Source organism: Actinoplanes sp. NPDC051346 (assembly GCF_040682215.1).
Taxonomy (GTDB): Bacteria; Actinomycetota; Actinomycetes; order Mycobacteriales; family Micromonosporaceae; genus Actinoplanes.
On the sequence record NZ_JBFBAJ010000008.1, the window covers coordinates 132526 to 245547 of the forward strand.

114 protein-coding genes (1 of these 114 only partly in view) are annotated in these 113022 nt (G+C 71.6%); 58 read left to right on the top strand and 56 right to left on the bottom strand.

Going from position 1 to position 113022, the window contains the following annotated elements:
- Positions 1 to 356 precede the first annotated feature (356 nt).
- From AB0M36_RS21040 to lpdA, 6 genes are all read right to left on the bottom strand, one after another.
- On the bottom strand, positions 357 to 521 hold the full coding sequence (locus AB0M36_RS21040; protein WP_364159928.1) for a peptide ABC transporter substrate-binding protein: 165 nt from the start codon (positions 519 to 521) through the stop codon (positions 357 to 359).
- Complete coding sequence (lipB, locus tag AB0M36_RS21045) at positions 518 to 1147, bottom strand: lipoyl(octanoyl) transferase LipB (RefSeq protein ID WP_364159930.1); 630 nt, start codon at positions 1145 to 1147, stop codon at positions 518 to 520. The genes AB0M36_RS21040 and lipB overlap by 4 nt, the downstream gene beginning before the upstream one ends.
- A 263-nt stretch (positions 1148 to 1410) precedes the next feature.
- Positions 1411 to 3276, bottom strand: a complete 1866-nt coding sequence (locus AB0M36_RS21050; RefSeq protein WP_364159932.1) for a DUF2079 domain-containing protein — start codon at positions 3274 to 3276, stop codon at positions 1411 to 1413.
- A gap of 641 nt (positions 3277 to 3917) precedes the next feature.
- The gene (locus tag AB0M36_RS21055) at positions 3918 to 4832 is read right to left on the bottom strand and encodes a TIGR01777 family oxidoreductase (RefSeq protein ID WP_364159934.1); all 915 of its coding nucleotides are present in this window, start codon (positions 4830 to 4832) and stop codon (positions 3918 to 3920) included.
- Between the two features lie 104 nt (positions 4833 to 4936).
- The gene (gene sucB / locus AB0M36_RS21060; protein ID WP_364159936.1) at positions 4937 to 6847 is read right to left on the bottom strand and encodes a 2-oxoglutarate dehydrogenase, E2 component, dihydrolipoamide succinyltransferase; all 1911 of its coding nucleotides are present in this window, start codon (positions 6845 to 6847) and stop codon (positions 4937 to 4939) included.
- Between the two features lie 74 nt (positions 6848 to 6921).
- Positions 6922 to 8337 (bottom strand): dihydrolipoyl dehydrogenase, encoded by a 1416-nt coding sequence (lpdA, locus tag AB0M36_RS21065; protein ID WP_364159938.1) that lies wholly within the window; start codon positions 8335 to 8337, stop codon positions 6922 to 6924.
- Positions 8338 to 8469: 132 nt separating this feature from the next.
- On the opposite strand from lpdA, the gene AB0M36_RS21070 reads away from it, so the two are divergent.
- A complete protein-coding gene (locus tag AB0M36_RS21070; RefSeq protein ID WP_364159940.1) occupies positions 8470 to 8790 on the top strand; it encodes a hypothetical protein in 321 nt (106 codons plus the stop codon).
- 157 nt (positions 8791 to 8947) lie between these two features.
- Here AB0M36_RS21070 and AB0M36_RS21075 read toward each other — a convergent pair whose 3' ends face one another.
- Positions 8948 to 10498 (bottom strand): leucyl aminopeptidase, encoded by a 1551-nt coding sequence (locus tag AB0M36_RS21075; RefSeq protein WP_364159942.1) that lies wholly within the window; start codon positions 10496 to 10498, stop codon positions 8948 to 8950.
- A 144-nt stretch (positions 10499 to 10642) separates the two neighbouring features.
- Between AB0M36_RS21075 and gcvT the strand changes: the two genes are divergently transcribed.
- Positions 10643 to 11746, top strand: coding sequence for a glycine cleavage system aminomethyltransferase GcvT (gcvT, locus tag AB0M36_RS21080; RefSeq protein WP_364159944.1), 1104 nt, complete (start codon positions 10643 to 10645; stop codon positions 11744 to 11746).
- A 78-nt stretch (positions 11747 to 11824) separates the two neighbouring features.
- Here gcvT and cobS read toward each other — a convergent pair whose 3' ends face one another.
- Positions 11825 to 12547 carry an adenosylcobinamide-GDP ribazoletransferase gene (gene cobS, locus AB0M36_RS21085; RefSeq protein ID WP_364159946.1) on the bottom strand — a complete coding sequence of 241 codons (723 nt, stop codon included), beginning with the start codon at positions 12545 to 12547 and terminating at the stop codon, positions 11825 to 11827.
- A 32-nt stretch (positions 12548 to 12579) separates the two neighbouring features.
- Positions 12580 to 14379 carry a bifunctional adenosylcobinamide kinase/adenosylcobinamide-phosphate guanylyltransferase gene (locus AB0M36_RS21090; protein ID WP_364159948.1) on the bottom strand — a complete coding sequence of 600 codons (1800 nt, stop codon included), beginning with the start codon at positions 14377 to 14379 and terminating at the stop codon, positions 12580 to 12582.
- Between the two features lie 141 nt (positions 14380 to 14520).
- Between AB0M36_RS21090 and AB0M36_RS21095 the strand changes: the two genes are divergently transcribed.
- Together AB0M36_RS21095 and AB0M36_RS21100 are read left to right on the top strand one after the other, a co-directional pair.
- Positions 14521 to 14718: a hypothetical protein gene (locus AB0M36_RS21095; protein ID WP_364159950.1), complete on the top strand. Its 198-nt coding sequence runs from the start codon at positions 14521 to 14523 to the stop codon at positions 14716 to 14718.
- Complete coding sequence (locus AB0M36_RS21100) at positions 14715 to 15542, top strand: site-2 protease family protein (RefSeq protein ID WP_364159952.1); 828 nt, start codon at positions 14715 to 14717, stop codon at positions 15540 to 15542. Before AB0M36_RS21095 ends, AB0M36_RS21100 begins: the two co-directional genes overlap by 4 nt.
- 132 nt (positions 15543 to 15674) lie before the next feature.
- Here the strand turns inward: AB0M36_RS21100 and AB0M36_RS21105 are convergent, their stop codons facing one another.
- Positions 15675 to 16673 carry an aldo/keto reductase family protein gene (locus AB0M36_RS21105; protein WP_364159954.1) on the bottom strand — a complete coding sequence of 333 codons (999 nt, stop codon included), beginning with the start codon at positions 16671 to 16673 and terminating at the stop codon, positions 15675 to 15677.
- A 22-nt stretch (positions 16674 to 16695) separates the two neighbouring features.
- Positions 16696 to 19323 (bottom strand): WG repeat-containing protein, encoded by a 2628-nt coding sequence (locus AB0M36_RS21110; protein WP_364159956.1) that lies wholly within the window; start codon positions 19321 to 19323, stop codon positions 16696 to 16698.
- Between the two features lie 2625 nt (positions 19324 to 21948).
- On the opposite strand from AB0M36_RS21110, the gene AB0M36_RS21115 reads away from it, so the two are divergent.
- From AB0M36_RS21115 to AB0M36_RS21130, 4 genes are all read left to right on the top strand, one after another.
- Positions 21949 to 22809 (top strand): ABC-2 family transporter protein, encoded by an 861-nt coding sequence (locus tag AB0M36_RS21115; RefSeq protein ID WP_364159958.1) that lies wholly within the window; start codon positions 21949 to 21951, stop codon positions 22807 to 22809.
- Entirely contained in the window at positions 22802 to 23602 is an 801-nt protein-coding gene (locus AB0M36_RS21120; RefSeq protein WP_364159960.1) for an ABC-2 family transporter protein, read from the top strand. The genes AB0M36_RS21115 and AB0M36_RS21120 overlap by 8 nt, the downstream gene beginning before the upstream one ends.
- Complete coding sequence (locus AB0M36_RS21125) at positions 23599 to 24552, top strand: ATP-binding cassette domain-containing protein (RefSeq protein ID WP_364159962.1); 954 nt, start codon at positions 23599 to 23601, stop codon at positions 24550 to 24552. Before AB0M36_RS21120 ends, AB0M36_RS21125 begins: the two co-directional genes overlap by 4 nt.
- Before the next feature lie 93 nt (positions 24553 to 24645).
- Positions 24646 to 25113: a hypothetical protein gene (locus AB0M36_RS21130; RefSeq protein ID WP_364159964.1), complete on the top strand. Its 468-nt coding sequence runs from the start codon at positions 24646 to 24648 to the stop codon at positions 25111 to 25113.
- Between the two features lie 12 nt (positions 25114 to 25125).
- Here AB0M36_RS21130 and AB0M36_RS21135 read toward each other — a convergent pair whose 3' ends face one another.
- Complete coding sequence (locus AB0M36_RS21135; protein ID WP_364159966.1) at positions 25126 to 25683, bottom strand: XRE family transcriptional regulator; 558 nt, start codon at positions 25681 to 25683, stop codon at positions 25126 to 25128.
- A 67-nt stretch (positions 25684 to 25750) separates the two neighbouring features.
- On the opposite strand from AB0M36_RS21135, the gene AB0M36_RS21140 reads away from it, so the two are divergent.
- Positions 25751 to 26644, top strand: a complete 894-nt coding sequence (locus AB0M36_RS21140; RefSeq protein WP_364159968.1) for an AzlC family ABC transporter permease — start codon at positions 25751 to 25753, stop codon at positions 26642 to 26644.
- Entirely contained in the window at positions 26638 to 26946 is a 309-nt protein-coding gene (locus tag AB0M36_RS21145; protein ID WP_364159970.1) for an AzlD domain-containing protein, read from the top strand. The genes AB0M36_RS21140 and AB0M36_RS21145 overlap by 7 nt, the downstream gene beginning before the upstream one ends.
- 98 nt (positions 26947 to 27044) lie before the next feature.
- On the opposite strand, the gene AB0M36_RS21150 is transcribed toward AB0M36_RS21145, so the two are convergent.
- The 4 genes from AB0M36_RS21150 to AB0M36_RS21165 form a co-directional block, all read right to left on the bottom strand.
- Positions 27045 to 27674, bottom strand: coding sequence for a DUF3043 domain-containing protein (locus tag AB0M36_RS21150; RefSeq protein ID WP_364159972.1), 630 nt, complete (start codon positions 27672 to 27674; stop codon positions 27045 to 27047).
- A 168-nt stretch (positions 27675 to 27842) separates the two neighbouring features.
- The gene (murA, locus tag AB0M36_RS21155) at positions 27843 to 29198 is read right to left on the bottom strand and encodes a UDP-N-acetylglucosamine 1-carboxyvinyltransferase (protein WP_364159974.1); all 1356 of its coding nucleotides are present in this window, start codon (positions 29196 to 29198) and stop codon (positions 27843 to 27845) included.
- A gap of 213 nt (positions 29199 to 29411) precedes the next feature.
- Positions 29412 to 30581: a quinolinate synthase NadA gene (gene nadA / locus AB0M36_RS21160; protein ID WP_364159976.1), complete on the bottom strand. Its 1170-nt coding sequence runs from the start codon at positions 30579 to 30581 to the stop codon at positions 29412 to 29414.
- Between the two features lie 60 nt (positions 30582 to 30641).
- Positions 30642 to 30791 carry a hypothetical protein gene (locus AB0M36_RS21165; protein ID WP_364159978.1) on the bottom strand — a complete coding sequence of 50 codons (150 nt, stop codon included), beginning with the start codon at positions 30789 to 30791 and terminating at the stop codon, positions 30642 to 30644.
- Positions 30792 to 30841: 50 nt separating this feature from the next.
- Here AB0M36_RS21165 and AB0M36_RS21170 point away from each other — a divergent pair, with 50 nt between their 5' ends.
- The 4 genes from AB0M36_RS21170 (at position 30842) to AB0M36_RS21185 (ending at position 34050) form a co-directional block, all read left to right on the top strand.
- Positions 30842 to 31954, top strand: a complete 1113-nt coding sequence (locus AB0M36_RS21170; protein WP_364159980.1) for a glycerate kinase — start codon at positions 30842 to 30844, stop codon at positions 31952 to 31954.
- Positions 31955 to 32057: 103 nt separating this feature from the next.
- A complete protein-coding gene (gene erpA / locus AB0M36_RS21175; protein WP_364159982.1) occupies positions 32058 to 32432 on the top strand; it encodes an iron-sulfur cluster insertion protein ErpA in 375 nt (124 codons plus the stop codon).
- Between the two features lie 135 nt (positions 32433 to 32567).
- A complete protein-coding gene (locus AB0M36_RS21180; protein WP_364159984.1) occupies positions 32568 to 33545 on the top strand; it encodes a carbohydrate kinase family protein in 978 nt (325 codons plus the stop codon).
- 4 nt (positions 33546 to 33549) lie between these two features.
- The gene (locus AB0M36_RS21185) at positions 33550 to 34050 is read left to right on the top strand and encodes an ATP-binding protein (RefSeq protein WP_364159986.1); all 501 of its coding nucleotides are present in this window, start codon (positions 33550 to 33552) and stop codon (positions 34048 to 34050) included.
- On the opposite strand, the gene AB0M36_RS21190 is transcribed toward AB0M36_RS21185, so the two are convergent.
- Positions 34043 to 34255, bottom strand: a complete 213-nt coding sequence (locus AB0M36_RS21190) for a sulfurtransferase TusA family protein (protein ID WP_364159988.1) — start codon at positions 34253 to 34255, stop codon at positions 34043 to 34045. The genes AB0M36_RS21185 and AB0M36_RS21190 overlap by 8 nt on opposite strands.
- Entirely contained in the window at positions 34252 to 35400 is a 1149-nt protein-coding gene (locus AB0M36_RS21195) for an aminotransferase class V-fold PLP-dependent enzyme (RefSeq protein WP_364159990.1), read from the bottom strand. The genes AB0M36_RS21190 and AB0M36_RS21195 overlap by 4 nt, the downstream gene beginning before the upstream one ends.
- A 173-nt stretch (positions 35401 to 35573) precedes the next feature.
- On the opposite strand from AB0M36_RS21195, the gene coxB reads away from it, so the two are divergent.
- Both coxB and AB0M36_RS21205 read left to right on the top strand, forming a co-directional pair.
- Positions 35574 to 36500, top strand: coding sequence for a cytochrome c oxidase subunit II (gene coxB, locus AB0M36_RS21200; protein WP_364159992.1), 927 nt, complete (start codon positions 35574 to 35576; stop codon positions 36498 to 36500).
- Positions 36501 to 36509: 9 nt separating this feature from the next.
- A complete protein-coding gene (locus AB0M36_RS21205; protein ID WP_364159994.1) occupies positions 36510 to 36935 on the top strand; it encodes a cytochrome c oxidase subunit 4 in 426 nt (141 codons plus the stop codon).
- A 53-nt stretch (positions 36936 to 36988) separates the two neighbouring features.
- Here AB0M36_RS21205 and AB0M36_RS21210 read toward each other — a convergent pair whose 3' ends face one another.
- On the bottom strand, positions 36989 to 37210 hold the full coding sequence (locus tag AB0M36_RS21210) for a hypothetical protein (protein ID WP_364159996.1): 222 nt from the start codon (positions 37208 to 37210) through the stop codon (positions 36989 to 36991).
- Positions 37207 to 37497 (bottom strand): hypothetical protein, encoded by a 291-nt coding sequence (locus AB0M36_RS21215; RefSeq protein WP_364159998.1) that lies wholly within the window; start codon positions 37495 to 37497, stop codon positions 37207 to 37209. Before AB0M36_RS21215 ends, AB0M36_RS21210 begins: the two co-directional genes overlap by 4 nt.
- Before the next feature lie 156 nt (positions 37498 to 37653).
- Between AB0M36_RS21215 and AB0M36_RS21220 the strand changes: the two genes are divergently transcribed.
- Positions 37654 to 38496, top strand: a complete 843-nt coding sequence (locus tag AB0M36_RS21220; RefSeq protein WP_364160000.1) for a helix-turn-helix transcriptional regulator — start codon at positions 37654 to 37656, stop codon at positions 38494 to 38496.
- An 8-nt stretch (positions 38497 to 38504) separates the two neighbouring features.
- Positions 38505 to 38693 (top strand): DUF397 domain-containing protein, encoded by a 189-nt coding sequence (locus AB0M36_RS21225; RefSeq protein WP_364160002.1) that lies wholly within the window; start codon positions 38505 to 38507, stop codon positions 38691 to 38693.
- A gap of 70 nt (positions 38694 to 38763) precedes the next feature.
- Here AB0M36_RS21225 and AB0M36_RS21230 read toward each other — a convergent pair whose 3' ends face one another.
- The 4 genes from AB0M36_RS21230 to AB0M36_RS21245 form a co-directional block, all read right to left on the bottom strand.
- Positions 38764 to 38970 (bottom strand): hypothetical protein, encoded by a 207-nt coding sequence (locus AB0M36_RS21230; RefSeq protein WP_364160004.1) that lies wholly within the window; start codon positions 38968 to 38970, stop codon positions 38764 to 38766.
- A gap of 156 nt (positions 38971 to 39126) precedes the next feature.
- On the bottom strand, positions 39127 to 40191 hold the full coding sequence (trpD, locus tag AB0M36_RS21235; RefSeq protein WP_364160006.1) for an anthranilate phosphoribosyltransferase: 1065 nt from the start codon (positions 40189 to 40191) through the stop codon (positions 39127 to 39129).
- Positions 40192 to 40234: 43 nt separating this feature from the next.
- The gene (locus AB0M36_RS21240) at positions 40235 to 40681 is read right to left on the bottom strand and encodes a hypothetical protein (RefSeq protein ID WP_364160008.1); all 447 of its coding nucleotides are present in this window, start codon (positions 40679 to 40681) and stop codon (positions 40235 to 40237) included.
- Positions 40682 to 40733: 52 nt separating this feature from the next.
- A complete protein-coding gene (locus AB0M36_RS21245) occupies positions 40734 to 41705 on the bottom strand; it encodes a cytochrome c oxidase assembly protein (RefSeq protein WP_364160010.1) in 972 nt (323 codons plus the stop codon).
- A gap of 109 nt (positions 41706 to 41814) precedes the next feature.
- Between AB0M36_RS21245 and AB0M36_RS21250 the strand changes: the two genes are divergently transcribed.
- The 4 genes from AB0M36_RS21250 to AB0M36_RS21265 are packed head-to-tail and all read left to right on the top strand — an operon-like array spanning position 41815 to position 46026.
- Positions 41815 to 42411 carry a heme-copper oxidase subunit III gene (locus tag AB0M36_RS21250; protein ID WP_364160012.1) on the top strand — a complete coding sequence of 199 codons (597 nt, stop codon included), beginning with the start codon at positions 41815 to 41817 and terminating at the stop codon, positions 42409 to 42411.
- Between the two features lie 50 nt (positions 42412 to 42461).
- The gene (locus tag AB0M36_RS21255) at positions 42462 to 43310 is read left to right on the top strand and encodes a cytochrome c (RefSeq protein WP_364160013.1); all 849 of its coding nucleotides are present in this window, start codon (positions 42462 to 42464) and stop codon (positions 43308 to 43310) included.
- The gene (locus AB0M36_RS21260; protein ID WP_364160014.1) at positions 43307 to 44410 is read left to right on the top strand and encodes a Rieske 2Fe-2S domain-containing protein; all 1104 of its coding nucleotides are present in this window, start codon (positions 43307 to 43309) and stop codon (positions 44408 to 44410) included. Before AB0M36_RS21255 ends, AB0M36_RS21260 begins: the two co-directional genes overlap by 4 nt.
- Positions 44407 to 46026, top strand: coding sequence for a ubiquinol-cytochrome c reductase cytochrome b subunit (locus AB0M36_RS21265; protein WP_364160015.1), 1620 nt, complete (start codon positions 44407 to 44409; stop codon positions 46024 to 46026). Before AB0M36_RS21260 ends, AB0M36_RS21265 begins: the two co-directional genes overlap by 4 nt.
- Before the next feature lie 62 nt (positions 46027 to 46088).
- Here the strand turns inward: AB0M36_RS21265 and AB0M36_RS21270 are convergent, their stop codons facing one another.
- The 7 genes from AB0M36_RS21270 to AB0M36_RS21300 form a co-directional block, all read right to left on the bottom strand.
- Entirely contained in the window at positions 46089 to 46376 is a 288-nt protein-coding gene (locus AB0M36_RS21270) for an Lrp/AsnC ligand binding domain-containing protein (RefSeq protein ID WP_364160017.1), read from the bottom strand.
- Between the two features lie 120 nt (positions 46377 to 46496).
- The gene (locus AB0M36_RS21275) at positions 46497 to 46829 is read right to left on the bottom strand and encodes a TfoX/Sxy family protein (RefSeq protein WP_364160019.1); all 333 of its coding nucleotides are present in this window, start codon (positions 46827 to 46829) and stop codon (positions 46497 to 46499) included.
- 4 nt (positions 46830 to 46833) lie between these two features.
- Positions 46834 to 47724 (bottom strand): sugar phosphate nucleotidyltransferase, encoded by an 891-nt coding sequence (locus tag AB0M36_RS21280; protein WP_364160021.1) that lies wholly within the window; start codon positions 47722 to 47724, stop codon positions 46834 to 46836.
- Positions 47721 to 48230: an NUDIX domain-containing protein gene (locus AB0M36_RS21285; RefSeq protein WP_364160401.1), complete on the bottom strand. Its 510-nt coding sequence runs from the start codon at positions 48228 to 48230 to the stop codon at positions 47721 to 47723. The genes AB0M36_RS21280 and AB0M36_RS21285 overlap by 4 nt, the downstream gene beginning before the upstream one ends.
- A gap of 85 nt (positions 48231 to 48315) precedes the next feature.
- Positions 48316 to 49755 carry a Fic family protein gene (locus AB0M36_RS21290; protein WP_364160023.1) on the bottom strand — a complete coding sequence of 480 codons (1440 nt, stop codon included), beginning with the start codon at positions 49753 to 49755 and terminating at the stop codon, positions 48316 to 48318.
- A 46-nt stretch (positions 49756 to 49801) separates the two neighbouring features.
- Positions 49802 to 51580 (bottom strand): HD domain-containing protein, encoded by a 1779-nt coding sequence (locus AB0M36_RS21295; protein ID WP_364160025.1) that lies wholly within the window; start codon positions 51578 to 51580, stop codon positions 49802 to 49804.
- Positions 51581 to 51655: 75 nt separating this feature from the next.
- Positions 51656 to 53455, bottom strand: a complete 1800-nt coding sequence (locus AB0M36_RS21300) for a DEDD exonuclease domain-containing protein (protein ID WP_364160027.1) — start codon at positions 53453 to 53455, stop codon at positions 51656 to 51658.
- Positions 53456 to 53559: 104 nt separating this feature from the next.
- Here AB0M36_RS21300 and AB0M36_RS21305 point away from each other — a divergent pair, with 104 nt between their 5' ends.
- From AB0M36_RS21305 to AB0M36_RS21320, 4 genes are all read left to right on the top strand, one after another.
- Positions 53560 to 55023 (top strand): NYN domain-containing protein, encoded by a 1464-nt coding sequence (locus AB0M36_RS21305; protein ID WP_364160029.1) that lies wholly within the window; start codon positions 53560 to 53562, stop codon positions 55021 to 55023.
- Between the two features lie 110 nt (positions 55024 to 55133).
- Positions 55134 to 55355, top strand: coding sequence for a hypothetical protein (locus AB0M36_RS21310; RefSeq protein ID WP_071809340.1), 222 nt, complete (start codon positions 55134 to 55136; stop codon positions 55353 to 55355).
- 73 nt (positions 55356 to 55428) lie between these two features.
- Positions 55429 to 56685 carry a M48 family metallopeptidase gene (locus AB0M36_RS21315; protein ID WP_364160031.1) on the top strand — a complete coding sequence of 419 codons (1257 nt, stop codon included), beginning with the start codon at positions 55429 to 55431 and terminating at the stop codon, positions 56683 to 56685.
- On the top strand, positions 56685 to 57821 hold the full coding sequence (locus tag AB0M36_RS21320; protein ID WP_364160033.1) for a glycosyltransferase family 4 protein: 1137 nt from the start codon (positions 56685 to 56687) through the stop codon (positions 57819 to 57821). Before AB0M36_RS21315 ends, AB0M36_RS21320 begins: the two co-directional genes overlap by 1 nt.
- A gap of 23 nt (positions 57822 to 57844) precedes the next feature.
- Here the strand turns inward: AB0M36_RS21320 and AB0M36_RS21325 are convergent, their stop codons facing one another.
- The gene (locus AB0M36_RS21325) at positions 57845 to 58507 is read right to left on the bottom strand and encodes a hypothetical protein (RefSeq protein ID WP_364160035.1); all 663 of its coding nucleotides are present in this window, start codon (positions 58505 to 58507) and stop codon (positions 57845 to 57847) included.
- A 69-nt stretch (positions 58508 to 58576) separates the two neighbouring features.
- Between AB0M36_RS21325 and AB0M36_RS21330 the strand changes: the two genes are divergently transcribed.
- On the top strand, positions 58577 to 59509 hold the full coding sequence (locus AB0M36_RS21330; RefSeq protein WP_364160037.1) for a GNAT family N-acetyltransferase: 933 nt from the start codon (positions 58577 to 58579) through the stop codon (positions 59507 to 59509).
- A gap of 13 nt (positions 59510 to 59522) precedes the next feature.
- On the opposite strand, the gene AB0M36_RS21335 is transcribed toward AB0M36_RS21330, so the two are convergent.
- From AB0M36_RS21335 to AB0M36_RS21350, 4 genes are all read right to left on the bottom strand, one after another.
- Positions 59523 to 60119: a pyridoxamine 5'-phosphate oxidase family protein gene (locus tag AB0M36_RS21335; protein WP_364160039.1), complete on the bottom strand. Its 597-nt coding sequence runs from the start codon at positions 60117 to 60119 to the stop codon at positions 59523 to 59525.
- A gap of 13 nt (positions 60120 to 60132) precedes the next feature.
- Positions 60133 to 61683, bottom strand: coding sequence for a carboxylesterase family protein (locus tag AB0M36_RS21340; RefSeq protein ID WP_364160041.1), 1551 nt, complete (start codon positions 61681 to 61683; stop codon positions 60133 to 60135).
- Between the two features lie 142 nt (positions 61684 to 61825).
- Positions 61826 to 62494, bottom strand: a complete 669-nt coding sequence (locus AB0M36_RS21345; RefSeq protein WP_023359837.1) for a response regulator transcription factor — start codon at positions 62492 to 62494, stop codon at positions 61826 to 61828.
- Between the two features lie 7 nt (positions 62495 to 62501).
- A complete protein-coding gene (locus AB0M36_RS21350; RefSeq protein ID WP_364160043.1) occupies positions 62502 to 64193 on the bottom strand; it encodes a sensor histidine kinase in 1692 nt (563 codons plus the stop codon).
- 911 nt (positions 64194 to 65104) lie between these two features.
- Between AB0M36_RS21350 and AB0M36_RS21355 the strand changes: the two genes are divergently transcribed.
- From AB0M36_RS21355 to AB0M36_RS21385, 7 genes are all read left to right on the top strand, one after another.
- Positions 65105 to 65557 carry an SRPBCC family protein gene (locus tag AB0M36_RS21355; protein ID WP_364160045.1) on the top strand — a complete coding sequence of 151 codons (453 nt, stop codon included), beginning with the start codon at positions 65105 to 65107 and terminating at the stop codon, positions 65555 to 65557.
- A gap of 1491 nt (positions 65558 to 67048) precedes the next feature.
- Positions 67049 to 67273: a hypothetical protein gene (locus AB0M36_RS21360; RefSeq protein WP_364160047.1), complete on the top strand. Its 225-nt coding sequence runs from the start codon at positions 67049 to 67051 to the stop codon at positions 67271 to 67273.
- A 212-nt stretch (positions 67274 to 67485) separates the two neighbouring features.
- On the top strand, positions 67486 to 68436 hold the full coding sequence (locus AB0M36_RS21365; protein ID WP_364160049.1) for an ROK family glucokinase: 951 nt from the start codon (positions 67486 to 67488) through the stop codon (positions 68434 to 68436).
- Positions 68437 to 68446: 10 nt separating this feature from the next.
- Complete coding sequence (locus AB0M36_RS21370) at positions 68447 to 69133, top strand: endonuclease/exonuclease/phosphatase family protein (RefSeq protein WP_364160051.1); 687 nt, start codon at positions 68447 to 68449, stop codon at positions 69131 to 69133.
- Positions 69134 to 69172: 39 nt separating this feature from the next.
- Positions 69173 to 70516, top strand: a complete 1344-nt coding sequence (locus AB0M36_RS21375; protein WP_364160053.1) for an NAD(P)-binding domain-containing protein — start codon at positions 69173 to 69175, stop codon at positions 70514 to 70516.
- The gene (locus AB0M36_RS21380) at positions 70513 to 71283 is read left to right on the top strand and encodes an alpha/beta fold hydrolase (protein WP_364160055.1); all 771 of its coding nucleotides are present in this window, start codon (positions 70513 to 70515) and stop codon (positions 71281 to 71283) included. Before AB0M36_RS21375 ends, AB0M36_RS21380 begins: the two co-directional genes overlap by 4 nt.
- A 47-nt stretch (positions 71284 to 71330) precedes the next feature.
- Positions 71331 to 73088: a hypothetical protein gene (locus AB0M36_RS21385; protein ID WP_364160057.1), complete on the top strand. Its 1758-nt coding sequence runs from the start codon at positions 71331 to 71333 to the stop codon at positions 73086 to 73088.
- Here the strand turns inward: AB0M36_RS21385 and AB0M36_RS21390 are convergent.
- Positions 73055 to 74512: a trehalose-6-phosphate synthase gene (locus AB0M36_RS21390; protein WP_364160059.1), complete on the bottom strand. Its 1458-nt coding sequence runs from the start codon at positions 74510 to 74512 to the stop codon at positions 73055 to 73057. The genes AB0M36_RS21385 and AB0M36_RS21390 overlap by 34 nt on opposite strands.
- Before the next feature lie 70 nt (positions 74513 to 74582).
- On the bottom strand, positions 74583 to 75401 hold the full coding sequence (locus tag AB0M36_RS21395) for a DUF308 domain-containing protein (RefSeq protein WP_364160061.1): 819 nt from the start codon (positions 75399 to 75401) through the stop codon (positions 74583 to 74585).
- A gap of 148 nt (positions 75402 to 75549) precedes the next feature.
- On the opposite strand from AB0M36_RS21395, the gene AB0M36_RS21400 reads away from it, so the two are divergent.
- Positions 75550 to 76278, top strand: coding sequence for a lysophospholipid acyltransferase family protein (locus AB0M36_RS21400; protein WP_364160403.1), 729 nt, complete (start codon positions 75550 to 75552; stop codon positions 76276 to 76278).
- Between the two features lie 26 nt (positions 76279 to 76304).
- Positions 76305 to 76703, top strand: coding sequence for a ChaB family protein (locus AB0M36_RS21405; RefSeq protein ID WP_364160063.1), 399 nt, complete (start codon positions 76305 to 76307; stop codon positions 76701 to 76703).
- A 57-nt stretch (positions 76704 to 76760) separates the two neighbouring features.
- Here AB0M36_RS21405 and AB0M36_RS21410 read toward each other — a convergent pair whose 3' ends face one another.
- Both AB0M36_RS21410 and AB0M36_RS21415 read right to left on the bottom strand, forming a co-directional pair.
- Complete coding sequence (locus AB0M36_RS21410; protein ID WP_364160065.1) at positions 76761 to 77267, bottom strand: polyadenylate-specific 3'-exoribonuclease AS; 507 nt, start codon at positions 77265 to 77267, stop codon at positions 76761 to 76763.
- Positions 77268 to 77283: 16 nt separating this feature from the next.
- Positions 77284 to 78165, bottom strand: coding sequence for a phosphotransferase (locus AB0M36_RS21415; protein WP_364160067.1), 882 nt, complete (start codon positions 78163 to 78165; stop codon positions 77284 to 77286).
- A 276-nt stretch (positions 78166 to 78441) separates the two neighbouring features.
- Between AB0M36_RS21415 and AB0M36_RS21420 the strand changes: the two genes are divergently transcribed.
- The 4 genes from AB0M36_RS21420 to AB0M36_RS21435 all read left to right on the top strand — a co-directional run bounded on the left by AB0M36_RS21420 (position 78442) and on the right by AB0M36_RS21435 (position 83902).
- Entirely contained in the window at positions 78442 to 79134 is a 693-nt protein-coding gene (locus AB0M36_RS21420; RefSeq protein WP_071806683.1) for a Crp/Fnr family transcriptional regulator, read from the top strand.
- A gap of 169 nt (positions 79135 to 79303) precedes the next feature.
- The gene (locus tag AB0M36_RS21425) at positions 79304 to 80332 is read left to right on the top strand and encodes a 6-phosphofructokinase (protein ID WP_364160069.1); all 1029 of its coding nucleotides are present in this window, start codon (positions 79304 to 79306) and stop codon (positions 80330 to 80332) included.
- Positions 80333 to 80395: 63 nt separating this feature from the next.
- A complete protein-coding gene (gene proC, locus AB0M36_RS21430) occupies positions 80396 to 81202 on the top strand; it encodes a pyrroline-5-carboxylate reductase (RefSeq protein WP_364160071.1) in 807 nt (268 codons plus the stop codon).
- Positions 81203 to 81292: 90 nt separating this feature from the next.
- Positions 81293 to 83902, top strand: a complete 2610-nt coding sequence (locus tag AB0M36_RS21435; protein WP_364160073.1) for a glycosyl hydrolase — start codon at positions 81293 to 81295, stop codon at positions 83900 to 83902.
- A gap of 2 nt (positions 83903 to 83904) precedes the next feature.
- On the opposite strand, the gene AB0M36_RS21440 is transcribed toward AB0M36_RS21435, so the two are convergent.
- Positions 83905 to 84582 (bottom strand): DUF429 domain-containing protein, encoded by a 678-nt coding sequence (locus AB0M36_RS21440; RefSeq protein ID WP_364160075.1) that lies wholly within the window; start codon positions 84580 to 84582, stop codon positions 83905 to 83907.
- A gap of 7 nt (positions 84583 to 84589) precedes the next feature.
- Positions 84590 to 85060, bottom strand: coding sequence for a glutathione peroxidase (locus AB0M36_RS21445; RefSeq protein WP_364160077.1), 471 nt, complete (start codon positions 85058 to 85060; stop codon positions 84590 to 84592).
- 170 nt (positions 85061 to 85230) lie between these two features.
- Here AB0M36_RS21445 and AB0M36_RS21450 point away from each other — a divergent pair, with 170 nt between their 5' ends.
- From AB0M36_RS21450 to AB0M36_RS21475, 6 genes are all read left to right on the top strand, one after another.
- Complete coding sequence (locus AB0M36_RS21450; RefSeq protein WP_364160079.1) at positions 85231 to 86709, top strand: glycosyl hydrolase family 18 protein; 1479 nt, start codon at positions 85231 to 85233, stop codon at positions 86707 to 86709.
- Positions 86710 to 86785: 76 nt separating this feature from the next.
- The gene (locus AB0M36_RS21455; protein ID WP_364160081.1) at positions 86786 to 88192 is read left to right on the top strand and encodes a class II 3-deoxy-7-phosphoheptulonate synthase; all 1407 of its coding nucleotides are present in this window, start codon (positions 86786 to 86788) and stop codon (positions 88190 to 88192) included.
- Positions 88185 to 89210, top strand: coding sequence for a GntG family PLP-dependent aldolase (locus AB0M36_RS21460; RefSeq protein WP_364160083.1), 1026 nt, complete (start codon positions 88185 to 88187; stop codon positions 89208 to 89210). The genes AB0M36_RS21455 and AB0M36_RS21460 overlap by 8 nt, the downstream gene beginning before the upstream one ends.
- A 65-nt stretch (positions 89211 to 89275) precedes the next feature.
- Complete coding sequence (locus AB0M36_RS21465) at positions 89276 to 89665, top strand: DUF3224 domain-containing protein (RefSeq protein WP_364160085.1); 390 nt, start codon at positions 89276 to 89278, stop codon at positions 89663 to 89665.
- 67 nt (positions 89666 to 89732) lie between these two features.
- Positions 89733 to 91748, top strand: coding sequence for a LamG-like jellyroll fold domain-containing protein (locus AB0M36_RS21470; RefSeq protein ID WP_364160087.1), 2016 nt, complete (start codon positions 89733 to 89735; stop codon positions 91746 to 91748).
- A 48-nt stretch (positions 91749 to 91796) separates the two neighbouring features.
- Positions 91797 to 92486, top strand: coding sequence for a hypothetical protein (locus tag AB0M36_RS21475; protein WP_364160089.1), 690 nt, complete (start codon positions 91797 to 91799; stop codon positions 92484 to 92486).
- A 10-nt stretch (positions 92487 to 92496) separates the two neighbouring features.
- Here the strand turns inward: AB0M36_RS21475 and AB0M36_RS21480 are convergent, their stop codons facing one another.
- From AB0M36_RS21480 to AB0M36_RS21490, 3 genes are all read right to left on the bottom strand, one after another.
- Positions 92497 to 93363 (bottom strand): deoxyribonuclease IV, encoded by an 867-nt coding sequence (locus tag AB0M36_RS21480; protein ID WP_364160091.1) that lies wholly within the window; start codon positions 93361 to 93363, stop codon positions 92497 to 92499.
- Entirely contained in the window at positions 93354 to 95306 is a 1953-nt protein-coding gene (gene pknB / locus AB0M36_RS21485; RefSeq protein ID WP_364160093.1) for a Stk1 family PASTA domain-containing Ser/Thr kinase, read from the bottom strand. Before pknB ends, AB0M36_RS21480 begins: the two co-directional genes overlap by 10 nt.
- Positions 95307 to 95459: 153 nt before the next feature.
- Complete coding sequence (locus AB0M36_RS21490; protein ID WP_364160095.1) at positions 95460 to 96245, bottom strand: hypothetical protein; 786 nt, start codon at positions 96243 to 96245, stop codon at positions 95460 to 95462.
- Between the two features lie 111 nt (positions 96246 to 96356).
- On the opposite strand from AB0M36_RS21490, the gene AB0M36_RS21495 reads away from it, so the two are divergent.
- Genes AB0M36_RS21495 through AB0M36_RS21505 form a run of 3 tightly spaced genes read left to right on the top strand, consistent with a single transcriptional unit; the run spans position 96357 to position 97394 of the window.
- Positions 96357 to 96701: an Rv2175c family DNA-binding protein gene (locus AB0M36_RS21495; protein WP_364160097.1), complete on the top strand. Its 345-nt coding sequence runs from the start codon at positions 96357 to 96359 to the stop codon at positions 96699 to 96701.
- A 7-nt stretch (positions 96702 to 96708) separates the two neighbouring features.
- Positions 96709 to 97041 (top strand): lycopene cyclase domain-containing protein, encoded by a 333-nt coding sequence (locus tag AB0M36_RS21500; RefSeq protein ID WP_364160099.1) that lies wholly within the window; start codon positions 96709 to 96711, stop codon positions 97039 to 97041.
- Positions 97038 to 97394, top strand: a complete 357-nt coding sequence (locus AB0M36_RS21505; protein WP_364160101.1) for a lycopene cyclase domain-containing protein — start codon at positions 97038 to 97040, stop codon at positions 97392 to 97394. Before AB0M36_RS21500 ends, AB0M36_RS21505 begins: the two co-directional genes overlap by 4 nt.
- Before the next feature lie 3 nt (positions 97395 to 97397).
- On the opposite strand, the gene AB0M36_RS21510 is transcribed toward AB0M36_RS21505, so the two are convergent.
- The gene (locus tag AB0M36_RS21510; protein WP_364160405.1) at positions 97398 to 98453 is read right to left on the bottom strand and encodes a polyprenyl synthetase family protein; all 1056 of its coding nucleotides are present in this window, start codon (positions 98451 to 98453) and stop codon (positions 97398 to 97400) included.
- Positions 98454 to 98533: 80 nt separating this feature from the next.
- On the opposite strand from AB0M36_RS21510, the gene metF reads away from it, so the two are divergent.
- The 3 genes from metF to AB0M36_RS21525 all read left to right on the top strand — a co-directional run bounded on the left by metF (position 98534) and on the right by AB0M36_RS21525 (position 100772).
- Positions 98534 to 99460: a methylenetetrahydrofolate reductase [NAD(P)H] gene (gene metF, locus AB0M36_RS21515; RefSeq protein ID WP_364160103.1), complete on the top strand. Its 927-nt coding sequence runs from the start codon at positions 98534 to 98536 to the stop codon at positions 99458 to 99460.
- 3 nt (positions 99461 to 99463) lie between these two features.
- Positions 99464 to 100114 carry a CDP-alcohol phosphatidyltransferase family protein gene (locus AB0M36_RS21520; protein WP_364160105.1) on the top strand — a complete coding sequence of 217 codons (651 nt, stop codon included), beginning with the start codon at positions 99464 to 99466 and terminating at the stop codon, positions 100112 to 100114.
- A 214-nt stretch (positions 100115 to 100328) separates the two neighbouring features.
- The gene (locus AB0M36_RS21525) at positions 100329 to 100772 is read left to right on the top strand and encodes an HNH endonuclease (RefSeq protein ID WP_364160107.1); all 444 of its coding nucleotides are present in this window, start codon (positions 100329 to 100331) and stop codon (positions 100770 to 100772) included.
- Positions 100773 to 100817: 45 nt separating this feature from the next.
- Here AB0M36_RS21525 and AB0M36_RS21530 read toward each other — a convergent pair whose 3' ends face one another.
- Positions 100818 to 101984 (bottom strand): FAD-dependent monooxygenase, encoded by a 1167-nt coding sequence (locus AB0M36_RS21530; protein ID WP_364160109.1) that lies wholly within the window; start codon positions 101982 to 101984, stop codon positions 100818 to 100820.
- Here AB0M36_RS21530 and AB0M36_RS21535 point away from each other — a divergent pair.
- A complete protein-coding gene (locus AB0M36_RS21535) occupies positions 101970 to 102296 on the top strand; it encodes a hypothetical protein (RefSeq protein WP_364160111.1) in 327 nt (108 codons plus the stop codon). The two genes, AB0M36_RS21530 and AB0M36_RS21535, sit on opposite strands and share 15 nt — an antisense overlap.
- A gap of 48 nt (positions 102297 to 102344) precedes the next feature.
- Here the strand turns inward: AB0M36_RS21535 and AB0M36_RS21540 are convergent, their stop codons facing one another.
- From AB0M36_RS21540 to AB0M36_RS21565, 6 genes are all read right to left on the bottom strand, one after another.
- On the bottom strand, positions 102345 to 103043 hold the full coding sequence (locus AB0M36_RS21540; RefSeq protein WP_364160113.1) for a uridine kinase: 699 nt from the start codon (positions 103041 to 103043) through the stop codon (positions 102345 to 102347).
- The gene (locus AB0M36_RS21545; protein ID WP_364160115.1) at positions 103040 to 103357 is read right to left on the bottom strand and encodes a helix-turn-helix transcriptional regulator; all 318 of its coding nucleotides are present in this window, start codon (positions 103355 to 103357) and stop codon (positions 103040 to 103042) included. The genes AB0M36_RS21540 and AB0M36_RS21545 overlap by 4 nt, the downstream gene beginning before the upstream one ends.
- Entirely contained in the window at positions 103354 to 103719 is a 366-nt protein-coding gene (locus AB0M36_RS21550; protein WP_364160117.1) for a type II toxin-antitoxin system RelE/ParE family toxin, read from the bottom strand. Before AB0M36_RS21550 ends, AB0M36_RS21545 begins: the two co-directional genes overlap by 4 nt.
- A 96-nt stretch (positions 103720 to 103815) precedes the next feature.
- Positions 103816 to 104559 carry a succinate dehydrogenase/fumarate reductase iron-sulfur subunit gene (locus AB0M36_RS21555; protein ID WP_364160119.1) on the bottom strand — a complete coding sequence of 248 codons (744 nt, stop codon included), beginning with the start codon at positions 104557 to 104559 and terminating at the stop codon, positions 103816 to 103818.
- A complete protein-coding gene (locus AB0M36_RS21560; RefSeq protein WP_364160121.1) occupies positions 104559 to 106496 on the bottom strand; it encodes a fumarate reductase/succinate dehydrogenase flavoprotein subunit in 1938 nt (645 codons plus the stop codon). Before AB0M36_RS21560 ends, AB0M36_RS21555 begins: the two co-directional genes overlap by 1 nt.
- Before the next feature lies 1 nt (position 106497).
- A complete protein-coding gene (locus tag AB0M36_RS21565; RefSeq protein ID WP_364160407.1) occupies positions 106498 to 107160 on the bottom strand; it encodes a succinate dehydrogenase cytochrome b subunit in 663 nt (220 codons plus the stop codon).
- A gap of 170 nt (positions 107161 to 107330) precedes the next feature.
- On the opposite strand from AB0M36_RS21565, the gene AB0M36_RS21570 reads away from it, so the two are divergent.
- Positions 107331 to 108254: a LysR substrate-binding domain-containing protein gene (locus tag AB0M36_RS21570; RefSeq protein ID WP_364160409.1), complete on the top strand. Its 924-nt coding sequence runs from the start codon at positions 107331 to 107333 to the stop codon at positions 108252 to 108254.
- 20 nt (positions 108255 to 108274) lie between these two features.
- Here the strand turns inward: AB0M36_RS21570 and AB0M36_RS21575 are convergent, their stop codons facing one another.
- On the bottom strand, positions 108275 to 109186 hold the full coding sequence (locus tag AB0M36_RS21575; RefSeq protein ID WP_364160123.1) for a LysR family transcriptional regulator: 912 nt from the start codon (positions 109184 to 109186) through the stop codon (positions 108275 to 108277).
- Between the two features lie 73 nt (positions 109187 to 109259).
- Here AB0M36_RS21575 and AB0M36_RS21580 point away from each other — a divergent pair, with 73 nt between their 5' ends.
- The 4 genes from AB0M36_RS21580 to AB0M36_RS21595 are packed head-to-tail and all read left to right on the top strand — an operon-like array spanning position 109260 to position 111264.
- Positions 109260 to 110189 carry a DMT family transporter gene (locus tag AB0M36_RS21580; RefSeq protein WP_364160125.1) on the top strand — a complete coding sequence of 310 codons (930 nt, stop codon included), beginning with the start codon at positions 109260 to 109262 and terminating at the stop codon, positions 110187 to 110189.
- A 21-nt stretch (positions 110190 to 110210) separates the two neighbouring features.
- Positions 110211 to 110483: a hypothetical protein gene (locus AB0M36_RS21585; RefSeq protein WP_364160127.1), complete on the top strand. Its 273-nt coding sequence runs from the start codon at positions 110211 to 110213 to the stop codon at positions 110481 to 110483.
- Positions 110480 to 110803, top strand: coding sequence for a hypothetical protein (locus AB0M36_RS21590; protein WP_364160129.1), 324 nt, complete (start codon positions 110480 to 110482; stop codon positions 110801 to 110803). Before AB0M36_RS21585 ends, AB0M36_RS21590 begins: the two co-directional genes overlap by 4 nt.
- A 38-nt stretch (positions 110804 to 110841) precedes the next feature.
- Complete coding sequence (locus AB0M36_RS21595) at positions 110842 to 111264, top strand: hypothetical protein (RefSeq protein ID WP_364160131.1); 423 nt, start codon at positions 110842 to 110844, stop codon at positions 111262 to 111264.
- On the opposite strand, the gene crtI is transcribed toward AB0M36_RS21595, so the two are convergent.
- On the bottom strand, positions 111247 to 112707 hold the full coding sequence (gene crtI, locus AB0M36_RS21600) for a phytoene desaturase family protein (RefSeq protein WP_364160411.1): 1461 nt from the start codon (positions 112705 to 112707) through the stop codon (positions 111247 to 111249). The two genes, AB0M36_RS21595 and crtI, sit on opposite strands and share 18 nt — an antisense overlap.
- A 19-nt stretch (positions 112708 to 112726) precedes the next feature.
- Positions 112727 to 113022: the end of a glycosyltransferase family 2 protein gene (locus AB0M36_RS21605; RefSeq protein ID WP_364160133.1), read on the bottom strand. 799 nt of this gene lie beyond the right edge of the window; 296 of the gene's 1095 nt are visible here — the last part of the coding sequence; its start codon lies beyond the right edge, outside the window; it ends in the stop codon at positions 112727 to 112729.

Genomic DNA, 113022 nt, shown 5'->3' on the forward strand with positions numbered 1-113022 from the left:
TGTACCGACCGACCCCGGCACGGGCCGGCCCGGGTACCGACCGACCCTTGTACCGACCGACCCCGGCACGGGCCGGCCCGGGTACCGACCGACCCCGGCCATCGGTGCGCCGGGGTGTGGCGGTGGGGCTGGTGGTTGGGCGAGGCCGTCTGGCCGGTGCGCCGAGGCGTAGCGGAGTGGCTGATGGTCGGCGCGGGACCGGTTGACCGGTAAGTCGGCCGGGATCGCTTGACCAGCGGGCCGGGCGAAGCGGTTTGACCAGTGGTCGCGGCGTGGCGTTGTGGCTCGTGGCGGGCGAGGCCGCTTGACCGGTGGCCCGGGATCGCGGTGGGTGGAGCGGCGGCGCCTCGGTGCGGTCAGATCAGGACGGCGACGGTTACGCCGACGACGATTACCAGGGGGATGATCGTCATGAGGATGAGGATCCACCAGGCGATCGGGTGGCCGAAGTTGAGCGAGACGCCGCCCGCCTTGCTGGGGACGAAGACGCGCTTGTCGCGAGGGTTGTTGTAGAGCTTCACAGCAGCGTCGGCAGGTGTCGTTCGACCACCGGCAGGACGTCGGCGATCGTCACGGGGCGGCCCAGCTCCGCGGTCAGCGAGGTGACGCCCGCGTCGCGGATGCCACAGGGAACGAAGCGGTCGAAGTGCGACAGGTCGCAGTCGCAGTTGAGGGCGAAACCGTGCTGGGTCACGCCCCGGGCCACCCGGATGCCGATCGCCGCGACCTTGCGGTCCGGCCCGCGCTCGTCGGCGCGGACCCAAGCGCCGCTGCGCCCCTCGACCCGCTCCGCGGTCACGCCGAACTCCGCGCACACGTCGATGAGCAGCTGCTCGATGCGGCGCACATATGCCACGACGTCCACCGGATCGGCGAGCTTGACGATCGGATAGCCGACGAGCTGACCCGGGCCATGCCAGGTGATCTTGCCGCCCCGGTCCACGTCGACGACCGGGGTGCCGTCGGTCGGACGGTCCATCGGCTCGGTGCGTTTGCCCGCGGTGAAGACGCTGGGATGCTCGAGCAGCAGAATCGTGTCGGGCCGCTCGCCGGCCACCACGGCCTCGTGCAGGCGGCGCTGCTCGTCCCAGGCCTCGCGGTAGTCGACCAGCCCCGGGCGCAGGACCTGCAGCGTGGAAGTCGTCACCGCTCCAGCCTAGTCCGTCACCCGCAGCACCGACCGCGCCCCGCTTCCGACCCCCTGGGGCCGCGCCACAACTACCCGCCCCCGGCGGACGCCCCGTTGCCGGCCCGCGGCGAACGGGCCGCTCTCGGGAGCCCGCGGCGGGACGCACCCGTTGCCGGCCCGCAGCGAACGCGCCACTCCCGGGAGCCCTTCGGTGCCCCTTTGCCGCCGCTGTCTTCGCGCCGACCGCGCCCCGTTTCCCCGGCCTGGTGCCGCGCCGCGCCTCAGCCGCCGTCGCGGTCGATGGGGTCGATGCCCGGCCGGATGCGCCACAGCAGCACCCCACCGACGCGCTCCGGCTCACCCAGCAGGCTCGTGGCGGAGGTCTCCACCGCGGAGCGGAACAGCGTCGTGTGCGAACCGGTGATCTCCTCGGGCAGGAACACCGCCTCGACCCCCCAGAAGGCGAAGTCCTCCCGGGCCTGCCTGCGGTCGGCGTCGGTGATCGCCTTCACGGTCCCGTAGTAGCCCGCCTGGAAGAACATCCAGTCGGTGTACCGGGCCGGCGCGCCCATCCGCCCGGTGCCGTTGGGTCCGCCCGGTCCCAGGAAATAGCCGCCGGGCATCCGGAACTGCTTGCCGCTGCGGGCCATCGCGTAGGCCTGCCAGCGCTGCCCATCCTGGGTGTCGGTGGTGGCGAACGGCAGCGTGGTCATGACCCCGTCCTCGCTGACGTAGTCGCGCCAGATCCCGTCGGCGAGGAACGCGGGCTCCACCGCTCGCGGTTTCGTCGGCAGTGGCAGCGGCAGCAGCGGGACGAGGGCGACCGCGAAGCCTGCCGCCCAGACGGTGAGCGTGCGGGCGCGCAGGTGCGGCCTGCTCGCCAATCGGTCGGCGGTCAGGGCGAGCAGGATGCCGATCACGCCCACGACCACGAGAGCCAGCCGCGCCGGCAACGCCGAGTCGAACAGCGGCAGGTGACGCAGCCATTCGTAGGGCAGGGCGACGTCGGTCGTCTCCTTGTCGAACCGTGCCTTCGGCCCCCACGACAGCACCATGAAGACCAGGCCCACCGCGGAGACCGCGGCCACCGTCGAGCGCCGGCCGGGTGCCGCGCGCCGCCAGAGCGACACCGCGGCCACGACCGACAGAACCATCAGGGGTACGCCGAAGTACGACGTTTGTTCGGTCTGGTTGGGAGCCAACTCGCTGCCGTGCCCCAGCCACCCGGCGACCGACAGTGTCGAGTACTGAAAGTACGCCGCGATGTCCTCGGCGAAGTAGCTCTGGTCGAATCCCGTACCGGTGAAGGTGCGGGGTCCGCCGAAGTGCATATAAAGCGGGTACGACAGCAGCAGGGCCGCCGTGACCGCGGTGACCCCCAGCCCGGCGAGCATGGTCGGTGCCGCCGCCCGGGCCTCGGCGCGGGTCGCCGGCACCAGCGACCAGACGAGCACGAAGATGCCGCAGGCGAGGGCGGTGAAGAACAGCCCCTCTGCGGCGATCGAGAAGCCGACGGCGATCAGGACGCCGAGGATCAGCCCGTGTCGCAGCCACCGGCCCGGCTCGCGCAGCCGGAGCACCCACCAGAGGATGACCGGCGCGACCCAGCCGGCCGTCCAGTTGAGGTGGCCGTTGGCGTGAGAGACGAACCCCGGGGCGAAGCCGCAGAAGAGCCCGCCCAGCATCGCGGCGGCCCGATGTTGGACCAGGAACCGCTGCAGGAACAGGTACCAGGCGAACGCCGACCCGGCGAGGTTGAGCGTCAGGATGGTCACGAAGCTGACCTGTGGCCCGGCAAGAAACGTCAGCGGCGCGAACAGCGTCGTGTAAACGGTGATGGAGGTGTTCGCGGCAAGGTTGACGCCCAGCGGCGCGTTGAGCAGCCAGGTGTAGAACGGATCCGCGCCGTGCCCGAGCGTGTAAACGCCGTAGCCGAGCAGCCACTCGAAGAAGGCCTGATCACCGAGATTCTCGGCGAGGCCGCGCCCGATCGGGTCGCGCCACAGGCTGCCGGTCACATAGGTGGCCAGCGCCAGCGCGACGAAGGCGACGAGCAAATGCGAGCGCCATGGCGCGGAGCCGCGGCGGGCCGGTGACGGTGCCGGCGGCTCGGCGGACTCGGACGGGGCTGCGGCGACGACGGACACCAGCCGCAGGTTAGCAAGACCACGCCCGAGCCGAGACGCCCGGTCGGCGCACCCGGGTGGTCGCCCACCCCCGCCGATCGGCCCGCCCGGGTGGTCGCCCACCCCCGCCGATCGGCCCGCCCGGGTGGTCGCGAGCCTGGCGATCAGTCCCGCCTCGGTTGGTCGGCCGAGCCGGGAGGTCGACCCGCCGAGCCGGGAGGGCCGGCCGAACCGGTGGTCGCCCCCGCCCGGACCGGGTAGCCGGCGGGTCGGGAGACCGTGTTGATCGTCGCGGGGTAGCGCCGGGATGGGGTAACCGGGCGTGGGCGCCGGGTGGCCTGAGTGTGGCGTGGAGCCCGGTGGGGTGGCTGTGGTGCGGGCGCCGGGTGGGGTCACTGTGGTGCGGGGGCCGGGTGGGGTGGCTGTGGCGCGTGCGCCGGGTGAGGTGGCCTGGTGTGGGGGCCGGGTGGGGTGGCTGTGGCGCGTGCGCCCGGTGGGGTGGCTGTGGCGCGTGCGCCCGGTGGGGCGGCTGTGGCGCGTGCGCCGGTTGAGGTGGCTGTGGTCTGGGGGCACGGCGGGACCGCTGTGGTGCGGGCGCCAGGTGAGGCGGCCGTGGCGGGGCGGCCCGGCGGAGCTGTCGCGGTGGGTTGGCCGGGCGGGTGTCAGGCGGCGGGTGAGTCGTCGCTGATGGCCGCTCGTAGCGCCGATTCCAGTGTGGGGTGGGTGAAGACGAAGCCCGAGCGTTCCAGCACTCTTGGCAGCGCCCGTTGGCTGCGGAGGGCCTCGTGGGCGAATTCGCCGAGGGCTACCTGGAGGGCGATGCCCGGCACCTGGAGGATTGCCGGGCGGTTGAGGACCTTGCCGAGGGTGCGGGTGAAGGTCGCGTTGGTGACCGGGTGGGGGCTGACGAGGTTGACCGGGCCGGCGAGGTCGTCGCGGCGCAGGAGGAACTCGGCGGCGTCCAGCCAGTCCTCGAGGGCGATCCAGGGCACCCATTGCTTGCCGCCGCCCAGCCGGGCGCCGGCGCCCAGGCGGAAGAGGGGCATCTGCGGCTTGAGGAGGCCGCCGTGGGCGTTGAGGGGCAGGCCGGTTCGCAGGAGGACCACGCGGGTGCCGGCGTCCTCCGCGGGGCGGGCCGCGGCCTCCCACACGCGGCACACGTCGGCGAGGAAGCCGGTGCCGGCCGGTGCCTCCTCGGTGACCTCCTGGTCGCCGGTGTCTCCGTACCAGCCGACGGCGGACGACTGGAGGAGCACCCGGGGCCGGTCGTCGGCGGTCAGCTGGCGGATCGCGCGGGCGATGGTGCCGGTGCTGTCCACGCGGCTGCTGCGGATGAGGCTCTTGTAGCGGGCCGTCCAGCGTTTGTCGCCCACCCCGGCGCCCGCCAGGTTGATCACGGCGTCGGCGCCGACGAGCAGGGTGGGGTCGAGTTGGCCGCCGGAGGGGTTCCAGGTGGCCTCGTCGGGGGCCTCGGCGGGACGCCGGACCAGGCGCACGATTTCATGCCCTCCGCGACGCAACTGTTCGGCGAGGGTGGTGCCCAGGAAACCCGACGCGCCGGCCATGACGATCCGCATGGCCCCATCATTCCCGACCCTGAACCCTCTCAAAACAGAAGAAGGGGCGCCGGAGCGCCCCTTCTCTGTGATCTTCAGCCCAGCCGCGGGCTGGTTCGGGTGGCTCAGCCGTGCAGGCCGAGGTCGCCCTCGAACTGGCCCGCCTCGAGCCGCTCCTTCATGGTGACCAGGAAGCGGGCGGCGTCCGCGCCGTCCACGATGCGGTGGTCGTAGCTGAGCGCCAGGTAGACCATCGACCGCGGCACGACGAGCTCGCCGAGGTTGGGGTCGTCGACGACCACGGCGCGCTTGACCACCGCGCCGGTGCCGAGGATGCCGACCTGCGGCTGGTTGATGATGGGCGTGTCGAAGAGCGCGCCCCGGCTGCCCGTGTTGGTCAGCGTGAAGGTGCCGCCCGACAGCTCGTCCGGGCTGATCTTGTTGTTGCGGGTGCGCTCCGCCACGTCGGCGATCCGCTTCGCCAGGCCGGCGAGGCTGAGGTCGCCGGCGTCGCGCAGGACCGGCACGACGAGGCCCTTCGGCGTGTCGACCGCGATGCCCAGGTGCTCGCCGTCGTGGTACGTGACGGTGCCGGCCTCCTGGTCGATCGAGGAGTTGACCACCGGGTGCTGGCGCAGCGCCTCGACGGCGGCGAGGGCGAAGAACGGCATGAAGGTCAGCTTGACGCCGTGCTTGGCCTGGAAGTCGGCCTTGGCGCGGCCGCGCAGCTGGGCGATCTTCGTGACGTCCACCTCGACGACGGTGGTGAGCTGCGCGGAGACCTGCAGCGACTCCACCATGCGGCGGGCGATCGTGGCGCGGATGCGGGTGAGCTTCTCCGTGCGGCCACGCAGCGGGCTGGGCGCCGGCTTCGGCGTGGGTGCCGCCTTGTCCTGCGCCGCCGCGGACGCCGAGGCGGAGGAGGCCGCCTTGGCCGCGGCGTCGGCCGCCTCGATGACGTCCTGCTTGCGGATCCGGCCGCCGACCCCGGTGCCGGTGATGGACGCCAGGTCGACGCCCTTCTCGGCGGCCAGCTTGCGGACCAGCGGGGTCACGTATCCGGCGTCGCCGGCGCCGTTTCCGCTGACCGCCTCGGCGGTGGGCTGAGCCGGCTCGGCCGAGGACGAGCCCGTCTCGGCCCGGGGGGAGGGGTCTCCGTAGGACCCGCCCGGCTCGATCGACGGGGCCGGCTTCGACTCGATCGTCGGCTCGGACGCCTGCTGCGGCGCGGGCGCCTGCGGCTGCTGCGGGGCCTGGTGCTGCGGGGCCGGTGCCTGCTGCTGCGGCGCCTGCTGCGGAGCCTCCTGCTGCGGAGCCTGAGCCTGCTGCGGAGCGGGAGCCGACGGCGCCGAGCCGCCGGCCGGGGCGCTGCCCGGGGTGCCGATGATCGCGAGGTCGGCGCCGACGTCCGCCGTCTCGTCCTCCTGCACCTTGATCTCGAGGACCGTGCCGGCGACCGGCGACGGAATCTCGGTGTCGACCTTGTCGGTGGAGACCTCGAGCAGCGGCTCGTCGGCCTCGACCGTCTCGCCGACCTGCTTGAGCCAGCGCGTGACGGTGCCCTCGGTGACGCTCTCGCCCAGGGCCGGCATCTTGACGGCCGTGCCCTCGCCGCCGCTCGCCTGCGCGGTCTGCGGCGCCGGGGCCTCCTGCTCGACCGGCTTCTCGGTCGAGGGGGTGTTCGGCGCGGGCGCCTCGGGCTCGCGCTGCTGCTGCGCGGGAGCCGGCTGCGCGGAGGACTGCTGGGCGGTCTCCTGCTGGGCGGCGGGCGCCGGGGCCGAATCGCCGGCGTCCTCGCCGTCGCCGGAGATCACCGCGAGCTCGCTGCCGACGTCGGCCGTCTCGTCCTCGCCGACCACGATGCGCGACAGCACGCCGGCGGCCGGCGACGGGATCTCGGTGTCGACCTTGTCGGTGGAGACCTCGAGCAGCGGCTCGTCGGCCTCGACCCGCTCGCCCTCCTGCTTGAGCCAGCGCGTGACGGTGCCCTCGGTGACGCTCTCACCCAGCCGCGGCATGGTGACCGATACCGGCATGTCTCAGAACTCCTTAACCGCTTTGAACGGGCCTTTAGTCCGGTCTTGGGTGGTGGTGGGGTGGTTGGACGGGATCAGCTGTGCGCGTGCAGGGGCTTGCCCGCGAGCGCCAGGAAGGCCTCGCCGAGCGCCTCGTTCTGCGTCGGGTGGGCGTGGACCAGCTGGGCCACTTCCTCCGGGAAGGCCTCCCAGTTGTAGATGAGCTGCGCCTCGCCGACGAGCTCGCCCACCCGGGCGCCCACCATGTGCACGCCGACGACCGGACCGTCCTCGACCCGCACCAGCTTGATGAAGCCCTGGGTCTTGAGGATCTGGCTCTTGCCGTTGCCGCCCAGGTTGTAGTTGTAGGTCGTGACCTTGTCGGCGCCGTACTGCTCCTTGGCCTTGGCCTCGGTGAGGCCGACCGAGGCAACCTCGGGGTCGGAGTAGGTGACGCGCGGGATGCCGGCCTCGTCGATGACCGCCGGGTGCTTGCCCGCGATCTCCTCGGCGACGAAGATGCCCTGCTGGAAGCCGCGGTGCGCGAGCTGCAGGCCGGGCACGATGTCGCCGACCGCGTAGATGTTGCCGACGCCGGTGTGCAGCCGCTCGTTGGTGATCACGAAGCCGCGGTCCAGCGTGACGCCCTGCTCCTCGTAGCCCAGACCCTGGGTCGTCGGGCCGCGGCCCACGGCGACCAGCAGGATCTCGGCCTCGATGGTCTCGCCGCCGGCGATGGTCGCGCGCACGCCGTTGTCGGTGTGCTCGACCTTCTCGAACGGCTTGCCGACCTTGAAGTTGATCTTCCGCTTGCGGAACGCCCGCTCGACCGCCTTTGAGACCTCTTCGTCCTCGGCGGCGACGAGCCGGGGCAGCGCCTCCAGGATCGTCACGTCCGCGCCGAAGGACTTCCACACGCTGGCGAACTCGCAGCCGATGACGCCGCCGCCGAGCACGATCGCCGAGCTCGGCACCCGGTCCATCTTGAGGGCGTGCTCGCTGGCCAGCACCCGGGTGCCGTCGATCTCGAGGCCGGGCAGGCTGCGCGAGTAGGAGCCGGTCGCCAGGATGATGTTGCGGCCGGTGTAGCGCTGCCCGTTCACCTCGACGGTGTCCTTGGCGACCAGCTTGCCGGCGCCCTGGACCAGGGTGATCTTGTCCTGCTTGAGCAGGCCCTGGAGGCCCTTGTAGAGCCGGGAGACGACGCCGTCCTTGTAGGCGTTGACGCCGGCCATGTCGATGCCGACCAGGTCGGCCTTGACGCCGAACTGCTCGCTCTCGCGGGTCTGGTCGGCCAGCTCCGCGGCGTGCAGCAACGCCTTGGTCGGGATGCAACCGCGGTGCAGGCAGGTGCCGCCCAGCTCCGCCTTGTCGATCAGCGCCACCGAGAGGTTCAGCTCGGCCGCACGCAGGGCCGCGGCATAGCCGCCGCTTCCCGCGCCGAGGATCACGATGTCGAAGGTTCCGCCGGGCTGGCTCACGTCTACTCCCAGATCGCGTCGTTGCCACATGGGTCGCATGGTGGAAACGGTCACAGCTTTCCAGGCCATCTTGTCACTTGACGAACCAATCGATGCAGTCAGGTGCCCAACGACACGTGGGTTCGTCGTACCCTTGCCGCAGTTGACCCTAAGGAGGCGTCCGTGGCCTGGTTCCGGCGACGCAGGGAGCCGGGCGGCAAGAGCGGCCGACCTGCGGATCGAGCGGTTCTGGAGCACCTTGCCGAGTTTGTCCGTTCCCGCCGTGGCGTGGAGGCTTTCATCGAGCCGCGGACGACCGTGACCGAGACCACGATCCTGCTGATCGCCCACGACGGCGAGTGGACCCGGCGCCGCATCGAGTCACCCGAGGCCGCCCGCCGCTTCGCGCACCAACTGGCGATGCCGATCTACGACGTGCGCCTGATGGGCTACCCCCAGCGCATGCGCGACTACAACGCCCGCCAGAAGCACCGCCCGGCCTGATCCGCGCTCCGCGCTCCGCGCGAAAAGCGCGAAAAGCCGGCGGCGGCGTGATCAGGCCGGGACGGCAGGTGCGCGGCGTGTGCCACGTGCGCTTGCTGTGGCCGTACTTATAGAAAAGCGCCGCCCGGCACAGAGCCGGACGGCGCCAGAAAAAAGATCAGCCATTCTCCGCGACGTCGTCGATGAGGGTGAGCAGCGTACGGACCGGGACGCCCGTGCCGCCCTTCGTCCAGTGACCCGTCGGCTCGCCGGTGTGGTACGACGGCCCGGCGATGTCAATGTGTGCCCACTCGACGCCCTCGGCGACGAATTCGCGCAGGAACACGCCGCCCTGCAGCATGTGCCCGGCGCGGTCCATGCTGGCGTTGACCTGGCTGATGTCGGCGATCTCCGAGTCCATGCCCTTGCGGACGTCGTCGGGCAGCGGCATCGGCCAGGCCGGTTCGCCGGTGGCCTCGCCGGCCGCCTTGACGCGCTCGCAGGTTTCCGGGGTGCCCATGACGCCCGCGATGCGCTTGCCGAGGGCGACGACCTGGCCGCCGGTCAGGGTGGAGGTCTCGAAGACGTAGTCGGTGCCGTCGGCGCAGGCGCGGGCGATGGCGTCGCCGAGGACCATGCGGCCCTCGGCGTCGGTGTTGAGGACCTCGACGCGCTTGCCGTTGAACATCGTGATGACGTCGCCCGGGCGGTACGCGGTGCCCGACGGCATGTTCTCCGCCATGGCCAGGTAGCCGGTGACCGCGACCTTCGGCTTGAGGGCGGCCACCGCGAGCATCGTCGCGCCGACGGCGGCGGCGCCGGCCATGTCGGACTTCATCTCCCACATGCCGGCAGTCGGCTTGATGCTGATGCCGCCGGTGTCGAAGGTGATGCCCTTGCCGACCAGCGCGACCCGCTTCGGGTTCTCCACGCCCTCGGGGGTGTAGGTGAGCTTGACCAGCCGCGGCGGGGCCTCGGAGCCCTGGCCGACCGCCACGATGCCGCCGTATCCGCCGGCCTTGAGCTGCTCGAAGTCCAGCACCTCGACGTCGAGGCCGGTGCCCTTGGCCGCCGCGGCGACCTCGTCGGCGAAGGTCGGCGGGCGCAGGTTGTTGGGGGCGGTGTTGACCCAGTCGCGGGTCAGCCGGACCGCCCTGGCGACGGCCTCGGCGCGGGTGACCTCGGCGCCGGCGGCGGCGTCGGCCGCCTCGGGCACGACCACCTGGAGGGCCTCGACCGGCTCCCGGCGGGACGGCTGCGGCTTGGTCTTGTAACCGGCGAACCGGTACGAGCCGAGCAGCGCGCCCTCCAGGATGCCGCGCAGCACGCCGGGCGCGTCCGCGTCGTCGGGCACGGGCAGGGCGAGGGCGACCGTCGCGCTGCCGGCCAGCGCACGCACGGCGGCACCTGTGCCGCGGCGCAGCGTCTCCGGGGCCGGCGCGGAGCCGGTGGGCTCGTCGCCGAGGCCGACGGCGACGATCAGCGGCGCGGCGACCGTGCCGAGGGTGGCCAGCTTGGTGACCTCACCGGGGGCGCCCGTCGCCCCCAACAGGGACAGGGTCGCGATGAGCTTGCCGTCGAACGCGGCGGCGATGCTCTCCGCGCCGGCGGCTGGTAGCAGCGCACCGCCCTCCTCGGGCTGGCTATGCAGGCCGATGACCAGCGCGTCGACGGCGAGTTCGGCGGGGTCGCTGTCGACCAGGCGCAATGACGGGGCGGGATGGGTCACTGAAGGATCTCCGCGACGGCTGGGCCGGAGGCCCCTCGTGGGCGGCTCCGGCGGCATGGCTGCGTCCGGCGCGGGTCGCGCCGGACGGCGGGTGGTATCCCGCCGATGCTAACCACATGCAAGGTCACGGGTAAGTTGCCACTCATGTCCACCGACACCACGCCTGCGCTCCGTTCGCCGCTGCACGAGCGTCACCTCGCCCTGGGCGCCAAGTTCGCCGCATTCGGCGGCTGGGAGATGCCCCTCGAGTACGCGGGGGGAGGAGTCCTGCGCGAGCATGCCGCCGTCCGTGAGGGTGTCGGCGTCTTCGACGTGTCCCACCTGGGCAAGGCGCGGGTGTCCGGCCCCGGCGCCGCGGACTTCGTCAACTCCTGCCTCACCAACGACCTCGGGCGCATCGCGCCGGGCAAGGCGCAGTACACGCTGTGCTGCGACGACGCCACTGGCGGGGTGGTCGACGACCTGATCGCCTACCTGATCGGCCCGGACGAGGTCTTCCTCATCCCGAACGCGGCCAACACCGCCGAGGTCGTCCGCCGGCTCACCGCCGCGGCGCCGACCGGGATCACGGTCACCGACGAGCACCGCGGCTACGCCGTCCTCGCCGTCCAGGGCCCGCAGTCGCCGGAGACGGTCAAGGCGCTGGGCTTGCCGGTCGACCACGAGTACATGTCGTTCTCCACGGCGAGCCTCGACGGCGTCGAGCTGATCGTCTGCCGCACCGGCTACACCGGCGAGCACGGCTACGAGCTGGTCGTGCCGTGGAACGACGCGACGCGCGTGTGGGACGCACTGGTCGCCGCCGGGGTCCGCCCCTGCGGCCTCGGCGCGCGCGACACCCTGCGCACCGAGATGGGCTACCCGCTGCACGGCCAGGAGCTCTCCCTGGAGATCACCCCGGTGCAGGCCCGCTCCGGCTGGGCGGTCGGCTGGTCCAAGCCCGCGTTCTGGGGCCGCGACGCGCTGCTGGCCGAGAAGGCGGCGGGCCCCCGGCGGTCGCTGCGCGGCCTGGAGCTGACGGCCCGCGGCATCCCGCGCGGTCACATGCGGGTATTCGCGGGCGACGCCCTCGTCGGGGAGACCACCAGCGGCACGTTCTCGCCGACCAAGAAGGTCGGCATCGCGCTGGCGCTGCTGGACACGGCGGCCGGGCTCGCCGAGGGCGACCTGGTCGAGGTCGACATCCGGGGACGCCGGATCGAGGCGAAGATCGTGAAGCCTCCGTTCGTGGAGACGTCCGTTCGATGATTTAGGTACGGGCACGGCAGGCGCGCGTGACACACGCCGCGCGCCTGCCGTCCCCGGCCCGATCGCGCCGCCGCCGGGTCAGCCGACGGCCAGGGCGACCAGCGCCAGGGTCGTCGCCAGCTCGGTGGCGGCGCCGAGCACATCGCCGGTGATGCCGCCGAAGCGTCGGACGGCGTGCCGCAGGAGCAGCAGCAGGACCAGCACCACCGCGGCCACGGCGGCCGGGCCCGCCCAGGGCCGGCCCGGCACCGCCCAGATCGCCCCGGCGGCGACGGCGACGGCGAGCGCCGCCGCCACCGGGCCGGGCACGGTCGAGGCGACCAGGGCGCCGAGCCCGCCCGGGCGCGCGGCCGGCACACCGCGGCGGCAGGCCAGGGTGATGCCCAACCGGCCGGTGGCCCAGACGGCCACGATCGCCCAGGGACCGACCTCGGTCAGCGCGGCGGTCTGGATCACCAGGGTGAGCGTGATCGCCGCGACCCCGAACGGCCCGATGTCGGGCTTCTTCATGATCTCCAGCGCGGCGTCGCCGGAGCGGTAGGACCCGAGGGCGTCGACCGTGTCCGCCAGCCCGTCGAGGTGCAGGCCGCGGGTCAACAGAACGCCTGCCGCGACGGTGAGCGCGGCACCGAGCAGGCCGGTCGGCAGGAGGGTGTGCACGCCGGCCAGCGCGAGCCCGAGCAGGGCGCCGACAAGCGGGGCCAGGCTCATCGCCACGGCCGCGGACCGGCGGTCGACGCGCCCGGGCTTGACCGGCAGGACGGTGAGGGTGGTCAGTGCCAGGCGAAGCCCGTCAAGCACTAGCGGGGCCTGTCACGCGTTCGCCCGGCACGTCACGCACCCGTCTGGCCGTCGTCGCTTAGGCCGTCGTCGCCGGGGGCGGTCAGCAGCGCCGGGTGGACGCCGAGCGTGCCCGCCAGGGCGATCGCCGTGCGCAGCAGCGGCAGTGCGGCCAGGGCGTTGGCGCCCTCGCCGAGGTCGAGCCCGAGGTCGAGGACCGGGGTCAGCCCGAGCACGTCCGCGCCCTGCCGGACGAGCTGCTCGCGTCCGGCGTCGACGAGCAGACACCAGTGCCGGCTCTGCGAGGCCAGGTCGCGGGCCACCAGCCCGGCGGCGATGCCGAGCGGGCCGTCGAGCAGGACCGGCATGCGTCGGGCGGCCGCGCCGAGCACCGCGCCGGTGGCCACGGCGAGGTCCGCGCCGCCGAGCTGGGCCAGCATGTCCTTCGCGCCGCGCGGCTCCTGGCGGATCCGGTGCATCGCGTCGCGGACGGCGGCGCAGCGCCGCATCCACGCCTCGTCGTCGTAGCGGGCGCCGGGCACCAGCACGCGCGGCAGCATCGCCACCGGCTCGGCTCCCGTGACCGCGGCCACGACGGCGGTCGCGGCGGCCTCCGTTCCCGCGCCGCACGCGCCGATGACCAGCGCCTCGCGCCCGGCCTCGGCGGCGGCACCGGCGAGATCCCAGCCCTCGCGCAGCGCCGCGTCCACGGCGGCCTCGTCGAGCACCGGTCCGTCCTCCATCGCGCCGGAGGGTGGCACCCGCACCACGACGATGTCCGCGTCGGCGGTGGCGGCGAGCCGGGCCAGCGCACCCTCGCCCGCTTCGGCCTGCGCGGCGCGCCGGTCGGCCTCGCCGGGATCGGTGCCGGCCGCGGCCCCGCCGCCGTGCCGGCCGTCGAGCAGCAGCACCCGGACGGGACCCCACGGCCGCGGGGTGGCGGTGCCCTGGGTGGCGGCCGCGAACTCGACAGCCTCGAGCAGGACGCCGATGCCGGCGCCGGGAAGGTCGAGCCGGTCGAGCCGGTCGCGGGCGTCGGGGCCGGCGTCGCTGTCGGGCAGCGGCAGATCCATGCCGGCCTCGATGACCGTGCCGGACAGGTCGGCGACGGGCGCCGGCTCCGGTGCCCGGGCCACGCCCACCGTCAAAGAGGTCGCGGCCGTAGCCGCGGTGACCCGCGCCGCGGCGGCCGGGGTCGCGGCGGCCGGGGTCGCGGCGGCCGGGGTCGCGGCGGCCATCGCATCATGGTCGGCCGTGGTTACGCCGGCGTCCTCGGCCTGGACGTCGGTGAGGATGCCGGGCTCGTCGGCGGCCGACTTGAGCCACGTCGGCCGGCCCGCCACCACGAACGCCACGCGGTCGCAGGAGTCGGCGAGGGCCTGGTTCGCCGTGCCCAGGGCGTCGGCGAACGCGCGGCCCACCGGCGTCGCCGGCACCAGCGACAGGCCGACCTCGGGGCTGACCACGACCAGCCGGGCGGCGCAGTCGCGGACGGCCTCGGCCAGCGCGACCACCGTCGCCACGTCGTCGTTGGGCTGCCGGGCCGGGTCGAGCAGGCTGGCCACCCAGCCCCCGAGATCGTCGACCAGCAGCGTCTCTCCGGGCTTGGCCTCGGCGAGCAGCGAGGCGAGGCGGGCCGGGTCGGCGCCGGTCTCCTCGGTGGTCCAGGACTGGGGGCGCCGCCGCTGGTGCGCCTCGATGCGCCCGCGCCACTCGGGGTCGTCCTCGCCGCCGATCGCGGTGGCGACGTAGCGCACCGAGGGCGCGCCGGCCACGAGGGCTTCGGCGAACGCGGACTTCCCGGATCGGATCCCACCGAGCACCAGGACCGAACTCCACCCGTCAGCAGACATGCCCCGTACCTTAGATCCGCGCCCGGCGATCATGCGGGCCGACCCGGGCCTCGACCCGAACGCCACCTGACACTGCGGTGCGGCGCGCACACCGTAGGGTGGGACGGCAAGCACAGTCCCGACATCGAGGAGGGCGACCGCATGCCGTGGAGCTGGCGGTACGAGAACGTCGACGGGCAGCCGGTGGACGGCCCCGCCGAGACGTTCAGCAGCCAGGCCGACGCCGAGTCGTGGATCGGCCAGGCATGGCGCGACCTGGGCGCCGGCGGGGTCGCCCAGGTCACCCTGGTCGAGGACGACCGGGTCGACTACACGATGAGTCTGCTGCCGGCCGAGTGAGCAGCTTCCAGGTCAGCCGCGGGACACCGCGCAGCGCCTTCGTGCCGAGCCCCGTCTTCGTCGGCATCCTCGCGCTCGTCGCGGTCAGCGGGTGGATGACCTGGACCGGGTACGGCAACGTCCGCGTCGACGTCTTCCTGCTGGTCCTGTCCGGCTGGGTGCTGTCGCTCTGCCTGCACGAGTACGCCCACGCACTGGTCGCCTACTTCTCCGGCGACCGGGGCGTGGCCGACCGCGGCTACCTGACGCTGAACCCGCTGAAATACAGCCATCCCCTGCTGTCGATCGTGCTGCCGCTGGTCATCGTCGTGCTCGGCGGCATCGGCCTGCCCGGCGGCGCGGTCTGGGTGGACCACGCGCACGTCCGAAACAAGGTCAAGGAGTCGCTGATCAGCGCGGCCGGGCCGGCCACCAACGTGCTCTTCGCCCTGCTGCTGGCGGCGCCGTTCGCGTTCGGGGCGGGCGACGACCTGCGGCTCGCGCTGACCGGCTCCGGTGAGGTCGTCGTACTCGGCGAGCACGGCCCGTTCTGGCTCGCCCTGGGCGCGCTGGCGTTCCTCCAGGTGACCGCCAGCGTGCTCAACCTGCTCCCCGTGCCGGGCCTCGACGGCGGCAACCTGCTGCAGCCCTGGATGAGCCCGGCCTACCGGCGCACCTACGACCTGTTCGCGCCGTACGGGTTCATCCTGCTGTTCATGCTGCTCTGGCAGCCGACGGTCAACCACTACTTCTTCGCTCTGGTGACCTGGCTCGCCGGGCTGATCGGCGTGCCCGAGATCGGCCAGTACGGCCTCGAGTTCATGCGCTTCTGGTCCGACCGCTGACGGGGTCCGCCGCTGGCAGGCTCAGCCGCTGACGGCTCCGGCCGCTGGCAGGCTCAGCCGCTGACGGCTCCGAGCGCTGGCAGGCTCAGCCGCTGACGGCTCCGAGCGCTGACGCGCTCGGAGCCTGGCGGCTCAGGGCCGGCGGGCCGGGCTCTGCGTTCGCGCGGGATCCCGCTCGGCCAGAGCGCCGATCACCTCGTCGATCGCCGTCATCAGATCCGCCTCGAGGCGCACCCCGGAGGCCTTGGCGTTGTCGTGGACCTGCTCGGGCCGCGACGCCCCGATGATCGCCGACGAGACGTTCGGGTTCTGCAGCACCCAGGCGACCGCCAGCTGGGCCATCGACAGCCCGGCCTGCTCCGCGAGCGGCCGGAGCCGCTGCACCGTGTCGAGCACCTCGTCGGTCATCAGGCGCTTGATGAAGTCCGCGCCCGACTTGTCGTCCGTGGCCCGCGAACCGGCCGGCGGCTGCTCACCCGGCGCGTACTTGCCGGTGAGCACCCCCTGCGCGACCGGTGACCAGACCACCTGGCCCAGGCCCAGCTCCTCGCAGGTCGGCACCACCTCGGCCTCGATGACCCGCCACAGCATCGAATACTGCGGCTGGTTGGAGACGAGCCGGAACTTCAGCTCCCGCGCCAGCTCCCAGCCCTGACGGATCTGCGCCGCGGTCCACTCCGAGACGCCGATGTAGAGCGCCTTGCCCGAGTGCACGATGTCGGCGAACGCCTCCATCGTCTCCTCGATCGGCGTCGAGTGGTCGAAGCGGTGCGCCTGGTACAGGTCGACGTAGTCCATCCGCAACCGGCGCAGCGAGCCGTTGATCGACTCCATGACGTGCTTGCGGGACAGGCCGCGGTCGTTGGGACCCGGCCCGGTCGGCCAGAAGACCTTGGTGAAGATCTCCAGCCCCTCGCGCCGTTCGCCCTTCAGCGCCCGGCCGAGCACTTCCTCGGCCCGGGTGTTCGCGTACGCGTCCGCGGTGTCGAACGTGGTGATCCCCACGTCGAGCGCGGCCCGCACACACGCGGCGGCGGCCTCCTCCTCGACCTGGGAACCATGGGTGATCCAGTTGCCGTAGGCGATCTCACTGACCAGCAGTCCGGAACGGCCGAGATGACGGAACTCCATGTCCGCCGACCCTACCCGTCCCTTACAGAACCGGCCGGGTGTCGGCGAGCAGCCGCTCGATCTCCTGGATGACGTCCGCGGGCTCCGCGTGCACCACGTCGACGATCGGCTCACCCTGCCGGTCGAGGGCACCCCACCGCCCCTGCGGGTCACCGATCACGTACGCGACCGGGTGGATGAGCACCCGCGCGTGCACCGCCGGCACGAGCAGCTGACCCGTACGGTCGACGACCCCGAACCGGTCCTGCGCCCCGACGACCGCGAGCCCCTCCTCGGTGAACCCGTCCACCGGCTGCCCGACGCCCGTCAACGCGGTAGCGAAACCCTCGTACGCCAGCGGCACCACGATCCGCCCATGCCGGTCGAGCGCACCCCAGCCCTCGCGACGCACCGGCGCCACACCCCGCAGGAACGGCCGCACCTCGTCGAACCCGCCCGGCACGATCACCCGGTTGTGCCAGTCGACGGCGAACCAGCCGCCGTCCGGCTCCCGCGACACCCACGCCAGCCCGTCCGAGAACGGCAACGCCCGCACATAACCGGATGTGGCATCGATCAGCAGCGTCCCCGCCTCGTCGACGAGCTCCCACGCGTCGGCGTCCACGCGTCGCACCCACGCGGCACCCTCACGGAAGGGTTGAGCCTGGGCGTACTCGGCGGCGATGACGAGATCGCCGTCGCTGTCCGCGTACCCGAAAAGTCCGGTCTCATGGTCCGAAGCCGGCTGCGGCGGACGGCTCTGCTGAAGAATCTCCTCGCGCGAACGCGGATAGGGCCCCCACCCGGTCTCCTGCACCCGAGCCATGACCGCGTCCAACGCGGCCTCGGTCCGGGCCACAAGATCGGGATCCTCGACCCGCCGCAGCTCCAACGCCAGCTCGAAATGGTTACAGGCCTCGAGATAACGCCCCTGCTCATAACAGGACTTGCCGGCGTTCACGTGCATCTCGGCCCGGAGCAGCCCCGGCAGCTCGACGGAGTTCGCCTCCTCGTAGAGCCGGTCGGCCTCGGCGAAATCGCCCCGCCAATGCTGCACATGCGCGAGCCGAGCCTGCACGATCGCGACCTGCCGCAGCTCCCCGGTAGCCTCGGCATGCCGCAACGCCTCCCGCGCGTCGGCCAGCGCCCGGCCAAACTCGCCGAGCACCCGGCTCACCACGGCCCGCAGGCTCAGCAGCCGGGCCCGCACGGCATCCCGCTCGGCATACTCCAGCTTGTCGGTAAGCCGATCCCGCACTGCCCGCATCCGGTCCGGCTCGGCGGCGGTCTCCCGCAAGGTCACCGGATCAACTTCCCACGGGTACGCGGCAAGCACCTGCTCCGGGTCGGCGAGCCGGGGAACGGGCTCCACCTCCGGCTCCGGCGGCGGAGCGACGGAGAGCGTCGGCAGCTGCATACTGGGCGCCCGAACCGCATTTTCGGTACGGCCGACAGCACCGCGATCCGCCACGACGGAATCCGGTTCCGGCTCAGCGGGCCGCTCCTCAGCCCGATCCTGAGTCCGCGTCTCGACCTCTGCCTCAGCCTGCGTTTCGACCGCTGCCTCGGCCTGCGTCTCGGCCTGCGTCTCGGCCTGTGCCGCAACCTGTGTCTCGGCCTGTGCCGCAACCTGTGTCTCGGCCTGTGCCGCAACCTGTGTCTCGGCCTGTGCCGCAACCTGTGTCTCGGTCGGAGGCTCGAGCTGAGTCTCGGCCTGATCGCCGGTCCTTGGCTCGGCGTGCGTGGCCGCCGGATCGTTGTCGGGCGTTTCCGCGTCTGCTGACTGGTCGACTGGGGCGTCCGCGTGCTCAGCGGGCTCAGCTTGGGTCTCGCCGGTCTCGACTTGCGCGTCAGCGGGCTCGGCCTCTGTGGGCTCGGCCTGGGCCTGAGCGGCCTCGGCTTTCGCGGGCTCAGGCTCCGGCTGGTTCTCGGGCTCGGGCTGGTTCTCGGGCTCGGGCTGGTTCTCGGGCTCGAGCTGGGCCTCGGGCTCGGGCTGGTTCCCGGGCTCGGGCTGGTTCTCGGGCTCGGGCTGGGCCTCGGTCTGAGCCTCGACCGGCTCGGCGTGGGTCTCGGAATCCGCCTCGATCGAGGCAGGCTCGTCACCGGGTTCGTTGGTTTCCCCCCGAGCCTCGACGACATCGTCCTGCGGCGCCGCGAGCGCCTCCTGGACGGGAGCCGCGCTGTCTTCAGGCGCGGTGGGCTGGTCCTGGACGGGGGTGACGTCGTGACTGGCGTCATCGTTCGGCGTCGAAGCGGCATCGTCCGCAGACGCGGAGGGCCCGTCCGGCTTCTCGGCGGGATCCGGGCGCTCGGCGACGAGTTGGACCTCGGCCGAAGGCGAGAACCAGTCGGCCTTGACCGCCGCCTCGCCGCTGACGGGCATGCCGCTGGTCTGGGCAGCACTGGTCGGCCCGCTGCCGATCGGCGCACCGCTGATGGGCCCACCGCTGACGGGCTCACCACTGATGGACTCACCACTGATGGGCACACCACTGGTCGGCGAACCGCTGACCGGACCGGCCGGGGACCCTTCGCCGGCCATGCCCACGGCGGGCGACACCGGCTGGGAGTTATGCGCCGGGGTGATGGCGCCGAGACCGCTCTGGGAGAGCAGCCACCCGAGCCCCCGTCCGCTCTCCTCCTCGGCGGACGCATCGGCGCCAGCTAGCACCTCGTCGCTCTCGGCCGTCGGGTTCGACGCGGCATTACCAACCGCCCCTCGCGAGCCGGACGTTCCTGAAACCGGCGCTTCCACCGGCACGGCTTCCTGAACACCGGACCCAGATGCAGCGGGATCCGCGACGGGCAACCGGGGAGCGGCAGGCTCGGCTGCGGCGGGCTCGGGCTCCTCGTGTACAACGGTGGCCGGTGTGGCGTGCTCAGTCACCGCAGTGGGCGTAGCCGCGGCCTCAGGTGCGGCGGCGGCCGGTGTGGTGGTTTCGGGCACGGCGGTGGCCGCAGCCGCAGCCGCCGCAGTCGCGGGCTCGGGTGTGGTGGTGACCGGTGTGGCGGGCTCCCATGCGGGCACGGCGGTGCCCGAAGTCGCGGGCTTGGACCCGTCGGAAACGGGCGGCGTCGTGGCCGGCGCCCACGGGCTGGTTGACGCCGCCGGGGCGTGCCCGCCCTGCGACTCGAAGGGAGGCGCCGCAGGTTCTGCCCGGTACTGCACCGGCTGTTGTGGCGTAGGCGGGTTCTCCGGAACGGCCGGCCAGGACCACTCCTCCTGGGGCGGCACGACCGGCGGCCGGGCGGCCGGGGCGGACTGCTGAGGTGCCGCCTCTAGCGGATGCCAGGCCTGGCGAGGGGCATGCGCATCCGGCCGGTTCTGCAGCGGCGCCGGGAATCGAGGATCGGTCGGGGGCTCGGCGTTGTGCATGCCGCGTCGCGGTGCCGACGGCCGCAGCTCCGACGGCTCCGCACGACGCGCGTCCGACTGCTCCGGACGACGCATGTCCGACGGCTCCGCGTGGCGCAGGTCGGATGGCTCCGGACGACGCGCGTCCGACTGCTCCGGACGACGCATGTCCGACGGCTCCGCGTGGCGCGGGTCGGATGGCTCAGGGTGGCGCGGGTCCGACGGCTGTGGGCGGCGCATGTCCCATTGCTCTGGACGATGCGCGGTCGACGGTTCTGCGCGGTGGGCGTCCCGTGACTGCGGGTGTCGCGGGTCTGGTAGTTCTTGGCGGCGGGGATCCGGCTGCTGGTAGCCGCGCGGTTCCGGCCGTGCCGGGTAGGGCGCGCCGGGCGGCGGAACGTGGCGCTCCGGGTGGGGCGCGGACGGGCGGGTATCAAGCCCGTGCACCTCCGGCTGCGGCGAGCGCGAGGCCGGGGGAGGGGTCGGAGGTCCGGTCTCGGGCCGTGTCGCTGGATATCCCGGTTCCCGGTGAGGACCCGCATAACCGGACTCACGGTAGGGCGCGGCGGAGCGCGGATCCCCGTAGGGCTTGGCGGACCGTGGCTCCGGACGGGGCCCGGCGAAACGCGGCTCCCCGTAGACCACGTCCGAGCCGTGGGGCGCACCCGAGCCGTGGGGCGCACCCGAGCCGTGGGGCGCACCCGAGCCGTGGGGCGCACCCGAGCCGTGGGATGCATTCGAGCCATAAGGCGCACCCGAGCCATAAGGCGCACGCGATCCGTGGGGTGCGTTCGAGCCGTGGGGCGCGTCCGGGTCGTAGGGCGTGCCCGAGCGCTGCGCGTCCGGCCGGGGTGCCCACGGCGACGGCTCCGGAGCGGGCGGGCGTCCGCCGGGGGAAGGCCGAGCAGGCTGCCCCGGGCCGAGCGGACCCCCCTGGCCGGAACCATGCGGACCCCCCTGGCCGGAACCACGCGGGCCACCATGACCGGAGACAAGCGGGCCACCCTGACCGGTGCCGCCCTGCCTGGGACCGCTCTGGCCGGCACCGTGCGGGCCAGCCTGGCCGGCATCGTGCGGGCCAGCCTGGCCGGCATCGTGCGGGCCAGCCTGGCCGGGACCGTGGGCGCCAGCCTGATGAGGACCCCGCGGGCCGCGTTCTGGCAGCGGCGTGGGTTGGTTCCAGGACGGCTGCTGCGAGGCCGGCGGCTGATCGGGCGGCGCCGTCCACGACGGCGGGGGCTGCGGCGGCCGTCCGACCGTTGCCCGCCCCGCCGCCGGAGAAACGGGTCGCCCCGCCGGAGAGACCGGACGCCCAGAAGTCGGACGCCCAGAAGCAGGACGCCCAGAAGCAGGACGCCCAGAGACCGGACGCCCCGGCGCCGGAGAGCCTGACCAACCTGACTGACCTGAGGCGTTACCCACCCACCCGCTGGACGGCCGAACCGGCGACCCGGACCAATCGGGTCCAGACGAGGCCCCGCCGGACTGGTAGCCCGGCGCCCCGGAAACAGGCGGTCCAGAGACAGGCGGTCCAGAGACAGGCGGCCCGGAAACAGGCGGCCCGGAGGCCTGGGCGATGGTCCGGAAGTCCGCATCCCACGACGCCGCAGCCTCGGCGGCCGCGGCCGCGTCGTAGACCGGGTGGTGGACGGCTCGGCGGTGGCCCGGGTCGCCCGGGTAGCGCTGGCCCGGCAGGGGCTGCCATTCCCAGGTGATCTCGTAGACCCAGGCTGGTTCGTCGTCCCACGCGCCCGCGCCGACGTGCGAGCTCCAGCCGTTCATCGGGTACCCGTGCGGGTGCCGGATGTCTGCCTACGCTGCGTCACGACGACGTTCCACCTTGTCGAAAATTGCTCGGCGGCAGGGCGGCGCACCGGGTACAGTCGCCCGGCTCCACTGCGGGGTGTGAGAACTGCGGGGTTGTGAGAGGAGATTAACGGCGTGCACGGGCTCGACGCCAGGGTGCCTGCGATCTCTCCCCGCCATCCATTCCGGGATTCGGTCACTACGTTCGGTGCGCTTTCCTGGTCGGGTTTCCGGAGGTACGCGACCTACCGGCAGGCGACCATAGCCGGATCGTTCACGAATATCGTCTTCGGGTTCCTCCGCTGTTACGTTCTGCTCGCTGTCGCGGCGGGGGTCGCCGGGGGTCGACCGGGCGGTTACGACACGGCTCAGCTCGCCACGTTCGTCTGGGTGGGCCAGGGCCTGCTCACCGTGGTGTCGCTGTGGGGGTGGACCGAGCTCGCCGACCGCGTCCGTTCCGGCGACGTGGCCTCGGACCTGCTGCGTCCCGTACCCGTGGTAGTCGGCTTTCTGGCTCCTGACCTGGGGCGGGCCGGCCACGCGATGATCTTCCGCTTCCTGCCGCCGCTCGCCGTGGGCGCGCTTTTCTTCGATTTGTACGCCCCCAGCAGATGGTTCACGGTCCCGCTCTTCGCGCTCTCGATCGTGCTGTCCGTGGTCGCGAGCCTGGGCCTGCGTTTCCTAGTCAACGCGACCGCGTACTGGCTGCACGACGCGCGCGGCCCCATCATTCTCTGGACGCTGTCGGCCGGCATCCTGGCCGGGCTGTATTTTCCGCTGCGGTTCCTGCCGGACTGGCTGGCGGCGACGTTGTGGGTCGCCACGCCGTTCCCGGGTCTGCTGCAAACGCCGCTGGATGTGCTGGTCGAGCGCGATCCGACGCCGATCCAGGTGGGCCTGGTCGCACTGCAGGCGGTGTGGGCCGCCGCCCTGCTGGCCCTTGCCGCGGCCGTCCAGCGGCGCGCCGAGCGGCGGCTGGTGGTGCAGGGTGGCTGAGCTGCGGGCGTACGCGGCGCTGTTCGCCGGGCAGTGGCGGTCGCTGGCGTCCTACCGGGCGTCCTTCGTTGTGGAGCTGTGCACCAACGTCATCGGCGGGCTGCTCGACGTCGTCGCTGTGCTGGTGTTCTTCCAGACGGCGACAACGATCGCCGGCTTCACGATGGCCGAGGGGCTGCTCGTGGTCAGCCTCTCCTCGTGCGGGTTCGCGGCCGCCGACTTCGTGGTGGGCAACATCGACCGGCTCCAGAGCTATGTGCGTGCCGGCACGTTGGATGCCGTGCTGGTGCGCCCGCTCGGCGCGTTGCCGCAGCTCGTGCTCATGGATCTGCCGATGCGCAAGGCCCTGCGGGTGGTCGCCGCCGGCGCGGTGCTCGTCGTCGCGCTGCGGCTCAACGACCTCGACTGGACCCCGGCCCGGCTCGCGCTCATCGTCGCCGCGCCGATCGCCGGCGCGTTGTTCTTCGGGTCGATCTTCGTCATCAGCGCCAGCCTGGCGTTCTGGTGGGTCGAGTCCGGCGAGATCGGCAACGCGTTCACCTACGGCGGCCGGGACTTCAGCGCCTATCCCACCTCCGTCTACGAGGGCTGGTTCCGGGCGATTTTCGCGTACGGGATGGGCTTCGGTTTCGTGGCCTATCAGCCGGCGCTGGCGCTGCTGGGCCGCGCCGACCCGCTTGGCCTGCCTGTCTGGACGGGCTTCGTCTCACCATTGGTCGCCCTGGTCGCCGTCGCCGCCGCCTGGTCGGTGTGGCGCGCGGGGATCAGGCATTACCGGAGTACGGGCTCATGAACGTGATCGAGATGCACGGCCTGCGCAAGGATTTCACCGTACGGGTACGCAAGGGCGTCCTGCGCCGCGAGAAGCGGACGGTGACCGCCGTCGACGGCATCGACCTGTCCGTGGCGGCCGGCGAGATGGTCGGCTACATCGGCCCGAACGGCGCGGGCAAGTCGACGACCCTGAAGATGCTGACCGGCGTGCTGGCCCCGTCGGCGGGCGCGGTGTCGGTGTGCGGCCTGACCCCGGTGCCGCAGCGCACCCGCCTGGCGCTGACCATCGGCGTGGTGTTCGGGCAGCGTTCGCAGCTGTGGTGGGATCTTCCGCTGCGGGACTCGTTCGCGCTGCTGCGCCACGTCTACCGCGTGCCGGCCGACGCGCACGCCGCTCGCCTGCGCCGATGCCGGACGCTGCTGGAACTGGACGAGTTCCTGGACACTCCGGTCCGCCAGCTCTCGCTGGGCCAGCGGATGCGCGGCGAGTTGACCGCCGCCCTGCTGCACGGCCCGTCGGTGCTGTTCCTGGACGAGCCGACGATCGGACTGGACGTCGTCAGCAAGCAGGCGGTCAGATCCTTCCTGGCCGAACTCGGTGCCTCGGGCGCGGTGACGCTGGTGCTGACCACCCACGACCTCGCCGACATCGAACGGTTGTGCCGGCGCCTGGTGGTGATCGACCACGGACGCGTGGTGCACGACGGCACGATCGAGGCGCTCCACTCCCGGTACGGCTCGCGCCGCCGCCTGGTCGCGGACCTGGACGCGCCCCTGCCCGCGGACTTCGCCGTCCCGGGCGCGGAGCTGGTGTCGCTCGAAGCCGACGGCCACCGGGCGTCATTCGACCTGCTGTCCTCCGCGGCCGGCGCAGTGGTCGCCGAACTCACCGCGCTGGCATCGGTCCGAGACCTCTCCCTCGTCGAACCAGACATCGAAGACGTCGTGGCGCGGCTGTACCGCTCCTAGGGCCGGCCGGTCATGCCTGTCTCGGGTGATCAAATAGCGCCCATGACAGCGATTTCGTGGCGTGACGGAGCGCGGGAACTGCGCCGGTCGGTCGTGGCGGAGGGCGGCGATCCTGACCGGATCGAGGACGTGGGCCTCGCCTGGCGCTCCTTCCGCGCGTTCCTGGCCGTGCCGTTGGAAGGTCTCTTCGATCGATGGGAGGGTGACGACGTCGAGGCGGACACGCTGATCGTGGACTTCGGTGTGTTCGGTTGGCAGCGGGATCTGCCGGGATTGCTGCTGGTTCGACGTTTCTCCGTCCCGGCCGTCGAGTGGCATGACGGCGTGCCGGGCGAGGCGTCGGACCGCGAGGACGACCTCGATCCAGACCTTGCGGACACCGTGCAGATCGAACTGGAACTGACCTTCGCCCCTGACGTCACCGCGGAGGCCGACGACTTCTGGACTACTGCTCGCAGCGGTGAGTTCGACCTCGGCGACTTGGCTGAGGCCGAGGAACTTGTCACGACCTTGGGTCTTGGGCGACCGCTGCGCAGCCGGATCGATCTCGTCAAGCCCTGAGTGGTACCGGCCCTAGCGGTGTTCCATCAGCAGGACCGCCCACGTGCCGGGCTCGAGGGCTTCGTAGTGGTGGGGGACGTCGCCGGGGAAGGCGACGTAGTCGCCGGGGCTGAGGTCGACGCATTCGCCCGTCGGGCCCGCGCGGAGCCGTCCGCCCGCCACGATCACGTGTTCGACGCTGCCGGGGATGTGCGCCTCGGCCTCCCGGGGCTGGCCGGGTTCCAGCTCCATGACGTAGAGGTCGCGCCGGGCGTGGGTGGAGCCGGCGGCGAGCAGGCTGGCGGCGAAGTCGGCCTGGTCGGCGCGGAGCCGGGGCTTGTCGCCGGCCCGGACGACGCGGACGGTGGGCGCCGGCGGTTCGACGAGCCGGCTGAAGGGCACGCCCAGGGCGACGCCCAGCGACCACAGCGTCTCGATGCTGGGGTTGCCGCTGCCGTTTTCGAGCTGGGACAGGGTGGACTTGGCCAGCCCGGCCCGGCGGGCGAGTTCGGCGAGCGAGATGCCGGCCCGCTCCCGCTCGCGGCGCAGGGCGGCGGCGATGGTGGCGAGCGGCGACGCCGGCTGCGACATTGTTCACTCCATCGGTCGGTCCGTTCGGTTTGACGAACGCTCGGGGCGTCGTTCATTATTTTGAACCATGCGTACGTCATCGCGAACACCGGATCGCGCTCTCCTGCGGGACGCGGCCGCGATCGCCGCCGCGACGGTGGCGGTGGGAGCGTCGTTCGGGGCCATCGCGATCGCGTACGGGCTGCCGACGTGGGTGCCGTTCGTGATGTCGACGGCGGTGTTCGCCGGGGGCTCCCAGTTTCTCGCGGTCGGCCTCCTCGCGGCGGGCAATCCGCTCGCGGCCGTCCTCGCCGGCCTGCTGCTCAACGCCCGCCACCTGCCGTTCGGCCTCGCGGTCGCCGGCACGATCGGCGCCCGGTGGCGGGACCGGCTCGTCGGCAGCCACCTGATGACCGACGAGGTGGTGGCCTTCACCCTGCGCGAGCAGGATCCCGCTCGACGGCGGCGCACGTACTGGCTGATCGGCGCCACGTTGTTCATCTCCTGGAACGCGGGGACAGCCTTGGGTGTCCTGCTCGGCGGCACCGGCGACCCGGCCGCGCTGGGACTCGACGCGGCCTTCCCGGCGGGACTCATCGCCCTGATCCTGCCGTCGCTGCGGGACCGGGCGACGTGTGCCGTAGCCCTCAGCGGCGCGGCCGTGGCGGTGTTGTTGACCCCGGTGCTGCCGGCGGGCCTGCCGGTGCTGTGTGCGCTGGTGGGGCTGGTCGCCTTGTTCAGACCACGCCGGCGGGCTCCGGACGACGGCGGCCCTGGACACAGGGGTGGCCCCGGGCCGGAGGTTGGCTCCGGGCACAAGGGTGGCCCCGGTCCTGAGGGTGGCCCCGGTCCTGAGGGTGGCTCCGCGCAGGAGGGTGGCCCCGGTCCGGATGGTGGTTCCGGGCACAAGGGCGGCGGGCCCGTGCATGAGGGCGGGCCCGGGCAGGAGGGCGGGCCCAGGAAGGAGGAGGTGCCGTGCTGATCGCGTCGATCGTCGTGCTGGCCGTGGGCACCTATGTCATGCGGCTGAGCGGGGTGCTGCTGCGCGACCGCCTGGAGCTTTCCGATCGGCTCCAGCGCCTGCTGCCGATGGCCGCCGCGACGCTGCTGGCGGCCCTGGCGGGCACGGCGGCGCTGATAGAGGGCAGCGGGTTCGCGGGGGTGGCGCGTCCGGCCGGGGTGGCCGTCGGCGCGCTGCTGGCCTGGCGGCGGGCGCCCTTCGTGGTGGTGGTGCTGGCCGCCGCGCTCACGGCGGCCCTGCTGCGCCTGGCCGGGATCGCCTAGGGCTGGCCGGGATCGCCTAGGGCTGGCCGGGATCGCCTAGGGCTGGCCGGGATCGCCTAGGGCTGGCCGGGATCGCTCACGCCGGCCCGCCCGACCGCTCAGACCTGGTCGCCGAGCTCGACCTGCGGCTTCGGCACGCGCATGCGGCGGAACGTGAGGCCGCGCATGATGCCGTACAGGTAGAGGGAGCCCATTCGCTGCGTCGTGTTCGGGAAGCGCTCGGTCACCAGCTTCTTGATCCGGCGGGAGATCAGGATGCTGTCGATGATGACCGTGATGGCCAGCACGGCCCAGAGGACGTTGGAGCCGATCTGGACCTGGATCGGCATGTTGCCGGTCGAGCCGATGAACACGATGATGGCGCCGACGAAGAACCAGGTGCCGGCGGTGCGGCGGGAGTCGACGATGGCGCGCACCAGGGCTCGCTCCGGGCCTCGGTCGCGGGCCAGCAGGTAGCGCTCGTCGCCGGCGCGCATGCCGGCCGATGCCTCGGAGCGCTCCTGGCGCTGGCGCTCGCGCATCTGCTTGTAGGCCTCGCGGCGGTTGGCCGGGGCCTGCACCGCGTCGTGTCGCCGCTGGCCGCTCTGCCGTTTGGGCGTCTGGAGGCCTAGCTCCTTCTTGGAAGGTGTGTAGCCCTTGGGCCGCGGTGTGGCGGGCTCGGACGTGGTCACCTCCTCGACGGCGTCGGCGACGAGTTCGGTGGACTTTCGGCGAAACAGCGAGGGCACCCCAGCAGCGTAGCCAAGCGCCGCCGGAAAGCCGAAACCGCGCCGCCGATCCGGAGATCGGCGACGCGGTGTAAGCGGGCAGTGACGCTGTGAGCGAAGCATCAACGCTGTGAGCGAAGCATCAACGCTGTGAGCGAAGCGGCAACGCTGTGAGCGCAGCCGTGACGCTTAGAGGCGTTCGGTGTGCGCGCCCAGCGCGGCGAGTTTCGCCTCGAAGTCCTCGTAGCCGCGATTGATCAGGTCGACGCCGTACACCCGGGAGGTGCCCTCGGCGGCCAGCGCCGCGATGAGGTGGCTGAAGCCCGCGCGCAGGTCCGGAATGACCAGATCGGCCGCGTGCAGCTTGCTGGGGCCGGCGATCACGGCGGAGTGGATGAAGTTGCGGCGGCCGAAGCGGCAGGGGGTGCCGCCGAGGCAGTCGCGGTAGACCTGGATCGTCGCGCCCATCGAGTTGAGCGCCTCGGTGTAGCCCAGGCGCTGCTCGTACACGGTCTCGTGCATGATCGACAGGCCGCGGGCCTGGGTCAGCGCGACCACCAGCGGCTGCTGCCAGTCGGTCATGAAGCCGGGGTGCACGTCGGTCTCGAGCGCCACGGCCTGCAGCTCGCCGCCGGGGTGCCAGAACTTGATGCCGCCCTCGACGCCGCTCACGCCGGGGCGCGGCACGCGGGCCTCGGTGACCTCGAACTGGCCGCCGATCGAGCGGAAGACGTTCAGGAACGTCATCATGTCGGCCTGCTGGGCGCCGAGCACCTCGATCTCGCCGCGGGTGGCGAGCGCGGCGGCGGCCCAGCTGGCGGCCTCGATCCGGTCCGGGATGGGCTTGTGGTTGTAGCCGCTCAGCTTCGGCACGCCGAGGATCTCGATGACCCGGTCGGTGTGCACGGTGATGATCGCGCCCATCTTCTGCAGCACGCAGATGAGGTCGATGATCTCCGGCTCGATGGCGGCGTTGCGCAGCTCGGTGACGCCCTCGGCGCGCACCGCGGTGAGCAGCACCTGCTCGGTCGCGCCGACGCTCGGGTACGGCAGTTCGAACTTGGTGCCGTGCAGCCCGTTCGGCGCCGTCAGGTGCATGCCCTCGGGCGTCTTGTCGACGACCGCGCCGAACTGGCGCAGCGCCTGGATGTGGAAGTCGATCGGGCGCGGCCCGATGTGGCAGCCGCCGAGGTCGGGGATGAACGCGTGCCCGAGCCGGTGCAGCAGCGGGCCGCAGAACAGGATGGGGATGCGCGAGGAACCGGCGTGCACGTTGATCTCGTCGCTGCTGGCCCTCTCCACGTTGGTGGGGTCCATCACGAGCTCGCCGTCGTCGGCGCCGTCGGTCACCTTGACGCCGTGCAGCTCGAGCAGGCCGCGGACGACCTCCACGTCGCGGATGCCCGGCACGTCGTAGAGGCGGCTCGGCGACTCGCCCAGCAGGGCGGCGACCATGGCCTTGGAAACCAGGTTCTTGGCGCCACGGACCCGGATCTGCCCGTGCAGCGGCGCGCCGCCGTGTACGGCCAGGACGTCGTCGGTCAACGCAACCTCCAGAATCGGACGCGGGAGCGCCCGGAGCGTTATTTCGGTGCTGCGTCTGGTGGGGGACCCGGCGCAGCCGCCCGGGCAGCATAGCGCTGCGTGACCGTTGCAGAAATCATCACACCGCTCAAGGTGGCACGAATAGCGGATGATTAAGGCAACAAAAAGAAACGGCGCAGCGCAGGGCGCATCACCGATTACGGAAAGTGACTGTTACGGCAGTGCCAGCATCTGGTCGAGGGCGATCCGGGCATATTTCGCCGTGTCCGCGTCGACCGTGATCTGGTTGGGCACCCGGCCCGCCACAAGCTCCTCGAGAGCCCACACAAGGTGGGGCAAATCAATGCGATTCATCGTGGAGCAATAGCAGACGGCCTTGTCGAGGAACATGATCTTTTTGTCCGGGTGGGCCAGAGCCATCCGGCGGACCAGATTGAGTTCCGTGCCGACCGCCCAGGCCGAACCGGCGGGCGCCGCCTCGAGCGCCTTGATGATGTATTCGGTCGACCCGACCATGTCGGCCGCACGGACGACCTCGTGTCGGCATTCCGGGTGGACCAGCACGGTGACGCCGGGCACGCGCTCGCGAACCTCGCGAACGCTGTCGAGCGTGAAGCGGCCGTGCACCGAGCAGTGCCCGCGCCACAGGATCATCTTGGCGTCGCGAAGCTGCTCCGGGGTGAGCCCGCCGTGCGGCTTGTGCGGGTCGTAGAGCACGCAGTCGTCGAGGGAGAAGCCCATCTCCAGCACCGCCGTGTTGCGGCCCAGGTGCTGGTCGGGCAGGAAGAACACCTTCTGACCCTGCTCGTACGCCCAGGTCAGGGCGCGCTCGGCGTTGGACGAGGTGCAGACCACGCCGCCGTTGCGGCCGACGAAGCCCTTGATGTCCGCCGAGCTGTTCATATAGGTGACGGGCACGATCTCGTCGACGATGCCGAGCTCGGTGAAGTGGTCCCACGCGGTCTCGACCTGGCCCAGCACGGCCATGTCGGCCATCGAGCAGCCGGCGGCGAGATCGGGCAGCACGACCCGCTGCGCGTGAGTTGTGAGGATGTCGGCGCTCTCGGCCATGAAGTGCACGCCGCAGAAGACGATGAACTCGGCGGCGGGCCGGGCGGCGGCCTCGCGGGCGAGCTTGAAGGAGTCGCCGGTGACATCGGCGAACTGGATGACCTCGTCGCGCTGGTAGTGGTGCCCCAGCACGAACACGCGGTCGCCGAGCGCGGCCTTCGCGGCGGTGGCCCGGGCGACCAGGTCGGGATCGCTCGGGGCGGGCAGGTCGCCGGGGCAGTCGACGCCGCGCTCACTGGCCGGGTCGGTGCCCTTGCCGAGCAGCAGCAGCGCGAGAGGGGTGTTCGAGGGTTCGGTCCAGGTCGACGTCACACCGACCATGTTTCCACAACGCCGCCGCCTGTCAGGCGGCCGAGGCGGTGTTGTGGACCACTACCGGCGGCGATTCTGGATCTTGGTCGCGAGCTTGCGCAGTCGGGCCCGGTTCTCCGGCTTGGCGAGCTGGCGCTGGCCCTCGGCGATGAGGCGCTGACCCTGAGGGCCGCTGAGAAACTTCTGCAGGCGCTGCATGAGAGTGGGCATAGGAACTACGTTGCCAGGCAGGCCTGTGTGAAACCTGTACTTTTCTCCTCGTGCGCGTACTCATCTGCCCCGACAAGTTCGCCGGAACGCTGAGCGCCTCCGAGGTGGCCGCCGCGCTCGCCGAGGGCTGGCGCGAGACGGCGCCGGGCGACGAGTGCGTGCTCCGGCCGCTCTCCGACGGCGGCCCCGGCTTCGTGGAGGTGGTTGGCGGTGCTCTGGACGGCCGGCGCGTCCCCGTCGACACCGTCGACCCGCTCGGCCGCCCGGTGCGCGGTGAGGTCCTGTTCGTGGGTAACACCGCGTACGTCGAAAGCGCCCAGGCGTGCGGCCTGCACCTGCTCACCCGCCAGGAGCTCGACCCCGGCGCCGCGACGTCCTACGGCCTCGGCCTGCTGCTGACCGCCGCGGTCGAGGCGGGCGCCGCCGAGGTGGTCGTCGGGCTGGGCGGCTCGGCCGTCAACGACGCCGGCGCCGGGATGCTGGCTGCGCTGGGCGCCGGTCCGGTCGACGAGAGCGGGTACGCGCTGCCGTACGGCGGTGCCGTCCTCGGCGCGGCGGCCGGCCTCGAAGGTCCGCCCCGCCTGCGCCAGGTCCGCCTGGTCGCCGCCACCGACGTCGACAACCCGCTGCTCGGCCTGCACGGCGCCAGCAACGTGTACGGCCCGCAGAAGGGCGCCACCAGGGAAGACGTGCTGCGCCTCGACGCCGCGCTGGAGCACTTCGCCGGCGTACTCGAACGGGCTTTCGACATCGACGGCCTGGCGGTGATGCCGGGTGCCGGTGCGGCCGGTGGCGTCGGTGCCGCCCTGCTCGCCCTCGGCGCGCGGGTGGTGTCCGGTATCGGCCTCATCACCCGGATCATCGGCCTGGAGGAGCAGCTCGACCGGACCGATCTGGTGATCACGGGGGAGGGGTCCTTCGACCACCAGTCACTGCGCGGCAAGGTGGCCGCCGGCGTCGCCAACGCCGCCCGGGACAGGGGCCTGCCCTGCGTCGTCGTCGCCGGCCGCAACGAGACGGGCTACCGGGAGGCGGCCAATGCCGGCGTCACCGAGACGTACGCGCTGCTGGAGCACTTCGGCTCGGAGGAAAGGGCCCTGGCCGAGCCGGCGCGCGGGCTGCGCGAGATCGGCTCACGGCTCGCCAGCCAGTGGAGCCGGTAACCGTGGGTGTCCGACATCTCCTCGCACCGAATTGGGAATAAGGCCCGCTGGAGCTAGCGTTAGCCGGTACGGCACATCACCGGACCGGCAGGGAGAACCGCTCGTGACCACTGAATCGCACACCGAGTCGACCGAGGCCACCACGGCCGCGCCGACCGGCGTCATTTTGACCGATGTCGCGGCGACCAAGGTCAAGGCCCTGATCGAGCAAGAGGGCCGCGACGACCTGCGCCTGCGTATCGCCGTGCAGCCCGGCGGCTGCTCCGGCCTGCGCTACCAGCTCTTCTTCGACGAGCGTTCGCTCGACGGGGACGTGGTCAGCGACTTCGACGGTGTCGAGGTCGTCGTCGACCGGATGAGCTCGCCTTACCTGGCCGGTGCCACGATCGACTTCGCCGACCGCATCGACGCCCAGGGCTTCACCATCGACAACCCGAACGCGCAGAATTCCTGCGCCTGCGGCGACTCTTTCCACTGAGTCGCAGCCGCTAGGACTTCGAGGGCCGTCCACCCCTTCCGGGGTGGGCGGCCCTCGTCCGTGACGCGAAGATGTCCTCCGTGCGAACGGCCGGTAGGCTCCGGGAGTAATCGCACCCGACCCCCGAGGGCCGACATGAAGATCGCCGTCACCGGCTCGATCGCCACCGACCACCTGATGCACTTCCCGGGCAAGTTCGCCGAGCAGCTCATCGCCGACCAGCTTCACAAGGTCTCGCTCTCCTTCCTCGTGGACGACCTCGTGGTCCGGCGGGGCGGCGTGGCGTCGAACATCGCGTACGGGATGGGCAAGCTCGGCCTGCGGCCGATGCTGATCGGGGCGGTCGGTGCCGACTTCGCCGACTACCGCTCCTGGCTCGAGCGTCACGGGGTCGATTGCGACTCGGTGTACGTCAGCGAGGTGGCGCACACCGCCCGCTTCGTGTGCACCACCGACGACGACCTCAACCAGATCGCCTCGTTCTACGCCGGCGCGATGTCCGAGGCCCGCAACATCGAGCTGGCCCCCGTCGCCGAGCGTGCGGGCGGCCTCGACCTGGTTCTGGTCGGCGCCAACGACCCGGCCGCCATGATCCGACACTCCCAGGAGTGCCGGGCCCGCGGCTACGCCTTCGCCGCCGACCCGTCGCAGCAGCTCGCCCGCATGGACGGCAGCGACGTGATGACGCTGATCGAGGGCGCCGACTACCTCATGACCAACGAGTACGAGCGCTCGCTGTTGGAGACCAAGGCGGGGCTCAGCGCCGAGCAGGTCCTCGAGCACGTCAAGATCCGGGTCACCACGCTGGGCAAGGACGGCGTGGAGATCAGCGGGCGCGGCATGGAGACGATCCACGTGCCGGTCGCCCGTGACGTCGTGCCCGACGACCCGACCGGGGTCGGCGACGGCTTCCGGGCCGGCTTCTTCGCCGCGATCAGCTGGGGCCTCGGTCTCGAGCGGGCCGCGCAGGTGGGTTCGTTGGTCGCGGCCCTGGTCCTGGAGACGGTCGGTCCGCAGGAGTACGACGTCCGGCGCGACGACTTCCTCAAGCGCCTCGTCGTCTCGTACGGCGACGAGGCCGCCGCCGAGATCCAGCCGTACCTCCCCGCGTAAAGGTATGGTCCTCGCCGTCTTCGCCGGTCTGCCGGGCGTCGGCAAGAGCACGCTCGCGCAGCGGGTCGGCGCGGTGCTGCCGGCCGCCGTGCTCGCGGTCGACACCGTCGACGCCACCCTGGAGGCCTACGACGTCACCGAACCCCGTCCCGGCCATGCCGCGTACGGGGTGGTGGCGGCGCTCGCCGAGACCCAGCTCACCATGGGTCACAGTGTGATCATCGACGCCGTCAGCCCGGTGAAGGCGGTCCGCCAGCTCTGGATCGAGCTGACGGACCGCCTCGGCGTGCCGCTCCGGGTCGTCGAGGTCGTCTGCGGCGACGACGCCGAGCACCGGCGTCGCGTCGAGGCCCGGTTCGCCGCACGCACCCACGACGGCGTCCCCGACTGGGTACGGGTCCTCGAACGGCAGAGCGAGTACGAGCCCTATCTCGGGCCGCGCCTGATCGTCGACACGTCCCTGAACCCGGACCCGGTCGGGCCGGTCGTCGACTACCTCAGCTGACCCGCCGCACGTCGTAGGCGTCCGCTGCCGGGCTGCCCAGGTATTCGTGACCCTTCATCCGGCACCACGCCGGGATGTCGTTGGCCGCGGCCGGATCGTCGGCGAGGACCCGCACCACCTCGCCGACCTCCACGGTCGGCATCCGCTTGGCCAGGTCGATGATCGGCAGCGGACAGCGCCGGCCGCGGGAATCCACCTCGATCACATCCCCGCCTCCCTGCGGATCTCCGCCACCAGGCCGGGGAGCACGGCCAGGAAGCGGTCCACGTCCGCCTCGGTCGTGCCCCGGTGCAGCGAGACGCGGACGTTGCCGTGGCTGAGCACCCCCATCGCCTCCAACACGTGGCTGGGCCGCAGCGTCGACGCCGTGCAGGACGAGCCCGACGAGACCGCGAAGCCGCGCCGGTCCAGCGCGTGCAGCAGAGCCTCGCCGTCGACGTACAGGCAGGAGAAGGTGACGAGGTGGGGCAGCCGCTCCACCGGGTCGCCCACGATCTCGACGTCCGGCACGGTCGCCGCGACGGTCGCCCGGATGCGGTCGACCAGCGCGCCGAGGCGTACACCCTCGGTCTGTGCCTCACCCAGGACGGCCCGCAGGCTCGCCGCGGCCGCGACGACCGCGGGCAGGTCGAGCGCGCCGGTCGGGTGCGGCCTGTGAAGATCATCACCAGGGTACGGCGACAGCCAGCGGGTGCCCTTGCGGACCACGAGGACGCCCACCCCGCTCGGCCCTCCCCACTTGCGGGCGCTCGCGGTCAGCAGGGACCAGCCGACCGGCACCGGCACGCGTCCGATCGACTGGGCGGCGTCCACGTGCAGCGGCACCCCGGCCTCGGCGCAGGCCTCGGCGGCGGCCGCCACGGGCTGGAGCGTGCCGACCTCGTGGCTGGCACTGATCAGACTCGCCAGGGCCACGCCGGGCCGGGCCACGGCGGCGTGCCACGCGTCCAGATCGAGGCGTCCCGACCGGGCCACGCCGACCTCGTCGGACCTGCCGTGCCGGGCCGCCGCGTGCAGCACCGACGAGTGCTCGATGGCCGAGTGGACCAGCGTCTGCCCAGCTCGGGCGCGTCCCGCGAGACCACCGAGGACGGCGGCGTGCACCGCGGCGGTGCCCGAGGAACAGAAGGTCAGTTCGTCCGGGCGTACGCCCAGACATTCGGCCGCGGTGGCCGTCGCCGCGTCCCGGAGCTGTTGCGCCCGCCGGCCCGCGCCATAGAGCCGGTCCGGGTCCGCCCAGCCGTCCTCCAGGGACGCGAGCAGCGCCTGCCGGGCGACGGGATGCATCGGAGCCGCGCTGGCCGCGTCGAGGTAGGCGGGGCCACCGGCTTGTTCCGCCGTGTATTCCACCCGGGAACGGTATCGTCCACAGGATCAGGGGTACGCACGCCTTCGGCCATGATCCGACCCCCCGGTAGCCAGGCGGCGGGGCCAGGTCGAGTAATGTGCGACCGTCGGTGACACCTTGCCGCCGGTGTCCGGATTTCGTCGCACCGGGCGGTGCTCTAGGGAGGCAGGAGCAGGTGGTCTCAAGGAGTTCGGTCGCACGGCCACGCGTCGTACGGCTCGCCGGGCTCGGTGTCAGTGGTGCCGTACTGCTGGCCCTGCTGTCCGGCTGTTCCCCCATCGCGATCGGTGACAAGCTGGGCGGCTTCGGCTGGCCCCGGCACGGCATCACCGAGCAGGCCCACAAGATGTACGACCTGTGGATCGCGTCGACGATCGCGGCGCTGGTCGTCGGCTTCCTGGTGTGGGGCCTGATCTTCTGGTGCGTGATCCGTTACCGCAAGCGGGGCGACAACCTGCCGGTGCAGACGCGGTTCAACATGCCGATGGAGGTGCTCTACACGGTCACCCCGGTGCTGATCGTCGCGGTGCTCTTCTATTACACGGCGATCGTGCAGACCGATGTGGACAAGCTCTCGGCCAAGCCGGACCACACCGTCGAGGTCGTCGCGTTCAAGTGGAACTGGCAGTTCAACTACCGTGACGCGCCAGGCGCCGACGCCAACACCGTGGCGTCGAACCTCGGCTCCACGGACGTCATCCCGCTGCTGGTGCTGCCGACCGGAAAGAAGATCCGGTTCGAGGAGACGAGCCGCGACGTCATCCACTCGTTCTGGGTGCCGGAGATGCTGTTCAAGCGCGACGTCTTCCCGGGCAACGTGCGCAACGTCTTCGAGGTCACGCTCGACCGTGAGGGCCGTTACGTCGGCCGGTGCGCCGAGCTCTGCGGCACGTACCACGCCTTCATGCAGTTCGAGCTCGTCGTGGTCTCGCCCGAGCGCTTCGACCAGTTCCTCGAGGCGAAGAAGAAGGGCGCGAGCACCCAGGACGCGATGGGCGCCATCGGCTTCTCCGGCGACGACCGCTTCGCCACGACGACCACGCCGTTCGACACCCGTCGCGAGGGTCAGTCGTGGAACCAGCCCATGGCCGCAGGGAAGTAGGGACCTCAGGTGAAGACCGAATACAAGATCTTCGCGGGCGTCGCCGTCTTCCTGTTCGGCGCCGCGGCCGTCTACGGCTTCTACACCCAGGGCAGCACCGGGCAGACCGAGTGGGTCGGCACCGTGGCGCTGATCCTGTCGGGACTGCTCTGCGCGATGTGCGGCGGCTTCTTCTGGTTCGTCGCCCGGCGCATCGACCTGCGCCCGGAGGACCGTGAGGACGGCGAGATCGCCGAGGGCGCCGGCGAGATCGGCTTCTTCAGCCCGGGCAGCTACTGGCCGTTCGGCCTCGCGCTGGCCGCCTCGACCGCGGCCATGGGCCTGGTCTTCTGGATGTGGTGGCTGATCGCACTGGGCATGGTCATGGTGGTCCTCGCGGCGTGCGGCCTGCTCTTCGAGTACTACTCGGGCACCCGCCACCCCGTCGAGCACTGACGTAACGATCGTCCGAAGGCCCGCACCTCTTGCAGGTGCGGGCCTTCGTCGTATCAGCCGGTCCACGCCAGGAATCGTTCGACGATCTCGGTGAACGGTGTGGGCGGCAGGTCGCGGACGGCCTCCTCGAGGGCCTCCCACATGAAAACGGCAAGCCGCACCCGGTCCATCTCCGAGCTCAGCGCCTCGCGCGCCGGATCGCACGGCCAGGGCCTGCCGCAGGCGAGACAGTCCCACGAGGGCTTGTCCGGAGTGTGCACCGACGCGGCCGTCACCGTTGTCGGCTGCGCCACTGTTGGCCTCGGGTCATCAGCGGGCGCTGGTTTCGGTGCGGCGGCACGCTTCCGAGCGGCGGCGCGCTTCCGAGCGGCGGCGCGCTTCCGAGCGGCGGCGCGTAGTAGGCGGTCGGCATGTTCCAGCTCGGCTCGCCGCGGCCCAGCGACTGCGCCACGGGCGGGCGTTCGACCGCCACCGTGTCCGGGCAGGGAAACCACGAGCAGCCGCAGACGCACCGCTTCTTCCAGGGCCGCCACCACATCCGCACGGGCCGGTGTCGTCGCACGCTCGTCTCCTTCCGTGGAGGCCGGCGCCGCCGCGCCGTGTCGCCATTTTGCGCGCGCATTTTTTCCCGGTCAATCGCACGGAGGCATATTGGCACCACCAGGTGTGCCGGTTTCGGGTCCGAATCACGGGTGTCGGATGAGGCAGAATGTGCCGAGTGGACAGTCCGACGTTCGTGAGGTTCCAGCTCGGCGCCCAACTCCGCCGGCTGCGAGACGAAGCCAAGATGACCACCGAGCGCGCCGCCGACGTCATCGAGGTCTCACCCAGCACGCTGCGCCGGATCGAGTCGGGCCGCGTGGGCGTCAAGGGCCCGGCCCTGACCGCCCTGCTCAACGAGTACGGCGTGGACGATCCCGAGCTGCGCGAGACCCTGCTGACGATGGCCCGGGAGGGTAAGCAGCGAGGATGGTGGGCCAAATACAGCGACCTGCCGCAGGTCTACCGTCAGTACATCGGCCTCGAATCCGCCGCCGACGAGATGCAGAACTTCGAGACCATCGTCGTCCCCGGCCTGCTCCAGACCGAGGCCTATGCAAATGCGATCACGAGCCGTGAGTCATCCCAGCCCACACCCGAGGCGATCGATCAGCGAGTCAGAGCCCGTTTGGAGCGCCAAAAACTCATCAGCGAAGGTCGGTTGCGATTCGTCGCAGTGATGGACGAGGCGGTGCTTCACCGCCAGATCGGAGGACCTCAGGTGATGCAGGAGCAGCTCACGGCCATGCTTGAAGCGGCCAAGCTGCGGAATGTGACCCTCCAGGTGATCCCATTCCGGGAAGGTGCCTACGCCTCGATGCTGTCGAGTTTCGCCATTCTCAGCTTCCCCGCATACCCGGGAGTGGTCTATATCGAAGGCCTGACCGGAGACCTCTACGCTGAGGGTGACGATGTGCGGCGCTGCGAAGTGGTTTTCAACGACCTCCGCTCATCAGCATTGTCGCCTCATGCCTCAGTTGAGATGATCCAAAAGATCCGTGACGCGGAGCACCAACCATAGGAGTCCACATGCTCAACCAGAACTGGCGCACCAGCAGCCGGAGCGGCGGTAACGGCCAGTGCGTTGAGGTCCGTCGCATGGAAGACGCGATTGAGGTGCGTGACAGCAAGGATCGGTCGGGTCCGGTCGTGTCGTTCTCGCTTGACGCTTGGGAAGCCCTGGTCGCGGGAGCGAAGACTGGAGAGTTCGACCTCTGACCGGTCTGCCCTGATCGGGACGTGGGTCAGGCCCGCACCGGCCGGTGCGGGCCTGATGGGTGTCGGGCCCTTACGCGGCCCGGCGTTGCAGTGGGGCGACCCGGTCGCCGCCGGCCCGGAGCCAGACCCGGACCTCGAGCGGGGCCAGGATCTCGGCGGTGTCGCAGCGGGTGCAGATCAGCTCCGGACAGCCTTCTTCATGCCCGTCCGCGCAGGGTGGCACCTCGAACGGCATCTCGGCGTCGCAGATGACGCAGCGCAGCTCACGTTCGTCCACGGGTGGCTCCTTCTTCGTCGGAAGGTGGGATTACCCGAATGTCATTCGAACGTTGTCACGGGTTGGCCGGTGAGCGGTGGAAGCGCCTCGGCGTGTTGTGACAAATGCGGGCCTTCTCACATCAGCGGGTCTTTTCGTGTACGGCGGCCCGCGCGCTCAGGCCTGCTCGGCGGCCTTCGCGGCCTTGGCCGCCTCGACCCAGCGGTTCAGCAGGGCAGTGGCGGCGCCCGAGTCGACCGTCTCGGCCGCGCGGGCGATGCCGGCGCGCATCGTGTCGGCGAAAGTGCCCGGGAAGCCCGACTGGGCGGCGAGCGCCGCGGCCGCGTTGACCAGGACCGCGTCCCGGATCGGGCCCGGCTCGCCGGCGAAGGTCCGCAGTGCCGCGGCCGCGTTGAAGGCCGCGTCGCCGCCGCGCAGGTCGCCGGGGCTGCTGCGGGGCACGCCGAGGTCCACGGCGTCCACCACCGACTCCGTCACCGTGCCGTCCTTGACCAGCCACACCCGGGTCGGCGCCGCCGTGGTGAACTCGTCGAGGCCGTCCTCGCCGCGCATCACCAGCGCCGAGTCGCCGCGGCCGGCGAACACCTCGGCCATCACCGGGGCCATCCGCTGGTCGAAGCAGCCCACGGCCGCGGAGCGGGGGCGGGCCGGGTTGGTCAGCGGGCCCAGCACGTTGAAGAAGGTCGGGTGGCCCAGCTCGCGGCGGGTCACCGCGGCGTGCCGCATGCCCGGGTGGTAGCGGGCCGCGAAACAGAAGCCGATGCCGGCCTCCGACACGGTGCGTCGCACGCCCTGCGGGCCGAGGTCGAGCGGGATGCCGAAGTATTCGAGCAGGTCGGCGGTGCCGCAGGCGGAGGAGGCGGCCCGGTTGCCGTGCTTGACGACGGTGACGCCCGCGGCGGCGACGATGATCGCGGCCATCGTCGAGATGTTCACCGTGTGGGCCCGGTCGCCGCCGGTGCCCACCACGTCGACCGCGTTGGCGCGCACCTCGTCGGGCAGCGGCACCGTCGTCGCGTTGGCCAGCATGGCCTCGACGAGGCCGGAGAGCTCCAGCGGCGTCTCACCCTTGGCGCGCAGCGCCACCGCGAAGCCGGCCACCTGCACCGGTGAGGCGTTTCCAGCCATGATCTCGCCCATGGCCCAGGAGGTGTCCTGCGCGGACAGCTCCTCGCCGCGGAGGAGGATGCTCAGCAGGTGTGGCCAGGTTGGTGCGCCCATGAGGGGCCTCCCGGGGGCGAGGTGCGGGCGGAGAGGGGAGCGGTCAGCCCAGGCTGCCGAGCGTGCCCAGCGGCACCGCGCCGTTGCGGCGGCCCCGGAGCATGCCGGCGATCGTCTGGCCCGTGGTGACCGGGTCGAGCGGGTAGACCAGGGTCTGGTCGACCTGGGCGTATGCCGCCAGCCAGCGGTCCGCCGCGCGGGCGATGACGACGCAGGTCGGCGGGGGAGTGGCGTACTCGTCCTTGGTCTGGCGGGCGATGCCGAGGCCGCCGGCCGGGCTGGCCTCGCCGTCGAGGACCATCAGGTCGATCTCGTAGTCGTCGAGCAGGCGCCGGCAGTCCTCCCAGGTGGAGGCGTCGACGAACTCGACGGCCAGGTCTGCCGCGGGGCGCACGCCGATCGCCAGCCGGATCTTGTCGCGGACCTTGATGTCGTCGCTGTACAGCAGGACGGTGTACATGTCCGGCTTGGGCTTGGTGTCGTCGTTCATGATGTGCCCCGGTTCCCACGCTCGTAGGTGCCCGCTGATCGTACCGAACCGGTCAGTCGGCGTCGGGCTGTGGGCGTACGGTGGAGGTCTCGGTTGTGATCTTGGTCGCGTCGGCCCGGTCCTCGGCCTCGGCGCGGTCCAGGGCGCGGTCGATCCGCCTGGCCTCGCGCTCGGACTGCTTGATCCATTGCAGCACCAGGATGCCGAGCATCGTGACGCTGACGATCTCGCCGCCGGCCCACAGGATGCCGCCCGCCGTGACCTGGTCGGAGAAGGGGTCCATCCAGGTCAGGCGCAGGTTCGGATACCAGTCGCCGCCGAGCAGGGTGCGGCTCTGCATGATCGTAAGGCCGAGCACCGTGTGGAACGGCACCGACAACACCATGAGCAGGGCGCGGCCCGGGTATGGCCACCGGTTGGGCAGCGGGTCCAGCCCGAGCAGCGGCCAGAAGAACAGGCAGCCGGTCACGATGAAGTGCACGTGGATGAACTCGTGCAGCCAGGCCTGTTCGAGCGTGGCCCGGTAGAGGTCGGTGAAGTAGAGGACGAACGGGTTCGCGATGAAGATTCCGAACGCGACCAGCGGAAACGTCACGACCCGCACCACGCGGCTGTGCAGGACGGCCAGCAGCAGCTTGCGGTGGCGCACCGGCAGCGTCCGCAGCGCCAGCGTGACCGGCGCCCCGAGGGCCAGGAAGATCGGGCCGACCATGGACAGGACCATGTGTTGCACCATGTGCACGCTGATGAGCGTGGTGTCGTACGCCTCGATCCCGGTGATCGTCACCGCCGCGATGCCGCCGAGTCCGCCGGCCAGGAACGCCGCCGTGCGTCCCGGCGGCCAGTGGTCGCCCCGCTGCCGCATGCGGTGCACGCCGTACAGGTAGACGGCGGCCGCCACGAGGAGGAAGAGCGCGATCAGGCTGGTCAGCGAGATCTCGGCGAAGATTCGGGCGACGCTGAACGGCGGCGGGACAGTATCCCCCGCCACGACGGCGACGGTGGGCGATTCGGCGAGCTGCACCACTCGAGGCTAGGCCTTACGGTGTGGTCCGCCCGTCACCGGGCGGCGACACATGCCGGATTGGGCCCCCCGCGACATGTTGAGGTGATCGCGGGGCAATAATGAGCCCGTGACAGCGGCAGCCATCGACAAGAGCCGGATCCATTCGCTGACCCGACCCAACATGGTCAGCGTCGGGACCATCGTGTGGCTCTCCAGCGAACTCATGTTCTTCGCGGCCTTGTTCGCGATGTACTTCGCGATCCGGGCGGCAGCGCCCGAGCAGTGGGAGAAGCACACCGAGGCCCTGAACATTCCGTACGCGACGACGTTCACGGTGATCCTCGTGCTGTCGTCGGTCACCTGCCAGCTCGGCGTCTTCGCGGCGGAGAAGGGTGACGTGCACTCGCTGCGACGCTGGTTCACCATCACCTTCGTCATGGGCTTGATCTTCGTGCTCGGTCAGGCGAACGAATACGTGCACCTCGTCGAGGACGGCATCAAGATCAACGGCGACGGCTACGGGTCGATGTTCTACCTGACGACCGGCTTCCACGGCCTGCACGTCTCGGGTGGTCTCGTCGCCTTCATCGTCTACATGATCCGCACCACCATGGGCCGGTTCACGCCGGCGCAGGCCACCTCCGCGATCGTCGTGTCCTACTACTGGCACTTCGTCGACATCGTGTGGATCGCGCTGTTCGCCATGATCTATTGGCTGCAGTAACCCGCCGCCGTCCGTGAGTTTCAAGGTCAAGACCCAGAGGGACACAGCCCATGACTTCTGACACCCCCGCCGGACGGCGTTTCCGGGTGTTCAACAGGCGGCGGTCCGCGCCGAGCCGGGCGCGCCGGCGCCTCGGCGCCGCGATCCGCATGGTCGCCGCCCTCGCTCTCGCCGGAGGCGTCTACACCGCCTTCACCCCGGGAGCGTTCGCCGAGGACACCCGGCAGCTCTCCGCCGCCGCCCAGGAGGGCAAGGCGCTCTACGACAACAGCTGCATCAGCTGCCACGGCCGCAACGCCGAGGGTGTCGTGGGCCGTGGACCGAGCCTGGTCGGCGTCGGGTCCGCCTCCGTGGAGTTCCAGGTCGGCACCGGTCGCATGCCGATGACCCGGCAGGAGGCGCAGGCCGAGCAGAAGACGCCGCAGTTCGATGAGGCCCAGACCAAGCAGCTCGGGCAGTACATCCAGGAACTCGGCGGCGGCCCCCAGATCCCGAAGGGCTCGCTCACCGAGGACATCGCGGAGAACCCCGACGCGCTGGCCGAGGGCGGCAAGCTGTTCCGGATCAACTGCACGTCGTGCCACAGCTACGGCGGCGCGGGTGGCGCCCTCTCGTCCGGCAAGTTCGCGCCGGGCCTGAGCGACGCGACCGCGGAGGAGATCTACGCGGCGATGCTGACCGGTCCGCAGAACATGCCGGTCTTCGGCGACAACGAGATCACGCCGGAACAGAAGCGCGAGATCATCACCTACATCACCAAGCAGCTCCAGGAGGACAAGGACCCGGGCGGCGTGTTCAACCTCGGCCGGTACGGACCGGTCACCGAGGGCCTGGCCATCTTCCTGGTCGGCATTGTGGTCCTGGTGTTCACGACGCTGTGGATTGCGGGGAAGTCATGACGGTTACCAAGCACGGCGCCCACGGCGCCAGCACCGAGCCGGTCGACGTCAACGACCCCCGGCTGTCCCGCTTCGAGATCGTGCGGGAAGGCGCCCGGCGCGACGACATCGAGATCGTCACGTACGAATCGCAGTTCGAGGGCACGAACTCCAAGGCGGAGAAGCGCGTCGTGCGCAACATCGCCCTGCTGTTCATGATCTCCGGGCTCGGCGCGTCGGCGTTCGTGGTCCTCTACATCGTCTGGCCGTGGGAGTTCAAGCTCGGCCACTCGATCAACGACTACTACACGCCGGTCCTCGGCATCAGCCTGGGTATCTCGCTCCTCGCGCTCGGCTTCGCGATCCTGGCCTGGGCCAAGAAGCTGCTGCCGCACGAGGTCTCGATCCAGGACCGGCACAACAGCCCGTCCAGCGACGAGGACCGGCTGATCACCGGGCAGACCCTGGCGTACGTGGCGGACGAGCTGGGCGTGCAGCGCCGGCCGCTGCTCAAGGGCGCGATCGCGCTCGGCATGGCCCCGCTCGGTGTCGCCGCCGCGGCGCCACTGATCGGCGGTCTGATCCAGAACCCGCACAAGGCCGACCAGCCGATGATGTTCCACACCGGCTTCGACCCGGTGCCCAACCAGGGCAAGCTGGTGCGCCTCACCCACGAGGACGGCACCCCGATCCGGCCCGAGGACGTCAGCGTCGGCGGCCAGATCACCGTCTTCCCCGGCATCCCGGGCGGCGCGACCAACCACTACGCGGACTCGCCGACCCTGCTCATCCACCTGCGTGACCAGGATGCGCGGGCGACCCGCGAGGCGGTCGAGGCGGACTCGATCAACAAGGGCGTGATGTGGGGCAACTACGTCGCGTACTCGAAGATCTGCACCCACGCCGGTTGCCCCGCCAGCCTGTACGAGCAGCAGACCAACCGTCTGCTCTGCCCGTGCCACCAGTCGCAGTTCCTGATCACCGACAACGCCCGTCCGATCTTCGGTCCGGCCAGTCGCCGCCTGCCCGCGTTGCCCCTCGATGTGGACGCCGAGGGCTACTTCGTGGCAGCGTCTGACTACCGGGAAACCATCGGACCCGACTTCTGGGAGCGGCCGTGAAGCGCCGAAAGCTGGACCTCGCGCAGGCCCCCGCTGCCTTCGGCCGGGGAGTCGACGACCGCTTCCAGGCCGCGACCCCGTTGCGGGGCCTGCTGAACAAGGTCTTCCCCGACCACTGGTCCTTCCTGCTGGGCGAGATCGCGCTGTTCTCGTTCATCGTCCTGCTGCTCAGCGGCGTGTTCCTGACCCTCTTCTTCGACCCGTCGATGACGGAGGTCGCGTACAACGGCTCGTACACCGCGCTGCGCGGCATCGAGATGTCGAAGGCCTACGAGTCCTCGTTGCACCTGTCGTTCGAGGTCCGCGGCGGCCTCTTCATGCGGCAGATGCACCACTGGGCCGCGCTGCTGTTCATGGCCTCGATCATCGTGCACATGGCGCGCGTCTTCTTCACCGGCGCCTACCGCAAGCCGCGCGAGGCCAACTGGGCGATCGGCGTCACGCTGTTCCTGCTCGGCTTCCTCGCCGGCTTCACCGGTTACTCGCTGCCCGACGACGGCCTCTCCGGCACGGGCCTGCGCATCGCCTCGGCGATCATGCTGTCCATCCCGGTCGTCGGCACCTGGGTGTCGGCGTCGGTCTTCGGCGGCGAGTTCCCCGGCGAGCTGATCATCGGGCGCTTCTACATCGCGCACGTCCTGCTCATCCCGGGCGGCCTGCTCGCCCTGATCAGCATCCACCTCGGACTGGTCTTCAAGCAGAAGCACACCCAGTGGCCCGGCCCGATGCGGACCAACGACAACGTCGTGGGCGAGCGGATGTTCCCGAGGTACGCGCTCAAGCAGGGCGGCTTCTTCATGGCCGTCTTCGGCGTGATCGCGATGATGGCCGGCCTGTTCCAGATCAACCCGATCTGGCTGTTCGGGCCGTACCGGGCCTCCGAGGTGTCCTCGGCGAGCCAGCCGGACTGGTACGTCATGTTCATGGACGGCCTGGTCCGCCTCATGCCCGCCTGGCAGATCGACATCCCGCTCGGCGGCGGCTACGTGATCCCGCCGCTGTTCTGGCCGGCGGTCGTCGGCCTGGGCGCCCTGACCACGGTGCCGATGTTCTACCCGTTCATCGAGGCGCGACGCACCAAGGACACGCAGTCGCATCACCTCCTCCAGCGCCCGCGTGACGCACCCGAGCGCACCGGCCTCGGCGCGATGGCCTTCATGTTCTTCATCGTGGCCACGCTGTCCGGCGGCAACGACGTCATCGCCGACAAGTTCCACATCAGCCTGAACGCGATGACCTGGGCGGGCCGCATCGGCCTGGTGCTCCTCCCGCCGCTGGCCTACTACGTCGCCGTCCGCATCTGCCTCGGCCTGCAGCAGCACGACCGCGAGGTCCTGGCACACGGCGCGGAGACCGGCATCATCAAGCGCCTGCCGGACGGCCGGTTCGTGGAGGTCCACCAGCCGCTCGGCCCGGTCGACGACCACGGCCACCCGCTGCCGCTGGAGTACGCGGGCTGGGTCGTACCGAAGAAGATGAACCGCCTCGGCGCCCTGGCGCCGGCGATCAAGGGCTTCTTCTTCCCGGTCGAGAAGCCGGCCGAGGCGCCCGTCTCGCCGGCGGTGCCGCCGGTGACCGGTCGCGAAGACCGCCAGGAGATCACCTCCGGACGCTGAGCAGTCACGAAGAACGGGGCCCCGACCGGGGCCCCGTTCTTCGTATGTGGAGAAGCGGGCGCTCAGTCGCCGTTGGGCAGGCCGATCGCGAAGGCGTCCTCGAGGTCGTGCTTGGAGTAGGCGCGGAAGGCGATGTGCGACTCGGTGCCGACCACGCCGGGCGTCTTCGAGATCCGTCCGGCGATCACCTCGGCGATGTCGTCGAACTGCGGCACCCGCACGATCGCGATGAGATCCACGTTCCCGGCGACGGAGTAGACCTCGCTGACCCCGGGCAGCTCGGCCAGCGCCTGAGCGACCTCCGGGATCGAATCGGTGGCGCAGTCGATGTGTACGATCGCGGTGTTCACGAGAGCTCCCTCAGGTCGGCGTCGGTTCATGCTAGCGATCGACCGCGGACGCCCGCCCGTCCCCGCGCGGTGCGGACGGGTCGTGTCATCGAAGATCCGGCCGACCGATCACTTGGCCGGTCACTTGGCCGGCAGCGACCGGGCATAGCCGACGCCCAGGGACACCCACGATGCCAGCCGGGGCATCGTATCCAGCCCGGACGTCTCGACCCGGAGCCAGCCGTTCATCGGCCGGCCGCGCATCTCGAACCAGCTGGCCTCCGGCCGCTCGACGAGGGCCGGACCATCGGCCGGATCGACCCGCAGCAGCATGCCGCCCTGACCGCTGGCACTCACCGCCATGTTCCCGTTGACGAGGAACGCCAGGCCGCCGAACATCCGCTTCTCCGTCAGCCCCGGCTCGTCCCGCACGATCTCCCGAATGCGGTCGGCGAGTTCCTCGTCGTAAGCCATCGCGTCAGTGTGCCATCGCGGGCACCGTGTGGTCGCCCGCCCGGACGATCTCGAACAGGTCCTCATCGGCGGCGACCCGGGCGCCGGGCCAGATGACGCACCGTCGAACGCGGCCGGCCACGACCGCCCCGGCGCCGACCACGGAGTCGTCGGCCGACCCGGTGACCGTCGCACCCTGGGAGACCAGGCCGTCGCCCCGGCGTGGCGTACGGGTCGAGCCATCGCCCAGGTCGACGTCGACGCCGGCGGCGTGCAGGTTGGCGGCCAGATAGGTGGCCGGCGTGCCGGTGTCCAGATAGGCGCCCTCGTACGCGATCAGTTCCAGCTGGCCCGCCGCCTCGGCCGGACGCCACACCGTGCGGACCAGGTCGGAGAATTCCGGGCTGAGGTCACGGACGTAACGCCACGGCAGCAACGAGAAGCCCGCGAATCGGCGGCCGCCGAACCCACCCGTGTCGCCCGGCAGGACCGGCTTGGTCAGCATGCGCACGGTGTCGCCACCCCAGCCGTCCAGCATGGCGGCGATGTCCTTGCCCGGTTCCCGCAGCGGATCGGCCAGATAGGCGTCCGCGTTGCCGACGAGCACACCGCGGCCGTCGATCCAGCCGCGCAGCCGCGCCACACCGCCGGAGGTGCCCACGGGACCGTCCGGTTCGACGGAGAGGCGCGCACGCTCACCGACGTGAGCGACGACCTGATCGGCCAGGTACGCCGCGTTGACCGCCACCGTGGAGGGTCCACCCAGGCCCAGGCCGGCCAGCCGCGCCAAGGCGCGGTCGAGCAGGGCGACGTTCCCGACCGGGCACAACGCCTTCGGCACCAGCGACGTCAGCGGCCGCAGCCGCTGGCCCTCCCCGGCGGCCAGAATCACCGCCGCCACCGCCGCGGGCGTCACGTGGTCTGCTGGGCGGCTCGCGGGCCGATCCCGTAGAGGCCGAGGAGGTATTCGGTGCTCGGCGTCAGCGGGGGCAGGTCGTCCAGCGGGAACCAGTCCGCCTCCAGCACCTCACCACCGTCGACCACGAGCTCGGTGGTCGAGGCCGGGACCGTAGCCAGGAAGACGGTGTCGACCCAGCCCTTGCTGTGCACGATCGCGTTCGGGACCGCTGGGGTCAAATCGTCGGGGTCGATGTCGACGCCCGATTCCTCCCGCAGCTCCCGGGCGGCGCCGACGGCCGGTCGTTCCGCCTTCTTCAGCAGGCCGGCGGGCAGTCCCCAGCTCCGCCCCGGCGGCTGGCGCAGCAGCAGAAGCCGTCCGGGGTCGGTCGCCTCGGCGTCGCGCACGATGCAGACCGCCCCGACGAGATACTTCGGGACGATGAGGCGCACGATTCGCCGGCGCACCGGGTACGGCAGCCGGTAGAACGCCTGGTACGCGGCGCCGCGCAACCGCCGAGGCATTTTCACGCCCCCAGGCTAGCCGGAGCACGCCCACACCCCGCTCCCGGCGGTCACCTCACCCGGCATGGCGGTCACGATCGACCGGTCAATCCGTCCCGCGCCGGCGCCCGCGCCAGGTGGCGTGGATCAGCCTGTCGATCAGGTCCGCGAGCCCGACAGCACCGTGCGGGTCGTCCGCCCGCCGAACGGTGGCCAGCAGCGGTGCGGCGCGATCGAGGAGCACGTCGTCGCGGGCCAGCACGAAGGACAGGGCCAGCATGGCCGAGCGCGCGTTGCCGTCGTCGAAGGGGTGGAAGAACGCCACGTCGAGATAGACCCGGGCGGCCCGGGACGGCAACGGGACCGCGTCGTCCGTGGCCTCGGCCAGGCACCGCTCGAACATCTTCGGCAGATCGGCCCGCCAGTGGTAGCGCTCGCGTCCGCCCTTCGCCACGGCCGGGCCGGTGCGGAACTCAGCGAGCGGGACACCGAGCACGGTGCGCTGCCATTCCGCGAGCCGGGCGAAGGTGAGCGGGCCACCCTCCGCGGCGGCCCGTCGGGCCTGGACGAGCGCGGCGGACAGCTGTTCCCCGCCATCCGGGCGTTGGGCGACGTAGTCGGCGATCCCGTCCCGGTCGCCACGGATCGGGCCGGTCACCGAAGAGGTCACCGACGCCCAGGCGATCCGGGCTCGTACCGTCTGCCAGGCGGTCAGACTGTCGCCCGAGCCGGCGGGCCGCAACGCCCTGGGCAACTCGGCTCCGCGGATCGACGGCCAGTCCCGCGGCCAGGTGTCGGGCCAGTCCCCGGCCTCGTCGGCAGGGAACACCCGAGCGGTCGCCGCGCGCCCGGTGACCTCCCGGGCCAGACGCTCGGCCACGTCCGTGACGACCAGCCTGGAGGGTTCCACCCAGCTCTCGAACCGTCCACCGACCGCGCTGGTGATCAGGGCCGCGTGACTGTCCTCCGGTACGCCGGCGGCGGTGAGGAGCCAGCCCAGGACCTGCTCGCAGTGGCCGTACCATCCGCTGTCGCTGTTGGTCCGATCCACCGTCGCGGTCACGACCTGGGCAACGGCGAGCTCCCAGGCGACGAGGAGACCGTCCGGGTCAGCGTCTCGGTCCGGAAGCGGGAGGAACCGGTGGAACCGCCCGGCGAGCTGCTCCAGCCAGTCCCGCCATTCGCACAACGCCTCCGCGACCAGGGCCAGGGTCTCCTCCGGACCCGCGATGGAGTCTGCGACGCAGCACCAGGCGCCGACCGGCCCACCGTCGAGGTCGCCCTCACCGACCGTCCAGCACCAGCCGCTGGCCCAGCGGCCGTATCGGTCGACGAGGGCATGACTCACGGCGTCGCGCCAGCGCTCGGCCTCCTCCCCGCCCACGAGGCCGGTGGACGTCCAGGTGGGGCGTGGGGGCACTGGCGGCGCGACGGCCCGGACCACGTCGAGCGCCTCGCCGGCGTCGAACCGATGGCGCGCCGGGTCGACGTCCGACCAAGAGAGCAGGTTAGGGGAGATGCGCTTCCACGCGTCGTCGACAACCATCGACGATCATTCTGCCACCGAGCCATCCTGCCATCGGGCGGAAGGCTCAGTCGGGATGGTCGACCAGGGCGATGAGCTGTTCCACGACCTGGTCCGGCTCCAGGTTGCGCTCGGTGACCGCCACCAGCATGGTTTCCAGGTCGGGATAGCCCAGTTCGTCGGCGAGCCGGCGCAGGGGCACCTCGCTGGCCAGGCCGCGGTCGTGTTTGCGCAGCGTCAGGCCGATGGTCGCGCGGCCGAGCCGGACCTTGTCGGCGATGCTGATGCCCGGGGCGTTCTCTTCCGCGAAGTAGCGGTTGATCTGCATCTGGGCCTGCGTGGACTTGACGAAACCCAGCCACTCCTTGCGGGGGCCGCGCACACCCGCGCCGGGGCCGGCGTCGACGGGGCCCTCCGTCTCAGAAAAAATCTCCACGACGTCGCCGTCGCGGAGTTGGGAGCTCAGGGGGGCCAGGCGGCCGTTGACGGTCGCGGCGAGCGTCTGGTCACCCTGGTCGGGATTCAGTTCGTACGCGAGGTCGACCGGAGTGGAGCCCGCCGGCAGCTCGACGGTGCGACCCTTGGCGAAGACTGTGATCTGAGCCTCGGCGAGGTCGCAGCGCAGCGAGGCGAGGAATTGTCCCGCGTCGGTGGTGTCCTGCTCCCAGTCGAGGACCCGTTTGAGCCAGGTCAGCTGGTCGGTGCCGGGGGCGGTCTCGGAGTCGGACTTCGGGTAGCGGTAGCCGGTGGCCACGCCGTACTCCGCGCAGCGGTGCATCGAGACCGTGCGGATCAGGACCTCGACCAGGCGGCCCTCGGGGCCGGTGACGGTGGTGTGCAGGGATCGGTAGAGGTTGTTCTTCGGTGAGGCGATGAAGTCCTTGAAGCGGCCGGCCACCGGGCGCCACTTGCCGTGGATCGCGCCGAGGGCGGCGTAACAGTCGGTCTCGGGCCCGTCGACCACGACCGCGATGCGGGGCAGGTCGAACGGGACGGTATGCCCGCCCGCGACCGTGTCCTTCCAGATCGAGTAGTAGTGCCGGGGGCGTGCCTTGACGTCGGCGCTGACCCGCTGCCGGCGCAGGGCCGTGCGGGCCTGGGCGGAGACGCCGGTCAGGTATTCGTCCCAGCCCGGGCGGTTCTTGACGTGCTCCTCGATGCGGGAGAACGACTCCGGCTCGAGGTGGTAGAGCACCACGTCGTCGAGGTCGCGCTTGAGGGCCTGGATGCCGAGGCGGTCGCAGAGGGGAACGAGCACATCGAGCGTGGCCGTCGCGATGCGTGCCCGGGAGGCGGGGGAGCGGGCGTCCAGCGTGCGCATGTTGTGCAGCCGGTCGGCCAGCTTGATCACCAGGACCCGGACGTCCTTGCCGGCCGCGACGATCATCTTGCGGATGGTCTCGGCCTCGGCGACCTTGCCGTAGAACGCCTTGTCGAACTTGGTCACGCCGTCGACCAGGTGGGTCACCTCGGGGCCGAAGTCGCCGTGCAGGGTCTCCAGGGTGTAGCTGGTGTCCTCGACGGTGTCGTGCAGCAGGGCCGCGACCAGCGTCGTCGTGTCCATGCCGAGCTCGGCGCAGATCTGCGCGACCGCCAGCGGATGGGTGATGTACGGGTCGCCGCTCTTGCGGAACTGGCCACGGTGCATGTTTTCCGCGACGGCGTAGCTGCGGCGCAGGACGCCGGCGTCGGCCGAGGGGTGGATCGCGCGGTGGGTGCGGGTCAGAGTGGTGACCGGATCGTCGTCATTGCCCTGGAAGCTCAGAAACGATCTCAGCCGCTGGGACAGCGGAGCTGCCGGCAGGGCACGTCCAAGCGCGGCGCCGTGGCCGGCGTCGACGTCCACTCGGACACCCCCTCACCGATCGACCGCACACTACGCGCGGAAGCCACCGATTTCTCGGCTTCGCAGCCGCGTGCCTTACAGCCTAAGCGAGCGAGCGTCATCCGAACGGTCAGTTACCGATGAGCGAATGGACGAGTCTCTTCTCGACGCCGCGGCCTCAGCCCTGCTGAGCAGGGTAGTGAAGCGCGCTGCGCCACGAGCGGGTGACACCCAGTCGCCGGAAGTTTCCACCAGCCGGGTGTCGGGTCGTTCCAGCCATGCCAGGATCCGCTCGCTCTCCTCGGCCGAGGCCGCGGGGACCGGTCCCGGTCCGGGTAGGACCGTCTCGGCCGTCGCGCGCGCCAGGTCGAGGGTCGGCCGGGGGTGCAATCGCGGCGGCGACGTCGCGGCGGCGGCCAGGCGGCCATGCCGGACCACGATGATCTCCCATCCGTACGCGTCGTTGCGTCGCGCCGCGACCAGTTCCTCGACGCGGGTGAGTGCCCCCAGCTTCTGCATTCGCACGGTTGCTCGCAGTAACGCGATGAGGCGGGACCGCACGACCGCCGCCTCCTCGTAACGCTGCCGATCGGACAGCGCCTCGATCCGTGCCATCAGGGCGTCGACCAGCGGCTCCGGGTCGCCCTGGGTGGCGGTGCTGAAGGGCAGCGCGGCGCTGAGGGAGTATTCCTCCGGGGTGACGCGGTGCTCGCAGGGCGCCGCGCATCTGCCCAGCTCGGCGAGCGCACAGGCCGGCGTGGTGGTGCGGATGGAGAGTTTGTGGGTGCACTGGCGCAACGGCACCGCGTCGTAGACCCCGGCGGCGGCCAGCTCGGCGGTGCGCCGTGACGAGAACGGCCCCAGGTAGACGGCGCCGTCCTCGGTGAGCTGGCGGACCACCGACAGCCGCGGGTACGCCTCCGCGGTGAGCTTGAGCCAGACGACCCGATCCGGATACTTCGACCGGCGGTTGTAGGGCGGCGCGTGCGAGGCGATGAGCCGCAGCTCGCGCACCTCGGCCTCCAGCGAGTGGGCGCACTCGACGGCCTCCACCCGGGTGGCGGCGGCGATCATCTCGGACATCCGGGCGCGCTTCTCACTCGCGGTGAAGTAGCTGCGGACCCGGGTGGCGATGTCGACGGACGTGCCGACATAGAGCGGGCGGTCGTCGGCGGCACGGAACACGTAGACGCCCGGCACATGCGGCAGGTCGTCGGCGAGGTGGCGCTTGCGCCGCTGGGTGGGCGTGACCGCCCGGGCGAACTCGATCGCGTCGCCGAGGGTGTGGACCTTGAAGCTGCCCAGCCGCTCGATCAGCCCGTGCAGCACGTCGACGGTGGCCTTGGCGTCGTCGAGCGCCCGGTGGGTGGGCTGCACGCGGGCGTGGAAGAACTGGGCGAGCGTGCCGAGCTTGCGATTGGGGACCTCGTCGCGGGTCAGCGCCCGGCGGGCCAGGGCGGCGGTGTCCAGCACGCGCAGCTGCGGCCAGGCGTGCCCGTGCCGCGCGCAGGCGGCCTTGAGAAAGCCCACGTCGTAGGGCGCGTTGTGGGCGACCAGCACCGCGCCCCGGAGGAACTCGAGCAGGCTCGGCAGCACGGCCTCGATCGGCGGCGCGGGGGCCAGCATCGCCTCGGTGATGCCGGTCAGCACGGTGATGAACGGCGGGAGGCGCTCTCCCGGGTTGACCAGCGTGCCCAGCACGCCCAGCTCCTCGCCCCCGCGCACCTTGACCGCGCCGATCTCGGTGATGCCGCCGCCGTCCGGCGCGCCGCCGGTCGTCTCGAGATCGAGGACCACGAAGGTGGTGTCCCGCAGCGACAGCGCCGCGGGATCGACCGAGCCGTCGGCGCTGAGAAGGGTGTCCAGAGTGCCCTGGACATATGCCGGTTGTGCCACGGCGGGAAATCTAGGGGTGGGGTACGACATTCTGCCGGGTCCGTACCCGAAAAGATCACTTGCCTCCGCAAGCTTTCCGCTGCCCACGGTGGGAGAATAAGAAAATGTCCGCGCCGCACGAGTTCGCCGACCGCCCCTCTGAGGAGGAGGCGGCGTCGCTCGGTGCGCCGGACGCGGACGCCGCCGACGATGATCACGGCGTCGGCGGCGGTGATCCCGCCACGTCCGAAGATGATCAGGACGCGGGCAGCGGGGACGCCGGCGCGCCGGAGCCGGTGCTGCCCGAGCCGGTCCGTCAGCGGATCACCACCCTGACGGCCGCCGCCCTGCCCGGCATGCCCGCCGAGGAGATTCCCGTCGCGCTTCGGCGCGTGGCCCGGTTCGCCCCGAATCGTCGCGCTCGGCTGGGCGGTGCCGCGCTCGCCGCCCAGCTCACCGCCGACCCCCTGTTCCGCCAGCGCATCGGCATGCGGGTGGTCACCGAGAGTGGCGACCTCGGCGCCGCCGTCGCCGCCGGCATGGCGCCCGCCGCCGCCGACCCCGTCGAGGTCGCCGCCCTCGCCTATCTGGCCCGGCCCGACGGCTGGCGTGACCTGGTCGCGGCGGCCGGTGAGTCGGTGCGCGCCGAGGCGGACAGCGCCGCCGTGGCCCACCAGATCCGCGACGCCGAGCAGCGTGCCGCCCGCGCCGAGCATGACCGTGCCGTGGCCAAGGTGGAGGCGGACAAGCTCCGCGACGAACTCGCCCGGGTGCGTGAGGAGCTGGGTCAGCTCCGCGAGGAGGCCCGGACCACGGCCAGGGCGCTGCGCGAGACGCAGGCGGCCTACAAGCGGGCCAGTGACCTGGTGGCCACCGAGAAGGGCCGCGCGAACAAGGTGGCCGCCGACCACGACGCGGAGCTGCGCCGGCTGCGCACCCGCCTCGCGGACGCGGAGGCCGCCGCCGCCTCGGGCAAGCAGAGCGCCAAGGACGCCCGGGCCGCCGACGACGCCCGCCTCTGGCTGTTGCTGGAGACGATCGGGCAGGCCGCCTCCGGGCTGCGCCGCGAGCTGGCCCTCGGGCCGGCCGACAAGCTGCCCGCCGACTTCGTGGCGGACGTCGCGGCCGACCGGCCGGGCGCCGAGGAGCGCTCGCGCCCCCGGGCCCAGGACACCGACGATCCGGGCCGCCTGGACCAGTTGCTGGCGCTGCCGCGCGCACACCTGATCGTCGACGGCTACAACGTGACCAAGCGCGGCTTCGCCGAGATGTCGCTGGAGCACCAGCGCAAGCGGCTGATCACGGGGCTCGGCGGCATCGCCGCACAGACCGGCGACGAGGTCACGGTCGTCTTCGACGGCGCGGAACGCGTCCACGGGCTGCCGCCCGCCCCCCGGGGCGTACGGGTGCTGTTCTCCCGCAAGGGCGACACCGCCGACGAACTGATCCGGCAGTTGGTCCGGGCCGAGCCGGCGGGCCGCCCACTCGTGGTCATCTCGTCGGACCGGGAGGTCGCGGACGGCGTCCGCCGGCACGGTGCGTACCCGATGGGAGCCGATTCGCTGCTGCGCCGGCTCGCCCGGTCCTGATTTTTGTCGTACCCCCTCCATAGCGTGACTGTCACCGATGGTGGTCGGTCCGCGACAGGCACCTCCCGTGGATCGCGGCCGGGCCACCGTCGCCTCTCGAGGAGGAAGTGATGATCATCGACTGCGGCCGCTGCCCCGGTAGGGGACGCGGATGCGAAGGTTGCCTGATCAAGGCCATGGCCGACACTCCGGACGGCATCGGTGACCTGACCCCGGGCGAGCTGCGCGCGATCGAGGTCTTCGAGCTGGCGGGCTTCGAGGTGGAGCTGCTGGAGACCCCGGAGCCGCCGGTCTCGGTCCCGCTCGTCCGCCGCCACGGACACGTGGCGTGATCATGATGGAGGCCGCCCCTAGGATGGGCGGTCACGGGTCGGCGTAAGAGGGGACCAGGATGGGGGCACGGGCGTGACGCCTCGGCTGTGGGCTGCGTGCACGCTGGGTGTGCTGGTGGTCGCTCTGGTCGGCTACGCCGCCGTGGTCATCCCGTGGCACCGGCCGCCCGCTCCCCGCCCCGACCAGCTCGCGGCGCTCGGCGAGCTCCCCGCCGATCAGGTGACGCGCGCCCGGGAGTTCCACGCCGCGCTGCGCCCGGGTGCCTATGGCGGCCTGGCGATCGGGCTCGTCGGCGCCCTGCTGCTCGGTCTCACCCCGCTGGGCTCGCGCCTCGTGGCGTGGGCCGGCCGCCCGTTCGGCGACCACTGGATCGCCCAGGCGCTCCTCGGCGGGCTGCTCGTCGTCCTGGCCGCCGAGATCCTCACCCTGCCCTTCGCCGCGTGGCGGCACACCGTCGTCGTCCGGTACGGCATCTCGACGCAGACCTGGGGCGCGTGGTGGATCGACGTGGCGAAGTCGTTCGCCGTCGGCGCGGTCATCGGCGCGGTGGCGCTCCTCGGCTTCTTCACCGTGACCCGCCTGGCGCCGCGATGGTGGTGGGCATTCGGCGCGGTGGGCGCGGCCGCTCTGATGGTGCTGCTGTCGTTCGTACTGCCCGTGGTGGTCGAGCCGATCTTCAACAGGTTCACCCCGATGGCCGCCGGACCGCTGCGCACCGAGCTGATGGAGCTGGCGGCGCGCGACGGCGTACCCGTCAAGGATGTCCTCGTCGCCGACGCCTCCCGCCGGACCAGGGCGGTGAACGCCTATGTGTCCGGGTTCGGGCCGACCCGGCGGATCGTCGTCTACGACACGATGCTCACCGAGGCGACACCCGCCGAGGTGGTCTCGGTGGCGGCGCACGAGCTCGGTCACGCCGAACGCGGCGACGTCCTCACCGGCACGATCCTCGGCGCCCTCGGTGCCGCGGCGTCGGTGATCGCGCTCTACCTGCTCGGCTCGCTCGGCTGGCTGCTGCGCTGGGCCGGCGTCGACACGATGGGCGAACCGCGGGCGATCGCGCTGCTGCTCGCCCTGGTGACGCTCGCGGGCCTGGCCAGCGGGCCGCTGCAGGCACTCGTCTCCCGCCGGGTCGAGGCGCGGGCGGACGCCCACGCGCTCGCGCTGACCGGCGACCCGGCCGCCTTCGAGGCGATGCAACGCCGCCTCGGCGGCGTCAACCTTTCCGACCCCGACCCACCGGCCTGGGAGTACCTCATGTCCGCCTCGCATCCGTCCACCGTCGAGCGGATCGCCGCGGCCCGCGCCCACGCCAGGGGTGAGCGCTGATGCCGGGCACGCTGCTGGTGACCAACGACTTTCCCCCGCGACCCGGAGGGATCCAGCAGTTCGTGCACAACCTGGCGGTGCGGCAACCCGCCGGGTCCGTGGTCGCCTACGCGTCCACCTGGCGGGGAGCCGCCAAGTTCGACGCCGAGCAGCCGTTCGAAGTCGTCCGGGAGAAGACCGGGGTGCTGCTGCCCACGCCCGCCGTGGCACGCCGTGCCGCCGAGATCGCGCGATCGTACGATTGCGACAGTGTCTGGTTCGGGGCCGCGGCGCCGCTGGGTCTGCTGGCCGGAGGCCTGCGCCGCAGGGCCGGCATCCGGCGGGCGGTGGCGCTCACCCACGGGCACGAGATCGGGTGGGCCGCCCTGCCCGGCGCGCGGCAGCTGCTGCGGCGCATCGCCCGGGACAACGACGTGGTCACCTTCCTGACCGAGTTCCAGCGGGTGCGCCTCGACCGGGCGCTGCGCGGGCTCACCAACCTCGAACGGCTCACGCCCGGCGTCGATGTGGACGCCTTTCACCCGGATGTCGACGGCTCCGCGGTGCGGGCTAAGCACCGGCTCGGTGACCGGCCCGTCGTGGTGTGCGTGTCCCGGCTGGTGCCCCGCAAGGGCCAGGACATGCTCATCCGCGCGCTTCCGGCGATCCGGCGGCGCGTTCCGGGGGCGGCGCTGCTGATCGTCGGCGGCGGGCCCTATCGGGACAAGCTTCAGGCTCTCGCCCGCTCCGAGGGGGTCGAGTCCGAGGTGGTCTTCACCGGCTCCGTGCCGTGGGAGGACCTTCCGGCGCACTACGCGGCCGGCGACGTCTACGCGATGCCGTGCCGCACCCGCGGCGGCGGCCTCGACGTCGAGGGCCTGGGCATCGGCTATCTGGAGGCGTCCGCGACCGGACTACCCGTGCTCGCGGGCGACTCCGGCGGCGCGCCGGACGCGGTCCGCGAGGGCGAGACCGGGTACGTCGTCGGCGGCCGGGACCTGCCGGCCATCGTCGACCGGCTGGTGGGCCTGCTGTCCGACCCGGAGGGTGCGAGGCGGATGGGCGCGGCGGGCCGGGCCTGGGTCGCCCAGGAGTGGCGCTGGGAGACCAAGGCCGCCGGCCTCGCCGAGATGCTGCGCCGGCCAGGAAGGTCCTGACGCCGGCCGCAGCCGTGGAACGGCTAGGACGCCTTGCCGATGGACATGTACTTCACCACGCCCTTGTCCAGCTCGAACAGGATCGTCCAGCCGGGGTGGCCGGCGAGGGGCAGCTCGTTGTCCTTCGTCAGGCCCTTGCCGGCGTACGCCGCCTTCAGCTCGGCCTCGGTCGACCCGCGCTTGATGCCCTCCGGGGTCTTCGCGTCCTTGGGCGCGGCGATGGAGCTCATCTTCCCGTCGATGAACGCGGCACCGCCGGCCTCGAGGTATGCCACCAGCCGGTCGGTGATGCGCTGAGTCTCGTCGGCGTACGCCTTCGCGCTCTTGGCCGACCCGGCGGCGGAGGTGTCGGTGGACTTCTCCGCCGCCTCGGCCGCCGCCGCGATCTTTTCGTCCGCCTTCATCCGCTTCGGATCCGGCGTCGGCCCGCCGGGGAGCGAATAGACGTGCTTGCCCGAAACCGTGGAGACCGGTTTGTCCTGCAGCTCGCCGGTGGCCAGCGCGTCCTTCTCGGTCATCGCGATGGTGAGCTTGCCGTACCCGTCCGGGCCGAAGAATTTCTCGGCCGGCGCGGTCGCCTGTGCCGCGGGTGCTCCGGTGCCGCGAGCCTGGTCGGACTCGGCGGGCGTGCAGGCGGCCAGCGAGCCGGCCAACGCCACGGCGAGCACCGCGTATTTGATCTTCATTCGGTGCAGGATAGATCAACTGTTCTTAATCGGTTGCGGGGTGCGGTCCCCGCCGCATAGAACTGGGCCTTGACTCCGCATCAGCTTGACCTGACCCTGCGTCCGATCACCGGACCCGATGAGCTCGACCTGTTCAACCTGCTGCCGTACGTCCTCAACACAGAGCTCGCCGCCGACCTGGCGCAGGGCCGCCGCCGTCCGGAATGGCTGTGGCTCGCCCTGCGCGGCGATCGCGTCGTGGCCCGGGCCGGATGGTGGGCGCGAGCGGGGGACCGGCACCCGACGGTTATGGACATCTTCGACATCGACGGCGACATCGACGACGGCGTGCGATTGCTGAGGACCGCGCTGTCCGCCGTGGTTCCGACCGGCACGACACCCCCGGAATACGGCCGGTTCCTCCCGCCGGACTGGCGCGACCACCCCCACACCCGGGCGGCGGTCGAGGACCGGATGAGGGCGGTGCAACGGGTCGGAGCGCACCTGTTCGTCGAGCGGCTCCGCCTTCAATGGCGACCCGGCACACCGGTTCCCGAACCCGGCGGGCGGCTCGCCTTCCGCCCGGTGCGCGACCCGGACGAGCTCATCGACCTCATGACGCTCGTGCTGGACGGCACGCTCGACGCGCACAGCCGCGACGACCTGACCCGGATGACTCCGGATCAGGCCGCGCGGGAGCAGTACCACGACGAACTCGCCCGCTACGCCAGCCCGCGCGAGTGGTGGCGGATCGCGACGCTGCCGGACGGAGAGCCGGTCGGGTTCGTGATCCCCGCGCACAACGGTTACAACCCGATCATCGCGTACGTCGGGGTGGTGCCGGCCCATCGCGGCCACGGCTACATCCACGACGTGCTCGCCGCGGGCACCAGCCTGCTCGCCGCGCAGGGCGTTTCCCGGATCCGGGCCGCCACCGACGTCGGTAACGCACCGATGGCGGCGGCCTTCGCCCGGGCCGGCTACGTCACCTTCGAACGCCAGATCGACATGACGTGGCGGTGATGGCCTGTCGAGATCAGGCCCGACGGGACGGCTCGCTCGGCAGTGGCAGCGGCAGGGCGGGCAGGCCGTCGAGGCTGGTCGCGATGAACTCCTTCTTCTCGAAGTAGGCGCTCAGCGACTCGTCGTCCTCCCGGGAGAACCGCTGAGCGTGCAGCTCACGGTCGCCGTCATAACTCATCAACGGTACGGCGTAACCGCAGCTGTCGCGGATCATCTCGGCCCGCACCACGATGATCGAGCGGACCCCGTGCGACGAGGTCTCGAGGTCCGGAAAGTGGGAGACATAGCTCGTCCAGCGTGGATCGTCGCGGAAGATGGGCTCGCCACGCCCGTGGATCCGGACGATGTTCGGCGGCCCCTGGAAGGCGCACCACATGAGCGTGATGCGGCCGTTCTCGCGCAGGTGCGCGATGGTCTCCGCGTTGCTGCCGGCGCAGTCCAGATAGGCCACGGTCAGCTCGTCGATGATGGCGAACGACCCGATGAGCCCCTTCGGCGACAGGTTGACCGTGCCCGACCCGGCCAGCGGAGCCGTCGCGGTGAAGAAGATCGGCTGAGCCTCGATGAAGGTCCGCAACCGGCCGGAAATTCGCTCATGTGTTTTCCCCATGGCCGGCATTCTGTCAGCCCGCGACCGGCGTCGATGGCCTCCACAGCCCGCAGCGGTGCTCGACGGCCAGGTCGACGCTCCCGGACGCGCCGGTCGCCAGGGTCCGCACGTACGGGGTGACGGCTCCGGGTCGCAGCCGCGGCCAGCCGGACTCGCCGGTCGAAGCGAACCGGGACCAGGCGTCGATCATCCGCTCGGCCAGTGCCGGCGACTGCGGCGATGGACCGAACAGGTACGGCAGCTCGGACCCGTGATACGCGCCCCACGGCTCCTGCCCCTCGCCGAACTCGTACGCGAAGGTCGGGGTGTGCCGGGCGAACAGCCGGTTGCCCGCCAGTGTGGGACAGGCCCAGATCCGGTCGGTGGCCACGGCGGCCCAGGCCAGTGCCGGTGACGCGTACGCCTCGACCGGATAACGCGCCGCCACCTGGTCCGCGCGGTCGCCGAAGGCGGCCTTCAGGACGCCGGCGTACCGCTCGGTGGTGACCGGCGTGCGGGCGTCGAGGTAAGCGATCAGGCTGCGGTGCTCGTCGCGGGTGTTGCCGGAGAGCACCGGCACCCGGTGGAAGGCGCCCGCCCGCACCGCGTCGGCGGGATGCCGTGGCAGCGTCGCGGTGCCGTAGGCGGGGGTCAGGAACGCGTCGAGGCCGGTGCCCTCGGTGAGCTTCAGCAACGTGTCCGCCGGTTGGTCGCGCAGGCATGCGACCGCGTCCGCGCCGCAGTGGAGGGTGGCCGCCAGGCTCGCACCCGCGTGCCGCACGTCGGCCGCCGGCGACCAGGTGGAACCCGCGTCGACGCCCGGATAGAACAGTTCGGCGGGCCAGTCGGTCAGGCACGATCCGGACTGGATGACGGCCCGGTCGAACAGGCCCGCCGCCGCGGGCGAGGTGAGGTGGGCGCAGACGCTCATGCCGCCCGCGGACTGCCCGGCGAGCGTGATCGAGCGCGGGTCGCCACCGAAGGCCGCGGCGTTGCGGCGTACCCAGCGCAGCGCGGCCTGCTGATCCTTCAGGCCGAAGGTGCCCGAGCCGGCCAGGCCGGGCAGGCCCAGATAGCCGAAGACCCCGAGCCGGTAGTTGACGGTCACGACGACGAGGTCGCCCCGGACGGCGAGCCGGTGGGCTTCGTACCCGCTGCCCGAGCCGGTCTGGAAGCCGCCGCCGTGCAGCCACACCAGCACCGGCCGGCGCTTGCGGCCGTCGGCCGGCGTGGTGACGTTCAGGTAGAGGCAGTCCTCGTCGCCGCTGCGGGGCCCGCCGTGGCCAGGCGAGTTCTGCTTGCAGTCAGGTCCCGGCGCGTCGGCCTCGCGCACGTCGGGCCACGCCCTGACCGGCTGCGGATCGCGCCAGCGGAGATCACCGATCGGCGGCGCCGCATACGGTACGCCCTGGAAGGTGCGGTAGCCGTCGTGGACGGTGCCGTGGACCAGGCCGGCATCCGTCCGGGCGATCGCGGGGTCTCCGGCGGTCGCCGGCGCCGCACCGGTGACCAGCGCACCGGCGACCAGGACCGAGGCCAGGCCGACGAGACAGGCGAGGGTACTGCGAAAAGAAGTGACGATCATGCCTACCAGCCTGGCGGCACATCGTCAGACTTGGATCAACCGCTGGGAGCTCGGTCGGTGGATCGCACTTTCCACCAATCGGTGGATGACGGCGCCGCCCGCCACCCTGTGAAGGGCGACGGGCGGTCAGCGCACGCGATCGTCAGAACTTCGGCGCGTCGGGCGCCTCGAGCAGGCCCAGCCGCAGCGCCGTCATCAGCGCCTGGGCCCGGTTCGCCGCGCCCAGCTTCTCGTACAGTTTGGAGATGTGGGTCTTCGCCGTGGACTCCGACACGAACAGCTGCTTGGCGATCCCTGCCACGCTCATGCCGTCGGCGAGCAGCCGCAGGACCTGGCCCTCGCGGGGCGAAAGCTGCGGGCCCGACGGGGCGAGCCGCCGCTTCATCGCCTCGGCCAGGTCGGCCGCCGTGAACGCGCTCGGGGCCGAGGCCGCGTGCCGCGCCGCCGCCACGACCTCGTCGGCCGGGGCGGTCTTGGGCACGAAGGCGCTGGCTCCCGCCTCGAGGGCGCCGAACAGCTGGTCGTCGCCGGCATACATGGTGAGGACCACGATGCCCATGTTGGCGTTGTTCTTACGCAGGGCGCGGGTCGCCTCGAGGCCGCTGCCGTCGGGCAGGCGCAGGTCCATGATCACCACGTCGGGCTGGAGCGCGCCGGCCTGGCGGACGGCCTCGGCGGCCGTGGCTGCCTCGCCGACCACCTCGAACTGGCGGTCCCGCTCGAACGCGTGCCGCAGCCCCTTACGGATCAGGTCGTGATCGTCGACGAGGAGCACCTTGGTGCGGGTCGTCGGCATCGGACTGGTCGACATGCTCGGGTTACTCCCCTTCTGGTGCGGAAACGCTATCCCGCACGCTATCGCGCCGAGCGGAGGTTCCGAGCACTACCGCAACGGTTGTCCCGCTGGGGTGTCGTGGTCTGATCTCCAGCCGGCCTCGGATACGTTCCGCTCTCTCGGCCATGATCGCAAGGCCGTAGCGCCCGTCCGGGCGGTCGTCGGCGAAGCCCTTGCCATCATCGGAGACCTCGATCTCCGCGTACGGCGGGTCGACCGTGCAGGTGACCCACAGATTGGACGCCCCGGCGTGTTTGCGGGCGTTGGTGATCGCCTCCTGGGCGATGCGCAGCAGTTCCGCCTCGGTGGCGGCGGGCAGCCGCGCGGTGGACTCGTCGAAAGTGAAGTGCACCCGCAGGCCCGCGGAAGTGCCGAGGGTCCGCGCGTACTCGGCGATCGCCGCCGCGAGCCCTCCGTTGCGGTCCACCTCGGAGCGAAGCTCGAACAGGCTCAGCCGCAGCTCGGTGATGACCCGGGTAACCTCGCCCCGCAGCGTGCGCAGCTCCTCGGCGGTCTCGTCGGCACCCTCGGGCAGGGTCGCCTGCGCGTTGTCGATGCCGTACCCGACCATCACGAGCTCCTGCGCCACGCCGTCATGGATCTCGCGGGCGAGGCGCTGACGCTCCTCATTGGTCGCCAGCGACCGGACCTCGTCGAACAGCAGCGCCGCTTCCAACCGCAGGGCGGCCGGCCCGGTCACCTCGGTCACCCTCGCGATCACCGCGGACGGGTACGCGCTCGACACGTCCGCCTCCAGGATCACAAGTCCGATCGTACGGACACCGGCGACCAGCGGCACCACCAGCGACGAGGCCTCCCCGCCCTGGTGCGAACGGGCCTGCGACCGCGACGCCGTCTGCGGCTGCTGGCTCGCCCAGGCGTCGGCGATCGCCGAGTCGGCGTCCAGAGTGACCTCCCAGTCGACCCGCTCGGCGCCCGTCTGGGCCAACACGACCAGCCGCCCACCGCCACTGGCCGACAGCACCGCCGCCCGATGCCCGGGCGCGACCACGCGCAGCTCCTCCAGCAGGTGCTCGGAGATGCCGCCCGGATCGAGCGTCGCGCCAGGCAGCGATCGAGCCACGCTGCGAAGCTGGGTCAGCAGGCGCGTGGCCTCCGCGTACGGCTGCGGTTTGTTCTCGGCCGGAGCCATCAGCTGCCGCATGGTGTCGGCGGCGAAGGTGACGATCGCACCGAGCACGAGCCACTGCCCGCCGGCGGCAAGATAGCCCGGCTGGGTGATGATCGAATCGCCGTCCTCGACAATCACCCCGCCAATCACCATCGCGACCGCCGCGACACCGAGCAGCGCCGCCCCCTCGGTAGGCCGCCGCCGCAACGCCGCCGTCAACAGCGGCACAGCCAGGTAAGGCAGCACCGCCTCGGCACCGAACCCGGCATCCACCGTCCCCGAGATATTCGCCGCCGCCGCGACCGACCCGGCCGCCAACCCGGTCACCGCCACCTCAGCAAGCCGCCCCAGCGGCGCGGCGACCCGATGATGCGGCAGAAAGAACGCCGGCAATGCGGCGACCAGGAGCAACGCGATCCAACGCAGCTGACCCGCATCCTGCGTGGCGATCAGGGTGAGCGCCGCTACGAGCGCGAGCATGACGAGGCGCGCGGCCACCGCGAGCGGATGGGCGCGCACAAGAACGCTGGCTGAGGCGGGCACGTGACGGATCGTAGCCGCCCCGTCGGGAATCAGCCCATCGCCCAACACGTCCGGCCCGCTCCCGACCACCACCCCCGCCCCCTCCACCGCCCCCGACCGCCCCCTCCGCTGCCCCCGACCGCCCCCTCCGCTGCCCCAGGTCGATCCCTCCATCGCCCCCGGAGCCGCCCTCCGGCGCGCCCTCGGCCGATCCCTTCGCCACTCCCGGCCCTTCCATCCCCGGGACCGCCCCCTCTGCCGCCCCCGACTGATCCCTCCGTCGACCCCCGGCCCCTCCATCGCCTCGGGAACCCCGACCGACCCCTCTATCGCCCGCGGCCCCTCCACCGACCTCCGAAGTGCCCCCAGCTGGCGACCGAGCCAGCCCGCCGAGCAGCCCGCCGACCGCCGAGCCAGCCCGCCGAGCCGACCGCCGACCGCCGAGCCAGCCCGCCGAGCAGCCCGCCGACCGCCGAGCCAGCCCGCCGAGCCAACCCGCCGAGCCGACCGCCGAATCAGCCACCGGGCCGACCGCCGAAGCCGCGGCTCACCGCCCTGCCCGCTTCCCCGACCATCGTCGTCGGCAGTAGCCGAGGCCCTCCGGAGCGGCCGCCCTCGCCGTGCCGAAGCGCCACACCTGATCAATAGGGCAGTCCGGGCACGGCCCTGGCGGGGTCGCGGGATGGGCTGGTGCGGCGGGATCGTGGGATGGGCTGGTGCGGCGGGGTCGCGGGATGGGCTGGTGCGGCGGGGTCGCGGGATGGGCTGATGCGGCGAGGTCGCGGGATGGGATGATGCCGGAAATCGCCCGATGGCGTGATGCGGGATCGGCCGGATTGAGTCGATGTCGGGACCGGTCGGATCGAGCGCCGCCGAGATCGGTGGAGAGGCCGTGAGTCGCATTCCGCTCGGCACGCGGTAGCCTGCCTGCCATGGCGGACACCTCGACGCAGTCCATCCAGGTTCAGGCGCCCCTCGACCAGGTGGCCGCGGTGATCTGCGACTTTCCCCGCTATCCGGAGTGGGCCGACGCGGTGAAACGGGTGGAGGTCCTCGAGGAATACGAGGACGGCTACGCGGCCCAGGTGCGGTTCGTCATTGACGCTGGACCGCTCTCCGACGACTACGCGCTCGAATACGCATACGCCGAGGACCTCTCACGCATCGAGTGGCACCTCGTGGCGCCGTCGAAGATGCAGAAGACGCTGAACGGCTCCTACGACCTCACCGACGATGGCGCCGGTGCCACCACGGTGACCTACTCACTCGAGGTGGAGCTCAGCATCGGCATGCTCGGCATGCTCAAACGCAAAGCCGAGAAGATGATTATGGACACGGCGCTGAAGGAGCTGAAGCGCCGCGTCGAAAGCCTCGGCAAGGCGTGACACCAGCCCGGCGGCAACCGGCAGCACACAGCAGCCGGCAGGCAGCGGCTCGGCGACCAGCAATTCACCGGGCAGCACTCCGCCGGGCAGCGATTCGGCGAGGACCAGTCCGTCGGCCGGCAGCGGACCCGACCCGGCGGGCGGCTGCGTGGCAGGCGTGCGGTGGTCCGTCGGCGGGCAGCGAAACGGCCCGGCGGGCGGCGACGTGGCAGGCATGCAGTTGTCCGACGGGTGTCAGCGAAGCCGCCCGGCGGGCGGCGACGTGGTGGGCGTGCGGCAGTCCGGCGGGTTGCGAAACGGTCCGGCGGGTAGCGACGCGGCGGGCGGGCGGTGGTCCGGCGGGTGTCAGCGAAACGGCCTGGCTGGCGGCGGCACGGCGGGCGGGCGGCGGTCCACCGGGCGGCAGCGAAGCGGCCCGGCGAGCGGCGACCTGGCAGGCGTGCGGCGGTCCACCGGGCGGCAGCGAAGCGGCCCGGCGAGCTGCGATGCTCCGTCCACGCGGAAGCTCGGTGGGCGCCAGCGGGATAGCTTGGCGGGTGGCGGAACGACAGGCACGCGGCGGCCCGGCGGGCGGCAGCGAGATGGCCTGGCCGGCGGCACGACAGCGTAGGGCGGCCCGGCGGCAGACGGCGGCACGATGGCAGGGGGCAGCGCGATGACAGGGACCACCGGATCGGCACGCCAGGAGGCCGAGCGGCTCGTCGCCGCCCTGCTCGCGAGGGCCTCGCAGGGTGGGCGCGACGGCCTGGGAGATCTGCTCGGGTCGGCGGTGGGTCAGTTCCTTTCCGGTACGGGCACACAGCAGCACACAAGCAACACCGGCTGGGCCACCGGCACGGCCGAATGCTGCGTGTGCCCGATCTGCCGGGCGATAGCCGCCCTGCGCGACCCGCCACCGGAGACCGCCGAACGCCTGGCCACCGGCGCCGGTGATCTCGCCACCGGAGTGGCCACCCTGATGCGCGGCCTGTCCGCGGTCGTCGGCGCCACCGCCGCCACGTCCCGCCCGAAGCCCGCCACGCGCCCGAAGCCCGCCGACCGCCCGAAGCCCGCCGACCGCCCGAACCCCGCCGACCGCCCGAACCCCGCCGACCGCCCGAACCCCGCCGACCGCCCGAAGTCCGCCGACCGCCGGAGGCCCGCCGACCGCCCGCGGCCGACTCCGGACCAGGCCTGGTCCGCCGCGACCCGGACCGGGGACACACCGGTCGCGTCACCGGTGGACGAGAACGCCGACCCATGGGCCGCGGCCACCCGCAACCAGGCCGGAAGCGGGGGAGCGACCGCGGGGCGGGAGCGGACCGATGGCGCGGCCGCGGCCGGGCACGAAGCCGCGGCGCGTTCCGGCGGGCGGGATTCCGCGGAGGCCGCGTCCGCGTCGAGGCGGAAGTCCGCTGCTGCTTCTGGGGACGCCGGGGTCCGTACCGAAAAATCGGCGGGACCCACCACCCGCCGCAGCGCCGGACGCGGATCGCTGGGCGGGCGCGACCCGTGGGCGGCCGCAACCGCGAGCCCGGCCGCAACCGCGAGCCCGGCCGCAACCGCGAGCCCGGCCGCGACCGCAAGCGCGAAGCCGGCCGCGAGCCCGACGCCGGCCGCGAGCCCGAAGCCGGCCGCGAGCCCGACCGCAAACGCGAAGCCGGCCGCAAGCGGGAAGCCGGCGGCGAGCCCGACCGCAAGCGGGAAGCCGGCCGCGAAGTCGACCGCAACCGCTAAGCCGGCCGCAAGGACGAAGCCGGCCGCGAAAGCGAACTACGCAAACGGAGAGTCGCGGCGCGAAAGTGCCGTGGCGGGATCCGGCGGCGTAGATCATGATGTGTCGGCACAGGAAGCACACGTTGCACCGGCCGCGGCCGATGACCACGGCGCTCGGCCGGGCGATGACGCCCCCGGTGACGTGGTGTGACACAACAGAGGGGACGGGCAGCGTGACGCTGACCATCGGAGTCGACGTCGGCGGCACGAAGGTGGCCGGCGGGGTGGTGGACGATCAGGGTGTCGTGATCGCGCAGACGCGGCGTGAGACCCCGGCGGACGATCCGGCTGGGACGCGGGACACGATTGTGGCGGTCGCGGGGGAGTTGGCGGCGCGCTTTCCCGAGGCGAAGGCGGTCGGTATCGGTGCGGCCGCGTGGATCGATGCCGGGGGTGCGACGGTGCTGTTCGCGCCGAACCTGGCGTGGCGGGACGAGCCGGTGCGGGACCATGTGGCGAAGGCCGTGGGGTTGCCGACCGTGTTGGAGAACGATGCCAATGTCGCGGCCTGGGCGGAGTTTCGGTTCGGTGCCGCGCGGCGGGCGGACGATTCGATGGTGATGATCACCGTCGGTACGGGCATCGGCGGCGGGATCGTGCTCAACGGGGCTCTGTGGCGTGGGGCCAACGGTGTCGCCGGGGAGTTGGGGCATATTCAGTCAGTGAATGGTGGGCATCCGTGCGGGTGCGGCCGGCTGGGTTGTCTGGAGCAGTATGCGAGCGGCAACGCTCTGGTGCGGTTCGCTCGTGCCGGGGCTCGGCAGGAGCCTGAGCGGGCGGGGACGCTGTTGGAGCTCGCGGGTGGTGATCCGGCGCGGATCAGCGGGCGGATGATCACCGAGGCGGCGCAGCGGGGTGACGGGGTGGCCCGTGACGCTTTCGCGCAGATCGGGTACTGGCTCGGTGTGGCGATGGCCGACCTGGCGCAGACGTTCGATCCGCAGGTGCTGGTGGTCGGTGGTGGTGTCATCGACGCGGGGGAGCTGCTGATGGGTCCGACGGTGCGGACCTACACCGAACAGTTGGCGCAGCGGGGGCGGTTCCCCGTCGCGGAGATCAGGGCCGCCGAGACCGGCAATACCGCCGGGGTTCTCGGCGCGGCCGACCTGGCTCGTCGGATCTGAGGGGGACGACGTGTCCGGGGTCCCGCTGCGGGTGCTCAGCTACAACGTGCACGGCCTGCGCGACGACCGGGCGGCGCTGACCGACCTGGTCCGTGAGCTGGCCCCCGATGTCGTCGTCGTGCAGGAGGCGCCGCGCCGGTGGCGGTGGCGGCACAAGTGCGCGGCTCTCGCCGACGACTTCGGCATGGTGGTCGGGGCCGGTGGGCTGCCCTCGCTGGGCAATCTGCTGCTGGTCAGCCTGCGGGTGCGGGTGCACGAGACCTGGTGCCTGCGCTATCCGCTGACCCCGGGCCGGCACCTGCGCGGCGCGGCTTTCGCGCGCTGTTCGGTGCGTAACGGGCAGTTCACCGTTTCCGGCTCGCATCTGGCCACGGATCCGGCCGAGCGGCCCGACCAGGCGGCGGTCTGGAAGGAGGCGCTGTCCGCGGTGGAGGGTCCGCTGATCGCCGGTGGCGATCTCAACGAGGGTCCGGGCGGGGGTGCGTGGCGCACGGTCGCCGACGGCATGGTCGACACCGGTGCCCGGGGCGGCGCCGCGTTGACCTTTCCGGCGACCCTGCCGCGGCAGCGCCTGGACGCGCTGTTCGTGTCGCCGGAGATCGAGGTGGTGCGCTACCAGGTGGTCGACTCCGACGCCGCGCGGCGGGCCAGCGACCACCTGCCGGTGCTGGCCGACCTGACGCTGCCTTCCGATTGACCCTTCCGGGTATGCCCCGGGTTCTGCGAGGATGCCCCGGTGCACGCCACCGAGGACATCGCCGACCGGCACGACGCGGTCTGTGTGATCGGTGCGGGCGCCAGCGGGCTCGCCGCGGTCAAGAACCTGCGGGAGCGGGGCTTCTCCGTCGACTGCTACGAGCGGGAGGCGTCCGTCGGCGGCGCCTGGAACTGGCGTCACGACCGCAGCCCGGTCTCCGCGAGCACGCAGCTGATCTCGTCGCGGCCGCTGACCGAGTTTCCCGATTTTCCGATGCCGGACGACTGGCCGGACTATCCGCATCACAGCGCCTTCCTGGCGTACCTCGAGCGGTACGCGGAGCATTTCGCCCTGCGGGACAGCATCTGGTTCGGCACCGAGGTGGTCTCGGTGACGCCGGTCGGCGACGGCCGCTGGGACGTGACGACCCGCGGCACCGGCGGCGGCGTGGAGCGGGTCCAGCGCTACGCCGCCGTCGTGGTCGCCAACGGGCACAACTGGTCGCCTAAGCCGCTGTCCGTGGACTCGTCGGCCTTCCGCGGGCGGGTTCTGCACGCCTCGGCGTACAAGGATCCGGTGCAGTTGCGCGGCCGCAAGGTGCTGGTCGTCGGCGGCGGCAACACCGGCTGTGACATCGCCGTCGAGGCGGCCCAGCAGGCCGACACGGTGTGGCACTCGACCCGCCGGGGCTACTGGTACGCCCCCAAGTACGTCTTCGGCCGTCCCGCCGACCAGGTGGGCGCCCTGCTGCAACGGCGCCGTCTGCCGTTGTGGCTGCGGCAGTGGATCTATCACCGTACGGTGCGGCTCACCGTCGGCGACGTCACGCGCTTCGGGCTGCCGGCGCCGGACCACCGCCCGTACGAGAGCCATCCGGTGGTCAACAGTCAGCTCGTCTACTACGTCGGCCACGGGCGGATCGCCCCGGTACCGGACGTCGTGCGCCTCGACGGTTCCACCGTGGAGTTCGCCGACGGCCGGCGTGCCGAGCCCGATCTGGTCGTCGCCGCCACCGGCTACCTGCCGCGGTTCGAGTTCCTGGCGCCGGAGTTGCTCGACATCGACGAGGACGGCAGGCCCGACCTGCACCTGCACGCGTTCGCCCGGCGGCATCCGACGCTGGCCGTGGTGGGGCTGCTCCAGTCCGACGCCGGGCTGCCGCCGCTGGCCCACTGGCAGAGCGTGGCCGTCGCCCGCTGGCTGCGGCTGCGCCTCGAGGACCCGGACCGGGCCGCGGCGGTGCAGCGCAAGGAGTCGACGCGGCCGACGCGGTCGTGGGCCCGGCAGCGGGTGGTGCCGACGTCGCGGCACTGGTTCGAGGTGGGCCACGTCAGCTATCTGCGGGCCCTCGAGGAGCTGCTCAAGCGCCTGGAGACGGCATGATGCTGCGCTTCGAGGAGTGGACCGACCCGGTGCCGCCGGTGCGTCGGGAGGTCCTCAGCGCCCTGCCACATCCTGACGAGGGGCAGCCGCCGCTGCTGTTCGTCTCCGGGGTGGGCCATGGCGCGTGGGCGTTCCGCGAACACTGGCTCGGACACGCCGCCTCGCGGGGATTCGCCGCATATGCGCTGAGCCCGCGCGAGAAGGGGACACTGCGCGCCTATGTGCACGACGTGGTGCAGGCCGCCGCCGGGTTGCCGCGCCAGGCGGTGCTGGTCGGGCATGGCACCGGCGCGCTGATCGTCGCGCACGCGCTGGCGCGCTATCCCGCCCGGGCCGCGGTCCTGGCCGCGCCGGTGCTGCACGGATGGTCGGCGTTCGGTGCGGCGCTGCGGTCCCACCCGCTCGGCGCCCTGCCGGCGTTGTTCGGCGGCCGCCTCACGCTCCGCGCCGGCCAGCTGTTCAGCACGGGTCTCGCGGGTGCGGACGCCTATGTCGAGCGGCTCACGCGGGCGCCGTCGGGCGCCTACCGGTCCCTGCTGACCGCGCCGGCGCCGGACGGCCCGGTGGGGTCGCCCCCGGTGCTCGTGGTGGGCAGCCCCGACGACCGGATCGTCACCCCGCGAGCGCTGGACCGGGTGGCGGCCCGCCACGGCGGCGGTGCGCCGCTGCTGTTTCCCGGGATGGGTCACGACCTGATGCTCGACGCCGGCTGGCAGGAGCCCGTGGACGCGATCCTCGACTGGCTGGTGAAGGAACTCGCAGCGTAGAGCCCTTTACCCCGGGCGTACCTTCCCATCCGGTACTGTCGGCGGCCATGGCCAGTCCCGTCACCTCCGAGCGCCCGCAGCCCGATGCCGCGCCGGCGCCCGCCCCGACGCGATGGCGCCGCGTCCGCTCGCACCTGCCCGCGGCAGGCGCCTACCTCGGGCTCGCGCTGATCGTCATGGGCGGCTATCTGGTCAACCCGGCCGGGCAGGTCTCGGGGCACCTGGCCAGCGACAACACGTGGTTCCAGTGGTTGCTGTCGCACGGGGCCTACTCGGTGCGACACCTGAGCAACCCGTTGTTCTCGCATCAGCAGAACGCGCCCGACGGCGTGAACATGATCGCGAACACGTCGGTGCTGGGCGTCACGCTGCCGATGGCGCCGGTGACCATGCTCCTCGGCCCGCGCGTCGCATACCTGATCTGGATGCTCGGCGCCCTCGCCGGCACGGCTTTCAGCACCTACTGGGTGCTGCGGCGCTACCTGGTCAAGTCGAGGGTCGCGGCGTTCCTCGGCGGCGCCTTCGTCGGTTTCGCGCCGGGCATCGTGCACCACGCCAACGGGCAGCCGAACTTCGTCTCCAACTTCCTCCTGCCGCTGATCATCGCCCGGGTGGCCCGGCTGGGCCTGGACGGCCGGTGGCGCCGCGACGGGGTGATCCTCGGGTTGCTGGTGACCTACCAGCTCTTCCTCAACGAGGAGTTGCTGCTGATCACGGCGGTCGGCTGCCTGGTCTTCACCCTCGCGTACGCGGTCCTGTGCCGTGCCGAGGCGCGGCGCCGGGCGGCGGACTTCGCCCGGGCGCTCGCCCTGACCGCGCTCGTGGCGGGGGTGCTCTGCGCGTACCCGATCTGGTTCCAGTTCAACGGGCCGCAGTCGTTCTCGGCCCTGCCGCTGTTCGTCGACTGGGGCGAGGACCCGCTGGCGTACCTGACCTTCGCGCGGGACACCATCGCCGGGACCAAGGCGTCCGAACTGACCGTCGGGCGCACCGAACAGAACAGCTGGTTCGGTCCGCCGCTGGTGGTGCTTCTGCTGGTGCTGTTCGTCGTGCTGTGGAGCCGGTCGGTGGTCGCCCGGGTGGCGGTCGTGACCGCCGTCGCCGGTGCGCTGCTCTCGCTCGGCCCGGCGGTGCGGTTCGCCGGCATTCTCACCGAGATCCCCGGCCCGTTCGCCGCGATGCCGGAACACATGCCGGTGCTCGGCCTGCTGATGCCGAGCCGCCTGACCTTCATCGTGATCGGCGCGACCGCGGTGCTGCTCGCCCTGGGCTGGGAGCACCTGCGGTGGCAGGCCGGGCCCGTGCCGGTCGCCCGGGTGCTCATCGCCCTGGCGGTGCTGCCGCTCGTGCCCAAGCCGATCCCGGCGCGGCCGGACTGGACGACGCCGGAGTTCATCAGTTCCGGTGCCTGGCGTCCGTACGTGAAGCCCGGGCAGACGCTCGTCCCGGTGCCGCTGCCGAGCGACTGGGCCGGGCGGGAGACCCTGAGCTGGTCCGCGGAGGCCGAGCACGAGTTCGTGGTGCCGGAGGGCTACTTCCTCGGACCGGACCCGGCGGGGATCGGCAAGATGGGTACGGCCCAGGGCAGCTGGTTCACCTACTTCGTCCTCACGACCCTCAAGGCCGGGGTGGCTCCGCAGCTCACCGACCCCGAGCGGGAGACCGTCCGGGCCGAGGTGCGGCGGTGGAACGGCGGGGTGCTGGTGATGCGCGCCGACGCCCGGCACGAGCCGATGCGCGCCCTGGTGGAGCAGGTCTACGGGCCCGCCCGTCAGGACCGCGACGTCTGGATCTGGGTGCCCTGAGGGGGTGGCTCGCGGCGTAGCCGGGCCGCGACCCGGCCCGTGCGGTCCAGCGTTTTGAGGTAGGCCCGGGCCCACGCCACGATGTCGTGGCTGCTCAGGTGCGCCCGCATGGCGGCCATCCGGCGCGCCAGGTCCACCGGGTCGGCCTCCATCGCGCGCAGCAGCGTCTCCTTGAGCCCGTCGACGTCGTGCGGGTTGACGAGGAACGCGTCCTCCAGCTCCGCGGCGCACCCGGTGAACTCGCTGAGCACCAGCGCGCCGGAGGAGTCGGCGCGGGCGGCCACGTACTCCTTGGCGACCAGGTTCATGCCGTCGCGCAGCGGGGTCACCACCATCACGTCCGCGGTCTGGTAGAGCGCGGCCAGGTCGGCGCGGTCGAACGGCTGGTTGAGGTAGTGGATGGCGGGCTCGCCGACGCGGCCGTACTCGCCGTTGATCCGCCCCACCTCGCCCTCGATCCGGTCGCGCAGCACCCGGTAGTTCTCGACCCGTTCCCGGCTCGGCACCACGACCTGCACCATCACCGTGTCGCGGACCTTCACCCGCCCTTCGTGCAGCAGCTCGCTGTACGCCGTCAGCCGGTGCTCGATCCCCTTGGTGTAGTCGAGACGGTCCACGCTCAACAGCACCTGCCGCGGCCGGCCGAGGTCGGCGCGCAGCTGTTGGGCCCGGTCGCGGACGTCGGGGCGGGCGGACAGCGACTGCATCTCCGCCACGTCGATCGAGACGGGGAAGGCGCCGGTGCGCACCGTACGGCCGTCGAGGGTGATCTGGTCGTTGGCGGTGACCCGCGCGCCGAGCAGCTTCACGGCGAGCTGGGACACGTTGTGCGCGGCCTGGGGCCGCTGGAAGCCGACGAGGTCCGCGCCGAGCATCCCGCGCAGCAGCTCGTTGCGGCGGGGGAGCTGCATGAACAACTCCGGCGGCGGGAACGGCACGTGCAGGAAGAACCCGATCAGCACGTCCGGGCGCAGCCGGCGCAGCAGGTCCGGCACGAGCTGCAGGTGATAGTCCTGCACCCAGAGCACGCCGCCGGGCTCGACGACCTCGGCGGCGCACTCCGCGAACCGCCGGTTGACGTCGGAATAGGTCTCCCACCAGCCACGATGGAACACGGGCGGCTCCACGGCGTCGTGGTAGAGCGGCCACAGCGTCGAGTTGGCGAAGCCCTCGTAGTAGCCGCGCAGTTCCTCCTCGGACAGGGCCATGGGACGCAGGCGCAGGCTGCCGATGTCGCTCAGCGTGGGTGCGGCGCCGACCCCGCCCGCCCAGCCGACCCAGGTGGCCGGGGTCTGCTGGAGGATGGCGTGCAGGGCGCTGGCCAGGCCGCCGGGACTGCGCCGCCACTCGCAGGCGCCGTCGGGCGCGGCGCTGTCGTCGAGGGGAAGACGATTGGCGACGACCACGAGCGAGCTCTGGCGCATTCACGAGAGGTTAGTGGATGACTACCGAGAGTACAACGTCGGTGATCTATGTCTGGGCTCGCGGCGAGGGTCAGACGACCGCGCCGTCGTCGAACTCGTCATCGTCGTCGCCGGAGCGCAGCCGCCACACCAGGGTCACGGCACCCGCCACGATCGCCGTGAATCCGATCAGCGTGACGAGGTTGCGGTCGACCGGGAGCAGCCACGGAAACAGGAACAGCAGGAAACCCAGGACCACGCCCGCCACTCCGGCGATCGCGTACTTGGAGATGTGCGGCAGCGGCGGCGGGGGCGGCGGCACGTAGCGCTCGTCCTCGTCGTCGTCGGAGGCGGTGCCGAAGGTGTCGAGCCCGTCGAGGAGCGTGGGCTCGTCGACGCGGTCGGTGCGGCGCCGGTTGAGTTGGATGCCGGAGACGTCGGTGGCCGAGGTGAGCTTGTCGCCGGGCTCGGCCGGCGGTTCCGGTGCCCGGGTGAGGTCGATGCCCTCCGCGGCCGGCCAGGGCGGGGTGGCCGGGTCGACGGCGGTATGAAATCCGGCGACGATCTTCGCCCAGGCGGCGTCGACCTCGCCCTGGTCGCCGCTCGGGGGCTGCGCCGCGGGCGAGGTAGCAGGGCCGGTGCTCGCGGTCAGCTTGTCCAGGTGCTCGCGGGCGGTGTCGAGATGGGTGCGGTCGACGTAGAGCCGGTCGGTGGGCCGGGCCGGGAGCGTCGTGGCACGCAGGATCGGGTTGAGATCGGCCGAGGGCTGCAGATATGCGGCGATGCCACCGGCCGCCAGGACGTCGAGCAGATGCTCGCCGACCCGGGGATCCACGTCACCCGCGGCCGCGTAATCGGCCGCGTCGAGCCCGTTGTCCCGCCGCCCGCGACGGGCGCCACCCGCAGACACCTCTGCACACTCCTCGCCCCGCGCCGCTCGCGCGTGCCTTGAATGGTGACACGACAGGTGCCGCTTGCGGGAGTGCGTTGTGGCGTGCCGCCCCCGCTTCGTACGCTTTCCTCGCCTCATGGACCGCAGCGCGCGGGAAAGGACCTCAGTGTTCTACTGGCTACTGAAGTACGTGGTTCTCGGACCTGTCCTGAAATGCCTTTTCCGCCCCGATGTGGAGGGTCTGCGGCATGTACCAGCGACCGGGCCGGTGATCCTGGCCTGCAACCACCTGTCATTCTCCGACTCGATCTTCACACCCCTGATCGTGAAGCGGAAGGTGACATTCGTCGCCAAAGCGGAGTACTTCACGGGTAAGGGGATCAAGGGCTGGCTGATGCGCCAGTTCTTCGTCGGCACCGGGACGATCCCGGTCGACCGTTCGGGTGGCAAGGCCGCCCGTGCGGCCCTCGACACCCAGCTGCGGGTGCTGCGCTCGGGCAACATCGCCGGCATCTACCCCGAGGGCACCCGCTCGCCCGACGGCCGGCTCTATCGCGGCAAGACCGGCGTGGCCCGGCTCGCCCTGGAGAGCGGCGCACCGGTCGTGCCGGTCGCGCTCATGAACACCGACGAGATCCAGCCGACGGGCACGCTCATCCCGAAGATCAAGCGGGTACGCCTGCGCATCGGAGCGCCGCTCGACTTCTCCCGCTACTCGAGCTCGGTCGGCGACCGCTTCGTCGAGCGCGCGGTGACCGACGAGATCATGTACGAGCTGATGACGCTGACCGGCCGCGAGTACGTCGACGTCTACGCCGCGTCTCTGAAGACCTCCGTCGAGGCGCCCCGCCCTCCGGCGCCCGCGTTTACACCCCTCGAGGACCGGGCACGGTGATCGGATCAGCCTCCAGGAGGTGCGAAATGCCGACACGCGAGGACATGCCCAGCACGCTGAAGCGGTCACCGAAGAAGGCCCAGGACACCTACGTCAAGGCCCACGACTCGGCCGTCGACCAGTACGGCGAGGGCGAGCGCGCCCACCGCACGGCGTTCTCGGCGGTCAAGCACTCGTTCGAGAAGGTGGGCGACCACTGGGAGCCCAAGGCCAAGAAGGGCCCCAGCGACGCCAAGGCCGCCGGCGGCCGCGGCACCAAGGCCGCGACGAAGGGCGGCGTCGACGCCAACGCGTCCAAGGAACACCTGATGGACGTGGCGAAACGGCTCGACATCCGGGGCCGCTCCCGGATGACCAAGTCCGAGCTGGTCGACGCCATCCAGAAGGCCAACAAGCGCAGCGACCGCAAGGCGCGCGCCAAGTAACACCTCGGGTCCGGTCGCCGCGCTATTCGCCCCTCGGCGCGCTATTCGCCCTCAGCGTCAGCGCGGCGGCCGGCCCTCGCCTTCCATGGCCTTCCAGCGGGCGAGGTTGTGCCGGGCGTCGACGAGCGCGTCGTGCCGGCCCTCGGCGGTGGGCAGGCTCGGGCGGCCCAGGTCGTCCCAGCGCTGGCGCAGATCCTTGGTGAAGCGCGGAATCTCCCGCGGCAGGGCCGGCATGGCACCCCACAGCTGGGCGAGCGCCACGTGGTCGTACGCGGCGTACCACGCCCACAGCTCGATCTGATCGTCCCGGCCCTGGATGGGCTCGGTGAGGAACGCGTACAGGTCGTCGCGGATGCGTTCCCGGGAGCGCCATGCCGGGTCCGCCGGGGACGGCAGCTTGTCCAGCACGTTGCGGCGTACCCAGGGCACGGCGCGGGAGTCGTCGAACTGGGTCGAGACCGCGTAGAACGTGCGGCCGTACTCGTCGACGACGCCGATCGACACGAGGTCGACCGTGCGGCCGTCCTCGATGAATTCGCAGTCGTAAAAATAGCGGTAAACCATCGCGGCCCATCCTCGCCTACCGCGGGTCCGCCTCGGCCACCAGGGCCGCCTGTGCCCGGCGCAGCACCTCCCGGTTGCCGTCACCCTCCCCGGTGACGAGCCGCCGGGCCGCCCAATCCGCCTGGACCGCCCACCGGAAGCGCAGCATCACCGGCAGGGCCGCGTGCAGCTCGCCCTCGTCGACCGGGCCCGCCGCGAGATAGCCGTCGAGCAGCTCCGCGGCGGTGTCCGGGCCGCCGGCGTAGACCACGGCGGCGGCCACGTCGTAGAGCAGCGGACCGGTGCCGCTGGCACCGCAGTCGAGCAGGCCCGCCCGCCCCGTGGCCGGGTCGACCAGGAACACTTCCGGGGCCGGGTCGCCGTGCAGCACCCCGTACGTGAGCCGGTCCGTGACGGTGAGTCGGGTCATGGCGGTGACCGCGCCGGCGACCGCATCCCGCAGCCAGGGCTCGACGGCCAGGTGCGGGGCCTCGGGGTCGAGCAGGTTCCAGCGGCGCAGGCCGGGATGGTGGAACGTCTGCAGGGTGCGGTGCACGGCGCCCAGCCGGTCGCCCCAGAACTGCTGGTCGATCGGGTCCCCGCCGTCGAGGATGCGGCCCGGCGCGCGGCGCAGCACGGCCATCGCGCCGTACGGGGTCTCGGCCGTCAGTCCCCCGGCCAGGGTGCGGACCGGCTCGCCGGCCTCGATGCCGGTGCTGCGCAGGTGCTCGGCCGCGGCGAGCCCGGCCTCCACGGGCTGGCGGGCGGCCGGTTCGGCGAGGCGGGCGACGAAGCGCTCGCCGCCCGCGGTCACGTCCCAGCCGTGCGACAGCAGGCCCCCGGGCAGCGCCGAGATCTCGGCGGGCACGAGATGCCACTGCTCCCGCAGAGTGGATCGAAGGAGGTCGTGGTCCGGCACGGCCGCGATTATGTCGGCACCCTGAGTGGTCCCAACGGACACCGTGGGTGGTTTGTGAACGGGTTCGCCGGGTGGTCGGTGGTGAGTTGGATGCATTCGTTACACCAGGCGATTGGGGCTATACAGCGAGCGACATACGCGAAATGATCGAAAGGTCAGGCGCTGGAGGTATCAAATGGCGTTGATGGCGCTCTTCATGCTAAGAGTGATCGTTCACGTCGCGGGGGTGACGTCGGGCAATGCCGGCGGTGGTCCCGACCGGGGGAAGGACTGACCGTGGATCATCGGCTGCCGGAGCCGGGTGACGCGCTCACGGGCGTGGAGATGTTCGCCGGGCTGGAGCCCGACGTCCGACAGCGGGTCATCGCTGCCGCCGTGCCCCGTACGTACCGAAAAGGTCAGATCCTGTTTGTCGAGCACGATCCGGGCGATTCGCTGATCGTGCTGCGTCGCGGCGCGATCGCGGTGTTCCGCACCGCGCCCACCGGCGAACGGGCCGTCCTGCACGTGGTGCGCCCGCCCGACGTGCTCGGCGAGGTCTCCCTGCTCGACGCGTCCACCCGCTCGGCCAGCGCCGAGGCGATCGAGGACAGCCAGGCGCTGGCGCTGTCCCGGGTCGCGTTCATGGACCTCGTGCACTCCAACCCGCGCATCCTCGACGCGGTGATGCGCTCGGTCGGCGGCCTGATCCGGCGCCTCACCGAGCAGAACGCCGACCACGTCTTCCTCGACCTGCCCGGGCGGGTGGCCAAGACCCTGGTCCGGCTCGCCGGTGACAGCCAGGCGCCGATGATCACGATCGAGCTCAACCAGAGCCAGCTCGCCGAGATGGCCGGCGGTTCCCGACAGAGCGTCAACCAGGCCATCGGCTCGTTCGCGACCCGCGGGTGGCTGCGCACCGAGGGCCGGCGGATCGTGGTCACCGACGTCTCGGCCCTGCGCCGCCGGGCCGGCATGGCCGAAAGGTAGGACCGGGAGCACGAAACCGTACGTTTGTAGCGGGGCGGTGATGGTCCGGGGTGAGGGCGGCGACTACAGTGCGCATGCGGCCCGCCCCCGGACCCGGCAGTGACGCCGGACGACGAATTCCCCGGGTGCAGGGCATCTCTCGCGACCCGATAAGGGAGGACGAGTCATCATGCGTATCGGCGTGCTCACCGGCGGCGGCGACTGCCCCGGTCTCAACGCCGTGATCCGGGCGGTGGTGCGCAAAGGCGTCGCCGTCTACGGTCACGAATTCGTCGGCTTCCGGGACGGCTGGAAGGGCCCGCTGGAGGGCGTGACGAAGCCGCTCGGCATCGCCGAGGTCCGCGGCATCCTGCCCCGCGGCGGCACGATTCTGGGTTCCTCCCGGACCAACCCGTTCAAGATCGACGGCGGCGTCGAGAAGATCAAGGCCAACCTCGCCGAGCAGGGCGTGGACGCGCTCGTGGCCATCGGCGGCGAGGACACCCTCGGGGTGGCCACCAAGCTCACCGACCTCGGGGTCAAGGTCGTCGGCGTGCCGAAGACCATCGACAACGACCTGAACGCGACCGACTACACCTTCGGCTTCGACACCGCGGTCAACATCGCGATGGAGGCGATCGATCGGCTGCACACCACGGCCGAGTCGCACCACCGCACGCTCGTCGTCGAGGTCATGGGCCGGCACGCCGGCTGGATCGCCCTGCACGCCGGCCTCGCCGGCGGCGCCAACGTCATCCTGCTGCCGGAGCGCCACTTCGACGTGGAGCAGGTCGCCACGTACGTGACCAAGCGCTTCCAGGTCGAGTACGCACCCATCGTGGTGGTCGCCGAGGGCGCCCAGCCGCTCGAGGGCCAGATGGTCCTGCACAACCAGGAGCTCGACTCGTTCGGCCACGTCCGCCTCGGCGGCATCGGCCAGTGGCTCGCCGAGCAGCTGGAGGAGAAGACCGGCAAGGAGGCCCGCACGGTCGTCCTCGGTCACATCCAGCGCGGCGGCACCCCGACGGCGTTCGACCGGGTCCTCGCGACCCGCTTCGGCCTGCAGGCCATCGACGCCGTGCACGAGGGCGACTTCGGCAAGATGATGGCGTTGCGCGGCACCGACATCGTCCGGGTCCCGCTCGCCGAGGGCACCGGTGAACTCAAGACCGTGCCGATGTCGCGGTACGACGAGGCCGAAGTCTTCTTCGGCAGCTGAGTCCGATTCGGTGAAGGGGTGGGCGCGCGACGTCCGCCCCTTCCCAGCCCTCACGGAGGACACATGACCGTCGTCGCGGTGCTCGGCGCCGGCAAGATCGGTGAACTGGTGCTGTCCGGCCTGCTCCGCGCCGGCTGGCCGGCGGACAATCTGCTCGTCACCACCCGCCGTTCCGCCCGGCGTGATGAATTGCGCGAGCGTTACGGCATCCGGGCGGTCGGCAACGCGGAGGCGGTGGCCGAGGCGGACGTGCTGGCGATCGCGGTCAAGCCGCAGGACGCGGGCGCCCTGCTCGCCGAGATCGGCGCGTCGATCCCCGCCGGCAAGCTCGTCGTGTCCCTCTGCGCCGGGCTGCCGACCAGCTTCTTCGCCGCCCGGTTGCCGGAGGGCACCCCGGTGGTCCGGGTCATGACCAACACCCCGGCCCTGGTGGACGAGGCCATGACGGCCATCTCGGCCGGCCCGCACGCGACCGGCGACCACCTGGCGGTCACCGAGGAGATGTTCAAGCCGCTCGGCGCGACCATCCGCGTGCCGGAGTCGCAGCAGGACGCGGTCACCGCCCTCTCGGGCTCCGGCCCGGCGTACTTCTACCTGCTGGTCGAGGCGATGATCGACGCCGGCATCCTGCTCGGGCTGCCCCGGCAGATCGCCCATGAGCTGATCGTGCAGACCGCGATCGGCTCGGCGGTCATGCTGCGGGACTCGGGCGAACATCCGGTCAAGCTGCGCGAGGCGGTGACCTCCCCGGCCGGCACGACGATCTCGGCGATCCGCGAGCTCGAGAACCACGGGGTCCGCGCCGCACTGCTGGCCGCCCTCGAGGCGGCCCGGGACCGGGCGCGGGAGATCGCGGCGCAGAGCGCCTGACCACCGGCTTCGATGTGATCCGCGTCCCAGAGGCGCCCATCGATCGAAACGGGGCCTCCTCGGACACCGGCCGGTTCCTACGATGATCTTGTGTTCTCTCTTCGTAAACTGGCCGCGGCGACCTCGGCCCTCCTAGCCACCGCGACCCTGGTCGTGGCATCCCCGGGGGCCCGTGCCGCCGATCCGATCGCGCCGGGCGCGGCCGCGAGGCCGACGCGCGTCATGGCGCTCGGTGACTCGATCACCTACGGTGGGTGCTGGCGTGCCAGGTTGTGGCAGCGTCTCCAAGGACCGGGAAGGCCGCAGGTCGACTTCGTCGGTTCGGCCGCCAACCCCGACTGCGTCACGACCCACGACAGGGACAACGAGGGACACCCGAGCATCCGCGCCACGACGATCGTGGCCGACAACCTGCTGCCCGGCTGGCTCGCCACGGCCAAGCCCGACGTGGTCATGATGCATCTCGGCACGAACGACGTGTGGGGAGGCGTGGACCCGAAGCTGATCCGCGACGCGTACGACAAACTGGTCGACCAGATGCGGGCCAACAACCCCGCCATGCGGATCTTGGTCGCCCAGATCCTGCCCATGGGCAAGCCGAGCTGCGGGTTCTGTCAGCCGGGGGTGGAAGCGCTCAACAAGCTGATCCCCGCCTGGGCCGCCGCGAAGAGCACGACGGCGTCGCCCATCACCGTGGTCGACCAATGGTCCGGATTCGACACGGCGACGGACACCACCGACGGGGTGCACCCGAACAACAAGGGCGGCGAGAAGCTTGCTGACCGGTGGTACATGCCGCTGAGCAGGGCTCTGGCCGGTGACCGGCAGGACGTGATCGACTGGCTGAGCGACCTGCCGCACCGGGCCGACAAGCACGTCGTGTCCGGGCTCTTCGGTGGCTTCAACGTCACGAAGGAACCGGTGGACGGTAAGCCGGATCCGGGTCTGTTCAGCCTCGCGGAGGTCAACACGCTGCACGAGCGGACGGGCCGGCGGCCGGGAATGCTGGGCTGTGACTACGCCTCGTGGAACGACGATCCGAAGGCCGGACCCGTCGATCCCACCTGCAACGCCTCCCTGGTCGACTGGTGGCGCCAAGGCGGCCTGGTGACGGTCAGTGTGCACCTGCCCAATCCCGACGAGGCGCTGAACTACAAGCAGAAGATGCCCGACTTCACCCGGCTGTTGGACCGGTCCAACCCGGCCGGCGACCGGTGGTACGACTGGTTGGACAAGGTGGCAGCCGGCCTGGGAGAACTGAAGAACCAGGGTGTGCCGGTCCTCTTCCGGCCGTTGCACGAGATGAACGGCACGTCGTTCTGGTGGTCTGACCAGGACCCGGAGGAGTTCAAGCGGGTCTGGAAAGCGATGCACGCCTACCTTACGAACAAGGGCCTCGACAATCTCGTCTGGGTTTACGGTCCGGACGCCAACTACGCCTCGCGACTCGCCTACTACCCTGGTCCTGAATTCGTCGACGTCGTCGGCCTGTCGGCCTACCAGGCGGATCTGAACCCGCGCCTGGTCAACGGGTACGAGGAGATGCTCACCCTGAACAAGCCGTTCGGCTTCACCGAGATCGGCCCACCCGACTCGGCGCCGACCGGCACGTACGACTTCGGCGCGATGGCGGCGGCGGTGCGGACCCGGTTCCCGGCCGCCACGTTCTTCCAGGCGTGGAGCGGCAAGTTCTCCCTCGTCACGAACCGCAACGCCGATGTCCTGATGGCCGATCCGACCATGGCGCATCTCGGTGACGTGGATCTGACCGCCCGCACGCCCGGATCGCCGGCCCCGGCGGGACCGCGAAAGGTGTTCGCCGATTTCGAGGCCGGCAGCGGAGGCTGGGCCGGTTTCCAGACGAAGAGTCCCGTGTGGGCGGTCAAGGAGTGGGCGACGACCAGCCCTGGGCAGTCGCTCAAGGCGGACGTCGACCTCGGCGCCGCGCCGGCCTACCTGTCGTGGACCGGCCGCACCGACCTGACGGGACGGGCGAAGCTGTCGGCCGCGGTCCGCACCGCCCCGTGGGGTGACCACCGCGCGGGTACGACCGCGAAGCTGTACGTGCGCACCGGATCGGCGCTGACCTGGCACGACGGTGGCAGTACCGTGGTCGGGCCCAACGGCACGGTGCTCTCGGTCGACCTGACGAAGGTGACGGGACTGAACGATGTCCGCGAGATCGGGGTGCGCTTCGAGCCCGCTCCGGGAGCGAACGAGGTGTCGGCCGCCTACGTCGACGACGTCGTCACCTTCGCGCCATCCCGGAGCCTCGGCGATTTCGAGTCCGGCGTGGACGGCTGGACGGGCGAGAACGTCAGCGGGGCTCCGTCGCCGGTCGAGGAATGGTTCAGCCAGGGTGGACGCTCGCTCAAGGCCAACGTGGACCTGTCCGCCGGTGAGAGCAAGCTGGTCCTCAAGTCGGTCGCCGTCGGCGAGCACCGCATGATCCGGCTGCGGGCCCGCGTCGCGCCGTGGGGTGAACAGGGCTCGGGCGTCCTGGCCAAGATCAATGTCAAGTACGCCGATGGTCGGGGCTGGCAGTCGGACAAGGGGACGCTGGTCGACGCGAAGGGGACGATGCTGACCGTGAACATCGACGGTATCGCCACCATCGACCAGCTCGAGGTGTCGTTCCAGCCCCCGAAGGGCGCGCACGAGGGCTCGGCCATCTACATCGACAACGTGGAGCTGATCTAGCCCTAGTACCAGATCGCGATCCGGGCGCCGTTGTCCTCCTCGGGCGGACTGGGATGGCTCAGCGCCGTCCCGGTCGCCATCCGGTGCGCGCTCCACGCCACCGCGGCGGCGTCGAGGATGTCGTCCGGCGGTGCCTGGCCGGCGGGGCCGAGCTGGTCGGGCAGGACGATCCCGTGCCGGGCGAGCAGCTCGCGGCGACGGGCCTGGCCGGTCCAGGTCTTCTTGGCGTACGCGAGCGGCTCGCCGGCCATCTCCCGGAACGACACCTCGGGATGCGCCTCGAAGAGCAGGCCGGGGTGTCGTTCCCAGATCGCGTTGGCCTCGAGCAGCTTGGGCCGCATCGCCCAGGACTGGCGGCTGAGTCCGGCGCCGGTGAGCTCGCGGCAGAGCCGGTTGGCGGCCGCGAAGTCGGACTCCTGCCAGACCGCGCGGGGCGGGACGCGGAACACGCTGCTGCGCCGGGGGCCGAGGTGATCGGCGGCAACGGTGTCGGCGGCGCGCCAGCGGTCCGGCAGCATGCCGAGCGGGATGTCGACGCCGATGACCGCCGAGCCCGAACTGCCCGCGACGATCTCGTAGAGCGTGGACGCCAGCATCGCCCGGCCGAAGTGGCCGTCGCGCAGCTCGACGCCGACCCAGCCGAGGGCGTAGGCATCGACGCCGATCACGTGGAGGCTCATCCGCGGCTCAGCGGGGCAAGAGCTTCTCGATGGCGGCTACCAGCCGTTCGTCGTTCGGCTCGGTGCCCGGGTCGAAGCGCGCCTCGACCCGGCCGTCCGGTCCGACGAGGATCTTCTCGAAGTTCCACTGGATGGCTTCCCCCTCGCCGACCAGTTCGCGATAGAGCGGATGCCGGTCGTCACCGTTGACGTCGACCTTCGCCGTGAGGGGGAAGGTGACGCCGAAGTTGACCGAGCAGAACTCCTGGATGTCCTCCGCCGTGCCGGGTTCCTGGCCGGCGAACTGGTTGGAGGGCACGCCCAGAATCACCAGGCCCCGCTCCCGATAGGTCTGCCACAGCGTTTCCAGCCCGGCGTACTGCGGGGTGTATCCACACCGTGACGCGACGTTGACCACGAGGACGACATTGCCGCGGTATTGCGACAAGTCTGCTGATCCGCCCGGCAGGGCGTCGATGTCGACGTCGAAGATGGTCATGACGGCAGACTACGCGTTGTGCCTGTGCGAGTGCACGCTGTGCCGCTCACTATCGAAAAGTTAAGCGCACTGTCAAACCAGTGTGACCTTCTTGACTGATGTTCATAGATGTGACTACCGTCTCCTCATCTTCAATTTGGAAAGTTTCCTAAGAGTTATGAGGAGACGCCGTGCAGAAAACCCTCCGCCGCGCGCTGTGGGCTGGGACGATCGTGGTGATGGCCTCCGCCGCGGTGCCCATGGTCCAGGCTTCCGCCGCCGTCGCCGCCGCCTGTGCCCCCGCGTGGAGCTCCTCGTCGGTTTACACCAAGGACATGGCCGCTTCGCAGTCCGGTCACAACTACACCGCGAAGTGGTGGACCCAGAACGAATCCCCGGCCACCCACAGCGGTCAATGGGACGTGTGGATCGACAACGGCGCCTGCGGCGGCGGCACCCCGCCGACCACGCCGCCCACGACCCCGCCGACCACTCCACCGACCACGCCGCCCACGACTCCACCGACGACGCCGCCCACGACCCCGGGACCGGGCGCCAAGAATGTCGTCGGCTACTTCGCGCAGTGGGGCGTCTACGGACGCAACTACCACGTCAAGAACATCGTCACGAGCGGCTCGGCGGCGAAGCTCACCCACATCCTGTACGCCTTCGGCAACACCACGGGCGGCCAGTGCACCATCGGTGACTCGTACGCCGACTACGACCGGGCCTACACCGCGGCCGAGAGCGTCGACGGCGTCGCCGACACCTGGGACAACGGCGCCCTGCGCGGCTCCTTCAACCAGCTGCGCAAGCTCAAGAAGCAGTACCCGAACATCAAGGTGATCTGGTCCTTCGGCGGCTGGACCTGGTCCGGCGGCTTCACCCAGGCCGCGGCGAACCCGACCGCCTTCGCGAACTCCTGCTACAACCTGGTCAAGGACTCCCGCTGGGCCGACGTCTTCGACGGCATCGACATGGACTGGGAGTACCCCAACGCCTGCGGCCTGACGTGCGACGCCAGCGGCCCCGACTCGTACAACAAGGTGATCTCGGCGCTGCGCGCCAAGTTCGGCAACTCCTTCCTGATCACCTCGGCGATCTCGGCGGACGGCTCCGACGGCGGCAAGCTGGACGCGGCCGACTACGCCTCCGGCATCGCGAAGCTGAACCTGGTCTTCCCGATGACCTACGACTACTACGGCGCCTTCAGCCCGCAGGGTCCGACCGCGCCGCACTCGCCGCTGACCTCGTACCCGGGCATCCCGCAGCAGGGCTTCTGGTCCGACGCGGCGATCCAGAAGCTCAAGAGCAAGGGCGTGCCGGCGAGCAAGATGTTGCTCGGCATCGGCTTCTACGGCCGCGGCTGGACCGGGGTCACGCAGAGCGCCCCGGGCGGCACGGCCACGGGCGCGGCGCCGGGCACCTACGAAGCCGGCATCGAGGACTACAAGGTGCTCAAGAACACCTGTCCGGCCACCGGCACCGTCGGCGGCACCGCCTACGCCAAGTGCGGCGGCAACTGGTGGGGTTACGACACCCCGGCCACCGTCGGCGGCAAGATGACGTACGCGAGGAACCAGGGTCTCGGCGGCGCCTTCTTCTGGGAATTCTCCGGCGACACCAGCAACGGTGAGCTGATCACCGCGATCAAGAACGGTCTCGGCTGAGACATCGACGCACCGCCCACGCGGCGCCCGGGGGAGCCCCCCGCGCCGCGTGGGCGGCCCTAGTTAGGCTGCTTGCATGCGCCGAGAGTGGCATCAGCTCAGTCATCCGGGAATCACGGCGACCGCCCTGCAGACTTCCCGTCCGTCCACCGACTCCGCCGAGGACTCGGCGCTCGGTCTGGATCGCTGGCGCGAACTGCCGCGCGTGCAGATGCCGCCGTGGCAGGACCTCGGCGAGGTGGCGGAGGTCTGCAAGGTTCTCGAGAACGTGCCGTCGATCGTGGCGCCCTACGAGGTCGACCAGCTCCGGCACAAGCTCGCGGAGGTCTGCGAGGGCCGGGCGTTCATGCTGCAGGGCGGCGACTGCGCCGAGACCTTCGCCGACAACACCGAGAGCCACCTGCTCGCCAACGCCCGCACGCTGTTGCAGATGGCCGTCGTGCTCACCTACGGCGCTTCGCTGCCGGTGGTGAAGGTCGCCCGGGTCGCGGGGCAGTACACCAAGCCCCGGTCGTCGCCGACCGACTCGCTGGGGCTGCCGGCGTACCGCGGCGACATGATCAACTCGCTGGAGGCCGATGAGGACGCTCGGGTCGCCGACCCGCAGCGCATGATCCGGGCGTACGCGAACAGCGCCGCCGCGATGAACATGCTGCGCGCGTACCTCGCCGGCGGCCTCGCCGACCTGGCCGGGCTGCACGACTGGAACAAGGACTTCGTCCGCGCCTCGCCGGCCGGCGAGCGCTACGAGGCCATCGCCCGCGAGATCGACCGCGCCCTCGACTTCATCCGCGCCTGCGGCATGACCGACGACGAGGCGCTGCGGACGGTCAGCCTGTACTGCTCGCACGAGGCGCTGGCGCTGGAATACGACCGGGCGCTCACCCGGGTCTCGCAGGACCGGGCGTACGGGCTCTCCGGCCACTTCCTGTGGATCGGCGAGCGCACCCGCCAGCTCGACCACGCGCACATCGACTTCCTCAGCCGCCTCGCCAATCCGATCGGCGTCAAGCTCGGGCCCGGCACGTCCCCGGAGACCGCCCTCGAGCTGTGCGAGAAGCTCAACCCGGACAACATCCCGGGCCGGCTCACGCTGATCAGCCGGATGGGCAACGGCAAGGTCCGCGACGCGCTGCCGCCGATCGTCGACAAGGTGACCGGGGCGGGCGCCAAGGTCGTGTGGCAGTGCGACCCGATGCACGGCAACACCCACGAGTCCTCCAACGGCTACAAGACCCGCCACTTCGACCGGATCGTCGACGAGGTCCTCGGCTACTTCGAGGTGCACCGCGGCCTGGGCACCCACCCCGGCGGCATCCACGTCGAGCTGACCGGCGAGGACGTGACCGAGTGCCTCGGCGGCGCGCAGGGCATCGAGGACCTCGACCTGCCGGGCCGCTACGAGACCGCCTGCGACCCCCGCCTTAACACCCAGCAGAGCCTCGAGCTGGCCTTCCTGGTGGCGGAGATGCTGCGTGGTTGATCTGCGATCGGACACCGTCACCCGGCCGACCGCCGCCATGCGGCAGGCGATGGCGACCGCCGAGGTCGGTGACGACGTCTTCGGCGACGACCCCACCGTCAACGCGCTCGAGGCGCACGTGGCGGCCCTGTTCGGGCACGAGGCCGCGCTGTTCACCCCGTCCGGCACGATGGCCAACCAGATCGCGCTCCAACTCCTCGTGCCGCCGGGCGAGGAGCTGCTGGCCGGGGCCGACGCGCACGTCGTCACGTACGAGGTGGGTGCCGCCGCGGCGCTCGGCGGCGTCTCCACCCGGACCTGGCCGTCGGTGGGCGCGGCGCTCGACGCCGAACAGATCGCGGCGATGATCCGGCCGGCGGGCTACCCGTCGGTGCCGACCCGGGCGGTCGCGGTCGAGCAGACGCACAACCTCGGTGGCGGCGGCGTCACCAGCGTGGAGACGCTGCGGGAGCTGCGCAAGGCGACCTCGGCCGCCGGGGTGTCGCTGCACTGCGACGGGGCCCGCATCTGGCACGCGCACGTGGCGGACGGGGTGCCGCTCGCCGCGTACGGTGAACTGTTCGACACCCTCGCGGTCTGCCTATCGAAGGGCCTGGGCGCGCCGGTGGGTTCGCTGGTCGTCGGCTCCGCGGAGCGGATCGCGCGGGCCCGGCCGCTGCGCAAACGGATGGGCGGCGGCATGCGCCAGGTCGGCATCCTCGCCGCGGCCGGACGGCACGCCCTCGACCACCACGTCGACCGGCTCGCCGACGACCACGCCCGGGCCCGCCGCATCGCGCAGGCCCTCGCGCCGCTCGGCGTCGTCGACGCCGCCGCCGTACGCACCAACCTCGTGCCGCTGGACCTGGCCAGGGCACCGCTGGACGCGCCGTCGCTGGCGGCCGCGGCCGCCGAGCGCGGCGTGCTGATCGCGGCGATGCTGCCGAGGACGGCCCGCCTGGTCACCCACCTGGATGTGGACGACGACGGCGTCGACCGGACGATCGACGTGCTGACCGCCCTCCTGCGCGCCGACTGATCGACGGCAACCCCGTCTGGTTACATCGGAGTTCGACACCGTCCGTCACCAGGCGAGGAGCCTCCATGACCCGGCGTGCCACCGGCACCTTCACCACCGTCTTCGAGCCGCTGCCGATCGACGACGACACGCTCGGCCGGACGCGGGCGCTGAAGACCATCGAGGGGGACCTGGCCGGCACCGGCCGCGCGGAGATGCTCTCGGTCGGCACGCCGATCGACGGCTCGGCGGGATACGTCGCCATCGACCGCGTCAGCGGCACGCTGCACGGCCGCAGTGGCAGCTTCGTCCTCCAGCACTTCGGCCTTATGGACCGTGGCGCGGGCACCCTCATCGTCCAGGTCGTGCCCGACTCCGGCACCGACGAGCTCACCGGCCTCACCGGCACGCTCCAGATCGACAACGACTCCGAGCACCACCGCTATGTCTTCGACTACGACATCGCGCCGCGCTAGAGCCGGGGCCGAACGTCGATTGAAGCGTCCAGTATCCTCGGCCCGGATTTCAACGGGGAGGACGCTTATGAGAACACTGGCCCGGTGGGCGGCGACTCTGGTGGCGCTCAGCGCGACCACAGTCGTGATAGGCACGGTCACGGTCGTGCGCGGGCACCTGATGGCGGAGCCGCCGCGTCAGGTCGCCGTCGCCGCGGAGCCGGACGGCGACGCCTACCGGCGTGAGTCGATCCGTGTCATGACGTGGAACATCTGCGGTGAGGCGGGGAGCAGCCGGGGTCGCCCGGGCTACTGCGCCTGGCGTGGCCGGCCGGCCGCCAAGGCCGCTGCGATCGCCACCGTGGCGCGGCAACGCGATCTCAACGTGATCATGCTGCAGGAAGCCTGCTACACCGCCACGGAGTCGGGCCGGACCGGGAGCAACAACCATCTCGAGCCGCTCCTGGCCCTCCTCGGTCCCGAGTGGACCTTCCGGACGGCCGAGGTGCCCCGCGCCGGCTCGGGCTCCCGGTGCCGGGGCGGGCTCAACGGCACCATCGGCAACGTCCTGGCGGTTCGCGGCAAGATCACGTCTGCCACCACGACGCCGCTGCTGGTGGCGAACGATCCCCTCTACTACCCGGATCAGGGCACCGATCGGACGTCGAGCCTGCTGTGCGTGCGGGTCGACGGCTGGCGGAGCACGCCGTGCGTGACGCATCTGCTGCACAACCAGGACGCCGAGTACGCCCGCGAGACGGCGTCGCTCACGGCCAAGGTGGCGGCCGTCGACGGGGTGGTCCTCGGCGGCGACTTCAACACTCAGCTCGGCAACTCGCCGAACTCGGCGCTGAAGGCGCTGTTCGCCCGTTACCCCGAATGCGATCAGCGGGCCTACCTGCCCGGCGACGCCGTCAACGAGCCCACGCACTTCGACCCCGGCGTCACCGAGTCGCCGACGGTGACACCCACCAAATTGGACTACATCTTCGCGGCCGCCGGATTCACGGGCTGTGACTCGCTGGTGGAGCTCGCGGACCCCACCGTCAACACCTCGGGCGCCGAGGATCCGCTCGGGTTCTCCGACCACGCCCCCGTGGTCGCGACGACCCGTGGTTCGGCGCTGACCTGGCGGTTCGACGAGGACGGAGGCCGCACCGTGGCGGACACCTCCGGTAACGGGCTGACCGGGACGATCAGCGGGGACGTTACCCGGAGCAATGCGCGTGGGCACTCGCTGCAGTTCGGTGGTGCGGGAACGGTCACCGCGGCGGACGGCATCATCCCGATGGACACCCGGCGCAGCATCACGGTGTCCATGTGGGCGCGACCCGCGGCGGGCAGCTCCGGCACGGCCCTCAGCCAGAGCGGCAACGCGGCCGCCGGGCTCGTCCTGGCCCACGACGCGCCGGGACAGTGGCGTTTCGCCATGGCGACCGGTGACCTCCCCGGCGCGAAGGTTGACCAGGTCACGGCTCCGGCGAAGGCCGGCGAGTGGGCACACCTGGTGGCCAGGTACGACGCGGTCGGCGGCCAGATGAGCCTGTTCGTGAACGGAGCCCTGGCCGGGACGGCGGCGCACACCACCCGAATGTCCGCGAACGGGCTTCCGGTCCTCGGCACCACCTGGGTGGGCGGCATCGACGACCTGCGGCTGTTCGGATACCCGCTCAGCGACGGGGAGATCGCCGAGCTGCGCGCCGAACAGACCATGCGACCCGCGATCCCGACGCGCACCGACACGGTGCCCGACGCCGGCCCGAGAGGGCCGGGTTGTGATCAGAACGGCGAATACGGCACTGTCGCCTCACTGACGCCCCAGCTCACCGCGACCGTCACGCACGACGATCCGACCGCCCGGGTCTACGCCGAATTCTCGATCTGGGACAACACCGACAAGAGCGCCCCGCAGCCCATCAGCCTCGGCGGCCCCGGATCGGCGAGCGGCGCGGTGACCGGGTCGGGAACCGTGTCGGTGCGGGTCCCCACCCTGATCAAGGGCCATCGGTACGGCTGGTACGTGCGCGGCACCGACGGAACGAGCACCTCGCCCACGGCGACGAGATGTCACTTCGTGGCGGGCGCACCGGATCTCGGTAACTGAGTAGATGTACTCAACCGAGGCCGTCGAGCCGGCCGTACGTTCTTGATCATGACGCACCCGTGGAGTCCGCCGCCGGGCGGCGGCCGTCCTGACTTTCGGCCGCCGGTGCCGGCCCAGTTCGCCGGGCCGCACCACCCGCCCGGTTCCGGCCAGCCATGGCCCGGCCACCCCGGCGGTCCGCCACCCGTGCGGCTGACGCCGGTGCCACGCCCGCCGAAGCCGGTCAGCGTGCGCGTGGCGACGACCCTGACCTGGGTCGGGTTCGGGCTGTCGGGGTTGGCGACCCTGGCCGCGATGGTCTACCTCTGGATCCTGGGAATCGGTTGGGTGCCCTCGAGCTCTGACGAGCGCGGGTCCTGGAACGTCGTGTTCATCGGGTTCGAGGTATTCGTGCTGATCAGCTGGTTGCCTCTCGCCGTCGGCAGCGCGAAGAACGCCGTGCGAGCCGGGCAGGGCAGCGACCCGGCCCGGGGGTGGCTCACCGTCCTGATGGTGTGCAACGCGATGGCCCAGGTCTTCATGATCATCTTGGGGTTGTTTTCCTGGGGGGTGGCCGAGAGCTGGTCAGATATTCCTGAGTACGCGCGGGAACTGACGACGGTGCTGCAATGGGGTGTGCTGGCGGGGCAGATAGTCTGCGTCCTGCTCGCGATCGCGATCGTGGTCCTTCTCCTGGTGCCGAGCGCCAGTCGGTACTACCTGCCGGGGCCCGGCAGATACTTCGTCCCGAACGCTTAGGACGCCAGGGTCACGAGGGCGTTCTCAGGTTCTTGAGCAGGGCGATGTCGGCGGCGTGACCCTCGTGTTCCTTGGTCGGCGTCTCCACGATCACCGGGACGCCGGCCGTGGCGGGGTGCGCGAGCAGTTCCCCGAACGCGGCCGCGCCGATGCGGCCCGCGCCGATCGACTCGTGGCGGTCGCGGGTGGAGCCGCACTGGTCCTTCGAGTCGTTGGCGTGGATCAGCATCAGCCGCTCCCGCCCGACCGTCGCCACCAGCTCGTCCAGGGTCCGTGTCATGCCGCCCGGAGTCGCCAGGTCATGACCCGCCGCCCAGGCGTGGCAGGTGTCGAAGCAGACGCCGAGCCACGGGTGGTGTTCCACCGCCGCGAGGTACGGCGCGAGGTCGCCCATCTTCGACGCGAGGCTCCGCCCGCCACCCGCGCTCGGCTCGACCAGCAGCTTCGGTAAACCCTGCGCGGCCGCCACGTCGAGCAGGGGCAGCAGTGCCTCTCTGAGCTGGTGCAGCGCCTTGTCGTCGTGGGCCGGGTCGACCGAGCTGCCGGCGTGGTAGACGACGGCGGTGGCGCCGATGGCCGCGCCGCGGCGCAGCGCGTGCTCGAGGGTCTCCACCGAGCGCGAGACCGTCAGCTCGGTGGGGGAGCCGAGGTTCACCAGCAGCGACGCGTGGATGTAGGCGGGCAGCCCCCGCTCACCGCATCCGTCGCGGAACAGCGTGTCCTGCTTCGGATCACCCGGCGGCAACGCCCAGCCGCGGGAGTTGGAGACGTATACCTGGACCGCCTCGGAGCCCGCCGCGTCGGCGTAGGGCAGGGCGGCTTTCGCCAGCCCGCCCGACGTCTTGGTGTGCGACCCGATCGGAGGGCTCACAGGCAATTGAGCACGACCTCCGTCTGCGGCAGCGTCGGTGTGTTCGGTCCGGGGTTCTGCTGGCGTACCAGGCCGTTGGGGTTGAAGTTGACGCGCACCTTCAGGCCCATGCCCTCCAGCGTCTGCTTGGCCTGCGGGCACGGCTGGTTGGTCAGGTCGGGGACGACGACGGACGTGGGGCCCTTGCTGACCTCGAGCTTGATCTCGTCGTCCTTCTCCGCGCCGGCGCCGGCCTGCGGGGTCTGGCCGATGATCGTGTCGGCCGGCTGGTCGCTGTCCTTGTACTGCTCCACCACGGACAGCCCGAGGGCCTGGAGCTCGGTACGCACGTCGTTGATGTTCCTGCCCGTCACGACCGGAACGGTGATCGGGGCCTTGCCCTTGCTGATCACCACGGTCACGGTGTCGCCCGGCTTGAGGGTCTGGCCCGACTTGGGCTCGGTGGAGATGACCACGCCCTGCGGCACGGTGTCGCTGTACTGGCCCGGGCCCTCCTTGTAGGCGAGCTTGATGTTCTCGAGCTCGCCCTTGGCGGCGGCCTTCTCCAGGCCGACCAGGTCCGGCACCGGGTAGCGCTCGGGGCCCAGGGACAGCGTGAGGGTGATCTCCCCGCCGTTGACGATCCGCGCGGTGGCCGGCGGGTTCTGTGCCAGGACCACGTCCTTGGGCACGTTCTCGTCGTAGCGGCCGGTGCCGAACACGAGCGCGAAGCCCTTTGTCCTGGCCTCCTGCTCGACCTGCGTCTTGGTCATGTTCACGAACTGCGGAGCCTCGGTGTAGCGCCCGAGCGTGACCCACCAGGTGCTGCCGACGACCGTCAGCACCATCAGCGCGATGGAGACGAGGATGAGGATGCGGCGGCGGTCCCCGAACCGGCCCGGCGCGGTCTCGGGGAACGGTTCGGCGCGGCGTGGGCCGCGACTGCCCTTGTTCTGCTCCGGCAACCGGGCCCAGGTGGGTCGGTCGGAGGCTTTCGGGAAGACGGAGGTGACGGCCGGCACGAGGGCGGTGGCGTCCGCGATCGGCGAGCGGGCCGGCACCTGGCGCAGCAGCGCGGTCTCGACGTTGGCGGCGCCCAGGTCGTCGCGCACCACCTGCACCTCGGCCAGCAGCGCGCCGGCGTCGGTCGGCCGGGCGCCGGGGTCGCGGCGGGTGGCCCGGGCGACCAGGTCGTCCAGCACGTTCGGCAGGCCCTTGACGACGCTGGACGGGGCCGGCACGTCGTGGTCGACGTGCTGCCACGCGACCTCGACCGGCTCGCCGTCCTCGTACGGCACGCGGCCGGTGAGCATCTCGAACAGCACGATCCCGGCCGAGTAGACGTCGGTGCGGGCGTCCGCGTGCCCGTCGGTGACCAGCTCGGGAGCGACGTACGCCACGGTCGCCATCAGCTGGCCGGAGTCGTCGGTGGTGCTCGCCTCGACCGCCCGGGCCAGTCCGAAGTCGGCCACCTTGACCACGCTGTCGACGAGGTTGGCGATGCCGCCGCTGGGCGCCTCGGCGACCAGCACGTTCTCCGGCTTCACGTCCCGGTGCACCAGGCCGGCGCGGTGCGCGGCGGCGATCGCGGCGAGCATCTGCTCGAGGATGGCCAGGGCCTCGACCGGGTTGAGCCGGCGCCGCTGGGTGAGCAGGTCGCGCAGGGTGCGGCCCTGCACGTACTCCATCACGAGGTAGGGCAGGCCCTGGTGGCGTCCCTGGTCGTAGACGGCGACGACGTTGGGGTGGGTGAGCCGGGCGATCGTTTTGGCCTCGTCGGTGAACCGGTCGACGAAGTGGACGTTGGTCGCCTGGGACGGGTGGATGATTTTCAGAGCGACCGTGCGCTCGAGCCGCTCATCCACGGCGGTGTACACGGTCGCCATGCCACCGCGGGCGACGCGACCGGTGATCCGGTAGCGCCCGTCAATCGTCGTGCCGATCAACGTGTCGGCGACAGTCGTGTCCATCGGCGTGAAGTGTATGTGCCCTTCGGGAAAAGGCGGACCAGGATGACCGAGCTGAGACCGAACGGGTACTGCACAACCTGCTGAGGGGCGCATAAGGCAGAAAACGGCCCGCGGTGCGGCGCACCGCGGGGCGCTTTATCGTGACAAATCGGATCAGTTCGCGCGAGCGTGGCGCGCCCGTTCCACCCTGCCGTCGTCGTCGCCCGTCCCGGCAGAAGCGGGCGAACTGGGCGAATCAGTCGGCGTCGGAGTGACGGGGTCGTCAGTGGAGACGCTGGGAGAAGGCGTCGGCGACGGGTTGTGTGCCGTCGGCGCCGCGGTCGGCGTCGGCACCGGCGGGGTCAGACAGTCACAGGGAGTCGGCCTGGTCGCCGGGTCCGCACCCGCCGCCGAGGTCCGCCGCGGACGCGCGGCGGCGACCGGAGGAGCAGCCGTCGGCGCCCCGGTCGCTGCCGGGTTCGGCAGCACCCGGATCGTGCCGCCGGTCACCTCCGGCGCCGGCGCCGCGCCCGGCTCGGAACCCCGGCCGAGACCCTCGTTCGAATCGGCGCCCCGGTCGCCGCCGGGAGCCGCTGCCGCCAACGGGTACGGCTCCGCGCCCTGCTCGTCGAGCAGCGAACCCAGGCCGTTCACCACCGCGAAGTAGCTGCCGGTGGCCCCCGCGACCGCCAGCACGCCGAAGGCGGTCACCGCGACCAACCGGCGCGGACCGCGGGCATGCTCGTCACCGTACGAGGTGCGTAGCCCGCCGGTGACCCCGGCGCCGCCGAAGGTGCTGAAACCCGTAGCCGTCACGTCCTGGAACGCGGCCGGGTGCGCGCCGGGCCCGACGGGGGCTTCCCCGGGGTCCGAGCCCTCGGGGTCGCGCCGGCCCAGGTCGTAGCGCAGCGACCGCCACGCTCCGGCCACCTCGGTGCGGGTTCTCCGCCACAGGGTCATCGAGACACCTCTCCGATCTGTTCGAGCCGGGCACTTCCCGGCGCCGTCAGGGGTTCCGCGTGTTGCGGTGCGAAGACGGCATGGCACGCTGGTCCGGTGACCGAATCAACCGTGGACCCGACCGCCGGCCCGGCCGAATGGATCAACCTGCCCGACGTGGCGGAGCGGCTCGACGTGTCGATCAGCAAGGTGCACCAGATGATCCGCGACGGCGATCTGCTCGCCGTCAAGCGCGACGGCATCCGGGTCGTGCCGGCCGAGCTGATTGCCAACAGCATCGTGCTCAAGCACCTCCCCGGCATCCTTACGCTGCTCCGCGACGCTGGGTACAACGACGAAGAGGCGCTCAAGTGGCTGTACGAGCCCGACGAGACCCTCGGCGGCTCGGGCGCGGTGGGCCTCGGCGGCGACCGCGCCCGTGAGGTCAAGCGGCGCGCGCAGGCCGTCGGTTTCTGAGCGACCGATGCGCCACCTGTCCTACCTGGCCGTGCTCGCCGGCTGCCTGGGGTGCGCGCTCTGGCTCGAACCGGTGCTGAAGGTCAACGTGCTGCGCCGCGGCCGTCGCCTGCTGCTGACGCTGCTGCCGGTGATCGTCGTTTTCGTGCTGTGGGACCTCGCCGCCATCGCGGCCGGGCACTGGACCTTCGATCCGGCGCAGACGACCGGCGTGGAGTTCCCGGGCGGCCTGCCCCTCGACGAGGTGCTGTTCTTCGTCGTCGTGCCGGTGTGCGCGATCCTGGGCTTCGAGGCCGTACGGGCGGTGGTGCGCCGCCCGGCCGGGGACGGCGACGAATGACCTACACCCTGGCCGCCCTGCTCGGCGTGGCCGTGGCGGTGCTGGTCGACATGTTCGTGCTGCGGACGAGGCTCGTGGGACGGGTCGTGTTCTGGGCCACGTACCCGATCATCATCGGTTTTCAGTTGCTCTCCAACGGGATCCTCACCGGGCGGCGGATCGTCGTCTACGACCCGGCGGCGATCCTCGGGTGGCGGATCGCCTACGCGCCGGTGGAAGACCTGTTCTTCGGCTTCGCGATGGTGTTGCTCACCCTGTCCGTGTGGGTCTGGCTGGGACGCCGCGGCGTGCAGCGCGAGCCGCGGGCGGGGGAGGGCAGCGCGGTGTTGCGATGGCTGCGGGAGCGCCTCTGAGCCTCACACCGCACGGCGGGTGGCCGCGTCGACCAGGTCCAGCAGGACGGCCCGGGCCTCCGGTTCGACGTCGGCGGCGGCCAGCGCGGCCAGCGCCTCCTCGGTGAGCGCCGCGATGCGGGTTTCGGTCCGGGCGAGGGCCCCGCTGTCCGTGATGATCTGGCGGAGCCGGGCGACGCCCGTCTCGTCGAGGGCCGGGTCGCCCAGGCCGCGTTCGATCTCCGCCCGGCCGGACTCGGACACCGCCTCGCACGCCGCCGCGACCAGATAGGTCCGCTTGCCCTCACGCAGGTCGTCGCCGGCGGGCTTGCCGGTGCGGTCCGGGTCGCCGAAGACGCCCAGCACGTCGTCGCGGAGTTGGAAGGCCTCGCCCAGGGGCAGCCCGTAGCCCGAATAGGCCGCGTGCAGCGTCGGAGAGGCACCCGCCAGCGCGGCGCCGAGCAACAGTGGCCGTTCGACGGTGTACTTCGCCGACTTGTACCGGGCGACCTTGCCCGCGCGTTCCAAAGAGGTGTCGCCGGTCACCGGGGTGAGGACGTCGAGATACTGCCCGACGGTCACTTCGGTGCGCATTTCGTCGAAGACCGGACGGGCCCGGGCCAGGTCCTCACACGCCACCCCGGAGCCGTGCAGCAACTCGTCCGACCACACCAGCGCAAGGTCGCCGAGCAGCACCGCGGCGTTGTCACCGAAGGCTTCCGCCGACCCGTTCCAGGCCGCGGCCGTGTGGCGGGCCGCGAACCGCTTGTGCACCGACGGCTCGCCGCGCCGCGTGTCCGAGCGGTCCATCAGGTCGTCGTGGATGAGCGCGCTCGCCTGCACCAGCTCCAGCGCGGCCACGGCGACGACGACCGGGTCGCTGTCGAGGCCGCCCGCGCCGCGGTATCCCCAGTACGCGAAGGCGGGCCGCAGCCGCTTGCCGCCGCGCAGCACGAACGCCTCGAGGGCGTCCGCGACGTCGGCCAGCGCCTCGTCGATCGACAGCAGCCTGGCGCGCTGCGCCGCGAGGAAGACGGCGAGGGCCTTGTCGACGCGGGGCCGCAGGCCGGCCCGCTCCAGGGGGGAGGTCACGGCGGGGGAGGTCACGGCGCCAAACCTAGCGGGTCGTGCTCCGGCGGGCAGCCGGTAGACTCCCTGACGTGTCTCTCGGACTTCCTTCGCGCCTACCGACGTCTCCGGCGATCGGTGAGCTGATCCGTCGGCCCGCCCCGACGTTCTCGTTCGAGTTCATGCCGCCGAAGACCCCGGAGGGCGACCAGCTCCTGTGGCGCACCATCCGCGAGCTCGAGCCGCTGCGGCCCGACTTCGTGTCGATCACGTACGGCGCCGGCGGCAGCACCCGCGACACCACGGTCGACGTGACCGAGCGGGTCGCGTCCGAGACGACCCTGCTCGCCATGGCACACCTGACCGCGGTCGGCCACTCGGTCGCCGAGCTGCGCCACGTCATCGGGCGGTTGGCCGGGGCGGGCATCCGCAACGTGCTCGCCGTCCGGGGCGACCCGCCCGGCGACCCGAACGGCGAATGGGTGCGCCACCCCGAGGGCGTGCTCTACGCCGAGGACCTGGTGCGCCTGCTGCGCGAGGCCGGCGACTTCAGCGTCGGCGTGGCCGCGTTCCCCTACAAGCACCCGCGCTCGGCCGACATCGAGAGCGACACCCGCAACTTCATCCGCAAGTGCCGGGCCGGCGCCGACTTCGCGATCACCCAGATGTTCTTCGAGGCGGACGAGTATCTGCGCCTGCGCGACCGGGTGGCGGCCGCCGGCTGCGACACCCCGATCGTGCCCGGCGTGATGCCCGTCCTGCGGATGGCGACGATCTCCCGCTCCGCCCAGCTCTCCGGCGCGCCCTTCCCGCCCGCCCTGCTGAAGCGCTTCGAGCGGATCGCCGACGACGAGGCGGGCGTGCGCCGGCTCGGCATCGACCTGTGCAGTGAGATGTGCCGCAAGCTGCTCGACGAGGGCGTGCCCGGCATCCACTTCATCACCATGAACCGCTCTCCGGCGACGCGTGAGGTCTGGCAGCACCTGGCGGGCACGTCCGCCGTGCCCACCGCCGCCTGACCGGTGACCTGGGAGCAGTACGCCGCCGCTTGGTCGGCACTGCACGGCGGTTTCGACCCGCGCACCGCCTCGCCGGTGGTGCGCGGCTGGATCCGGCTTGCCTATCGCGGTGGCCGCCTGCTCGCCAATCTGCGCGTCGGCCCGACCACGGTGACCGTCGCCGGTCTGCTGCTCTGTGCCGCCGTGCCGTTCGTGCCGCCGCTCGCCGGCGCGCTGCTGGTGCTGCTGGCCGGGATCGCCGACGCCCTCGACGGTGCGGTGGCCGTGGTCTGCGGCCGGGCCACCCGGCTGGGCTTCATCTACGACTCGGTGGCCGACCGCCTCGGCGAGCTCGCCTGGCTGGCCGCGTTCTGGGTGGCCGGCGCGCCGGGCTGGCTGGCCGTGGCCGGCCTGGCGGTGAGCTGGCTGCACGAGTACGTGCGGGCCCGCGCCGCGGTCGGCGGCATGGACGGCCTCGGCGCGGTCACCGTGGGCGAACGCCCGACCCGGGTGTCCGTGGCGGCCGTCGGGCTGGCCCTGACCGGCGTCGTGGGTCTGACACAACCGGGATCAGCCGGCACCGCCGCACTGATCGCGGTGACCGTCTGGTGTGTACTCGGCCTGATCGGTCTCGGACAACTCCTGGCTGCCGTACGCCGCGCGTTGATCGATTAAATCCGTTGTCCGCCGACGGCCCCGCCCCTACCTTGTGAGTCGACGACGTGCCCGGATCACCGGGCAGCGAGGAGACGACATGACGGCCTGCCGGCACGGAAGCAGGGGCTGAAGCCACGGTTGACGCGATGCGACAACCGTCGCCGCCAGAGCCCCGCGCTGTCCGGGGCCGGGCGGCTTTCTCATGTCCTCGAAGGACAGGAGGTGGCCCGCCATGAGCGTGGTCCTCGTACTCAACGCCGACTACGGGCCGCTGCACCGGGTCAGCGTCCGGCACGCCCTCCGCATGCTGTTCCGCGAGGTCGCGGTGGTGCAGGAGGCCAAGCCGGACGCCCGCATCGGCGTCTTCCCCATCCCCACCGTCGTCCGGCTGGTCAGCTACGTCGTGACGCGCTGGCGGCACAGCCGCGGCCCGTCCTGGTCACGCGGCGGCGTGCTGGCCCGCGACGGGCGGCGCTGCGGCTACTGCGGCGCCGCCGCCTCGACCATCGACCACGTCCTGCCGCGTTCGCGCGGCGGAGGCAACACCTGGGAGAACACCGTCGCCGCGTGCGGGCGCTGCAATCAGCGCAAGCGGAACCGCACGCCGGCGGAGGCGCGGATGCCGCTGCGCCGGGCGCCTTGGGCGCCGGGCTGGGCGGAACTGGCCGCGCACTGAGGACGACGGCCGGTGGGACCACACGGGGGTCCGCCGGCCGTCTCGTCAGCGGAGATACGTGTTCAGGTCGGCCGGGTTCCCGGTGACGCAGCCGAGGTAGTTGTCCGGGCGTACGAGGACGTAGCAGGGGGCGCTGACGTCGTAGGCGCGGTGCGCGTGGCCGTCGGTGTCGACGATGACGCCCGGTGCCGCGGCGCCGGGACGCACGATCGAGAAGGTCCGGATGGCGTCACCCAGCGCCGGCGCGGGGACGTCGAACGCCAGCAGGGTCCAATGTGGGCCGCGGAGCAGGTCGAAGACGCGGACCGGGACTCCGGCGGCGTCGTGGCAGGGCGCGTCCGGTGCGCGGTCGCCGGCCCGGACCGACCCCGGCTCCCGCCGGTGCTCGGCGGACAAGGGACCTCCGCGATAGTGCAGCGACAACTGGCGCAGCACCGGGTCGTCGCGCCGCATGGCCTCCTCGGCGTCCTCGGTCCGCCGGGCGTGCAGGCGGGAGCTGATGCCCAGCACCGCGGCGGCGACCGGCAACCGCTCCGCTTCGTACGTGTCGAGCAGCGCGTCGTCCCCGGCGGCCAGCTTCCATCCCAGGTTGTACGCGTCCTGAATCCCGGTGTTCAGCCCCTGCCCGCCGGCGGGGGAATGCACGTGGGCGGCGTCCCCGGCCAGGAAGACCCGGCCCACGCGGTAGCGTTCGGCCATCCGCATGTTCGCGCGAAACCGCGAGGTCCAGCCCACCTCCGTGACCTCAGCGGCGTCGGCGACGGCCTCGGCGACCGACCCGGCGAGGGGCGCGGTCAGCTGCCACACGTCGGTGCCGGGCAGCGGGCACAGGCCGAGCCGCTGGCCGCGGCCATCCGGGCCGGGCCAGATGTGCCAGGCGTCGCGGCTCAGGCCGGTCAGGCGGACGTCGGCGATGAGCATCGTCTGCGTCTCGTAGTTCTCTCCCGCGAAGCCGATGTCCAGGGCCTGCCGGACGGTGCTGCGGCCACCGTCCGCGCCGACGACGTACGGTGCGGTCACGACCTCGCCGTTGCTCAGGGTGACCCGGACGCCGTCCTGACGCTCGTCCAAGCCGGTCACCGCGACGCCGAAGTCGATCGTGCCGCCCAGCTCGGCGTGCCGAGCGGCCAGCAGCTCGCACGTGCGCCACTGCGGAACCATCCACATGTTCGGGTACGGCACGTCCGGGGTGGACTCGTGCAGCTCGTCCATCCGCCAGTCGACGTGGTGCTGGACGCCCTGCGGCAGGCGGCGACGGTCGACGCGGCCTTCGCCGAGCGGGCCCGGCAGCTCGTGGAGCCGGACGTGCGCCACATAGCCGACCACTTGACCCGCGCCCGCGACGCCGGCCTGACCCTGCCGGGGGATCCGCTCGTGGTCGCCACCGCCTTCACCACCCTGGTCCCAGCCTTCGCCGCGATGTGGCAGTCCGGCGGCGGCCCCGAACTCGGGCGGGAGCTTCCCGACGCCGAAGCGATCGAGACGCTGACGTCCTTCGTCTACGCGGGAATCGGCGGTTCGTAAGGCGACGGCCGCGGGTGCCGTCCGACGGCGCCGCGGCCCGGCAGCCGCTCAGGCTTCGGCTTCGGCCCCGGCATCCGCGGGAAGGACCCGGCGCGGGCGGGTGACGTCGGTGTTGTCGACGACCACGGAGGCCCGCTGCCACGGCTCGCACGCGGCGAAGTACCGGCGCTGGCCCTGCACGTACCGCGCCTGCGAGGGGTGTGCCGGGTCGGGATGCGAGCCGTCGCGGGCCGCCATGCGGGGGACCGTCACCTCGAACGGCGCGGACAGGAACACGGAGAAGTCCCAGTGGGCCGCCAGCTCGTCCCGGTGCAGGAACAGCCCGTCGACCACGACGATCGCGTCCGCCGGGGCGGTGAGCCACGGCAGGTCGAGCACCTCGTCCGTGTCGACGTCGTGCACGGCCGTACGGTATCGGCGGTTTCCGGCCGGGCCGAACGGCGCGAGAACGTTCGCGATCAGCGCGGGGTAGTCGTAGGAATCGAGCCAGAAGCCCTCCGCGGAGTCCCGGCCGCGCCGGTGACGGACGGCCCGGGGATGGTGGAAGCCGTCGGCGGAGATGTGGATCGCGGACCGCCCGGCCGTCTCTAACTCAGCGGCCAACCGGCGCGCGAACGTGGTCTTGCCGACCCCGTCCACGCCATCGACACCGACCCGCACCGCGCCGGCGGACACCAGCTCCGCAACGGCGCCCGGCGGTCCGTCCGCCTCGCCGCCAGGTGGGAGAGGTCGACAGGTTCGCGTCATGCGATGGCGGTGATGTTGCCGTCGTCGAAGTAGATCGCCTGGTGGAGGCGGCCCCCGAGGGCAGTGGCGTAGCGGGCCAGTACCTCCTGGCCGGAGATCTTGCCCTGCTCGATCTGGGAGACACGGCCCTTGGTCACGCCCATGCGTTCGGCGACCTGCTGCTGGGTCAGCCCTCGGGCGCGGCGCACTTCGGCCAGGCGGTGCCCGATGACGGTTGCCAGCAATTCCTGCTTGCCGGCCTCGACCGCGTCTTCGCCGCCCACCTGCTCGACCAGGCCGGTGCGAATGTCACTCCAGCGCACATATTCGCTCATGGTTGCCGGCCTTCCTCGTCGGCGCGTTCTTTGAGATATGCCTCGTAGCGTTGCTCTGCCAGCGGGATGGCCTCGGTGTACCAGTCGTTCCATCTTCCGCTCTTGTCCCCGGCAACGAGCAGGATGCTGGATCGCCACGGGTCGAAGGCGAACAAGATCCGTACGGTTCCGGGGCGCAGTTCCTTGAGGTTGGCGATAGCGGAGTCACGGATCGTGTCCACCAAAGGCCGGCCGAGCCCCGGTCCGACCTCGGCGAGCAAGTCGATCGCCTGCACGACGCGGGCCTTGGCTGTCGGCTCGAGACTGGAGATCCAGTCCCGCACCTCGTGGACGACGAAGATCTCCCATCCCTCGGCAGCCATCGGTCGAGTATAGCGGAAGCTATACCTGCCGGTGTGCCCATGCGAAAGGCGACCCGTCCGCGGACGGGTCGCCTTTCGTGGGTTGTGCGGGCGTGGTCAGCGCTTCTTCATGGCCTTGCGGTAGTCGCTGTTGAGGCGGCCGATCAGCGTCAGCGGGATCCCCTTCGGGCAGACCGTCGTGCACTCGCCCATGTTGGTGCAGCCGCCGAAGCCCGCGTCGTCCTGGGCCTCCAGCATGTCGATGACGCGGCTGTCCCGCTCCGGCTGGCCCTGGGGCAGCAGGCCGAGGTGGGCCACCTTCGCGGCGGTGAAGAGCATCGACGAGCCGTTCGGGCAGGCCGCCACGCAGGCGCCGCAGCCGATGCAGGTCGCCGCCTCGAAGGCCGCGTCCGCGTCCGGCTTGGGGACCGGGGTGGCGTGGGCGTCCGGGGCCGTACCCGTGGGGGCGGTGATGTAGCCGCCGGCCTGGATGATCCGGTCGAACGCGCCGCGGTCGACCACCAGGTCCTTGACGACCGGGAAGGGGGCCGCGCGCCACGGCTCGATGTCGATCACGGCGCCGTCGTCGAAGTGGCGCATGTGCAGCTGGCAGGTGGTCGTGGCCCGCTCGGGGCCGTGGGCCACGCCGTTGATCATCATGCCGCACATGCCGCAGATGCCCTCGCGGCAGTCGTGGTCGAAGGCGATCGGGTCGTCGCCGTCGAGGATCAGCTTCTCGTTGAGGACGTCGAGCATCTCGAGGAAGCTGGCGTCGGGCGAGATGTCCTTCACGTCGTACGTGACCATCTTGCCCTTGTCCTGCGGACCGGACTGGCGCCACACGCGTACCTGGATGTCCATTACTTGTAGCTCCGCGTGCTCGGGTGGACGTACTCGAAGTCCAGCTGTTCCTTGTGGAGGGTGGGGGTCTCGCCGTACCCCCAGGCGGCGACGTAGCTGAACTCGTCGTCGTGGCGCATGGCCTCACCGTCCGGGGTCTGGCTCTCGGCGCGGAAGTGGCCACCCGCGGACTCAGCGCGGTGCAGCGCGTCGATGCACATCAGCTCGCCGAGCTCGAGGAAGTCGGCGACGCGGCCGGCCTTCTCCAGGTTCTGGTTGAGCTGCTCGCCGGTGCCGGGCACCTTGACCCGGGTCCAGAATTCCTCGCGCAGGCCGCGGATGAGGCCGATGGCCTTGGTCAGGCCCTCCTCGGTGCGTTCCATGCCGCAGTACTCCCACATGATGTGGCCGAGTTCGCGGTGGAAGGAGTCGACGGTCCGGTCGCCGTTGATCGACAGCAGTTTCTGGATCCGCTCCTCGACCTGCGTCCGCGCGGCGACGACCTCCTCGTGGTCCGGCGAGATCTTCTCGTACGGTCCGGAGGCGAGGTAGTTGGCGAGCGTGTGCGGCAGCACGAAGTAGCCGTCCGCGAGGCCCTGCATGAGCGCCGACGCGCCCAGCCGGTTGGCGCCGTGGTCGGAGAAGTTCGCCTCGCCGACGACGAACAGCCCGGGGATCGTCGACTGCAGGTCGTAGTCGACCCACAGCCCGCCCATCGTGTAGTGCACGGCGGGGTAGATGCGCATCGGCGTCTCGTACGGGTCCTCGCCGGTGATGCGCTGGTACATCTCGAACAGGTTGCCGTACTTGGCCTCGACGGCGTCGCGGCCCAGCCGGGCGATCGCGTCCGCGAAGTCGAGGTAGACGCCGAGGCCGCCGGGGCCCACGCCGCGGCCCTCGTCGCACACGTTCTTGGCCGCGCGCGACGCGATGTCGCGGGGGACCAGATTGCCGAACGACGGGTAGATCCGCTCGAGGTAGTAGTCGCGGTCGGCCTCGGCGATGTCGCCGGCCGGCTTGCCGCAGTCCTCGCGGCGCTTCGGGACCCAGACGCGGCCGTCGTTGCGCAGCGACTCGCTCATCAGCGTGAGCTTGCTCTGGTGCGAGCCGGACTCGGGGATGCACGTGGGGTGGATCTGCGTGTAGCAGGGGTTGGCGAACAGCGCGCCCTTGCGGTGCGCCCGCCAGCTCGCCGTGACGTTGCAGCCCTTGGCGTTGGTGGAGAGGAAGAAGACGTTGCCGTAGCCGCCGGAGGCGAGCACGACCGCGTCGGCCAGGTCCGTGGTGATCTCGCCGGTGACCATGTCGCGCACCACGATGCCGCGGGCCTTGCCGTCGACGATGACGAGTTCGAGCATCTCGTGCCGGGCGAACATCTCGATGTTGCCGAGCCCGATCTGGCGCTCCATCGCCTGGTACGCGCCCAGCAGCAGCTGCTGGCCCGTCTGACCCCGGGCGTAGAACGTGCGGGACACCTGGGTGCCGCCGAAGGAGCGGTTGTCGAGCAGGCCGCCGTACTCGCGGGCGAAGGGCACGCCCTGCGCGACGCACTGGTCGATGATGTTCACGCTGACCTGGGCCAGCCGGTACACGTTGGACTCGCGGGCGCGGAAGTCGCCGCCCTTGACCGTGTCGTAGAACAGCCGGTGGATCGAGTCGCCGTCGTTGCGGTAGTTCTTCGCGGCGTTGATGCCACCCTGCGCGGCGATCGAGTGCGCGCGCCGCGGGCTGTCCTGGTAGCAGTACGAGCGCACCTTGTAGCCGGCCTCGGCCAGGGTCGCCGCGGCGGAGCCGCCGGCCAGGCCGGTGCCGACCACGATGACGGTGAGCTTGCGGCGGTTGGCGGGGTTGACCAGCTTGGCGGAGAACTTGCGCCGCTCCCAGCGGGTCTCGATGGGGCCGTCGGGCGCCGCCGTGTCGGCGATCGGGTCGCCCTCGGTCCAGAAGGACTCGGTCATGTCAGTCCACCAATCCGGTGAGCACGGCGAACGGCACCGAGAGGTAGCCGACGACCAGGACGACGGAGAGCAGGAGCGCGACCGCGCGGGCGACACGCTCGCCGCGCGGCGAGCTCTGGCCCATGGTGCGGACGGCGCTGAACAGCCCGTGCCGCAGGTGGAAGCCGACGCTCACGATGGCGAGCGTGTAGAAGAGCGTCACGTACCAGCGGGCGGGCGCGAAGTCGGCGACCACGTTCGCGTACGGGTGCTCCCGGTCGCCGATCGGGTTCAGCGTGCCGGTGGTCAGGTCGAGGATGTGGAAGATCACGAACAGCGCGATGATCACGCCGCCCCAGCGCATCGTCCGCGCCGCGTAGCTGCCCTGGACCTTGGTGCGGTGCGCGTACCGCACCGGGCGGGCCTTGCGGGCGCGTCGGGTGAGGATCGCCGCGGCCACGATGTGCGCGATCAGGGCGGCGGTCAGGACGAAGCGCTGGATCCAGAGGTACCAGGTCTCCGGCAGCAGCGGCACGCCGATGGTGCGCAGCCAGTGCGCGTAGTGGTCGAAGTCCTGGGCGCCGACGAAGATCTTCAGGTTGCCGATCATGTGCGCGTACAGGAAGCCGACCAGGAGCAGGCCGGTGACCGCCATGAGCAGCTTGAGCGCGATCGAGGATCGCAGCCCCCCGCGGCGCCGCTTCGCGGGCGCCTTGGAGTCGAGGGCCTTGCTCGCGGGCTCGGCCGTCGCCTTCGGGGGAGGAGTTCTGGTATCTACCGACACTCCTTGGACGGTAGGAACGCCGACGCGATTCGTCTAATGCATGATCGTGTGGGTACTCATAGACGTAGGCTATCGAAGTGCAGCTTCAACAGCTCCGATACTTCCTAGCAGTGGTAGAAACCCGGCATTTCACCCAGGCGGCCGATGTGCTCGGGGTCTCACAGCCGACTTTAAGTAAGCAGATTCACACCCTCGAAACAACGCTCGGTGCCCCGCTCTTCGAGCGTGTGCGCGGTGCGGTGGCCCTCACCGCCGCCGGGGAGACCCTTCTGCCGTTGGCCCGCCGCATGATCGCGGACGCCGACACGGCCCGTGACGCGGTGCAGGAGATCGTCGGCCTGCGCCGCGGCCGCGTCCGGGTCGGCGCCACCCCCAGCCTCTGCTCCTCGCTGGTGCCGGCCGTGCTGCACCGCTTCCGCGCCGAGCACCCCGACATCGCCCTGCACGTCAACGAGGGCAGCTCTCAGGATCTCATCGCCGACCTGCTCGCCCGCGACCTCGACCTCGCCCTCATCGTCCAGCCGGAGCAGGGCGTGGACGCGGCCCTGCACGCCGCGCCGGTGCTGCGCGAGAGCCTCGTGGTCGCCTCGGTAGCGTCCGGGCCGCCGCCGACCGTCTTTCGCGAACTGGCCCTCACCGACCTGCGCGACACCCCGCTCGTCATGTTCCGCCCCGGCTACGACCTGCGGGACGTGACCCTGGAGGCGTGCCGGCGGGCCGGCTTCCTCCCGCGCTTCGCGGTCGAGGGCGGCGAGATGGACGCGGTGCTGGCCTTCGTCGAGGCGGGGCTGGGGGTGGCGCTCGTGCCGAGCATGGTGCTGGCCAACCGGCCGCTGCTGCGCGCGACCCCGCTGGCCCCGCCGGGCATGCGCCGGACGATCGCGCTCGCACACCGGCGCCGGGCGGTGCTGCCGCACGCGGCCGAGGCGCTGCGCGCGACGCTGCTCGACCACATCGCCACCGGCGAGCTGCCGTTGGGCGTCCAGCCGCTGTAAGTCCTAGGTGTCCGTAGGTCCTAGCTGTTCCGCGCCTGGTCCGTCACGGCCCTGAGGAAGGCGGTGAGCGCGGGAGCCGGCGGGGTCTCCCGGGTGACGGTGACGAGACGGCGCCTGAGCGCGGCCTCGGCGAGGTCACGGACGGCGATGGCGGGGTCGTCGGCGGGGAGGGCCAGCGGTGGCATGAGGGCGACGGCCGCCCCGACGCGGACCAGTTCGAGTTGCACGTCGGCGTCGTTGGAGCGATGCCGCAGGTCCGGTTCGTAGCCGCCGAGTGCCCGGCAGGTGCCGACGACCATGGCGTGGTGGCCGGTGCCCTCGGCCGAGGCGGTCCAGATGTCGGATCGCAGTCGGGCGATCGGAACGGGCCTTCCCGCCCCCGCGAGCGGATGGGCCGCGGGCAGGACGACCTTGATCGGCTCCTCCAGGGCGGCGGTGAAGCGCAACCCGGCCGGCCGGGGCCGGGGGTGGCCGTCGTACTCGTCGCCGATCACCAGGTCGACCGCGCCCAGCCGCAGCCCGGGCAGCGCCTGTTCGAGTTCGAGTTCGAAAACCTCGACGCGGACCCGCGGGTGCTCGGCCATCATCCGGGCCACGGCCGGCACGAGCAGGCGCCGCGCCGCCGATTGCAGACCGCCGGCGCGTACGGTGCCGCGGATGTCGCCGCCCAACGCGGCCAGATCGGCCTCCGCCGCCTCGGCCGCGGACAGCAGGACGCGCGCGTGCTGGGCGAGCAGGTGTCCGGCGTCGTTGAGCCGCAGCCCGCGCCCCGCCTTCTCGAACAGGCGGGCGCCGACATCCTTCTCCAGCAGCGCCAACTGCTGGGAGACCGTCGAGGGGCTGTAGCCCAACGCCGTGGCGACCGCGCCGAGGGTGCCCCGCTCCTCGAACTCGCGAAGGAACCGCAGCCGCCGCAGATCCAACGACACCATGCAGGAATCCTACTGAGTCACCCTCGGGAATCATCGCTAGACCGAACGGGTCACGGTGTCTGATCCTTCAGGCATGGGTCCTCTGCTGTGTCTCGTCTCCGCGGCGTGCTTCGGCGCCATGGCGATCTTCGGCAAGCTCGCCTACGACGCCGGGGTCACGCCCGGCGCACTGCTGCTGGTGCGCTTCACCCTGGCCGCCGTGCTCCTCGCGGCGGTGCTGCTCCTGCGGCCGGGGCTGCGCCGGGCGGAACCGCACCCCCACCGAGGCGAACCGGCAGTCGGGCGAGGTCGGGCACTGGCGACCGCCGTCGGGCTGGGCGCGGTCGGGTACGCCGCGCAGGCGAGCCTGTTCTTCGCGGCCCTGCGGCGAATGGACGCCTCGCTGCTGTCGCTGATTCTCTACACCTACCCGGTGCTGGTCACCGTGGCAGCGGTGCTCCTCGGCCGCGAGCGGCTCACCCCGGCACGGGTGGTCGCGTTGCTGGTGGCGTCGCTCGGCACCCTGCTGGTGCTGCTCGGAGCCGGCGGCGGGAGCTTCGCACCGGTTCCGGCGCTGCTGGCCTTCGGCGCCGCGATCACCTACACGATCTACATCCTCGTCGCCGACACCGTCGTGCACCGGCTGGCGCCCGTGGTGCTGTCCACGCTGGTGATGACCGGCGCGGCCGGCACCCTCGGCGCTCGGGCCCTGCTCACCGGCGGCGTCGATCTCGACTTCCCGGTGTCGGGCTGGCTGTGGCTGGCCGGTATCGCCGTCGTCTCCACCGTCGTGGCGATGCTGGCCTTCTTCGCCGGCCTGAAACGGACCGGCCCGTCGACCGCGGCCATCCTTTCCACCTTCGAACCCGTGGTCACCACTGCGCTGGCCGCGCTCACCCTCGGCGAATCCCTGAACCCGGTGCAGTTGGCCGGCGGCGTGTTGGTGCTCTCCTGCGTCGCGATCCTCCAACTCCGTCCGATCCGCCCCCGCCTGCCGGCCCAGCCGCGGCTGGACGGCGTCTGACAATCGTTTTACGCTGGGTCGGTGGGGTACGAATGGCTGAGCGAAGCGCTGGCCGCGCTGCGGAACGTCGAGTCGACCGAGGTGCTCGAGGTCCTCTCGGCGACCCGGCGGATGCCGCTGGCCGCTCAGAGCGCCGGCGTGCGGTTCGTGGCCATCTCCGGCCGCACTCAGGCGGGGCGGCCGCTGGTCGTCGCCGTGCGCCTGCTCGACGGCCTGGACCAGCAGATCATCGGCGCCCGCGAGATGACCTCGCGGGAGCTCGCCCGGTTCGAGGCATGGGAGGCAGCGTCATGACCCAGCAGCACACCGACCAGCAGATCGCCGCCGCCGCCGCGGCGTTCGCCGCCGGCGAGGTCACCTACGACGAGACCGCCGCGGTGCGGCTCCCTCCGGTGCCCGAGTCCGAGCCGATGGTGCCTCTCGGCCTGCGGGTGCCCACAGCGCTCGCCCAGCGGATCCGGGATGCCGCGGCGAGGGCCGGCGTGCCCTACTCCCAGTTGCTGCGCGAATGGGCCGAGGTCGGGCTGACCGAGATGGCGTCCGACCAGGTGGTCTCCCTGGCAGCGCTGCGGCGGGCCATCGCACACGCCGCGCAGGGCGGGCGTCCCGCCTGACCCCGGCGCTGCTGATGATCCGGGCGTATTCTGCGGGCATGGCGGCCATTGGGGGCGACGACCGTAAGCGCGACGTCGAGCAGCGTGAGATCGACGCCGAGATGCGGGACTCCCGGTCGGACCTGCGTGACCAACATGCCGATCAGCGGCAGGCGTTGGTCGATGAGCGGCACCTGCTCGGCGAACAGCAGCTGGCGCGGCTCGACGCTCGCGAGCGGCTTCTCCAACAGCGGGAGACCCGTGCCGACCAGCGTGACCAGGGCGAGGCTGAGCAGCGCGAGATCGACGCGGAGATCCGCCGGGGTCTGCGCGAGCGCGAGGACGCGGCCGACCTGCGGGACCGCCGCGCCGACGAGCGTGACGCCGAGGCCGACCTGCGGGACCGCCGCGCCGAGGAGCGCGAGGCCGAGGCCGACCTGCGTGATCTGGTGGAGCAACGGGGGTCAGACGGCCCGGCCTGACGCCGCCGGGCCGATCCGGTCGGCGACGATCTTCGCGGACAGGGTCACCATCGGTAGGCCGCCGCCCGGATGGGCCGACCCGCCCACCAGGAACAGCCCCGCCACCGGCCCGCGGTTGGCCGGTCGCAGCAGCCCGCCGGCCGTGCCGTAGATCGCCCCGCCCGGCGCGGCGGCGGCCTCGGCGAGGTCGGCCGGGGTGCGGGTCTCGCGGAACGCCAGGCGGTCGCGGACGTCGAGGCCGCGGGAGGCGAGCACGTTCAGAATGTGCGTACCGTAATCCTCCGCGAGACCGGGCCGGCGCCAGTCGACGGCGCCGGCGTCGGTGCCGTGCCGGGGCGCGTTCACCAGGACGAACCAGGCCTCCGTGCCCGGCGGGTGTACGGCCGGGTCGACGGCGCGGGTGACGAAGACGGCGGGATCCGACGGCGGCCGCGCCCGGCGGCCGCGGCCCGGGTCGCCGAAGACCGCGTCGAACTCCGCGTCGTAGTCGCGGGGGAAGAAGACGGTGTGGTGGGCGAGTCGCGGCGTCGCGCCCCGGACGCCGAGCAGCAGCACGAAGCCGGCCAGGCTGCGGTCCGACAGCCGGGTCAGCCGCTCCGGGGTGGGCAACAGGTCGCGATAGAGCGTGGACGCGTCCACGTCGGAGACCACGATGTCGGCCGGGACCTCACCGCCTGCAGCGGTCGCGATCCCGACGACGCGACCCTCGCTCGTGCGGATCGCGGTGACGGTCGACGACGTGTGGATCGTGACACCCAGCGCGGCGCAGCGCCGCAGCAGCGCCGACGCCAGCACACCCAGGCCGCCGGGCAGGTACCAGCCGCCGAAGGCCAGCTCCGCGTAGGGGATCGCGGCGAGCGCCGCCGGGGCCCGGCGGGGATCGGTGCCGGTGTAGGTCGCGTACCGGTCGAGCATCGTCCGTAGCCGCGGGTCGCGCAGATAGCGTCGGCCGAGGGCGCGCAGCGAGCGGCCCGGTGCGATCGCCGCCAGGTCGCCGACGCGCCACGACAGCCGGGCCAGGGTCGCGGGGGAGACCTCGCGTCGCAGCACGGATCCCCACGACGCCCGCCAGATGCGCTCGGCCCGGCGCCAGAAACGCGCCCAGTCCGCGGCGGCCGCGGCTCCGAACGCGTCGGCGATCCGCGTCTGGAACACCGCCGGGTTGGAGGACGAGTCCAGGGTGCTGCCGTCCGGGAACACGTGCCGCACCACCGGGTCCAGCGGCACCGGATCCAGCGCCATGCCCAGATCGGCGAAGACCCGCGGCAGTGTCAGCAGGCTCGGCCCGGTGTCGAAACGGAAGCCGTCGCGAACGTAGCGGCCGAGTTTGCCGCCGACGGTCGCCGCGCGCTCGTGCACGGTCACGTCGTGGCCCGCCTCCGCCAGCCGGACCGCCGCGGCCAGCCCGCCGACGCCCGCCCCGATCACCACGATCCGGCTCACCGCCACCACCCGCACCCGGTCAAATCGGCCGTCCACGCCAGCTCAGCCGCCCGCGCCGGCGCCGCGCGAACGAGCGCGCCACCAGACCCGCGAAGACCACGATCGACACCGGCTGGGCCAGCGGATCGGGCCAGGTCCGCCCGCCCGTCGCGGCCGCGGAGATCACCCTTCCCACGACCCCGATTCCGTACGCGCACACACTCCACAACGCAAGATCCACGCTTGCGGTCATCAGGGCGAGTGCCGCGGTCACCGGCGGCGCCGCGTACAGAAGCAGCAGCGAAAGCACGACGGCGGCCGCACCGACCGGCGATC

Coding starts and splice junctions, on each gene's coding strand:
- AB0M36_RS21455 (WP_364160081.1), top strand. CDS start 86,786: ATGCGCCGAGAGTGGCATCAGCTCAGTCATCCGGGAATCACGGCGACC.
- AB0M36_RS21290 (WP_364160023.1), bottom strand. CDS start 49,755: ATGGTTGTCGACGACGCGTGGAAGCGCATCTCCCCTAACCTGCTCTCT.
- AB0M36_RS21180 (WP_364159984.1), top strand. CDS start 32,568: ATGAAGATCGCCGTCACCGGCTCGATCGCCACCGACCACCTGATGCAC.
- gcvT (WP_364159944.1), top strand. CDS start 10,643: ATGTCCACCGACACCACGCCTGCGCTCCGTTCGCCGCTGCACGAGCGT.
- pknB (WP_364160093.1), bottom strand. CDS start 95,306: ATGGACACGACTGTCGCCGACACGTTGATCGGCACGACGATTGACGGG.
- AB0M36_RS21140 (WP_364159968.1), top strand. CDS start 25,751: ATGCGTACGTCATCGCGAACACCGGATCGCGCTCTCCTGCGGGACGCG.
- AB0M36_RS21550 (WP_364160117.1), bottom strand. CDS start 103,719: ATGGCTGCCGAGGGATGGGAGATCTTCGTCGTCCACGAGGTGCGGGAC.
- AB0M36_RS21540 (WP_364160113.1), bottom strand. CDS start 103,043: ATGACGCGAACCTGTCGACCTCTCCCACCTGGCGGCGAGGCGGACGGA.
- AB0M36_RS21275 (WP_364160019.1), bottom strand. CDS start 46,829: ATGGCTTACGACGAGGAACTCGCCGACCGCATTCGGGAGATCGTGCGG.
- AB0M36_RS21560 (WP_364160121.1), bottom strand. CDS start 106,496: ATGACCGAGTCCTTCTGGACCGAGGGCGACCCGATCGCCGACACGGCG.
- proC (WP_364160071.1), top strand. CDS start 80,396: ATGACCGTCGTCGCGGTGCTCGGCGCCGGCAAGATCGGTGAACTGGTG.
- AB0M36_RS21310 (WP_071809340.1), top strand. CDS start 55,134: ATGATCATCGACTGCGGCCGCTGCCCCGGTAGGGGACGCGGATGCGAA.
- AB0M36_RS21255 (WP_364160013.1), top strand. CDS start 42,462: ATGACTTCTGACACCCCCGCCGGACGGCGTTTCCGGGTGTTCAACAGG.
- lpdA (WP_364159938.1), bottom strand. CDS start 8,337: ATGTGGCAACGACGCGATCTGGGAGTAGACGTGAGCCAGCCCGGCGGA.
- trpD (WP_364160006.1), bottom strand. CDS start 40,191: ATGGGCGCACCAACCTGGCCACACCTGCTGAGCATCCTCCTCCGCGGC.
- AB0M36_RS21555 (WP_364160119.1), bottom strand. CDS start 104,559: ATGGACATCCAGGTACGCGTGTGGCGCCAGTCCGGTCCGCAGGACAAG.
- AB0M36_RS21105 (WP_364159954.1), bottom strand. CDS start 16,673: ATGGAGTTCCGTCATCTCGGCCGTTCCGGACTGCTGGTCAGTGAGATC.
- AB0M36_RS21575 (WP_364160123.1), bottom strand. CDS start 109,186: ATGGTGTCGTTGGATCTGCGGCGGCTGCGGTTCCTTCGCGAGTTCGAG.
- AB0M36_RS21090 (WP_364159948.1), bottom strand. CDS start 14,379: ATGTCTGCTGACGGGTGGAGTTCGGTCCTGGTGCTCGGTGGGATCCGA.
- AB0M36_RS21335 (WP_364160039.1), bottom strand. CDS start 60,119: ATGGGGAAAACACATGAGCGAATTTCCGGCCGGTTGCGGACCTTCATC.
- AB0M36_RS21345 (WP_023359837.1), bottom strand. CDS start 62,494: ATGTCGACCAGTCCGATGCCGACGACCCGCACCAAGGTGCTCCTCGTC.
- AB0M36_RS21580 (WP_364160125.1), top strand. CDS start 109,260: ATGGGTCCTCTGCTGTGTCTCGTCTCCGCGGCGTGCTTCGGCGCCATG.
- AB0M36_RS21500 (WP_364160099.1), top strand. CDS start 96,709: ATGCGCCACCTGTCCTACCTGGCCGTGCTCGCCGGCTGCCTGGGGTGC.
- AB0M36_RS21525 (WP_364160107.1), top strand. CDS start 100,329: ATGAGCGTGGTCCTCGTACTCAACGCCGACTACGGGCCGCTGCACCGG.
- AB0M36_RS21165 (WP_364159978.1), bottom strand. CDS start 30,791: ATGCCCACTCTCATGCAGCGCCTGCAGAAGTTTCTCAGCGGCCCTCAG.
- AB0M36_RS21240 (WP_364160008.1), bottom strand. CDS start 40,681: ATGAACGACGACACCAAGCCCAAGCCGGACATGTACACCGTCCTGCTG.
- AB0M36_RS21385 (WP_364160057.1), top strand. CDS start 71,331: ATGGCCAGTCCCGTCACCTCCGAGCGCCCGCAGCCCGATGCCGCGCCG.
- AB0M36_RS21470 (WP_364160087.1), top strand. CDS start 89,733: ATGAGAACACTGGCCCGGTGGGCGGCGACTCTGGTGGCGCTCAGCGCG.
- AB0M36_RS21425 (WP_364160069.1), top strand. CDS start 79,304: ATGCGTATCGGCGTGCTCACCGGCGGCGGCGACTGCCCCGGTCTCAAC.
- AB0M36_RS21355 (WP_364160045.1), top strand. CDS start 65,105: ATGGCGGACACCTCGACGCAGTCCATCCAGGTTCAGGCGCCCCTCGAC.
- AB0M36_RS21475 (WP_364160089.1), top strand. CDS start 91,797: ATGACGCACCCGTGGAGTCCGCCGCCGGGCGGCGGCCGTCCTGACTTT.
- AB0M36_RS21595 (WP_364160131.1), top strand. CDS start 110,842: ATGGCGGCCATTGGGGGCGACGACCGTAAGCGCGACGTCGAGCAGCGT.
- AB0M36_RS21405 (WP_364160063.1), top strand. CDS start 76,305: ATGCCGACACGCGAGGACATGCCCAGCACGCTGAAGCGGTCACCGAAG.
- AB0M36_RS21530 (WP_364160109.1), bottom strand. CDS start 101,984: ATGGACGAGCTGCACGAGTCCACCCCGGACGTGCCGTACCCGAACATG.
- AB0M36_RS21380 (WP_364160055.1), top strand. CDS start 70,513: ATGATGCTGCGCTTCGAGGAGTGGACCGACCCGGTGCCGCCGGTGCGT.
- AB0M36_RS21055 (WP_364159934.1), bottom strand. CDS start 4,832: ATGCGGATCGTCATGGCCGGCGCGTCGGGTTTCCTGGGCACCACCCTC.
- AB0M36_RS21095 (WP_364159950.1), top strand. CDS start 14,521: ATGCCGTGGAGCTGGCGGTACGAGAACGTCGACGGGCAGCCGGTGGAC.
- AB0M36_RS21440 (WP_364160075.1), bottom strand. CDS start 84,582: ATGAGCCTCCACGTGATCGGCGTCGATGCCTACGCCCTCGGCTGGGTC.
- sucB (WP_364159936.1), bottom strand. CDS start 6,847: ATGCCGGTATCGGTCACCATGCCGCGGCTGGGTGAGAGCGTCACCGAG.
- AB0M36_RS21225 (WP_364160002.1), top strand. CDS start 38,505: ATGCTCAACCAGAACTGGCGCACCAGCAGCCGGAGCGGCGGTAACGGC.
- AB0M36_RS21135 (WP_364159966.1), bottom strand. CDS start 25,683: ATGTCGCAGCCGGCGTCGCCGCTCGCCACCATCGCCGCCGCCCTGCGC.
- AB0M36_RS21445 (WP_364160077.1), bottom strand. CDS start 85,060: ATGACCATCTTCGACGTCGACATCGACGCCCTGCCGGGCGGATCAGCA.
- AB0M36_RS21260 (WP_364160014.1), top strand. CDS start 43,307: ATGACGGTTACCAAGCACGGCGCCCACGGCGCCAGCACCGAGCCGGTC.
- AB0M36_RS21410 (WP_364160065.1), bottom strand. CDS start 77,267: ATGGTTTACCGCTATTTTTACGACTGCGAATTCATCGAGGACGGCCGC.
- AB0M36_RS21305 (WP_364160029.1), top strand. CDS start 53,560: ATGTCCGCGCCGCACGAGTTCGCCGACCGCCCCTCTGAGGAGGAGGCG.
- AB0M36_RS21465 (WP_364160085.1), top strand. CDS start 89,276: ATGACCCGGCGTGCCACCGGCACCTTCACCACCGTCTTCGAGCCGCTG.
- AB0M36_RS21125 (WP_364159962.1), top strand. CDS start 23,599: ATGAACGTGATCGAGATGCACGGCCTGCGCAAGGATTTCACCGTACGG.
- AB0M36_RS21325 (WP_364160035.1), bottom strand. CDS start 58,507: ATGAAGATCAAATACGCGGTGCTCGCCGTGGCGTTGGCCGGCTCGCTG.
- AB0M36_RS21545 (WP_364160115.1), bottom strand. CDS start 103,357: ATGAGCGAATATGTGCGCTGGAGTGACATTCGCACCGGCCTGGTCGAG.
- AB0M36_RS21505 (WP_364160101.1), top strand. CDS start 97,038: ATGACCTACACCCTGGCCGCCCTGCTCGGCGTGGCCGTGGCGGTGCTG.
- AB0M36_RS21390 (WP_364160059.1), bottom strand. CDS start 74,512: ATGCGCCAGAGCTCGCTCGTGGTCGTCGCCAATCGTCTTCCCCTCGAC.
- AB0M36_RS21490 (WP_364160095.1), bottom strand. CDS start 96,245: ATGACCCTGTGGCGGAGAACCCGCACCGAGGTGGCCGGAGCGTGGCGG.
- AB0M36_RS21590 (WP_364160129.1), top strand. CDS start 110,480: ATGACCCAGCAGCACACCGACCAGCAGATCGCCGCCGCCGCCGCGGCG.
- AB0M36_RS21320 (WP_364160033.1), top strand. CDS start 56,685: ATGCCGGGCACGCTGCTGGTGACCAACGACTTTCCCCCGCGACCCGGA.
- AB0M36_RS21185 (WP_364159986.1), top strand. CDS start 33,550: ATGGTCCTCGCCGTCTTCGCCGGTCTGCCGGGCGTCGGCAAGAGCACG.
- AB0M36_RS21285 (WP_364160401.1), bottom strand. CDS start 48,230: ATGCCTCGGCGGTTGCGCGGCGCCGCGTACCAGGCGTTCTACCGGCTG.
- AB0M36_RS21340 (WP_364160041.1), bottom strand. CDS start 61,683: ATGATCGTCACTTCTTTTCGCAGTACCCTCGCCTGTCTCGTCGGCCTG.